This is a genomic window from Aquitalea magnusonii, from assembly GCF_002217795.2.
In the GTDB taxonomy this organism is placed as follows: Bacteria; Pseudomonadota; Gammaproteobacteria; order Burkholderiales; family Chromobacteriaceae; genus Aquitalea; species Aquitalea magnusonii_B.
In genome coordinates this window covers 3,323,174-3,437,926 of record NZ_AP018823.1, presented here as the reverse complement: position 1 = coordinate 3,437,926, position 114,753 = coordinate 3,323,174, and the positions used below count along the sequence as shown (strand labels likewise).

Sequence of the window (114,753 nt, the reverse complement as noted above, 5' to 3'; positions counted from 1 at the left end):
GGCGCGCCGTCTGGGCGATGAAGCCGGTTTCCAGCGGCTGGCCAAGGCCAATATCGCCACGCTGGCGCAATACCGCTTTGCCCACATCGTCACGCCGGACCCGCACGTATTCCATTGCCTGGCCAATGAATACCCGGCACTGGGCGGCCAGTTTGACGTATGGCACCACAGCAAGCTGCTGGAACACCTGCTGGCGCGCCGTGCCATTCCGCTGAAGGCCGATGCCACGCCGCTGCCGCCGCTCACCTTCCACGACCCCTGCTATCTGGGCCGTTACAACGATGGCTTCAATGCGCCGCGCAATGTGCTCAAGGGCATTGGTATCAAAGTTGTCGATATGCAGCGCTCCGGGCGCGACGCCCGCTGCTGCGGCTGGGGTGGTGGCGCGGCCTTTACCGATATTCCCGGTCAGCGTCGCATTCCCGACATGCGCATGGATGACATCCGCGAAACCGGCACCGGCCGGGTAGCGGTGGCCTGCCCCAATTGCACGGCCATGCTGGAAGGCGTGGTGGGTGAGCGGGCAGACGTGATCGAACTGGCCGAACTGGTGGCCGAACGCCTGGCCTGAGGCGAGCCGGGGCAGAAGCACAGACTTCGCCCCGTCCGCTGCTGCTTACAAGGAGAAAGTGATGGATTTTTCTACCCAGGCCATTCCGCGCATCGACCCGCGTCGCCCGTGGGTGCTGGGGCCCAGCGGCCTCAAGCGCATTGTGCTGGGCGATGACAGCGGCAGCCGCGATGCCGCCATGCTGGCCCACGGCCCGGCCCACAAGCCGCTGCGCAGCAACGGGCCGTTCAGCCAGCGCCTGCTGGTGGTGGCCCATGCCGAACGCGGCCAACTGGATGATGCCGCGCGCGAAGCCATTGCCGCCGCCGCCATTCTGGCGGGCAAGGACGGCGAAGTACTGGCCTTGCTGTACGGCATGGAAGACGCCGCGCCGGAAGCGCTGGCCGAACTGGCCGTGGACCGCGCCCTGACCGTGGCCGACCCCGGCTACGCACCGGAACAGAAACTGGCCTTGCTGCAACAACTGTTGCAGCAGGAAAGCCCGCATACCGTGCTGTTTGCCGACCGTGGCGAGGATGCCGACCTGGGCCGCCGTCTGGCCTGTCGCGCGCGGCTGTCGGTGGTGACCGATGTGGTGGAAATCGCCGCTGATGGCGTGCGCCGCCGCCAGCCCGGTGCCGGTTTCAGCCTGCGTGAACGCGCACAGCTACTGTTGCTGGCGCGTGGCGTGGCCGAAGCCAAACTGCCCTTTGTCGGCAAGGGCGAGCGGCTGGAAACCGCTGCCCTGCCAGCCGTCAGCGAGCAAGTGCAGGACCTGGGCAGTGCCGCCAGTCCGGCTTCCGAGCTGGCGCTGGAAGAGGCCGACCTGATCGTGTCCGCCGGCAATGGCGTCAGCAATGTGCCGGGCTTTCTGGCGCTGGCCGAAGCACTGGGTGCCGCCGTGGGTGCGTCCCGCGTGGCGGTGGACGATGGCCGCTTCACCCGCGACAAGCAGGTGGGTGCCACCGGCAAGACGGTGCAGGCCAGCGCCTATATCGCGCTGGGCATATCCGGTGCGGTACAGCATCTGCAAGGCATCAAGTCCTGCCGCCATGTGATTGCGGTGAACCTGGATGCCGCCGCCCCCATGATCAAGCGTGCCGACCTCAGCATCATCGACGACTGCCAGTCCTTCATCAGTGCGTTTGAACAACTGGTGCGACGTGAGCGCAAGGAGAAGCAAGTATGAAAATAGCCGTCCTGGTTTCCCCGGCCGTGCATCCGGTCAGCGGCCGTCCCTGTGCCGGCGAGGCCGATCTGGCCGCACTGGCACTGGCGCAGCGCCTGCCCGGTGAGCTGCAAGTCTGGTATGCCGGTGCCGCCGACGATGCCGCGCTGGCCGATTATCTGGCCCGTGGTGCAGACAACATCCACAGCCTGAGCCTGAGCCCGGACAGCGATGTGCTCGCCGCGCTGGGCTCGGCCTTGCAGGGTGTCGACATGGTGCTGTGTGGTGCCCGTTCCGGTGGCGGTGACGGTTCCGGCCTGCTGCCTTATCAGCTGGCCGAGCAACTGGGCGCGGCCTTGCTGCCGGATGTGCTGGACTTGTCCAAATCCGACCGGCAGTGGCAGGCGGTGCAGGCGCTGCCCAAGGGCGTGCGGCGCACGCTCAAGGCCGGCCTGCCGCTGGTGGCCAGCGTCAACCCGCGTGCGGCCACCGCGCCTGGCTGGAGCTATGCCCGTCTGCAGCAGGGCAAGATCAAGCGCAAAGCCGCCACTGGCGCGGCTTTGGCCCCGGTGGTGCTGGAGCCTGCCCGCCGCGCGCGGGCGTTGGTGGCGGCCAGCAAGGTCAGTGGTCATGCCCGCATGCAGGGGGCCATTGCCGGGGGTGATGCCAAGCAGGCCGGGGTGGTCGTAAAACAGGGCGATTCTGTCGAAAAAGCGCAAGTTGTGCTGGATTACCTCAGGCAACATCAGCTCGTCGATTTCTGACAACAACCCCGCAGCATCCGACCAGCACCCCACCCACCGGCTAGCAGGATGCCTGAGCAAAAACTTGTTTTGGAGATGCGTGAAATGCAAGAAAGCGCCATTCGCTTCCAGCCGGTACAAAAACTGCGTGAGCTGGTTGCCCGCCGTCAGCCGGGGTATAGCCTGGAGGCCCCGTTCTACAATTCGCAGGAAGTGTTTGATGCCGACATCAAGTACATCTTCCAGCGTCACTGGATTTACGTGGCCGTGTCGTCGGAAATTCCGGAGCCGGGCGACTATGTCACCGTGGAAATCGGCAAGGAACCCATCCTGATCCTGCGTGACGACGACATGCAGATCAAGGCTTTCCACAATGTCTGCCGCCACCGTGGCTCGCGCCTGTGCGCCGATGAAAAAGGTTCGGTGGGCAATCTGGTCTGTCCTTATCACCAATGGACCTACAACCTGGCCGGCAAGCTGATTTTTGCCGACCACATGCCCGAAGGCTTCGACCTGTCGCATCACAGCCTGAAGCCGGTGCATCTGAAGAATCTGCAAGGCCTGCTGTTTGTTTGTCTGGCCGACGAGCCGCCGGCCGACATCGACGTGATGCTGGAGCAGATGGGCCCTTATATCGCCCCGCACCAGATTGAAAACACCAAGGTGGCCGCCCAGATCGACATCATCGAGGCGGGCAACTGGAAGCTGACGATGGAAAACAACCGCGAGTGCTACCACTGCACCGGCAACCATCCCGAGCTCACCATCTCGCTGTATGCCTACAGCTACGGCTTTGCCCCCAAGGCCGAGCTGGCGGCGGGCCTTGCCAATTACGAAAACATCGTCAAGGACAGCCATGCGCGCTGGGAGGCCTGTGGCCTGCCGTCGGCCGAAATCGAAAAGCTGTCCGACGTGTCCGGCTTCCGCACCATGCGCATGCCGCTGGACCGCAAGGGCCAGTCGCAAACCATGGACACCGGCTCGGCCTGTAAAAAGCTGCTGGGCGACATCAAGGACGCCGATTCGGGTGGCCTGTCGTTCTGGACACAGCCCAACTCCTGGCACCATTTCATGGCCGACCACATCGTCACCTTCACTGTACTACCGCTGACCCCGGACACCACCCTGGTGCGCACCAAGTGGCTGGTACACAAGGACGCGGTGGAAGGCGTGGATTACGACGTGGCCAACCTCACCCGCGTGTGGAATGCCACCAACGGCCAGGACCGCCATCTGGTGGAAGAGTCGCAAGTGGGCGTCAACAGCACCGCCTACCGTCCCGGCCCGTATTCGCCCTATACCGAAGAGCTGGTGGAGAAATTCACCAACTGGTATATCGGCCGCCTGGGGGCAGGGCTGGAACAGGGTTGATCCGGTTTTTCGCGCCGTAAAACGTCGTAAACGGCAGGCTGCCTGGCGCGGCCTGCCACTCTTGGAAGCGCTAACAAAACCGCGTAGAGAACCCGGCGCGCGGGGGTTTTGTTATCGGGAATTACAGCAACAGCCCGCCAACGGGCGATCAGCCAGTCAGCAAAGGAATCGCCATGAGCAGCGTCAACACCCATCCGGATACCCACCCGCAAGCCGCCGACCTGCCCTGGTGGCAGCCGGGCGAAGACAGCACGCTGCAATGCGTGCAGGTGCGTGAGGAAACCCACGACGTCAAAACCTTTGTGTTCCGTGCCGAACCGCCGCGCCGCTTTCATTACCAGCCCGGCCAGTTCATCACGCTGGAGCTGGACATCAACGGTGAAAGCGTCAACCGCTGCTACACCCTGTCCTCCAGCCCCACCCGGCCAGACCGCGTCAGCATCACCGTCAAGCGCATTCCTGGTGGCGTGGTGTCCGGCTGGTTGCATGACACCCTGCGTCCCGGCATGCAGCTGAATGTGCTGGGGCCGTCCGGCGAATTCACCTATGTGCGCCATGCCAGCACGCCGTACCTGTTCTTGTCCGCCGGTAGCGGCATCACGCCGCTGATGTCGATGAGCCGGGCATTGACCGACCTGGCCAGTGGCGCGGACATCGTGTTTGTCCACAGCGCGCGCTCGCCGCGCGACATCATTTTCCGCAAGGAACTGGCCCAGCTTGCCAGCAGCCATGCCACTTTCAGCCAGGCGATTGTCTGTGAAAACCGGCAGGGCGAACCGGAATGGCCGGGCTTTACCGGCCGGCTGGACGCGGCGCGCCTGCTGCACATGGTGCCCGACCTGATGGCGCGTCAGGTGTTCTGCTGCGGCCCGGCACCCTATATGGCCTCGGTGCGGCAGATGCTGCAGGACTGCGGCTTTGACATGCAGCACTACCACGAAGAGAGCTTCAATTTTGCCGAGCTGGCGACTGCAGCGCCGGACGCCGCAGTGGACGAAATATCCGCCAGCAGTGAAGGCGGCGGCTTCAATGTGCATTTTGCCAAGATGGGGGATGACCTGTCGGTGGCACCGGGCCAGACCGTGCTGGCCGCTGCGCTGGCCAAGGGCATGCGCCTGCCAGCGTCCTGCACCCGTGGTGTGTGTGGCACCTGCAAGACCAAATTGCTGGAAGGCAAGGTGGACATGCAGCACGAAGGCGGCATCCGCCAGCGCGAGGTGGACCAGGGTTTCTTCCTGCCTTGCTGCAGCAAGCCGCTGAGCGATCTGGTGGTGGACCGCTGATTGTAATCGCTGATTTCCCCTGGGCCTGCCTCTCCCGGCAGGCTTCTTTTGTGGCTCCCTTGATGCCTGCTTGTCCGTTTGGGCACAGGCATTTTTCTTGCTTTATACCTTTTAGCTAGTGAATACGCCTGTTGATATGCCATTGGTGCGCTGCATCAGGAAAATCCACTATGTGTGGTGATTTTTCCGGACCAACTATTGCGGTTTTTTTACGACAGCGGCAGAAGGGCAGCTTGTAGCGGCCGGATGGCGCTAAGCAGCTGATTTTGCTGTCTAGGGGTGAAGAATTGTCATTTCTCGACCTGATGTCGTTTGCGGACAGATCGGCGTCGGAATGCGGTTATTTTTAATACCACTAACTCCCTATCGTAATCCTTGATTTACATTAAACATTCTTCGAAATCGTTGGCGGTGGAAGAGGTGGCGGTGCTTGCCGGATCAGTCAGCAGATCCGGCGATATGCCGGCACCGCAGGCGGGCAACGGCCATGGGGAATACCACACTGCGGTGGCCCGACGGGCAAAGGGTTTTGGTCACCGGTACACGCCAGCCAGCAATGGCAGGCAGCAATGTTAAAAGGCCCGGAACAGGCACGAAGTATCCGGGTAGACCATATCCCGGCCGGCAGCAGGACTGCCGTGCCGGACACGATGGCAAACCGACTGGCGTACAAGATTTCAGCACTGCCGGACAGCGGTGAATGAAGCAGGCGCAAGTCAGGCCCAGCGTGTGATCGCTACGAAGGAGAAGAGACAATGCAGTCGGCCAAGATAGTGGTGAAGAACCTCTACAAGGTGTTTGGGGGTAAGTCCTCAGACGTCATGCGCATGCTGAAATCCGGCGCGCACAAGGATGAAATCTTCAAGCAGACCGGCAGTGTGGTCGGCGTGAACGATGTGTCGTTTTCGGTGCAGGAAGGGGAAATCTTCGTGCTGATGGGCCTGTCCGGTTCCGGCAAGTCCACCCTTATCCGCCTGATCAACCGCCTGATGGACCCCACCGACGGCCAGATCATCCTGGATGGCCAGGACATCACCAAGTTCAATTACAAGCAGTTGGTGGAATTGCGCCGCCGCGACATGAGCATGGTGTTCCAGAGCTTTGCCCTGATGCCGCACCGCTCGGTGCTGGACAATGCGGCATTCGGCCTGGAAATTGCCGGGGTGGATCGTAAATCCCGCGAAGCCCGTGGCATGGAAGTGCTGGAGCAAGTCGGCTTGGCACCGTTTGCCCACAAATACCCGCACGAATTGTCCGGCGGCATGCAGCAGCGTGTCGGCCTGGTGCGTGCGCTGGCGGTCAACCCTTCGCTGATGCTGATGGACGAAGCCTTCTCGGCACTGGACCCGCTCAAGCGTTCCGAAATGCAGGACATCCTGCTCAAACTGCAGCGCGAACAGCGCCGCACCATCTTCTTCGTGTCGCACGATCTGGAAGAGGCCCTGCGCATCGGCACCCGCATCGCCATCATGGAAGGCGGCCGCCTGGTACAGGTGGGCACGCCGCAGGAAATCATCGAAAACCCGGCCGACGACTACGTGCGCAACTTCTTCAAGAGCGTGGACACCTCGCGCTACCTGCAAGCCAAGGACCTGATCGAGGTGAACCATGCCCCGCATGCCGGCCGCCCCGGCCTGCATGTGCCGCCGTCCTGCAGCCTGCCTGATGTATTGCAGCAGCTCCTGGGCCAGACCGAACCCCTGCAGGTACGTGACGATCAGGGCCAGTGCCTGGGCCTGATCACGCCCAGCAGCGTGCTGAGCAAGATTTCCCAGCACCGCCTGCAAAGCACCGCCACCCACTGAACCGGACAAAGGCGCACCGTTCCATCCACTGGCCACTGCGCCGGGATGGTGCGTGAGCCGCAGCGAAGGAGTACGCCGTCATGGCTGATATCAGCACGCAAGACATGTTGCCGATTGGCGACTGGGTCAACAAGGTCATTCATTTCATGCTGGACCACAATGCCGGGGCGTTTGACGCCATCGGCAACACCATCGACTGGTTTGCCACCATGGTGGAATTCCTGTTGCTGGGCATTCCGCCGCTGGTGATGGGCGCGATCTTTGCTTGTGTAGGTTTCTGGCGGCTGGGCTGGAAATTTGCCCTGTTCGTCTGTGCCGCACTGGGTTTGATCTGGGCGACCGGCTTCTGGGGACAAACCATCGCCACGCTGGCACTTACCCTGTCCGCCACCTGTGTCAGCCTGCTGCTGGGGGTGCCGGTGGGTATCTGGTGTGCCCGCAACAAGCTGGTGGGCATGCTGGTGCGCCCGGTGCTGGACTTCATGCAAACCATGCCGGCCTTTGTTTACCTGATTCCGGCTGCCATGTTCTTCGGCCTGGGCCGGGTGCCGGGGATTCTGGCCACCGTGGTGTTTGCCGTGCCGCCCGCAGTGCGCCTTACCAGCCTGGGCATCCGCATGGTGAACAAGGAGCAAGTGGAAGCCGGCCATGCGTTTGGCTGTACTTCCTGGCAGCTGTTGTTCAAGGTGCAGTTGCCCATCGCGCTGCCTTCCATCATGGCCGGGGTCAACCAGACCATCATGATGGCGCTGTCCATGGTGATCATTGCTTCCATGGTGGGGGCGGGTGGTCTGGGTAACGATGTACTGGCCAGTATCCAGCGGCTGGATGTGGGCCTGGGCTTTGAAAGCGGCCTGGCGGTGGTGTTGCTCGCCATCATTCTGGACCGCATTACCGAGAGTTTTGGCCACACGCCCACCACGCGTGCGGCAGAGCAGGGCAGCTAGACCCTGCCGGTATCAGCAGGCCGGATGACAACCATCATCCGGCCGATGCAAGACAACACAAAAACCATCCATCACACATCACCTACCGAGGTCACCATGGGTCCGCAACAAATCGCTTCGTTGTCGCATATTGGTTTCCTGCTGCTGGACAAGTTTTCCATGATCGCGTTTTCCAACGCCGTGGAACCGCTGCGCATGGCCAATTACCTGTCGCGCAAAAAACTCTACCGCTGGAGCCTGCTGTCGGCTGATGGCCAGCCGGTGGCCGCCAGTAACGGGCTGGAACTCTCTCCCATCACCTCCCCCGAAGCCCCGCAGCAATACGACATGCTGATTGTCTGTGGCGGCTGGCAGGTGCGTGATGCGGTGGACGACAAGGTGTTGTCCGTCATCCGCCGCTTTGCTGCCCAGGGCGTGCCGCTGGGTGCCATCTGTACCGGCACTTTCGCGCTGGCCAAGGCCGGGGTACTCAATGGCTACCGCTGTGCCATCCACTGGGAAAACCTGCTGTCCATCAGCGAGGAATTCCCCAAGACCAAGTTCACCTCCGACCTGTTCGTGCTGGACCGCGACCGCTTCACCTGTAGTGGCGGCACGGCGCCGCTGGACTTCATGTGCCACCTGATCCGCCACAAGGGCGGCAAGAGCCTGGCGGCGGATGTATCCGAGCAGTTCATCGTCGACCGCCTGCGCGACAATGGCGACCGGCAGCACATCCCGCTGCTGGCCCGTATCGGCACCGGCCACGAAACGCTGGTGGACGCCGCGCTGTCGATGGAAAGCAATATCGAAAACCCGCGCTCGCTGGAAAACCTGGCGGACGAACTGGGCGTGTCGCTGCGCCATCTGGAACGCCTGTTCAAGCGTTATCTCAACACCACCCCGGCCCAGTACTACCTGGACCTGCGCCTGCGCCGCGCGCGCGAATTGCTGCTGCAAACCAATATGAGCGTGATGGAAGTCACCGTGGCCTGTGGTTTCCTGTCCTCATCGCATTTTTCCAAGTCCTACCGCGGCCTGTTTGGCTATCCGCCCAGCCGCGAGCGGCAGCAGTATCTGGTTGATTCTGCAGTCATTGCCTGAGCTGCCGGGCGGCAAAACCGGCAGCCGGCCAGTGCTGTTACTCCTTGCAGCACTGGCCTTTTTTCTACGGCGCATTCGCGCAAGTCAGGGTCGTGCTGGCGCAAGTAGCCCTTGCCCGCCATGGCAATCTTGACCCTGTGCAAGACCTTGGTTTTCCACCTGTTCTCCGCAGCCAGCCCATCGTGCTGGCACGGCAATCCTGTCACCGGGTTGATCAAAACATTTATACGGGAGTGGTGTAATGAAAATTCGCAAGCTGATGCTGGGTTCGGTATTGCTGGCTGCCTGTGGCAGCGCGCTGGCCAATGACCCGGCGCAATGCCGCAATGTCCGTTTCGCCGATGTAGGCTGGACCGATATCGCCGCCACCACCGGCATGGCCAGCGTGGTACTGGAAGGCCTGGGCTACAAGCCGACCACCACCATCGCCTCGGTGCCCATCACCTTTTCCGGCATCAAGAGCAAGCAGATCGACGTGTTCCTGGGTTACTGGAACCCGTCCATGACCCCGGTGATCGAGCCCTTCGTCAAGGCTGGCCAGATCAAGGTACTGGACACCCCCAACCTGGTGGGCGCCAAGTACACGCTGGCAGTGCCGGACTACGTGGCTGCCGGTGGCCTGAAGGATTTCAAGGACATTGCCAAGTTCAAGGACAAGCTGGACGGCAAGATCTACGGTATCGAGCCGGGTAATGACGGCAATCTGCTGATTGACGGCATGATCAAGAAAAACCAGTTCAACCTGGCCGGTTTCAAGATGGTGGAATCCAGTGAGGCCGGCATGCTGGCCGAAGTGGAACGCTCCATCCGCCAGAAAAAGTGGATCGTGTTCCTGGGCTGGGAACCGCACCCGATGAACGTGAAATACAAGATGGCCTACCTGACCGGCGGCGACGATGTATTCGGCCCCAACCTGGGTGAAGCCAAGGTATTCACCGCCATCAGCCCGGATTACGAAACCCGCTGTCCGAATGTGGGCAAGCTGCTGCATAACCTGCGCTTCACCACCACCATCGAAAACCGCGTGATGGGCCCGATCATGGACAAGGTGAAGCCGGAAACCGCCGCGCGTGATTACCTGAAGAAGAACCCGGACATCCTGAAAACCTGGCTGGCCGGTGTCACCACGCTGGATGGCAAGCCGGGCCTGGCTGCAGTGAACAAGGCACTGGGCCACTGATTTAATCGGTAGCGCACCTTTGAAAGCCCCGGCTCTGGTCGGGGCTTTCGCTTGGGGGGCTGGTGTGCAGCCTATGGCGGTTCCGACCTGTGTTCTTATCATCCGCGTCAGCGGATGTTTGTTCTTTGTGCATCAAGAAAACCATCGAAAAGCAAAGGCAAAAACAAATCGCGGGTCTCGCCCCGCTGTCGAGGTACTTTCTTTTGCTTCGCCAAAAAGAAAGTACCCAAAGAAAAGGCGACCCGCAGCGCGTCGAATTCCCGCCCCAGCCATGCCACTCAGGGCGCGGCCGGAACTTGCGGCGCGCTAGCGTCGCGCCGCTGCGGACAGCCGACCGCTTAAGACCCTGAGCGGCACGTCTGCGTCGGCTCGCGCTGACGGGAGCAGGTTTCGTTGGTACGGTCTTGCGATAACGGATTACTGTCTGGACCGTCACCAATACCGGTCAAGATTTTCTCCATGCCAATGTGCTAGCATGACTGGTATCGGCTAGGAGCTGACCTTCGCTGTCTTGTGATTACAATGGGTCCACCGCAGAATGTGGCGACGAATCCACAAGGTCGTTAGGAGGTGCAATGCAAGTGTCGACACAGCGAGAAATAGACGCTCACGTTCTATCCGCGGTTAGCGAGTTCGTCGCCTCACTCAACTCGGGTAGTAGTATCGTCGCTGATATGTCTGGATTGGTCGAAGTAACGTCACGTATCCCCTTATCCAATCTGGATTATTGGGAACGCCTTATTCGTTCCGGTCTTTATCAAGCCGCCGCACAGTCCAAGCCTGCCAAGTGGAGGTTCTGGCGCAAGCCATCCCCGTTTCTTACCTGGATTGACCTATGTAGTGGCGACGGCTTCAAACGTGAGCACGCTCTTCGAGTCCTTTCAGGGCGCGCCCCAAATCGGTTCTTCTTTGCGATGGCTGTCCGTCGACTCAACGATTGGGTTCCTCAAGTTCGTTCGGCTGCCCGTGAGCAGCTAACGTCGATTGCGGTTGCATCGAATCCAGAAGATGTTGTCGACGTTCTATGTGCTGTCCTTCCACATTGGAATTCATGGGGTCGCTCCGAAGACGAAGAAAGGCAAACGCTGCTGACGATTGCTTCAATTGAAGCAGTAGCCTGCGTTCTCAAATCGCGTCTGATATCCGAGGCAGTAGGGCCATTAGCTTCTGTTCTAACTCAGCTAGGACAATCTTCCGTGCTTGACGCACATCTGTCCCAAATAGCAAGCAGCGCCATTCAACCATCCGTAAGGGCAAAGGCTTATAAGTCACTACTTGAGGGGAAGGCAACGTGGGTGGCAGGCCGAAAATGGGAGTGGACCGACATACGGTATTGCAAAGGTCACTTTATGCCAATATTTGGCGAACGCCTTCTGACTAAGAATGACCTGCTCGAAGAGACCTTGAGAGCTGCATCTTCAGACCGCTCAGCATTTGTTCGACGTATTGCAGGTGACGTACTAATTCGAGAGTTGGGAGCACTCGGGGCTGTTGGGTCCGAACTGGCGACTATTCTTGAGTCAGATGGCAACCCGTCAGTGGCCGAGAAAGGGAGGTTCGCTCTAAAGGAGCTTTCGCAGAAGTATTCCGCTGCATGAGCAATGCATTTCCGCTAAGCGAGCGGGAAGATAAGCAATAGATTAGTCTGGGCATGTGGCCAAACAGGGTGGAAGGACCAAGTGTTGTCAGCGTCCGGTTTCGAGCGCCGGCACCGGCCGGTTTGGGTCGTAAGCAGAAATCTATTTGGTGGCATCCGGAATCGTCTTATCTGCTGGATTCCCACCGCACCGACGCCACCCTTGGCCCCGTCAAGCATGCCGACGGGTGGCGCTGCTGCGGTTTTAAGCGGCTGGCTGTCTGAGCGATTGGACGTAAGCCAATCGCGAGTTCCAGCCGTGCCGCAGCAGTGTCAGGCCCCGGAGGGCAGCCGCAGGCCATGCTTGTGGGGTGGCCTTGGAGGTGAAGGAGGGCTTGGCCAGGCAAGCCCTCTTTCCCGTCCGCCGCGCGGAAGCGGCATGTAAATCATCATCCGCGTGAGCGGATACTTGGCTTGGTGCTCACCACCTTAAAACCAACAAAACCAACAGCAAAATCAACTTCGCGGGTCTCGCCCCGCCGTCGAGGTACTTTACTTTTGCTTCGCCAAAAGAAAGTACCCAAAGAAAAGGCGACCCGCAGCGCGTCGGATTCCCGCTGCTGCCATCCTGCCCAAGGCGCGGCTGAACTCGCACCGTGCTACCGTCACGGTGCTCAAACATGCAGCCGCTTAAAACCTTGGGCAGCACGCCTGTGTCGGCTCGCGCTGACGGGAGCAGGTTTCGCTGGTACGGTCTTGCGATAACGGATCACTGTCTGGACCGTCACCAATACAGGTCAAGATTTTCTCCATGCCAACGTGCTAGCATGACTGGTATCGGCCAGGAGCGGTCGTCGATGAAGGATGGTCTTAAACTGGACAGGAAAATATGCGGGTCATCGTTATTGATTGTCTCTCTATTGAGTCCGAATCAGACTTCTGGGAGATGTACGTGGCATCTATCGAACCTGACGGTGCGGACTACTTTGGACGTAACCTCCATGCATTCCGGGATGGACTGAATGGTGGTCCCGGATGGCCTGGTAATTGTGAACTTCAATTTATCAACACAAAGCACATGCAGGCGTTTCGCAATGGCTGTTTTCTCAAAGCGCTTCATGACATTGCAAGCCAGTCAACATATGTAAAGGTCTCGTTTGATTAATCACCTCGACCGCATGCTGCAATTGAGCGAGCTCCAAAGCGCTATCGTAGCGTTCATCCCTGAGGTCTCTGATGTGGCAATGTTTCAAGAGGCTGTCGTCGGATATCATAGGTGCCTTGTAGAGATAGACCGTCTTCTCTCTGAGGGATTCTGCCAAGATGACCTAAGCGTTTTGTCGAGAGCCATTCCGCGGGTATTTTGGCTTCACAAAGAGTGGACGCCAGATCTTGAGCGGATGGCGGATGGTAGCTATCGAGAGCCTTCGTGGTTCGCTGCTGCGGACAAGCTGCATCAACGCGTGCAGGATGCGGCGGAAGAGCTCAAAATTGTCGGCCGATACTGAGCACCGACTGGAGTCGGCCAGAGCCGGACCTCAGCGTGGGCATGGTTATTTCAGCAAGATAACCTGTAATGACTAAGTAGCTTCGAATTCGATGACCGACATACTCGCCAAGATTTCCGAACATATCGCTAAGCGTTTTCATGTTTCTCAACATCGCGCAGACCAACTTGCGCAGAATGCCGCAACAGCAATGGAGGCACATGGAGTAAGCCTCGATGACTGGGTTACGGTTACGAAGGTGATAGAGGTTGTAGTAAAAAATTGGATAAGGAATGGAATTTAACCATCTTGGCGCAATCTTCACTTCGTGACAGCAACGTCCGCTTTGGGTCGTAAGCAGAAATCTATTTGGTGGCATCCGGAATCATCTTATCTGCTGAATTCCCCACCGCACCAACGCGCCCATGGGCCCCGTCAAGCATGCCGACGGGTGGCCGGGGCGAGGTGTTAAGCGCCTGCCCTGTTTGAGCGATTTGACGTTAGCAAATCGCGAGTTCAGGCGCGCCTCGCTCCGGACGGGGCCTGTCGGGCAGCCGCAGGCCATGCTTGTGGGGTGGCCTTGGAGGTGAAGGAGGGCTTGGCCAGGCAAGCCCTCTTTCCCGTCCGCCGCGCGGAAGCGGCATGTAAACCATCATCCGCGTGAGCGGATACAAAGCCTGTTTTGACTTGGTAATGGCAACCCGATTTTCATCCTGAGCCACTGCGTTTAACTTCGCGGGTCTCGCCCCGCCGTCGAGGTACTTTCTTTTGCTTCGCCAAAAAGAAAGTACCCAAAGAAAAGGCGACCCGCAGCGCGTCGAATTCCCGCCCCAGCCGCACCGCTCAGGGCGCGGCCGGAACTTGCGGCGCGCTAGCGTCGCGCCGCTTCGGACCGCCGACCGCTTAAAACCCTGAGCGGCACGCCTGTGTCGGCTCGCGCTGACGGGAGCAGGTTTCGTTGGTACGGTCTTGCGATAACGGATCACTGTCTGGACCGTCACCAATACAGGTCAAGATTTTCTCCATGCCAACGTGCTAGCATGACTGGTGTCGGCCAGGAGCGGACTCCCAAGAATGAATCGCTGAGCAGACACTGGCCCTGTCAGTATGATTGACGATTGATAAGGAGACTTGCGAGGGATAATCTCTATGTCGTTAAAAATGTTATAGGGGTCTCAAGCGCGTCCATATTTTTGGCAATAACCCGGACGTTTCTGCTCGTGAATAACCGTTAGGCAGCCTGAAATGAGCTTTGACATCATCGTTCTTAAACCGTCGAGGCTGGCGGTAGAAAACCTCGCTGAGGTCGAAACGGTATCCCCACTTGGTAGCTTCGAGGTAGTGTCGCAACTCTTCAATTCCACATTTCCTGGCTGCTTGGAAGGAGCGTTTCTTCAAGGGGGGGACTATTCGGTTGAGCTTTCGCTAAGTGGCCAGCCTGTTGAATCAGCACATCTATCACTTCGTTTTGGGCCGTCATGGGATCCGCAGGGCGAGGCCCATTTTCAAAAGCAACTCACAAGCGTTTGCTGTCCATCCGGATGGGTTGCCTTCGCGGTTTCAGACAATTCGCGCATTACCCCATAACCATACCTAACGATAACACTCACCCCCGCGCCCTTGGACGCAGGACGCTGCGCAATAAAGCCGCGCAGTACCGGTTAGCACTACGTTAGCCGTTTACGGAGTATTTATGACCGTTGCAATTGCTTCGCTGTTATCAATTCTTGGTGTCGTAGTCGGTGCGTTCTTGCAGAACTACCTTGCACGGCAGAACAACGAGGCGAAACAACTTCTCGAATCTCGTAACCAAGCCTATATCGATTTCTTTGAGGCCGTTTCTCTTGTGGTTTCGGCTCAACGCCTTGGAAAAAAAGAACAGGAATTGGAACAGCTTGCTAAGCTCACTCACGCAAAAACGCGCATCTGCATGTTCGGTGAAGAGCAAGTTGTCAAACGACTCGCTACTTTCTGGGCCGCCGGCGCAACACTTGAAACCGAATCGGAGATTCTTGCATTCACGCGCTTCGTTATCGATATACGCAAGTCTCTCGGACTACAGGACAAGGGGTTTCTTAATGCAGAGGTTTCTCAACTTTTATTCGCCATTAAACCACTACGCGACTAAACACTGTTAGCAGGTACAAATGAGCACTGTTTCTTTCTGCAAGGGGTGGTTCCGGGCCAAGAAGCTATCCTTGGAGGCTTATACCTATGAACAGGCCCAAGCCCTTCATCTAAAAGGCGAGCTGTATTGCGCTCTCATCGGGCCAGTCGCTAGCCCCACATGTTTCCTCGAAATAAAACACGGCTTTGTCGGAGTAGGCTTCCTAGATGAAGCACTTAGAGAGTATCTGACTTACGCTTTTCAAGAAAAACAGCCTGGCAAGCTGTTCCTCTCAATGGCAACGTGGAGAGAATTTGAAGGCAACAGCGACAAGGTCAGTAAAGGAACAGCGTATTTGTTCCAGCCGGACGGAACGCTCACGATTAGTAGAGAAGGCTTCGTTCCTGTGCATAGCCTCGAAACCTCAAGCAGTTCCGCTGACGTGAGTGGCAATTGGGAACATTTCCCCGATTTTGGCCGCTATGAACACTTTACGAGAGCGGAGCGATAATACCTGCCCCCGGACCATCGACACCGGCTTGGCTCGCCTCGACCGGGTTCCGACGGATAATGGTTTCGGTTTGATAATGACTCCACAACACTCAAGGTCGCCGAGTCCCTGCGTACGTATCTCGATGAAGCTGAACTTTGGTTGTCCGCTGGCTAACAAACAGTTGAAGCTGACGGTGCCGTCGCTTCAAGTCAAATCGTTAAACGTCCGCTTTCCCCGAAACCTACCTTCTGGTTTGGGTCGTAAGCAGAAATCTATTCGGTAGCATCCGAAATCTTCTTATCTACTTATCTACTTATCTACTTATCTACTTATCTACTGAATTCCCCACCGCACCAACGCGCCCACCAGCCCCGTCAAGCATGCCGACGGGTGGCGCTGCTGCGGTTTTAAGCGGCTGGCTGTTTGAGCGATTGGACGTTAGCCAATCGCGAGTTCCAGCCGTGCCGCAGCAGTGTCAGGCCCCGGAGGGCAGCCGCAGGCCATGCTTGTGGGGTGGCCTTGGAGGTGAAGGAGGGCTTGGCCAGGCAAGCCCTCTTTCCCGTTCGCCGCGCGGAAGCGGCATGCAAATCATTATCCGCGCAGCGGATTCAAACCCCTTACCTGCACCACATGCCAGTGTTTCCGTGTCCCTCCACCCTTGCTGCTGCCAACAACGCTGATTAGCCTTACCCAGTTGCGCCACCAGGCGCAATCAGGTTTGGCGACCTGTATATCTAGTTGGTGAAATTGGAGATCAGCCCCATGACACAAAACTCACCATCAGCCATTCCCCCACCCCTTACCCTGTTCTACCTCGGCAAACCCATCCGCCTGCACCTCCACCCCCACACCTGCTGCCTGCACGGCGACGATATCCTGCAACTATTCGGCCCACGCCTGCGCCATCGGCTGCAACACATCCTGCAACAACACCCCTGCTGTAAACACCCACCACACGACAACCCGCCACAATACTTGCCGGAAAACACCCTGCAACAGGCACTGCGCCAATGCAGACGCCCAGCCGCACAACGGCTGCGCCACTGGCTGAACCGCCAAGTCCTCCCCGCCCTGCATCAGCGCCCAAGCGACGCACCACGCCACGACCAGGCACTGGCCATGGCCGCCGAGGCCGGGCAGCAGATCAGCCATGCGGTATTACGTGCGGTACTGGAACAGGGACAAGGCTGGCAGCACGGCCATTGGCTGCTGACGCTGCATTACACCCCCAACCACGCCAGCCGCCATGCACATGGCCGACTGGTGGCGCTCAACAGTCAGGCCACGCCTTTGCAGGCTTTGGCCCAGCACATTGCCGCGCCGGATGGTTTGCCCAGCAGCAATGCCGAGCTGCTGCGGCTGGCGGAGGCTTGCCATCAGCTATTGGCCAGACGGATGAACAAACAGGCGTGGCGGGTGGAGGCGGCGGAAGGCTGCGCACCAACGCCAAGGTGTTCTTGATCAGATAAGCACCGTACCGACGTGCCCAAGGGCCCCGTCAAGCATGCCGACGGGTGGCGCTGCTGCGGTTTTAAGCGGCTGGCTGTTTGAGCGATTGGACGTTAGCCAATCGCGAGTTCCAGCCGTGCCGCAGCAGTGTCAGGTCCCGGAGGGTAGCCGCAGGCCATGCTTGCTGGGTGGCCTTTAGGGATGAAAGGGATCTTTGGCCAAGCAAAGATCCCTTTCCCGTCCGCCGCGCGGAAGCGGCATGTAAATCATCATCCGCGTAGCGGATGCTTGCCCTTTGTGCATCAAGAAAACCATCGAAAAGCAAAGACAAAAACAACTTCGCGGGTCTCGCCCCGCCGTCGAGGTACTTTACTTTTGCTTCGCCAAAAGAAAGTACCCAAAGAAAAGGCGACCCGCAGCGCGTCGAATTCCCGCCCCAGCCATGCCACTCAGGGCGCGGCCGGAACTTGCGGCGCGCTAACGTCGCGCCGCTGCGGACAGCCGACCGCTTAAGACCCTGTGTGGCACGTCTGCGTCGGCTCGCGCTGACGGGACTGGGGCGGCTCCGACAGGTGTTTCTGAGAAGAAAATGATCGTACTGCTTTCGGGGGATTTCTCTGGCGATGGATGCACCGTGGCGGAACGCCCCGCTAAGGCAGGGGCTTCCGCCCTACGTACCTACCCCGTAGGGTGGATGCCCCGCAGGGGCGATCCACCGCGAAACGCTCCCGAATAAATCCATCTTCTCAGCAGGAAAACCACCGTACCGATGCCACCCCCGGCCCCCGTCAAGCATGCCGACGGGTGACGCTGCTGCGGTTTTAAGCGGCTGGCTGTCTGAGCGATTGGACGTTAGCCAATCGCGAGTTTCAGCCGTGCCGCAGCAGTGTCAGGTGCTGTCGGGCAGCCGCAGGCCATGCTTGCTGGGGTGGCCTTGGAGGTGAAGGAGGGCTTGGCCAGGCAAGCCCTCTTTCCCGTCCGCCGCGCGGAAGCGGCATGTAAACCATCATCCGTGTGAGCGGATTCCCACACTGGGTTATCGCCGCCAAGATCAAACCGCTTAAAACCCTGAGCGGCACGTCTGCGTCGGCTCGCGCTGACGGGACTGGGCCAGCTCCGACAGGTGTTACTGATCAGATAAGCACCGCACCAACGCGCCCCTTGGGCCCCGTCAAGCATGCCGACGGGTGGCCGGGGCGAGGTCTTAAGCGCCTGCAATGTTTGAGCGATTTGACGTTAGCAAATCGCGAGTTCAGGCGCGCCTCGCCTCGGTCGGGACCTGTCGGGCAGCCGCAGGCCATGCTTGTGGGGTGGCCTTGGAGGTGAAGGAGGGATTGGCCAGGCAAGCCCTCTTTCCCGTCCGCCGCGCGGAAGCGGCATGCAAATCATTATCCGCGCAGCGGATTTCTACAGTCCGAACAATTGATTTTGTGTTGTGTGCAGGGATGGTCCGCATGACGGCGGAACGCCCCGGTAAGGCTGGGGCTTCCGCCCTACGTGCTGGCGCCAATAACGTCGCCAAGCAAACACGCATCCCGTCCCCCGCGTGGAAGCGGCATGTAAACCACCATCCGCGTGAGCGGATGTCAGTGCTGCCGGTTCTATACATAAAACCCCATGATTACACAGGTTTTTTTATCCACCGGACGAACAGCCCACAGACGTTATCCACCGCAAAGCTGTCGCATTTGTTCAAGTTGCCCACCCGCCACTCCCTTATCTTGAGGTGGGCCGCCAGTCATGGCTGGCGCAGGCTCCCCCCGGAGCGGGGCGCGCTCCGATGCAGTTGCAGTGAGGAGACAACAATGACGGGTAACCGCGGAGTAGTTTATGTAGGGCCAGGCAAGGTAGAAGTACAGTCCATTCCCTTTCCCGAACTGGTATCCCCCCAGGGCCGCAAGCTGGGCCATGGGGTCATCCTGAAAGTACTCAGCACCAATATCTGTGGCTCGGACCAGCACATGGTGCGAGGCCGCACCACCGCGCCTTCCGGCCTGGTGCTGGGGCATGAAATCACCGGCGAGGTGATCGAGCTGGGCAGCGATGTGGAAACCCTGCAAAAGGGCGACATCGTGTCGGTGCCGTTCAATGTGGCGTGCGGCCGTTGCCGCTGTTGCAAGGAACAGCACACCGGCGTGTGCCTGTCGGTGAACCCGGCCCGCGCCGGTGGCGCTTATGGCTATGTCGACATGGGCGGCTGGGTGGGCGGGCAGGCGGAATACGTGATGGTGCCTTATGCCGACTTCAACCTGCTGAAATTCCCCGACCGCGGTCAGGCCATGGCCAAGATCCGCGATCTCACCTGCCTGTCCGACATCCTGCCCACCGGTTATCACGGTGCCGTTTCCGCCGGGGTTGGCCCCGGCAGTACGGTGTATGTGGCCGGTGCCGGGCCGGTGGGTCTGGCGGCAGCGGCGTCCGCCCGCTTGTTGGGCGCGGCGGTGGTGATTGTGGGGGATGTGAACCCGGCGCGGCTGGTGCATGCGCGGGCGGTGGGCTTTGAAACTGCCGACCTGTCGCAGGATGCCACGCTGGCCGAGCAGATTGCCGCCATTCTGGGCGTGCCGGAAGTGGATTGCGCCATTGACGCTGTCGGCTTCGAGGCGCGTGGCCACGGCCATGCCGGTTCGCAGCAGGAAGCCCCGGCCACGGTGCTCAATTCCTTGATGGAAGTCACCCGCGAAGCAGGGCGCATCGGCATTCCCGGCCTGTATGTGACCGACGATCCGGGTGCCAAGGACGAAGCGGCGCGCAAGGGCAGCCTGTCGGTACGGCTGGGGCTGGGCTGGGCCAAGTCCCACGCCTTCTTTACCGGCCAGACCCCGGTGATGAAGTACAACCGTGCGCTGATGCAGGCCATTTTGTGGGACCGCATCAATATTGCCGAAGTGGTGGGCGTGGAGCTGATCACGCTGGATCAGGCCCCGCAGGGCTATGCGGCCTTCGATGGCGGAGCACCGAAGAAATTCGTTATCGACCCGCATCTGCAACTGCTGCGCGCCGCCTGATACTGAGCTCACCATCAAGTAGTACATGCCCGACTGGCAGCTAACGCCAATTGGGCATTGCAGTGCGCTGCCAGACGGCGCAATCTTGCCGTCTGGCAGTCAAACAGCATGTTTTCAAGCAGGGCTCACGCGCAGGACCGCAAGCATGAACACACAACAACAAGAGACACTCCAGCAACTGCTGCAGCAATACCGGGACCTGCCCGGCGGCCTGCTGCCGCTGCTGCATGCCGTACAGGATGCACTGGGCCATATTCCGGCCGATGCCATCCCGGCCATTGCCCGTGCCATGAACCAGAGCCAGGCCGAGGTGCATGGCGTCATCGGCTTCTATCACGATTTCCGTACCTCCCCGCCTGCCGCGCACAGCCTGCGCCTGTGCCGCGCCGAAGCCTGCCAGAGCATGGGCTCCGAGGCGCTGGCCGCCCAGTTGCGCGCACAACTGGGGGTGGACGACCACGGCCACACGGCGGACGGCCAGCTGGAATTGCGCCCGGTGTACTGCCTGGGGGCCTGTGCCTGTGCCCCGGCCTTGCAGCTGGATGGCCAGTTGCATGCGCGTGTCACGCCGGAAAAACTCAGCGCCCTGCTGGCATCCTGTAGCAAGGAGGCAAAATGCTGACCCTGTATATCCCGATGGATTCGGTAGCCTGCGCCGTGGGTGCGGATGCCGTGGCGGCAGCCTTCGCCGCCGAAGCAGCGCGCCGCAATCTGGACATCGATATCGTGCGCACCAGTTCGCGCGGCCTGTTCTGGCTGGAGCCGCTGGTGGAGGTGGACACCCCGCAAGGCCGCGCCGGTTACCGTGAAGTCAGCCCGGATGACGTGGCCAGCCTGCTGGATGTGGACCTGGCTGCCAATGGCGATCATTTGTTGTCGGTGGGGCTGGTGGAACAGCTGCCCTATCTGAAAACCCAGCAGCGCCTGCTGTTTGCCCGCGCTGGCATTACCAGCCCGCTGTCGCTGGAACATTATCTGGCTCACGGCGGTTATCAGGGGCTAGAACACGCGGCGCGGCTGAGCCACGACGAAATCGTGGCCGAGGTGCTGGAATCCGGCCTGCGTGGCCGTGGTGGTGCAGCCTTTCCGGCCGGTATCAAATGGCGCACCGTGCGTCAGGCGCAGGCCGAACAGAAATACGTGGTATGCAATGCCGACGAGGGCGATTCCGGCAGCTTTGCCGACCGCATGCTGATGGAGGGCGACCCCTTCCTGCTGATTGAAGGCATGACCATTGCCGGGCTGGCGGTAGGTGCCAGCCGTGGCTATATCTATGTGCGCTCCGAATACGCCCCGGCCATTGCCGTGCTGCGTCAGGCGATAGACATTGCCCGCGCCCATGGCTATCTGGGTGAGGATGTGGCCCACGGCGGCCATGAATTTGATATCGAAGTGCGCGAAGGGGCCGGGGCTTATATCTGCGGCGAGGAAACCTCGCTGCTGGAGTCTGTCGAAGGCCGCCGTGGCACGGTGCGCGCCAAGCCGCCACTGCCCGCCTTGCACGGCCTGTTCGGCCAGCCCACCCTGGTACATAACGTGCTGTCGCTGGCCTCGGTGCCGCTGATTCTGTCACGCGGGGCCAACTGGTATCGCAATTTCGGCATGGGCCGTTCACTGGGCACCATGGCTTTCCAGCTGGCGGGCAATGTACGGCGTGGCGGGCTGGTGGAGCGCGCATTTGGCCTGACCTTGCGCGAACTGGTGTTCGATTACGGCGGTGGCACTGCCAGCGGCAAACCGGTAAAAGCGGTGCAACTGGGCGGCCCGCTGGGCGCGTGGATTCCACCGTCGCAGTTTGATACCCCGCTGGATTATGAAGCACTGGCCGCCATTGGCGCCATGCTGGGCCACGGTGGCGCAGTGCTGTGCGATGACAGCCTGAACCTGGGGCGGATGGCGCGCTTTGCCATGCAGTTCTGCGCCGAGGAGTCCTGTGGCAAGTGCACGCCCTGTCGTATCGGCTCCACCCGCGGGGTGGAAGTCATTGAGCGGCTGCTGGCTGCACCGGATAGCGCCGAGCGGCAACGCCAGCGCGCGCTGCTGGATGATCTGTGCGACACCATGCAATACGGTTCCTTGTGCGCGCTGGGCGGCATGACCCCCTTCCCGGTACAAAGCGCCATGCGTCATTTCCCGGCCGATTTCGGGCTGGACACTCAGGAGCAAGCACGATGAGCTGCCAATGCGGAGCAGGTGCATCCTGCAACAAGGACATGGGCACGCCGGCCCGCCCCGGCGAGGCCAGCATCACCCTTACCATCGACGGCCAGAACATCAGCGTGCCGCCGGGTACTTCTGTCATGCACGCGGCGGCGCTGCTGGACACCGCCATTCCCAAACTGTGCGCCACCGACAGCCTGGAGCCGTTTGGCTCCTGCCGCATGTGCATGGTGGAAATCGATGGTCATCGGGGCTATCCGGCTTCCTGTACCACCCCGGTATCGCCCGGCATGGTGGTGCGCACCCAGAGCGACAAGCTGGCGAGGCTGCGCCGTGGCGTGATGGAGCTGTATATCTCCGACCATCCGCTCGATTGCCTTACCTGCAGTGCCAATGGCAATTGCGAGCTGCAAACCGTGGCCGGGCAGGTGGGCCTGCGCGAAGTGCGCTACGGCATGGACGGGGCCAACCATCTGCAGGACAAGAAAGACGTTTCCAATCCTTATTTTGATTACGACCCGTCCAAGTGCATCGTGTGCAACCGTTGCGTGCGCGCCTGTGAAGAAACCCAGGGCACCTTTGCGCTGACCATTGCCGGACGCGGGTTCGATTCCCGCGTCAGCCCGGCGGGCGGGGCGGATTTTCTCGGTTCGGAATGTGTGTCCTGCGGGGCCTGCGTGCAGGCCTGCCCCACTGCCACGCTGATGGAAAAGAGCGTCATCCAGTGGGGCCAGCCGGAGCGCAGCGTCATCACCACCTGCGCCTATTGCGGCGTGGGCTGCTCCTTCCGTGCCGAACTCAAGGGTAACCAGCTGGTACGCATGGTGCCGGACAAGAACGGCCAGGCCAATCATGGCCACTCCTGCGTCAAGGGCCGTTTTGCCTGGGGCTATGCCACCCACCCGGACCGCATCACCAAGCCGATGATACGCAGCAGCATCGACGAGCCGTGGCAGGAAGTCAGCTGGGAAGTGGCGCTCAATCACGCTGCCAGCGAATTCCGCCGTATCCAGCAAAAATATGGCCGCGACGCGGTGGGCGGCATCACCTCCAGCCGCTGCACCAATGAAGAAACCTATCTGGTGCAAAAGCTGGTGCGTGCCGCCTTTGGCAACAACAATGTCGATACCTGCGCCCGCGTCTGCCATTCGCCCACCGGCTATGGCCTGAAACAGACGCTGGGCGAATCTGCCGGTACCCAGAGCTTCGACTCGGTGATGCAGGCCGATGTGGTGCTGGTGATCGGCGCCAACCCCAGCGATGCCCACCCGGTATTTGCCTCCCAGCTCAAGCGCCGCCTGCGCCAGGGCGCGCAGCTGATTGTCATCGACCCGCGCCGCATCGACCTGGTGGACGCCATCCACGCCCGCGCCGCCCATCATCTGGCACTGCGCCCCGGCACCAATGTGGCCATGCTCAATGCCTTGGCCCATGTCATCGTCACCGAAGGGCTGCTGGACGAGGACTTTGTCGCCGCCCGCTGCGATAGCGCAGCCTTTGGCCACTGGCGGCACTTTGTCGCCCAGCCGGAACACGCGCCGGAGGCGATGGCCGAAGTATGCGGCGTGGCGGCGGACGACATCCGCGCCGCCGCCCGCCTGTATGCCAGCGCTGGCAATGCCGCCATCTATTACGGCCTGGGGGTGACCGAACACAGCCAGGGCAGCACCTCGGTGATGGCGATTGCCAACCTGGCCATGGCCACCGGCAATATTGGCCGGGAAGGCGTGGGGGTGAACCCGCTGCGCGGCCAGAACAATGTGCAAGGCTCCTGCGACATGGGCAGCTTCCCGCACGAATTCCCCGGCTACCGCCATGTGTCGGACGACGTGGTGCGTGCAGAGTTTGAACAGGCCTGGGGCGTGTCGCTGCATAACGAACCCGGCCTGCGCATTCCCAATATGTTCGAAGCTGCGCTGGATGGCAGCTTCAAGGCGCTGTACTGCCAGGGCGAGGACATCGCGCAGAGCGACCCCAACACCCAGCATGTCACCGCCGCGCTGTCGGCCATGGAGTGCGTGGTGGTGCAGGATATTTTCCTCAACGAAACCGCCAAGTTTGCCCATGTGTTCTTGCCGGGCAGTTCCTTCCTGGAAAAGGACGGCACCTTTACCAATGCCGAACGCCGCATCTCGCGCGTGCGCAAGGTGATGGACCCGCTGGGCGGCAAGGCCGACTGGGAAGTCACCGTGGCCCTGGCCCAGGCCTTGGGTTATGCGATGGACTACCGCCATCCGTCGGAAATCATGGATGAAATCGCCCGCCTGACGCCCACTTTCAACGGCGTAAGCTATGCCGCGCTGGAGCGCCACGGCAGCCTGCAATGGCCATGCAATGCGGCGGCACCGGATGGCACGGTCACCATGCATATCGGCGAATTCGTGCGCGGCAAGGGCCGCTTCATGATCACCCGCTATGTGCCGACCGAAGAGCGCGTCAACGGCCGCTTCCCGCTGTTGCTCACCACTGGGCGCATCCTTAGCCAGTACAATGTCGGCGCGCAAACCCGCCGCACCGACAACGTGGCCTGGCACGAGGAAGACCGGCTGGAAATCCACCCGGCCGATGCTGAAAACCGTGGCATTGTCGATGGCGACTGGGTGGGCGTGGCCAGCCGTGCCGGTGAAACTGTGCTGCGCGCCAGGGTAAGCGAACGGGTGGCCGCCGGGGTGGTGTACACCACCTTCCACTTCCCGGAATCCGGGGCCAATGTCATCACCACGGATAATTCCGACTGGGCCACCAACTGTCCGGAATACAAGGTGACTGCGGTGGAAATCATCAAGGTCAACCAGCCGTCGGAATGGCAGCAACGCTACCGCCATTTCAGCCGTCAGCAACAGGAACTGCTGCGGCAAGGCCGTGGGGAGGAGGTGCAATGAACCCGTCACAGCTGGTGAAGATGGCCAATCAGATCAGCGACTTTTTCAGCGCTGATTGCAGCGAGGAAGACGCCGCGACAGAAATCGCCAGCCATCTGCAACGCTTCTGGGCCCCGGCCATGCGCCAGCGGCTGGCCCAGGCGGTGGAGCAGGGCGAAGCGCAAGACTTGCGCCCGGCGGCCTGCCTGGCCGTGCGCAAGTTGTCATTGCCGGCAGCACAACACTGATGGCAAGGGATGCGTGGCAGCAGGCTGCGCATCCCGTTCCGGCCGCTGCTTAGCCTTCTCCCGCTTCCCCGCATTGACCCGCTGCTTTAGCAAACTTGTGCTTCCCGCGTGCTGCAGTATGCTGGGGGACAGACTGCTCCTCATGCAGACAGCGATGAACTTTCATATTGTCTGCGTAAGCTAAGGCAGCACAGGACGGGACACAATGCCATCATCGCGTATTTTCAAGCTGCTCTTTGCCCAACACCCATGCTTTGCACTGCTGGCACTAATCTGCCTGTTGGGCAGCCTAGCCGCCCAGGCAGCGGATAATGTGATCCGCTACTATCCCAGCGGCAGCATTTACACCTATCGCTGGGCCTTGCTCAAGCTGGCGCTGGATCATATGGAAAAGCTGGACCACCGCCACTATGATCTGGTGCCGCTCAATGACAAGGTTACGCAGTGGCGTGCGGAGCAACTGCTGAGCACGGAAAAGGTGGACATCCTTGCCTTTGCGCCAAATGCTCAGCGGGAAAAACTGCTGCAGCCGGTGCGCATGGACATCCTCAAGGGCATCATCGGTTATCGGGTGTTTTTTGTGCGCAAGGAAGATAGCGCACGCTTTGCCCGCATGAACGCACAGCAGTTCCGTGCCGATGTCCGGCTGGGCCTTAACAGCCAGTGGGCCGACTATCCCATCATGAAGAACAACGGATACGACGTAATGGCGGCCATTGGCTATGAAAGCCTGTTTGAGATGCTGGCGGCCGGGCGCTTTGATGCCTTCCCGCGCGGCTTGAACGAGGTGGGCAGTGAAATGCAGGAACAACTGCCGCGCTATCCCGGACTGACGCTGGAGAAAACCAAGGCCATCTATTACCCCTTTCCCGTCTATTTCTGGGTCAACAAGCAAAACACGCCATTGGCCAGGCGCGTGCTGCAGGGCCTTAAACTGGCGGAGCGCGATGGCAGCTTCAAGGCCTTATTCCTGCGTCACCATGCCGCAGCCATTCAGTTGCTGGCTGCCAATGGCTGGCAAACCACGCAGATCGCCAATACCGAATTGCCGCCCGGCAATGTGAAGCCGGATACCAGTTGGTGGTGGAAGCGGCGCTGAGCCAGTTTCCAGCACCTTCGCTCGCAATCCTCCAAAAGAGGCCCGTAAGGGCCTCTTTGACATTGGGTACGGCATTGCCGGGTATGGCAAGGGCAGCAAACCACACCGCTTATTGATAACTCATGGTAAAGGTGGCACGCCCTGTCACCCTGCCGGGCGTAACCGCGCTATCGGTCTGGATATAACGCACGCCCAGCGGATGATAGGAATTGTTTTCTTGGTGGCTTCTATAAAATGTTAGGTGTCGTCCGGTAAGTTAATCTGTTGCCACTACAGCACGCCATACATGATCAGGCAAAAGTAAAAAAATATTGATGTATTGGCAATGAATGGCAACCATAATAGCCACTTGTTCTTGATTTGAACTGGTTTCCATAGCATTAATAGGGCTAGTCCTGCTGCGATGATATCAAATACTGCCCAGCTATAATAAATAACTATCTCCGGATATTTGTTTGAAATATAATAGCGAATCGGATAAGAAAATTGTTCGATGAGTAGAAAGACTCTGTGGTATTTTGGTGCTTGATCGAATGATTTTAATATATTGTTTAACCCGCCCACCATTATAATGAAAAGTAGATAAAGGCTGAACAGCAGTTTTAACCCATGCAGCAGGCTGGCTTTGATGTCATATCCATTTTTTAGCATGGTCTAATCCCGTTTTAACCGGCTGCGGTGGTAGCCTTGTCCATCGGGTAGGTGCTTGTAACGCACCTCCAGCAGCATATCCTTCCCATAGTGCTGGAAAGACTCTGCAAAACTGCCCATGTTATTGGTCAAATCAACACACCCGGCTGATCCCGGAGATTTACCCCCATGAATGGTAAAGCCATGACGGCCATGGACATTGGTATGTTTTTGAGGAATCAATGCTATTCGTTGCGTACCCCATGCTGTTCTACAGCTAGGCCATTTCCCCAGTTTCCAGTCGAGCCATCCAGTAAAACAGATCAGGAGACTAAATGAGTCTGTTCCTTCCCAGGTATAAAACTCACTCTGTTTAAGCAGATAGCTGCCTTCAGGAATCGGTCCTTTATCCCTTAGGTTTTGAAACTTCGGCGACCAATAGCCTTCACGACCAGAATAAGCGGTCCATTTTCTTTCCTAGCCGGCTTCTTGCCAAAACAGGGTTTCACCATCGAACAACAAGCTGGCTTGCCTGCGCTGCCATTCCCTGAAATGTTCTTCCACCTTCATCAGGTCAAACAGTTCCTGATCGGTGAAACGGTAAGTATCACCATGCAGAGCATGCCGGGCCTGCTCGCGCAGTGTTCTCATAAAGTAATGATCATTACGCAAGCGATACACGTCCATCGACAGCCTCCTGATGCATGCCATGCGTGATCTATCAAAAGCAAAACACCGGCAAGTGGCCGGTGTTGGATGTGATTCAATCAGCGCTGCGGCATGGCGTCGCGTGGGATGATGGCTCCGCTGTGGGCAATCACCGCGGCTGACAGGCGATGGGCGAAGGCTGCGGCCTGGGCGGGCGGATAGCCCAATACCCGGCTGGCCAGATAGCCTGCGGCAAAGGAATCACCAGCGGCGGTGGTGTCCACCACTTGTGGCACGGCCGTGGCCAGTACCTCGGCCCGCAGTTCGGCGCTGGCCAGCAGGCAGGGTTCGCCGCCGCGCTTGATCACCACTTCCTTGCAACCCAGTGCCAGCGTGCGTTCGGCGACAGCCTCGGCGGTTTCTGCTCCGTATAGCGCTTGTTCATCGTCCAGTGTCAGCAGGGCGATATCGGCCAGCGCCAATATGGCTTCGTGACCGGCCCGCGCCTGTGCCGCGCTCCACAGCGAGGGGCGGAAGTTGTTGTCGAACCAGATTTTGCCGCCATCACGGGCAAAGTCGCGCAGGGCAGCCAGCAGGCGTTGGCGTTCCTGCTCGTTGAACAGGGCCAGTGAAATGCCGGACAGGTAAATCGCCTGTAACTGCGCGGTGTGCAGCAGGCTGGCAAAGTCGATGCCGGAGGCAAAGTAATGGCGCGCGGCACTGTCATTGCGCCAGTACAGGAAGCTGCGCTCACCGCGGGCATCGGTTTCCACCATATACAGGCCGGGCAGCTTGCCCGGCTGGATGACGATATGGCTGACATCCACGCCTTCGGCTTGCCAGTCGGACAATAGCTGGCGGCTGAGGCTGTCCTGCCCCATGCCGGTCAGATAGCGTACCTGATGCGGGCTGCCGGCCAGAACGCGGGCCAGATAGATGGCGGTGTTCAGGGTGTCGCCGCCAAAACGGCGCTGTAGCGGCTGACCGCTCAGTTCGATCATGCCTTCACCAAGGCAGGCAATATGCATGTTGCTGTCTTTCCTGTGACGGGATGCGTGGCCGTTGTCCGAGGACAGCGGCCGGATGGGTCAAGGCTTTTTGTAGGCGATACAGTCTACTTCCACCTTGCAGTCGATCACCATGCTGGACTGCACGCAGGCGCGGGCGGGCGGATGTTCGCCAAAATACTGCAGGAATACCCGGTTGAACGAGGCAAAGTCGCGGGTATCATCCAGCCACACGCCACAGCGCACCACATGTTCCGGGCCGTAACCGGCTTCCCGGAGTATGGCCAAGACGTTCTGGATACATTGGTGCGATTGGGTGACGATGCCACCTTCAATTACTTCGCCGTTGACCATTGGGGTCTGACCGGAGACATACAGCCAGCCGTCGGCGGCTTGTACCGCGCGGGCAAAGGGCATGGTCTGGCCACCGGTGCCACCGGCAATGCCATAACGTTTCAGATCGCTCATGATGGGTTTCCTTGCATTTTTACTGTGAGGGGGTACTAGGGAAGGTGGTGCGGATATCGCGGGTGCGCGGCAAGAAACGTCCGGCGCGGGCTCCGGTGGCGGCCGCGTGTTGCCAACTGAGCGTGCCATTCACCCAGACGGCGACAATGCCTGCCGCCTGTTGCACCGGCGCTTCGAAGCTGGCGGTATCGTGAATGGTGGCGGCATCAAACAACACCAGATCGGCCCAGTAGCCAAGGCGGACCAGGCCGCGCTCGTCCAGCGCAAAGCGGCTGGCCGACAGGCCGGTCATCTTGTGAATGGCGGTTTCCAGGCTGAACAGCTTGCGCTCGCGGCAGTAGTGGCCCAGCACACGCGGAAACGCGCCCCATAGCCTGGGGTGGGGCAGCGGGTCTTCCGGCAGACCGTCCGAGCCCACCATGGTGAGCGGGTGGCTGAGAATGCGCTCGACGTCTGCCGGGTCCATGCCGTGATACACCGCGCCTGCCGGTTGCAGCTTGCGGGCGGCATCCAGCAAGGGGAGCTGCCATTGTTCGGCAATCGCCTGCAGGGTTTGGCCGGCCATGTCCGGGTGCGGGGTGGACCAGGTGATGAAAATCTCGAAATCGCTGGTGACCTGTTTCAGGTCCAGCGTGGAGGAGCTGGCCGAGTAAGGGTAGCAGTCGCAGCCTACCATCTGCTGGCGGGCGGCTTGTTCCAGCGAGGCCAGCAGTTGCGGGCTGCGTCCCCAGTTGCCTTTGCCGGCGCATTTCAGGTGCGACACGATGACCGGGCTGTTGGCGTGACGGCCCACGCGCCATGCTTCGTCCATGGCTTCGAGCACCGGCTCGAATTCGCTGCGCAAATGCGTGGTGTAGATGCCGCCATATTGGTTCAGTTCGGCGGCCAGTTGTTCTACCTCATTGCTGTCGGCACTGAAGGCCGATGCATAGGCAAGGCCGGTACTCAGCCCCAGTGCCCCGTGTTGCAGGCTGTCGGCCAGTTGTGCCCGCATGGCGTTGATTTCTGCTGTGCTGGCCGTGCGGTCCAGCCTATCCAGATGATTGCTGCGCAAGGCGGTGTGGCCCACCAGTGCCGCTACATTGACAGCGGGTTCGGCCCGCTCCACGGCGGCTCGGTAGTCGGCAAAGCGCGGGTAGCAAAAAGCGTCGCGCGGGCCCAGCAGGTTCATCGGGTCTGGCGGTTCGCCTTGCAGGCTGACAGGCGAGGCACTGATGCCACAGTTGCCGACAATCACGGTGGTCACGCCCTGGCTGAGTTTGGGCAGCATCTGCGGCTGGCGGATCACCATGGTGTCATCATGGGTGTGGACGTCGATGAAACCGGGCGCCAGGGTCAACCCCTGGCCATCGATCACATGATCGGCCTTGGCCTGGCCGGCGTCTCCGATAAAGGCAATGCGTTGCTGGCGGATGCCGACATCAGCCACGGTGGCAGCAGCGCCGCTGCCATCGACCAGTTTGACCTGGCGAATCAGGGTATCCAGATGTTGCATGCGGATTCTCCGGAAGGCTCCCGGCAGCTAAGCCGGGAGCGCCGAGTGGTTTGGGTCAAAGAAGCTGTGCCAGCCCCAGGGTCAGGACAAAGGCGACGACGGAAATCAGGGTTTCCAGCACGGTCCAGGTTTTCAGGGTTTGCACCACGGTCATGTTGAAATACTCCTTCACCAGCCAGAAACCACCGTCATTGACGTGGGACAGGATCAGCGAGCCGGCACCGGTGGCCAGTACCAGCAGTTCCGGGTGCGGATAGCCGCTGGCCAAGGCAATGGGCGCGACAATCCCGGCGGCGGTGGTCATGGCCACGGTGGCCGAGCCGGTGGCCACCCGCATCAGTACCGCCAGCAACCAGCCCAGCAGCAAGGGGGAGAGCTGGAATTCCGCCGACAGGGCGATGATTTCCTTGGTGACACCGGTTTCAATCAGGATGCGGTTAAGGCCGCCGCCAGCGCCTACCAGCAGGGTGATGGCCGCGGTCGGGGCCAGGCATTCATTGGTGAATTTCAGAATGTCATCGCGGGTGAAACCGCGCGCCAGACCCAGCGTCCAGAAGCTCACCAGCGTGGCAATCAGGAGGGCAATCACCGAGTTGCCGATGAACAGCAATAGGTTGTTCATGATGCTGCCCTTGTCCGTCAGGGCGTTGGCCCAGCCGCCCAGCAGCATCAGGAACACCGGCAGCAAAATGGTGAGGATGGTGGTGCCAAAACCCGGCAATTCACGCGGGCTGGCCTTGCGTTCGGTAAACTGCAGCGCAATGGGGTTTTCTGCCGGCAGATGGATGCGTGGTGCAATGAATTTGGCAAACAAAGGGCCGGCAATGATGGCGGTCGGTACGCCGACAAGAATGGCGTAGAACACGGTCTTGCCCACCTGTGCGCCATACTCGCCCACCGCCAGCATGGCAGCGGGGTGCGGCGGTACCAGGCCATGCACCACCGACAGGCCGGCCACCATGGGCAGGCCCACCAGCAGCATGGATACCCCGGCGCGCTTGGCCACGGTAAAGGCAATCGGAATCAGCAGCACGAAGCCCACTTCGAAGAACAGTGGCAGGCCGCAGACAAAGGCGATGCATACCATGGCCCAGTGGGCGTTCTTTTCGCCGAATTTATCGATCAGCGTCAGGGCAATGCGTTCGGCACCGCCGGATTCAGCCATCATCTTGCCCAGCATGGTGCCCAGTGCCACCACCAGCGCGATATGGCCCAGTGTTTTGCCCACCCCGGTTTCATAGGCGGCCATGATGTCCTTGGCCGGCATCTGCGCGGCCAGGGCCAGGCCGATGGAGACCACCGTCAGCACGATGAAGGGGTTAATACGGTAACGGGCGATCAGTACCACCAGCGCGATGATGGCGATGGCGGCATACAGCAGCAACTGGCTGCCCAGAACTGGGGTCATGTGGATTCTCCTGATAATCGGGGGGGAGGTGCCGCCCCCGTACGTTGCGAGGGCGGTCTTGGTGGTGCTTCTGGTCTAAAACAGGGTTTCCACCGCACCGGTGACATTGAGGGCATCGTCCACCAGCAGCAGCTGACGCCATTTGTCAAAGGTGAGGCAGGGGTGTGAAATCTCAAAAGCCAGCATGTCGCCCACTTGCAGGTCGGCATCGGCCGGAATGCGCATGAAGGCGTGCTGGTCCATCATGCTGCTGACGATCCAGTCAGCCGGAGCAGGCTGCGGTGTGCCGCCGCTGTCAGGGCGGAAATGCAGCGACACCTGTGGCAGCCCGGCGTCAAAAGCGGCATCGCGCTTACCCAGCGCGATGATGGCGCGGCCACTTTCCGGGATGGATTGCACATAAGCCCACAACTGCAGCGCCGGCTGCAGGCTGCGGCCCATGTCGCGTGCCACCGGGTTATTGCTTTGAATGCGCTGTTCGGCATGCAGATAAATGCCGACATCGTGGGTGAGATAGCAGCCGGGGCGCAGCAGCACTTCAAGCGGCTGTGCCAGTTCCAGGCCGGAGAATTCGTCCGCTACCACGTCATACCAGGCAGAGCCGGCACCGCTGAGCAGGATTTTTTCTTCGCGGAACAGTCCCCGCGCGGCGTGTTCGCGCGTGCGGGCCACCACGCTGCGCAGGAAGGCACGGATATCTTCTTCCTGTTGCAGTACGCCTTCATACACTTCCACCCCGATCAGGCTGAGCGATTGCGGCCAGCGGGCAATGGCGGCCAGTACTTCCTGTTCCTGCTGGGGGGAGCGCAAGCCGGTACGACCGCCTTCCACCCCGTACTCCAGCAGAACACGCACGCTTTGCCCGTGCTGGGCAAAGAACTGGCCCAGTGCCTCAACATTGGCGACAGAGTCGACAATGCAGCAGAAGCTGAAGTCGGGGTCGGCCTGTTGCAGGCGGGCGATGATGGCCATATTGGCCTTGCCCACCAGTTGATTGGCCAGCAGGAAGCGGCGGATACCGTGCAGAAAGGCCGCATGCACTTGCGGGACAGTCGCCAGCGTGATGCCCCAGGCACCATGTTGCAGTTGCAGGTGAAACAGCGCCGGACTCATGGTGGTTTTGCCATGCGGTGCCAGTTGCACCCCGTAGCGCTGCATGAAGTCTTGCATCCATTGCAGATTGTGCTGGATGCGGCTTTGGCGCAGCACGGCGACGGGCAGGCTGACTTCTTCGCGCAGGATGTTCCAGTCCAGGCTGGCAACGTCCTGCAGGGTGCAGCCGGCAGGACTGCTGCCCAGGCCCTTGGTAGCTGTGTTGAGCGGTTTTTCCAGCAGTGGATGCGCTGCCATGGGGTTCTCCTCGCCATTGCTTTGAAAAAACACAGCGAGTGAGGCTTTGCTCAGGGTGGTACTGGCGAACTGGCCAGCGTACGGCTCGCTGTGGGTTGGTACCGGGTGCTGCATGATTGCGCACGGCAGGAGGAGAGACTTTCCAGTAAGCGGGCGGGACTGGCATCTGGCCAAAAGGATGTACCTTCTAGCCCTTCCCGACAGGTGAAACTACTGCTTATCCATGCAGTGGCTATGCCATGGCGTGCTGAGTCCTTGAAAAAACGGGTCTTTTTTCAGGATGGAATGGTGGCGTGGCGCAGCGAGATGCAAGGTGTGGGCAGCAGCAGGGCGGGGCGGTGACGGCTGGACGGGAGGGGGTGTTGCATTGCCGCATGCCGTGGGCGGTGGCTGTCACCATTGGCGATGACAGCCCTGCTGGCGTTGCCGCTCAGCCATGGCGGCTTAGCACTTAAGAGTGGGGCAGGTGGCGCAACGCAGCAGCAGGATTTTCGCCAGCGGCTGTTAACTGTTGATCAGGCTGGCCACCTTGGTGGTGATGATGTCCACCGCCGGATCATTGGCACCGTGCGGCAGAATCACGTCGGCAAAACGCTTGGTGGGTTCGATGAACTGGTTGTGCATGGGGCGCACGGTGGCCAGATAGTGTTCGATCACATGGTCCACAGTGCGGCCGCGCTCGCGGATATCGCGTTGCAGGCGACGGATGAAACGCACGTCGGGGTCGGTGTCCACAAAGATCTTCAGCGACATCATGTCGCGCAGTGCGGCATCGTACAGCGGAAACAGGCCTTCGATGACGATGACCGGTGCCGGTTTCACCGTGATGGTTTCAGCGGCGCGGGTGTGATGGGTGAAGTCATATACCGGCATGTCGATGGCGCGTCCGGCCAGCAGCTCTTCAATGTGTTCGATCAGCAATGGCCAGTCGAAGGCATGCGGGTGATCGTAATTGGTGGTGAGGCGCTGTTCGAAGGTCAGGTGGGCCTGATCGCGATAGTAGTAGTCCTGCACGATGACGGCCGCCATGCCGTTGCCAACGGTTTCCAGTACTTTGGCAGTGACCGTGGTCTTGCCGCTACCGCTGCCGCCGGCAACACCAATGATGAACGGGGTAGTCATGCTGTGAACCTCTTGCTGCGCGATGGCATGAAAAAACGCGCCATTCTAATGAGTTATGGCGCGTTGTTCCATCAAAAATGCGGCATTTGCGGCCTATTGTGCTTCCGCCCTGGCTGCAGCATGCCATTCCTGCATGGCTGGCAGTTGCTGCATGTGTCTGACATAGTCGGCGGTATGGCCGTCCAGTGCTACGTGGTAGCTGACAAAGCGCCACACTACCGGTGCAAAGAAGGCATCGGCAATGGTGAAGTGGCCAAACAGGAAGGGGCCGTTATGCTGGTTTTGCTGACGCAGGCTATCCCACAGGCTGGTGATGCGGTCGATGTCCGCTTGCGCGGCAGCGCTGGGGACAAAGCCGGCATGGTCGGCACGGATATTCATCGGCAATTCACTACGCAGCGCCTGAAAGCCACTGTGCATTTCGGCCACGGCAGAGCGGGCCATGGCGCGGCTGGCGATGTCGTCCGGCCACAGCCCGGCGGCTGGGAAACAGTCGGCCAGGTATTCGCAGATGGCCAGGCTGTCGCTGATGCGCAGTTGCTGGTCGAGCAGCAGCGGAACCTTGCCGGCCGGGTTACAGGCCAGGATGCGGGCCTTGCTGTCGCTGGCGGTGAGGTCGATGTGTTTTTCTTCGAAAGGTTCGCCCAGCATTTTCAGTACCAGCCAGGGACGCAGCGACCAGGATGACAGATTCTTGTTGCCGATGATCAGGGTAAACATGGTTCAGACTCCATGACGGCACCACCAGGACATGGCGGCAGGGTAGGGGGATGAACCATCTTATAGCAGGCTGTCATAGGCAGCCAGCGTGGTGGGGAGTGGGGAGTCGCGTGGGGCAATGAAGAAGCCCGGCATGGCCGGGCTTTGCGCTATCGGCGCTGCTTGGCGCGGCTCACAAAATAGCGTAGTGCCGCTAGTGCAAGGCGCTACGCCGCAGGGTTGCTGAGCAGCGCTTATTCTGCTTCGTCGATCCAGGCTTGCTGGATGGCTTCCAGCACACGCTCGCCGCCACGGCTGTGGTCGTCGTCGAAGTCGGGCAAGGCGACCACCCAGTTGTGCAGGTCGACAAAGCGCACGGTCTTGGGGTCGACATCGGGGTGGGCTTCCACCAGTTCGATGGCGATGTCGTTAACGTCGGTCCATTTCATCCTGTTCTCCTGCGTGCTGGGCTACTGCATCCGGCCCGGTAAACGGGCGGATGATGAAGTCTTAATGGTGTTCGCGGGCGTGGTTGATGGTGTAGCGTGGAATCTCCACCACCAGGTCTTCCTCGCCAATCACGGCCTGGCAGGACAAGCGGGACTGGGCTTCCAGGCCCCAGGCCTTGTCCAGCATGTCTTCTTCCAGTTCGTCCGCTTCGTTCAGCGAATCGAAACCTTCACGCACGATGCAGTGGCAGGTGGTGCAGGCACAGGACAGCTCGCAGGCGTGTTCGATTTCGATGTCGTGTTCCAGCAGTACTTCACAGATGTTCTTGCCGGTTTCGGCGTCGTCGATCACCGCACCCTCGGGGCAGAGGTCGGCGTGGGGCAGCACAATCAGGCGTGGCATGGGTTGTCCTTATAGCTCGGCAATGTTCTGGCCCTTGAGTGCGCGCTGGATGTTGCGGTCCATGCGGCGGGCGGCAAAGTCTTCGGTGGCCTTGTTCAGGCGGTGGGTGGCCTGGTTGACCGCCAGCGTGGTCTGGCTGGCAACGGCGGTTTGCAGTTCTTCCAGCACCAGGCGGATGGCGGCGGTTTCGTCGGCGGACAGCAGGTCGCCGTCAATCTGCAAGGCGGTGAGGGTGGCATCGCGCAGGCTGTCGGCATCGACAATGGCCTCGCGCAGCTTGCGGGCCTCGATATCGTCCTGCACATGGGCCAGCGAGTCGCTCAGCATCTGGCTGATGGCGTCGTCGGACAGGCCGTAGGACGGTTTGACTTCGATGCTGGCTTCCACGCCGCTGGTCATTTCGCGGGCAGATACCGCCAGCAGGCCGTCGGCATCCACCTGGAAGGTGATGCGGATGCGGGCGGCACCGGCCACCATGGGTGGAATGCCGCGCAGCACGAATTGCGCCAGGCTGCGACAGTCGGCCACCAGTTCGCGCTCACCTTGCAGCACGTGGATGGACATGGCGGTCTGGCCATCCTTGAAAGTGGTGAATTCCTGCGCCCGCGCCACCGGGATGGTGCTGTTGCGCGGGATGATCTTTTCGGTCAGGCCGCCCATGGTTTCAATGCCCAGCGACAGCGGAATCACATCCAGCAGCAGCCATTCGTCCTCGCCCTTGTTACCGGCCAGCACATTGGCCTGGATGGCTGCACCCAGTGCCACCACCTTGTCCGGGTCCAGATTGGTCAGCGGCGGCTGACCAAAGAAATCAGCCACGGCTTTCTGGATATGCGGCATGCGGGTGGCTCCGCCCACCATCACCACGCCCTTGACGTCCTCGGCGCTGATGTCGGCATCGCGCAGGGCCTTGCGTACCGGCAGCAGGGTTTTGTCCACCAGCGTTTTGGTGATGCGGCGGAAGGTGTCCTGATCCAGCGTCAGGTCGATGGCATGACCATCGGACAGCAGTGCGGTGATGCGGGTGTCGCTGTGCTCGGTCAGTGCTTCCTTGGCTTCGCGGGCGCGGGTCAGCAGCAGACGGGTGTCCTGGGCCGACAGGCCGTGCAGGTCGGCCTGTTCCAGAATCCAGCAGTACACGCGGTGGTCGAAGTCGTCGCCGCCCAGCGCGGAATCGCCGCTGGTGGCCAGCACTTCAAACACGCCACGGGTGAGCTTGAGGATGGAAATGTCGAACGTACCACCGCCCAGGTCGTACACCACATATGTGCCTTCGGCACCGTTATCCAGGCCGTAGGCAATGGCGGCGGCCGTGGGTTCGTTCAACAGGCGCAGTACGGTCAGGCCGGCCAGACGAGCGGCGTCCTTGGTGGCCTGGCGCTGGGCGTCGTCAAAATAGGCCGGAACGGTAATCACCGCGCCGGTCAACTCGCCACCCAGGCTGGCTTCGGCACGCTGGGCGAGGGCGCGCAGGATGTCGGCCGACACTTCAACCGGGCTTTTCACCCCGGCAGCGGTATGCAGTTGCACCATGCCGGGGGCGTCGACAAAACGGTAGGGCAGGCTGCCGGCGTCCTTGATGTCGGACAGGCCGCGGCCCATGAAGCGTTTTACCGAGGTGATGGTATTGTGCGGGTCATGGTTCTGCTGGCGCTGGGCATCGTGGCCCACCGTGGTGCTGCCATCTTCCTGGTAGCGCACCACGGAAGGCAGCAGGCTGCGGCCGAATTCATCGGCCAGCACGATGGCAGAACCACTCCTTACCGTGGCCACCAGCGAGTTGGTGGTGCCAAGGTCTATCCCGACAGCCAGACGGTGCTGGTGTGGGGCGGCGGACAGGCCGGGTTCGGCGATTTGTAGTAGAGCCATGACGGAATCTTTATTGTTGTCGCGTGAGCGGTAACATCAGCTACACAGGGATGGCGGTTTAGCCCAGCAGGGTTTCAATGGCGTCGCCGATTTCCTGGTCTAGTTTTTCCAAAAAGCGCAATTTTCGCACCATCAGTGCAGCGGCGTCCAAATCTGCCGCCTCATCCAGTGCGCTGGCCAGATCCGCCACCAGAGCGCGGTTTTCCTGGCGCAGCTTGGCTGACAGCGCTTCCAGTGCTTCGACATTGCCGGCATCGCGGGCTTCCTCGATGCTTTCGCGCCATTCCATCTGCGCCATCAGGAAATCCACCGGCATGCTGGTATTGGTTTCTTCCTGGGTGTCGCGGCCTTGCAGTGACAGCAGGTAGCGGGCGCGGCGCAGGGGTGACTTCAGGGTCTGATAGGCTTCGTTGACCCGGGTGGCCTGCATCAGCGCCATGCGCTTTTCAGCATCCGGGCTGCTGGCATAGCGGTCTGGATGCACGGTGGCGGCGGCGGCGCGCCAGGACTGTTCAAGTTGCTGGCTATCCAGCACAAAGCGGCGCGGCAGGCTGAACAGCTGGAAGAAATCCTGGGAGAATTCGGTAGTCATGGCCTTGGGCTACTGGACTGCTGGGTGACAACCGGACCACCGCTGACGGCAGCCCGGCTGATGGAAGGACAGAGGACAATCAGACGTTGAAGCTCTCGCCACAACCGCATTCGTTCTTCACGTTGGGGTTGTTGAACTTGAAGCCTTCGTTCAGCCCTTCCTTGGTGTAGTCCAGTTCGGTGCCATCCAGGTAGGCCAGGCTCTTGGCGTCGGTAAATACCGTCACGCCATGGCTTTGGAAGGTGATGTCGTCATCGGTGGCGGCATCGACAAACTCCAGCTTGTAGGCCATGCCAGAGCAGCCGGAGGTTTTCACCCCCAGGCGGATGCCCAGGCCCTTGCCACGTTTGGCAATGAACTGGCTGACGTGATTGGCTGCACTAGCAGAAAGGGTGATGGCCATATCTGCGCTCCTTACTTGCCGTGTTTTTGCTTGTAATCGCTCACTGCGGCCTTGATGGCGTCTTCCGCCAGGATGGAGCAGTGAATCTTTACCGGCGGCAGCGCCAGTTCTTCGGCAATGGCGGTGTTCTTGATGGCCATGGCTTCATCCAGCGACTTGCCCTTCACCCATTCGGTCACCAGGGAGGACGAGGCAATGGCCGAGCCGCAGCCATAGGTTTTGAACTTGGCGTCTTCGATCACGCCATCGGCGTTTACCTTGATCTGCAGCTTCATCACGTCGCCACAGGCCGGCGCACCAACCATGCCGGTGCCTACGGTGTCATCACCCTTTTCGAACGAGCCCACATTACGCGGGTTTTCGTAGTGATCCATCAGTTTGTCGCTGTATGCCATGGTTCTCTCTCCTGCTGGCGGGGGGCGTGGCTATCCTCAGCCGGCCGCTCCCGCAAAATCATTGATAGTTCAGTGGGCGGCCCACTGTACCGAATTCAGGTCTACGCCTTCCTTGAACATTTCCCACAGCGGGGACAGTTCGCGCAATTTGCCGATTTTATCTTTCAACAGCGCAATGGCGAAGTCGATTTCTTCTTCGGTGGTGAAGCGGCCCAGGGTAAAGCGGATGGAGCTGTGTGCCATTTCGTCGTTGCGGCCCAGGGCACGCAGCACGTAGGACGGCTCCAGCGAAGCCGAGGTACAGGCCGAACCGCTGGACACAGCCAGGTCCTTGATCGCCATGATCAGGCTTTCACCTTCAACAAAGTTGAAGCTGACATTGAGGTTGTGCGGTACACGCTGGTCGATGTCGCCGTTGATGTACACCTCTTCCATGTCCTTGATGCCATTCCACAGACGGTCGCGCAGCATGCGGATGCGTTCGCTCTCGCTGTCCATCTCTTCACGGGCCAGGCGGAAGGCTTCGCCCATGCCGACAATCTGGTGCGTCGGCAGGGTGCCGGAGCGGAAACCGCGCTCGTGGCCACCGCCGTGCATCTGGGCTTCCAGACGGACGCGCGGCTTGCGACGCACATACAGCGCACCGATGCCCTTGGGGCCGTAGGCCTTGTGAGCCGACAGGCTCATCAGGTCCACCTTCAGCACATTCATGTCCATCTTCACCTTGCCGGGTGCCTGGGTGGCGTCGACATGGAAGATGATGCCTTTTTCACGGCAGATTTCGCCGATTTGCGGAATGTCCTGGATCACGCCGATTTCATTGTTGACGTACATCACCGACACCAGAATGGTGTCCGGGCGGATGGCTGCCTTGAATTCTTCAATGTCGATCAGGCCGTTTTCCTGCACCCCCAGATAAGTCACCTCGAAGCCCTGGCGTTCCAGTTCGCGACAGGTGTCCAGCACCGCCTTGTGCTCGGTCTTGACGGTGATGATGTGCTTGCCCTTGCTCTTGTAGAACTGGGCGGCACCCTTGATGGCCAGGTTGTCGGACTCGGTGGCACCGGAGGTCCAGACAATTTCCTTGGGGTCGGCATTCAGGAGCTTGGCCACTTCTGCCCGCGCATTCTCTACCGCTTCTTCCGCTGTCCAGCCAAAGCTGTGGCTACGCGAAGCCGGGTTGCCGAACTGCTCGGTCAGATAGGGAATCATCTTCGCGGCAACGCGGGGATCAACCGGGGTGGTAGCGGAATAGTCGAGGTAGATGGGAAGCTTGAGCTGACTCATTATCAATTCTCCGGGGATGCGGTGCGCTTACAGTGCGCTGGAGGCGGAGGCAGTCACACGGGGGCTGCTTTCGCGCTTGTCCTGCATTACATTGTTTTCTTTGGCCGCTGCTTCCTTGGCGCGCTGCTTTTCAACCAGGCTGCCCAGGGTAACCTTGGCCAGGTAGTCGAAAATGGTGGCGTTCAGGTTGGTCCACAAGTCGTGGGTCATGCAGCGGTGGTTGTCATGACAGTTTTCACGGCCGCCGCACTGGGTGGCATCCACTGGCTCGTCCACGGCGGCAATGATGTCGGCCACGGAAATATCAGCAGGGATGCGAGCCAGGGTGTAGCCGCCGCCTGGGCCGCGTACGCTGTCTACCAGTTCGGAACGGCGCAGTTTGCCAAACAACTGTTCCAGATAGGAAAGGGAAATGCTTTGGCGCTCGCTGATGCCGGCCAGGGTCACCGGGCCATTGGCTTCGCGCATGGCAAGGTCCAGCATGGCGGTGACCGCAAAGCGGCCTTTGGTGGTGAGACGCATAATCTTGAACTCCGATGGGTGGTTGAGTTGATTATACCCAATTCCCGACTAAATTTGTCAACTATTAACGACGCATGTTGACAAGCTTGCTGCTTGCCCTGGTTTGACCTGCAAAAGCAAAGGGCTGGCAAAGGCAGCAAAGTTGAGCATTTTACTAGGTTTATCAGTGCTCGGGGGGCTTAATTGCAGGATAAATCCGGGCTTGGTGTATGATTCGAGCAAACGCCTGTTTACATGAGTGCCATCACGGGTGCCGCTTGCTGTTGCATGCCGTGTTTTCTCTGGCTGTTGCCGGAGCGGACAGCCTGCCGGTAGCGGCATCTTTGTCAGAAAGAGACAGAAAATATGAAGAAAGTCGTCATCAGCGGGTCTGGGCTGTTCACGCCGCCGCATGCAGTCAGCAATGAAGAACTGGTCATTGCCTTCAATCAGTATGTTGCCAACTGGAATGCACAACATGCCGAGGAAATTGCTGCGGGCAGCGTAGTGGCACTGGCCCAATCCAGTGCCGAGTTCATTGAGAAGGCCTCCGGCATCAAGCAGCGCTTTCTGATGGATAAGGATGGGGTGCTGGACCCGGCGCGGATGACGCCTTATCTGCCCGAGCGCAGTAATGATGTGCTGTCCATCCAGGCGGAAATGGGCGTGGCCGCGGCCACGGCGGCGCTGGCGCAGGCGGGCAGGACGGCGGCCGACATCGACATGGTGCTGGTGGCTTGCTCCAATATGCAGCGCCCTTATCCGGCGGTGTCCATTGAAATCCAGCAGGCGCTGGGTGTGCAGGGCTATGCCTTCGATATGAATGTGGCCTGCTCGTCCGCCACCTTCGGTATCCAGACCGCGGTCAATGCCATTCAGAGCGGTCAGGCGCGCGCCGTGCTGGTGATCAGCCCGGAAATCTGTTCGGCCCACCTTAACTTCCGTGATCGCGACAGTCATTTCATTTTTGGTGATGCCTGCACCGCGCTGGTGCTGGAAGCTGCCGGGTCGGCCACTGCGGCCGAGCAGTTCGAGATTCTGGGTACCCGGCTGGCTACGGTGTTTTCCAACAACATCCGCAATAACTTTGGCTTCCTGAATCGCTGTGATGAGCAGGGGATTGGTCAGGTCGACAAACTGTTTGTGCAGCAGGGCCGCAAGGTGTTTAAGGAGGTGTGTCCGATGGTGGGCGAGCACATCGTGCAACATCTTGAGCAACTGGATATCGCTGCGCAGCAAGTCAGTCGTTTCTGGCTGCATCAGGCCAATCTGGCGATGAATCAGCTGATTGCCCGCCGTGTGCTGGGACGGGATGCCAGCGAGCAGGAAGCACCAGTCATTCTGGATCGCTACGCCAATACCAGCTCGGCTGGCTCGATCATTGCTTTCCACCTGTGCCGCGATGGCCTGCAGGCCGGCGATGTCGGGGTCATTTCTTCGTTTGGCGCTGGTTACTCGGTAGGGTGTGTTGTGGTGAAAAAGTGCTAGTTTTCTGCTGACAACTACCGTACTTGCGCAATAAATGATCAGAAATGCGAGAGGGGTGCTTGTCAAACTGCCCCTCTCTGCATAATGTATCCGACCAAAGCGGCCCACAAGGCGCTTCATCGAGATCGGACAATCGACATAACAATCACGAAGTCTGTACAAAGGAAAAGGAAAGAACCCATGCAAGCTGCAAAGAAAATGCTGCTGGCCGCAGGCCTGATCGCCTCGGCTTCGATGGCTGCACAAGCTGCAGGAACGCTCGTATATTGCTCTGAAGGCAGCCCGGCCGGTTTTGATCCGGGTCAGTACACCACGGGTACCGACTTTGATGCCTCTGCCGAAACCGTATTCAACCGCCTGGTGCAATTCCAGCGTGGCGGTACCAAGGTGGTACCGGGCCTGGCCGAAAAATGGGACGTCGCTGCCGACGGCCTGTCCTACACCTTCCATCTGCGCAAGGGCGTGAAGATTCAGACCACTGACTACTTCAAGCCCACCCGTGACTTCAATGCGGACGACGTGGTATTCACCTTCGACCGCATGCTCAATAAGAACAACCCCTTCCGCAAAGCCTATCCGACCGAATTCCCGTATTTCACCGATATGGGCATGGATGAAAACATCACCAAGGTAGAAAAGCTGGATGCCAATACCGTCAAGTTCACGCTAAAGAGCATTGACGCGGCCTTCTTGCAGAACCTGGCGATGAGCTTTGCCTCCATCCAGTCGGCCGAATATGCCGACAAGCTGTTGAAGGCCGGCACCCCGCAGTTGATCAACCAGCAGCCGGTAGGCACGGGTCCCTTCATCTTCAAGCGCTACCAGAAAGATGCGCAGATTCGCTTTGCTGCCAACAAGCAGTACTGGGACAAGGCGGATGGCCCGAAAGTGGATAACCTGGTGTTTGCCATCACTACCGACCCGTCCGTACGTTTCCAGAAGCTGAAGGCTGGCGAATGCCAGATTACCGCTTTCCCGCGTCCGACCGACATCGCCGCCATGAAGGCCGACAGCAAGCTGAACGTGATTTCGCAAGCCGGCTTCAACCTGGGCTACCTGGCCTACAACGTGAAGCACAAGCCGCTGGATAAGCTGGAAGTGCGTCAGGCGCTGGATATGGCTGTCAACAAGAAAGCCATCATCGACGCCGTGTATCAGGGTGCAGGCCAGGCTGCCACCAACCCGATGCCGCCGACCCAGTGGTCCTACAACAAGAGCCTGAAGGATGCACCGTACAGTGTGGAAAAAGCCAAGGCACTGTTGGCCAAGGCCGGCTACCCGAACGGCTTTGACATCACCCTGTGGGCAATGCCGGTACAGCGTCCGTACAACCCCAATGCCAAGCTGATGGCCGAAATGGTACAGGCTGACTGGGCCAAGATCGGCGTCAAGGCCAAGATCACCACCTACGAATGGGGTGAGTACATCAAGCGCGCCAAGGCTGGTGAACACGATGCCATGCTGATTGGCTGGACCGGTGACAATGGCGATCCGGACAACTGGCTGGGCACCCAACTGGGTTGCGAAGCCCTGAACGGCAACAACTTTGCCAAGTGGTGCTACAAGCCGTTTGAAGACCTGCTGCAAAAAGCCAAGCGCACCACCAATGTGGCCGAGCGCACCAAGCTGTACATGAAGGCACAGGAAATCTACAAACAGCAACTGCCTTACACCACGGTGGCCCACTCCACCGTGGTACAGCCGATGTCCAAGTCGGTGGTTGGCTTCAAGGTAAGCCCCTTCGGTCTGAACTCCTTCTATGGCGTCAGCCTGAAGTAATGCTGTGTGCTTCCCATCAGGGAAGTGGCTGATATCGGGGGCGCAAGCCCCCGATGTTTTGCATGGAGCACGGCTATATCTTTACGTCAGATAAAGAAATGCCGTTACCGGTGAAACCGGTCGGGAGTGTCTGTCAGCAGAACTGCAGTAAAACGAAAACAGGGTGGCGTGCAAACGCGCGCTGGCAGGCTTGACCTGTATCAAAGGCGTGGCCACTGACGGGTGTTATTGTTCATCCCGTCGTGGCGAAGGCGTAGCTGATGTAGGTGGGTGGTTCAGCCTGCGTCTTCTGCCCGACACCTCCTTACGTTTTTCTGTCGTACTCCCCCGCTGGTTTCCCCTTACCGTTTCCATGACATTCCCATCCAGGATCTGGGTCTGAAATAACGGCGTCCGTCTGCCATGCTGTAAAGCAGGCCGGATGCACGGGAGAAGTACGTATGTTGTCTTTCATTTTCCGCAGACTGGGTTTGCTGATTCCCACGTTCTTCGGCATTACCTTGCTCACCTTCGGCCTTATCCGCATGATCCCCGGCGACCCGGTGGAAGTGATGGTGGGTGAGCGCACGCTCGACCCGCAAATGCATGCGGATGCCATGCACCGTCTGGGGCTGGACAAGCCGCTGTACGCGCAATACGTCGACTACATCAGCAATTTGCTGCATGGCAATCTGGGTGAGTCGCTGGTGACCAAAACCAGCGTGTGGACCGAGTTTAAGACCCTGTTCCCCGCCACGCTGGAACTGGCACTGGCCGCCATGGCCTTTGCCGTGGTGTTCGGCCTGCTGGCCGGGGTGATTGCCGCCATCAAGCGCGGCTCCATCTTCGACCATGGCGTGATGGGCATTTCGCTCACCGGTTTTTCCATGCCGATTTTCTGGTGGGGCCTGATCCTCATCATGTTCTTCTCGGTCAAGCTGGGCTGGACCCCGGTTTCCGGCCGGCTGGATCTGGCCTTCGACATCACGCCGCGCACCGGTTTCATGCTGATCGACACCTGGCTGGCCGAAGCGGCCGATCCGTCCGCCAATGCCGGTGCCTTCAAGGATGCGCTGATGCATCTGATCCTGCCTGCCATCGTGCTGGGTACCATTCCGCTGGCGGTGATTGCGCGGATGACCCGCTCCTCCATGCTGGAAGTGCTGCGTGAAGACTATGTGCGTACCGCACGGGCCAAGGGCCTGTCGCCGGCGCGGGTGATCTTTGTGCATACCCTGCGCAATGCGCTGATTCCGGTACTGACGGTGATCGGCCTGCAAGTGGGTACGCTGATGGGTGGCGCGGTGCTGACCGAAACCATCTTCTCCTGGCCCGGCATCGGCAAGTGGCTGATCGATGCCATCAGCCGCCGCGACTACCCGGTGGTGCAAAACGGCATCCTGATCGTGGCCACGCTGGTGATCATCACCAACTTCATCGTGGACGTTTTGTACGGTGTTGCCAATCCGCGCATCCGTCACGCCAAATAACGCTTGCAGGTATCGTCATGACTAATGCAAACATGCAGAACGCTGCCGTGCCCGCTGAAGATGCGGCACTGAGCTATCCTTCGCCGCTCAAGGAATTCTGGCAGGGCTTTTCCTATAACAAGGGCGCGGTTGCCGGCCTGATCTTCATGAGCATCGTGGTGCTGTGCGCCGTGCTGGCCCCGCTGGTGGCACCGTACAGCCCCATCGAGCAATACCGCGACCACCTGCTGACGCCGCCGGCCTGGCTGGATGGCGGCTCCAGCGCCTTCCTGCTGGGTACCGATGAACTGGGCCGTGACATCCTGTCGCGCCTGATCTACGGTGCCCGCCTGTCGCTGTTCATCGGCCTGTGCTCGGTGCTGCTGGCCATGGTGCCCGGTGTGGTGCTGGGCTTGCTGGCGGCCTTCTTTCCCAAGGTGCTGGGCGGCGTGATCATGCGGGTGATGGACATCATGATGGCCTTGCCGTCCTTGCTGCTGGCGGTGGCCATCATGGCCATCCTGGGGCCGGGCCTGCTCAATGCCATGATTGCCATTGCCACGGTGTCCCTGCCTGCCTATGTGCGCCTCACCCGTGCTTCGGCCATGACCGAACTGAACCGCGACTACGTCACCGCTTCGCGCGTGTCCGGTGCCGGTCTGTTCCGTCTGATGTTCAACACCGTGCTGCCCAACTGCATGGCACCGCTGATCGTGCATGCCACCATGAGCTTCTCCTCGGCCATTCTGGAAATTGCCGCACTGGGTTTCCTGGGGCTGGGCGTGCAACCGCCCACACCGGAGTGGGGCACCATGCTGGCCTCTGCCCGTGATTACATCGAACGTGCCTGGTGGGTGGTGTCGCTGCCTGGTCTCACCATTTTGCTGTCGGTACTGGCCATCAACCTGATGGGTGACGGCCTGCGCGATGCGCTGGACCCGAAACTGAAGCGCGCCGCCTGAGGAGGGAAGTATGAGTCTGCTGGAAATCAAGAACCTCTCGGTGGAGTTCGGTTCGGAAAAAAATCCCTTCCGCGCAGTGGAAGGACTGGACCTGAGCGTCAATCAGGGCGAAATCGTCGGCATCGTCGGCGAATCCGGTTCGGGCAAGTCCGTCACCATGATGGCCATGATGGGCCTGCTGGAAGGACAGGGCCGCATTGTGGCGGACACCCTGCAATTTGATGGCAAGAACCTGCTCACCATCTCGGCGCGCGAGCGTCGCAAGATTGTCGGCAAGGATATCGCCATGATCTTCCAGGACCCGATGACCTCGCTCAACCCCAGCTACACCGTGGGTTACCAGATCATGGAAGTGCTGAAAATCCACCAGGGCCTGCGTGGTGCCGCACTGAAACAGCGCGCGCTGGAACTGATGGAGATGGTGGAAATCCCGGCGGCGGCCAGCCGGCTGAATGCCTACCCGCACCAGTTGTCCGGTGGCATGAGCCAGCGCGTGGTGATTGCCATGGCCATTGCCTGTAATCCCAAGCTGCTGATTGCCGACGAGCCCACCACCGCGCTGGACGTGACCATCCAGGCGCAAATCATGGACTTGCTGGTCAATCTGCAGAAAAGCCAGAACATGGCCCTGATCATGATTACCCATGACCTGGCCGTGGTGGCCGAAGTGGCGCACAAGGTGGCGGTGATGTATGCCGGGCAAGTGGCGGAAATGGCCAAGGTGCCGGGCATCTTCCGCACTCCCACCCATCCGTATACCGAGGCGTTGCTCAAGTCCATTCCGGAACACAGCAAGGGCGCGCACCGCCTGTCCACCCTGCCTGGCATCGTGCCGGGGCAGTACGACCGGCCAAGCGGCTGCCTGTTGTCTCCGCGCTGTCCCTATGTCCAGGACAAGTGCAAGGCCCAGCGACCGGGCCTGACCGCCATTGACGGTGGCGTCGTACGCTGCCACTACCCGATTACGGCCAAGGAGGCATGATGAGTACCGTATTGCAGGCACGGGACCTCACCCGTTATTACGATGTGGCCCAGGGTTTTCTCAAGCCGTCGGCACAGGTCAAGGCGCTGAACGGCGTATCGTTTGAATTGCAGGCTGGCAAGACGCTGGCAGTGGTGGGTGAATCCGGCTGTGGCAAGTCCACGCTGGCACGCCAGCTGACGCTGATCGAGCCGCCGACTTCCGGTTCGCTGCTGCTGGACGGGCAGGATGCCGCCACGGCCGGCAAGGCCGAACTGAAAGCCATGCGCACCAAGGTGCAGATGGTGTTTCAGAACCCTTACGCCTCGCTCAACCCGCGCCAGAAGATTGGCACCCAGTTGGGCGAGCCGCTGGACATCAATACCAGCCTGTCCGCCAGCGAGCGTGAAGAGCGCGTGCGCGCCATGATGACGCGGGTTGGTCTGCGTCCGGAACATTACTACCGCTACCCGCACATGTTCTCCGGTGGCCAGCGCCAGCGTATCGCCATTGCCCGCGCCATGATGCTCAACCCCAAGATTGTGGTGGCAGACGAGCCGACTTCGGCACTGGACGTTTCCATCCAGGCCCAGGTGCTCAACCTGTTCATGGATCTGCAGGAAGAATTCAACACCGCCTATGTGTTCATCTCGCACAATCTGGCGGTGGTGGAACATGTGGCGGACGATCTGATGGTGATGTATCTGGGTCGCGCGGTGGAAGTGGGCGCCAAGGGCAAGATTTACGGCCGGCCGCTGCATCCTTATACCCAGGCCTTGCTGTCCGCTACACCTTCCATTCATCCGGAAGACCGGCGCATCAAGATCAAGATCCACGGCGAGTTGCCCAGCCCGCTCAATCCGCCGTCCGGCTGCACCTTCCACAAACGCTGCCCGTTTGCCAACGAGCGTTGCCAGCAGGAAGTGCCGGAATTGCGTGCGCTGGATGCGCGCATGGTGGCCTGCCATCACGCGGAAAACATCAATAGCTGACCCATTCCGGTGCGGTTTTACTGCTGAAGGCCGGCTTTGTGTCGGCCTTTCTTGCTTCTTGCACCAGAATGATCTGCAATCATGATGTAAATGACGCAAAACCCTGCTGTTATGCCGCATTTTTGGCGCAGCGCAACAAAAATGCCTTTACCCTCCCACTACTGCACGATACAGTCGCCATGGCACACACATCCAAAGGAAAACGAGAAGTGAAAAGAGCCGTGTATGCCGGAAGTTTCGACCCGGTCACCAACGGTCACTTGTGGATGATTCGCGAAGCCGTAGAGCTGTTCGACGAACTCATCGTGGCAGTCGGCGTGAACCCGGAGAAGCACTGTACCTTCAGTGTGGACGAGCGCGTCGAGATGCTGCGTGCCGTCACACGTGGCTTCAGCAAGCTGCGGGTTGATGTATTCGAAAACCAGTTTCTGGTGAACTACGCCCAGAGCATTGGTGCCAACTACATCATTCGCGGTATTCGCACCGCCAGCGACTACGAATACGAACGCACCATGCGTTATATCAATTCCGACCTGCACCCGGACATCACCACCATCTTCCTGCTGCCGCCGCGGGAATATGCCGAAGTGTCCTCCACCATGGTCAAGGGCCTGGTCGGTCCGCGTGGCTGGCAGAACATGATCCGCCAGTATCTGCCCGAGCCGGTCTATCGCAAGCTGATTGCCATGTACCAGCCGGAATAGGCGGTAAGGCGGGACTTGCTGATGCGCGCGCCGGTCGCTTATGCTGGCGCGCGTTTTGTTTTTGTCCGAATGAATTACCCGGCAGTGCCACCCCGGCTGCTGTCGCCAAGGAATGTTATGGTCGATGTCTCCGCCTTTGCCAACCGGCTGCAGAAAAATTACAAGCACTACGCCAAGTGGGCCTCCCGTCAGGGGCTGGATGCCTGGCGTGTCTACGACAAGGACGTACCGCAGTTTCCGCTGGCGGTAGACCTGTACGGCGACCGGGTGCATCTGCAGGAGTACGACACCGGCTGGGAAATGGATGACGAGGTCTATCAGCAATGGATTGCCGCCATCATGGCTGCCATTGCCGAAGTCACCGGACGGGATGAATCCGCCATCACCCTGAAAAGCCGTCGTCGCCAGAAGGGTGCCAGCCAGTACGAAAAAGTGGGCAAGCTGGGGGATGACTTCATCGTGCAGGAGTTCGGCCAGCGCTTCATCGTCAATCTGGATGCCTATCTGGACACCGGCTTGTTTCTGGATCACCGCAACACCCGCAAACGCGTGCGTGAAGAAGCCGCTGGCAAGCGCTTTCTCAATCTGTTTGCCTATACCGGCAGCTTCACCGTCTACGCCGGTGCCGGTGGTGCCGTCAGTTCCGAAACGGTGGACATGTCCAATACCTATCAGGACTGGTCGCGCCGCAACTTCGAGTTGAACGGACTGGATCTCGCCCGCCATCAACTGGTGCGTGCCGATGTCTTTCAGTATCTGGAACAAGCAGTGGACGAGGGCAAGCAGTTCGACCTCATCGTGATGGACCCGCCCACCTTCTCCAATTCCAAGAAAATGCTGGATATCCTGGACGTCCAGCGCGACCACGTCTGGCTTATCGACTACGCCATGGCGTTGCTGGCACCGGGCGGTACCTTGTACTTCTCCAATAATCTGCGCAGCTTCGTGCTGGATGAACGTCTGGCCGAGGACTATCACATCCGCGATATCAGCGGGCAGTCCGTACCGGAAGACTTCCGCAACCGCAAGATTCACCAGTGTTACCAACTGAAAAAGAAAGCCAGCTGACATGCCGCAAGTCATCATGCAATACAGCAGCGGGCTTAAGCTGGATGTCCCCGCCACCTTGCTGGCCATCAACCAGACGCTATTGGCCAGCGGCCAGTTTCAGGCAGAAGACATCAAGAGCCGCGCCATTCTGTTGCAAGACTGGCTGACCGGCACCACACCGGGTAGCGCCCCGTTTGTACACCTGCAACTCCATATCCTGAGCGGTCGCGACTTGCCTGCCCGCCAGCAACTCTCCGACAGCCTGCTACCCGTCTTGCAACAACAGATTCAAGGCCCCACCGGCACCCAGCTTTGCGTGGAAGTCTGTCAGATGGAACGTGACAGCTACCGCAAATGCTGGCTGTAATACCGTTGGCAGAACATGAAGGCTCACAACAGTGAGCCTTTTTTCTGCCTGAAGCCGCGGCAAACCGGCGCACTGCTCTTGTAAAAGCCAGCACGCATCCCATCTTGCTGCTACTACCTATATATATGCCGGTTACCGGCAAGGAGCGCAGCATGGCCACGATCAATATCACCGGCAGCAGTTTCAATGAAACCGTCGACAAGGGCGGCATCGTCATTCTGGACTTCTGGGCCGAATGGTGTGGTCCGTGCAAGATGTTTGGCCCCACCTTTGACGCCGCTGCGCTCAAGCATCCCGACATCGTGTTTGGCAAAATCAATACCGAAGAAGAGCAAGAACTGGCCGGCCATTTCCAGATCCGCTCCATCCCCACACTGATGGCACTCAAGGACGGCATCATCGTCTTCAACCAGGCTGGCGCGATGATGCCAGCGCAACTGGAAGAGTTGATCAAGGCACTGCGTGATCTCGACATGGAAAAGGTCAAGGCGGATATCGCCGCACAAGAAGAATGATGGCCGTGCTTGAACGCACGCCATGCAAAAAGCCCGGCCCAGCCGGGCTTTTTGCTGCCTGTGTCGTTAGCGAAGCCGGCTTTTTGCGCCAGTTTCCCCCGTGGGTCAGCATCAGGATGGAGGCCAGTGCATCGCTGACTGTGCGCCCGCAGCAAAACAGTCATGAAACCCGCATTTCATAAAGCATTACCGTTCAGTGACTTAGCGGTCTGTGTGACGGAATTTTGGCAAATCCTGCAGATTTCTTTGCACAAAGTGTTGACGAGGGTGGGGCAGGGCGGTATAGTTCGCCTCCTCAGCAGACAACGCAGCGACGGAAACGAAACGCAGCGACCTGCACCGCTCTTTAAAAAACAGAATAACCGATAGGTGTGAGTGCTTGGCGAAAGCCAAATACTTGCACTGCAAGACAAGAAATACTTGTTATTTTCTTTGATCTTGCGTGCCAGAAAATTTGCTATGAGATTGAACTGAAGAGTTTGATCCTGGCTCAGATTGAACGCTGGCGGCATGCTTTACACATGCAAGTCGAACGGTAACAGGGAGCTTGCTCCGCTGACGAGTGGCGAACGGGTGAGTAATGCGTCGGAACGTGCCGAGTAGTGGGGGATAACTATCCGAAAGGATAGCTAATACCGCATACGCTTTGAGAAGGAAAGCAGGGGATCGCAAGACCTTGCGCTATTTGAGCGGCCGACGTCTGATTAGCTAGTTGGTGAGGTAAAGGCTCACCAAGGCATCGATCAGTAGCGGGTCTGAGAGGATGATCCGCCACACTGGGACTGAGACACGGCCCAGACTCCTACGGGAGGCAGCAGTGGGGAATTTTGGACAATGGGCGCAAGCCTGATCCAGCCATGCCGCGTGTCTGAAGAAGGCCTTCGGGTTGTAAAGGACTTTTGTCAGGGAGGAAATTCCTAGCGCTAATATCGCTGGGGGATGACAGTACCTGAAGAATAAGCACCGGCTAACTACGTGCCAGCAGCCGCGGTAATACGTAGGGTGCAAGCGTTAATCGGAATTACTGGGCGTAAAGCGTGCGCAGGCGGTTGTGTAAGTCTGATGTGAAAGCCCCGGGCTTAACCTGGGAACTGCATTGGAGACTGCACAGCTAGAGTGCGTCAGAGGGGGGTAGAATTCCGCGTGTAGCAGTGAAATGCGTAGAGATGCGGAGGAATACCGATGGCGAAGGCAGCCCCCTGGGATGACACTGACGCTCATGCACGAAAGCGTGGGGAGCAAACAGGATTAGATACCCTGGTAGTCCACGCCCTAAACGATGTCAACTAGCTGTTGGGGGTTTGAATCCTTGGTAGCGTAGCTAACGCGAGAAGTTGACCGCCTGGGGAGTACGGCCGCAAGGTTAAAACTCAAAGGAATTGACGGGGACCCGCACAAGCGGTGGATGATGTGGATTAATTCGATGCAACGCGAAAAACCTTACCTGGTCTTGACATGTACAGAACTTTCCAGAGATGGATTGGTGCCCGAAAGGGAGCTGTAACACAGGTGCTGCATGGCTGTCGTCAGCTCGTGTCGTGAGATGTTGGGTTAAGTCCCGCAACGAGCGCAACCCTTGCCATTAGTTGCTACCATTTAGTTGAGCACTCTAATGGGACTGCCGGTGACAAACCGGAGGAAGGTGGGGATGACGTCAAGTCCTCATGGCCCTTATGACCAGGGCTTCACACGTCATACAATGGTCGGTACAGAGGGTAGCCAAGCCGCGAGGTGGAGCCAATCTCATAAAACCGATCGTAGTCCGGATCGCACTCTGCAACTCGAGTGCGTGAAGTCGGAATCGCTAGTAATCGCAGATCAGCATGCTGCGGTGAATACGTTCCCGGGTCTTGTACACACCGCCCGTCACACCATGGGAGTGAGTTTCACCAGAAGTGGGTAGGCTAACCGTAAGGAGGCCGCTTACCACGGTGGGATTCATGACTGGGGTGAAGTCGTAACAAGGTAGCCGTAGGGGAACCTGCGGCTGGATCACCTCCTTTCTAGAGAAGGCGATCGTCAAGTATTCACAGCCTATCGGTTATTCGAGATTTTAAGGGTTTGACTGGGTTTGTAGCTCAGCTGGTTAGAGCACTGTGTTGATAACGCAGGGGTCGAAGGTTCGAGTCCTTCCAGACCCACCAGTTTGGGGGATTAGCTCAGTTGGGAGAGCACCTGCTTTGCAAGCAGGGGGTCGTCGGTTCGATCCCGTCATCCTCCACCACCTCAACTCAAACAAAAACGCATCTGGAAACGTTGTTTCCGGGTATCTTTTTGTTTGCGTTGAATTGACCGCAAGGTCGAACGCCCGATCTTTAACAAACTGAAGAAGCCGAATTAATTAGACGGCGAAATGAAATGCATGAAGTTAACTCTGCATGCAGGACAAATCGTCATCTTGGGAATTTGATTGTATCTAATGTCATGTCGCCATCACAAAAGGGGCGGTGTGACATGTCGCACAAACACAATCCTGTCGGATTGGTAACTCAGGTTACTGAAATGATAGGGTCAAGCGACTAAGTGCATCTGGTGGATGCCTTGGCGATCACAGGCGATGAAGGACGTGTAAGCCTGCGAAAAGCGCGGGGGAGCTGGCAATAGAGCTTTGATCCCGCGATATCCGAATGGGGAAACCCACCCGCAAGGGTATCCCAGACTGAATACATAGGTCTGTGGAAGCGAACCGAGTGAACTGAAACATCTAAGTAACTCGAGGAAAAGAAATCAACCGAGATTCCGTCAGTAGTGGCGAGCGAACGCGGAATAGCCTGTATGTGATAGAGATTGAGATAGTGGAAGGACCTGGAAATGTCCGCCATAGTGGGTGATAGCCCCGTACACGAAATTTCATTCTTGGTACTGAGCATACGAAAAGTAGGGCGGGACACGCGAAATCCTGTCTGAAGATGGGGGGACCATCCTCCAAGGCTAAATACTCGTGATCGACCGATAGTGAACCAGTACCGTGAGGGAAAGGCGAAAAGAACCCCGGGAGGGGAGTGAAATAGAACCTGAAACCGGATGCATACAAACAGTGGGAGCCTCGCAAGGGGTGACTGCGTACCTTTTGTATAATGGGTCAGCGACTTACGTTCAGTAGCAAGCTTAACCGCATAGGGGAGGCGTAGGGAAACCGAGTCCGAATAGGGCGCTTTAGTTGCTGGGCGTAGACCCGAAACCGAGTGATCTATCCATGGCCAGGATGAAGGTGCGGTAACACGCACTGGAGGTCCGAACCCACTAGTGTTGCAAAACTAGGGGATGAGCTGTGGATAGGGGTGAAAGGCTAAACAAACTCGGAGATAGCTGGTTCTCCCCGAAAACTATTTAGGTAGTGCCTCATGTATCACTTCCGGGGGTAAAGCACTGTTATGGCTAGGGGGTCATTGCGATTTACCAAACCATGGCAAACTCTGAATACCGGAAAGTGCGAGCATGGGAGACAGACGGTGGGTGCTAACGTCCATCGTCAAGAGGGAAACAACCCAGACCGCCAGCTAAGGTCCCAAATGATCAGTTAAGTGGTAAACGAAGTGGGAAGGCCCAGACAGCCAGGATGTTGGCTTAGAAGCAGCCATCATTTAAAGAAAGCGTAATAGCTCACTGGTCGAGTCGTCCTGCGCGGAAGATGTAACGGGGCTCAAACTGATAACCGAAGCTGCGGATTTGCACGTAAGTGCAGATGGTAGGGGAGCGTTCTGTAGGTCTGTGAAGGTGTCTCGTAAGGGATGCTGGAGATATCAGAAGTGCGAATGCTGACATGAGTAGCGATAAAGCGGGTGAAAAGCCCGCTCGCCGAAAGCCCAAGGTTTCCTACGCAACGTTCATCGGCGTAGGGTGAGTCGGCCCCTAAGGCGAGGCTGAAAAGCGTAGTCGATGGGAAACGGGTTAAAATTCCCGTACTTTTGTGTAGTGCGATGTGGGGACGGAGAAGGTTAGGTCAGCGGCCTGTTGGAATAGGTCGTTCAAGCCGGTAGGCGTGAAGGGTAGGCAAATCCGCCCTTCTTTAACGCCGAGAAGTGATAACGAGGGTCTACGGACCTGAAGTGACTGATACCACGCTTCCAGGAAAAGCCACTAAGCTTCAGCTACACAAGAACCGTACCGCAAACCGACACAGGTGGGCAGGATGAGAATTCTAAGGCGCTTGAGAGAACTCAGGAGAAGGAACTCGGCAAATTGATACCGTAACTTCGGGAGAAGGTATGCCTGTTGTGGTGAACACCCTGCGGTGGGAGCTACGACAGGTCGCAGAGAATCGGTGGCTGCGACTGTTTATCAAAAACACAGCACTGTGCCAACACGAAAGTGGACGTATACGGTGTGACGCCTGCCCGGTGCTGGAAGGTTAAGTGATGGGGTGCAAGCTCTTGATCGAAGCCCCAGTAAACGGCGGCCGTAACTATAACGGTCCTAAGGTAGCGAAATTCCTTGTCGGGTAAGTTCCGACCCGCACGAATGGCGTAACGATGGCCACACTGTCTCCTCCTGAGACTCAGCGAAGTTGAAGTGTTTGTGAAGATGCAATCTCCCCGCTGCTAGACGGAAAGACCCCGTGAACCTTTACTGTAGCTTTGCATTGGACTTTGAAGTGGTTTGTGTAGGATAGGTGGGAGGCTTTGAAGCAGGGACGCTAGTTCCTGTGGAGCCGACCTTGAAATACCACCCTGACCCCTTTGAGGTTCTAACCTTGGTCCGTTATCCGGATCGGGGACAGTGCATGGTAGGCAGTTTGACTGGGGCGGTCTCCTCCCAAAGTGTAACGGAGGAGTTCGAAGGTTACCTAGGTACGGTCGGAAATCGTGCTGATAGTGCAATGGCAAAAGGTAGCTTAACTGCGAGACCGACAAGTCGAGCAGGTGCGAAAGCAGGACATAGTGATCCGGTGGTTCTGAATGGAAGGGCCATCGCTCAACGGATAAAAGGTACTCCGGGGATAACAGGCTGATACCGCCCAAGAGTTCACATCGACGGCGGTGTTTGGCACCTCGATGTCGGCTCATCACATCCTGGGGCTGTAGCCGGTCCCAAGGGTATGGCTGTTCGCCATTTAAAGTGGTACGTGAGCTGGGTTCAAAACGTCGTGAGACAGTTTGGTCCCTATCTGCAGTGGGCGTTGGAAGTTTGACGGGGGCTGCTCCTAGTACGAGAGGACCGGAGTGGACGAACCTCTGGTGTACCGGTTGTCACGCCAGTGGCATTGCCGGGTAGCTAAGTTCGGAAGAGATAAGCGCTGAAAGCATCTAAGCGCGAAACTCGCCTGAAGATGAGACTTCCCTGAGGGCTAGACCCTCCTGAAGAGTCGTTCGAGACCAGGACGTTGATAGGTCGGGTGTGGAAGCGCTGTGAGGCGTTAAGCTAACCGATACTAATTGCTCGTGAGGCTTGATCCTATCATTTGAGTGGCTTGGGAAACCGAGACCGGATGGATAGTGAATGTGCGACGCGATCAAAGATCCAAGATAAGATACCTAATTAATTCAGTGATTCAGACGAAGTCTGGATGACAAAGCTTCTTCAAGTTTGTTGACAGTTTATGTCTGGTGGCCATAGCGAGGTGGTCCCACGCCTTCCCATCCCGAACAGGACCGTGAAACGCCTTAGCGCCGATGATAGTGTGGCATTCGCCATGTGAAAGTAGGACACTGCCAGACTCCCCTTACAGAAGCCCAGCTCAACCGAGCTGGGCTTTTTCGTTTGGATCTTCGCTTCTTTCTTCTTGACCCGCCTTCTTAATTTATCCGCGCTTTGCTTTGATGTGCTTCCCACTCCAATCCTGTTGCTCTGTGTGCTGGCAGAGTTTGCAAAATGGCGCTGCATATGTGATCGAAAGGCTGGTTGCCAAGTATTCCAATAGCATTATTAATCGCGTATCGTGACTGCTTCACCATATTTTTCGATGAAATGGGGGGTGTTGCATGCATGGTGTAGGCTGCGTGGGTTTGGTATTGATGTTGACACTACTAAGTGGGCTGGCAGGAGCAACACCATTGCCGAATGCGGTGACCGGGGCTGGCAAATTGCTTATCGATGCAAACAGTAGCGGGCGTGAGGTATTGCGCAACATTCCCGCGGAAGCTGCGATGGAGCGGTTTGTCCTGAAAGATGATAGCGGGCGGCAAGTGGCTTACGTGGGGCTGACGGAGGGGGATGTCGGTGGAGTGGTGTTTATTGATGGCCATATGGCTGGCACCCTGACGCGGAAGCAAGCGGAAGCATTTTATTCTTGTCGAGGCTTTGTGACTTCCAACCGGCATTACTGGGGTAAGGATGCGGTGCTGTGGGCTGACAGCTTGTTGCAGCAGATGAGTCCAGGTAGCACCGTGGAGCTGGTATTTAGCGGTAAGTCCACCATGCAGAGCATTAAATCCATTGTGGATAATCCTGTGCTGGGGCAGATCAAGTCCTTATTGGATATCGGTACCAACCCATTGAATGTGGTGAAAACACTCAACCGTACACGTGAAGACTTTAAGGACAAGCAACGCGAGGATGCCTTGATTGCCGCCTTGGGAGCGGTAGAGCCGGGCGATGAAGAAAGTAAGCTGGCGGGCATTTTGCAGCCACAGGATATCAACTTCATTGGCGATGATCTGGTAATGGCTTATCCCAAGTATTCCGTCGACTTTTTGGTACAACAGGGGCGCGTTAGCCTGCTGCAGCAGCCATCTTTCCTGCAATTGGCACGCGGTCAAGCTGCCTTGTTCTATCGACCGCGCGTCCAATGGACGCGTTGTACTCCGGAGGCTTGGTTTAGCGCAATGCGTTGATGCAGCATGGGTAAGATGATGGAAAAGCCGCGACAATAAAGCGGCTTTTTCTGTGCTTGGGGTGTGCTTTACAGCATCAGGTTCAGCATGCGGTCTATGCGTACCCGGCTCAGGCGGGTGAGGATGGTGCGCACTTTGAGCGGATAGCTGCGCACGCTTTCCAATTGGCGGTAGTGACTGATGCGTGTGGTGTGGCGCAGGATATTCTGCTGTTCCGCGTGGCTGTGCGATTGCAGCCCTTGCTCCGGGTCGTGAATCAGCAGGGCGTTTTCCAGATCCAGGCGGAAGGCTCTGGGATTCATGTTGTTGCCGGTGAGCAGAATGTGCTGCGCATCGCACCACATGCCTTTGAGGTGGTAGCTGTTGTCACCATCTTTCCACAGGCACAGATTGAGTTTGCCGTTTTCTATCTGTGCCTGACGGCGCTTGGCAAAGCGGCGCAGGTTCATTTCGTACAGGTAGGGCAGGGCTGCAATCAGTTTGAATGGCTCTGTTTCGGGGATGAAAAAGTCATTGGCAGTCTTGTCCCCGACGATGATGGTAACTTCCACGCCACGGCGTAGTGCGCGGTTAATGGCGCGCAGCACGGCCATGGGGAAGTTGAAGTAAGGCGTACAAATCACCAGGCGGTGCTGGGCGTGGCCAAGGAGCTGCAAGATGAGGCGATTGAGCGGGTTGCCCTTGCCCAAGCCGACAATGGGCGTGATGCCCATGCCTTGCTGGACTGTCTGTTGCCGTGGCAGGTGGTAATGCGTGCTTTCCAGCCGGCTGCGAAAGGCGCGGATTTCCTTGCGAATGCTACGGGTGCTGGGGACTGGTTTGTCGAGCCGGAATACCGCCTCGTCATTACAGATGTTTTGCAGCATGAAGCTGGCCATGCAGTCTGCCAGTGCCGGGTTGCGAATCAGGTGATAGCGATCGAAACGATATTTGTCCTGTTTGTGCAGGTAGACGTTGTTGAGGCTGGCACCGCTGTAAATCACCAGCTCATCAATGATGAAGCCTTTCAGATGCAGTACGCCGAACAGCTCCCGGGTTTGGGTCGGGACGCCGTAGATGGGGACCTCTACCGCATGTTGACTGGCCTGCTCCCGATACCATGCCGCGTTGCAAGCGACGCTGTGCTCGCCGATGCGGCCACGCTGTGCTCGGTGCCAGTCCACCAGAATGCGGACATCCAGTGCTGGATTGCGTTGTTTGGCGGCATAGATGGCAGCCAGTACTTCCTGACCCGCTTCATCTTGCTCCAGATACAGTGCCGCAATGTAAATGCGCTGCTGTGCCGCATTCAGTGCCTTGAGCAGGGTGTGACGAAAATCGGCGGCGGATGGCAGGCAGTCAAATTCGCCGGTTGTCAGCGCAAAGCGTGGCAGATGTTCCAGAGCGGTATGGGGAAGTAGAAATGCCATATGCATAATGTGTGAAGCAGTTGATCGGGGCATCCTAGCATCGTTTGCCGCTTTTGGGTGATGCGACTGCCTGACGGCTGTTGTAGCTCAAGTTCTGTGCATGCTGACTAGAAGCCCAGTGCATCCCGCAAGCGGTAATACATGCTGCCCAGGCGGATCAGGCTTTCTTCCATGGAGGCGGGGAGTGGGAGAGGATGGGCATACAGTTTGTTGAAGATGTCAAAGCGGCCCAGATCGCCGGCAATGGCTTCGGCAATCATCTGCCCGGCGATGCCAGTGAATGCCAGTCCATGCCCGGCGAAGCCTTGTGCGTGATAAATGCGCTGGCTCTGGCGGCCAATCTGGGGCAAACGGGCCGGGCCGATATCCACATGTCCGCTCCAGGCATAGTCAATCTGGCTGTGGCGCAGCATGGGGAAAATGCTGGCCATGCGGGCATGTCGCTCCGCCACTACCGACTGCCGTTGTGCATACGGACGGCTTGACCTGCCTCCAAACAGCAGGCGGTAGTCTGGTGTCAGGCGGAAGTAGTCCGGCAGCTTGTCGCTGCTGCAAACCGCAGCGCCTTGCGGCAGCAGGCTGGCCGCCTGCTGGGCAGTGAGCGGGGCGGTGGCAATGATATGTGATTCCACCGGCAGGATGCTGCGACGCAACTGCGGTTGCAGCGCACCGATATCGACATTGCAGGCCAGTACCATCTTGTCTGCCCGTACCCAGCCATTGGGCGTGCCGATTTGCAGACCCAGCCTGTCCTCGTCGATGGAGGTGATCGGGCTGTGTTCGAACAGCCTGACGCCGGCGCGAAATGCAGCGCGTGCCAGCCCTTGGGCGTACTTGAGCGGATGCAGGTGGCCGCAGCCGCTATCATGCAGGGCGGCGCTGTAGTGCGGTGAGTTGATGTGCTCGGCCAGCGTGCTGCCCTCCAGCCACTGTGCATCATGGTAAGCACAGCTCTCCAGCATGGCTTGCTGCTTGCGTAGCTGTTGCTGCTGGTGGCGATTGCTGGCGGTCGTCAGAAAGCCCCAGCGCAGTTCGCAGTCGATCTGGTGCTGGTGAATGCGATTGGCAATCAGTGACACGCCATCCAGTGATGCCTCCCAGCACTGCTGTGCCGCACGGTGGCCAAGTTGCTGCGCGAAGCGGGTCAGCGGCGCTGCAAAGCCGTGCAGGATTTGCCCGCCATTACGACCAGTGGCACCAAAACCGACCAATGCGCCTTCCAGCAGCGCAACAGACAGGCCTTTCTCCGCGAGTACCAGCGCACAGGACAGGCCGGTGAGGCCGGCACCCACTACGCAGACATCGCAACGCACCACCTCGCCCAGCACCGGATAACGCTCGCGCAAGGGGGCGGTCGCGGCATACCAGGAATGGACATGGTGGCCATCAAACTGGGACAGGTGTGGTGCGTGTTCGCGCTTCATGACGTCTCTTTCATGCCTGGCCTAGCAAGTGGCGGTACTCCCAGGAGGTAACCTGGCGGTTGAATTCCTGCCACTCGTTCAGCTTGAGCTGACAATAGGTAGAGACAAACTGTGGTCCCAGCAGCTCGGCAAGCGCCTGATTGCCAGCCAGTCTTTCAATCGCTTCCAACTGGGTACGGGCAAAGGCGTAGGGCCGGCCATAGGCGCTGCTCTGCAGCGGTGCCGTGGGTTGCAGTTCCTGTGTGATACCAAGCAAACCGCAGGCCAGGGTGGTGGCCAGGGCCAGGTAGGGGTTGGCATCCACCCCCGGCAAGCGATTTTCTACCCGACGTGCTTGTGGGCCTGCTTGCGGAATGCGCAGGCCGCAGGTGCGGTTGTCAAAGCCCCATTCCACATTGATGGGGGCCGCGGTGAACGGTGCCAGGCGGCGATAGGAGTTGACGTAGGGTGCCAGCAGCAGCAAGGCATCCGGCAAATAGCGTTGCAGGCCGGCGATATAGTGGGCAAAGCGCGCTGCGGCTTGGCCGTTATCCAGCGAGAAAGCATTGCGGCCGCTGTCAGCGTACACCAGGCTCTGGTGGATGTGCATGGCGCTGCCGGCATCATTGGCCAGCGGCTTGGCCATGAAGCAGGCTTCCAGCGCATGACGGGTGGCGGCCTCGCGTACCATGCGTTTGAACAGGAAGGCCTGGTCGGCCAGCGCAATGGCGTCGCCATGCTGCAGATTGATTTCCAGTTGTCCACAGCCCACCTCTTGCAGCAGGGTGTCGGCACCGATGCCCAGCAACTGGCAGCCATGGCGGATGTCGTCCAGCACTGCGGCCAGATCATGCAGCCTATCCAGCGCATAGGGCTGGCGTAGGCTGTCACCACTTTTGCCATAGCTGGCGGGGGGCTGTGGTGCTTCGTCCAGCCCTTGGCGCCGGGCAAACAGATAAAACTCCATCTCAGGTGCAACAACAGGTTTCAGGCCCAGCTCGGCATAGCGTGCCAGTACCCGGTGCAGCACATTGCGTGGCGAGAATTCGATCAGGCTGCCATCTTCGTGCAGGCAGTCGTGAATCAGCATGGCGGCCGGCTCATGGCTGAATGGCAGGCGGCGCAGGGTGCTGAGGTCAGCTTGCAGCAGCATGTCCGGGTCCAGCTCGGGGACCAGTTGTTGCAGGCAGTCGCCGGTGACGCTCTGTACCAGCCCCACTTGCGAAAAGCGCAATTCGCTGCCGTTCAATACGCTTGTGGCCGGCAAGATCTTGCCGCGCGCGGTACCGGTAATATCGGAAAACAGGCATTCGACAGTGCGAATGCCATGGTGTTGCAGCCAGTCTGCAGGATTCAGCATGGAGGGTCCTTGGGCGTTGAATTGTCGATAGCCGCCACATGGGCGGGTAATACGGCAAAACGCTAGCGGTGACCGACTGCGGTAAACGGCTGGACGAAGAAGCCAAGCGACAAGGCTGTCGGGTCTGCCCAGGCGCACGGCACCACCGCTGCCGCAGGCAGGGGTGGGAATGTGGCTGGACTGCGACGTGCTTGCATGAAAGCGAGGCCTTCCGGGGTGTGGGCAGCAAGGTGCTGTGCCGGATTTTTAAACGCCTTTGGCATGGGGCGTCAATTCTTTTCACGGTGTGCCAGGCAGTGTGTGGTGGAATTGCTGGCAAGCCGCCACGTCAGGCGCATGGCAAGAGCTGTCGAAATGTGCAAAAATTCGGTCAACTAGACGATTTGCAGGTTTTTTTCATGCTGGACCGGGACGGATATCGCCCCAATGTCGGAATCATCCTCATCAATGGCAAAAATGAGGTGTTCTGGGGCAAGCGGGTACGCGAACATTCCTGGCAATTTCCGCAAGGGGGCATCAAGCCGGGTGAAAGCCCGGAGGCTGCGATGTACCGCGAGCTGCTGGAGGAAGTCGGGCTGTTGCCGCAACATGTCAAGATCGTGGGGCGCACCCGCGACTGGCTGCGTTACGAAGTGCCCAGCAACTGGGTGCGCCGCGAATGGCGTGGCAGTTACAAGGGACAGAAGCAGATCTGGTTCCTGCTGCGGCTGACCGGGCGCGACTGCGATGTCTGCCTGCGTGCCAGCAGTCATCCGGAGTTCGATGGCTGGCGCTGGAACGACTACTGGGCACCGGTGGATGCCGTCATCGAATTCAAGCGTGATGTGTATATCCGCGCGCTGACCGAGTTGTCGCGCTTCCTCAAGGGCTTGGAAAACTACGACAGCTTTTTGCAGCGCATGCGGCAGTCTGCCCGGCCGGCTCCGGTGGCCGAAGGTTTGCCGGACAAGCAGCAGGACCACTGAGCGCACGGTCAGTCTGTCTCACCCATCAAGCAAGCGGCGGCCCTGGGCTGCCGTTTGAGCATCATGACCACCCTGCCTGTCGGCACGGTGGCAACATCATCATCAGGCTTGGCCCTGGCTGCAGGGCCGTTACAGGCGACGATAAAAGCTATGACGCAACAGTACGACGAATCCTCGGTACGGGTACTCAAGGGGCTGGAGCCGGTCAAAGAGCGACCGGGCATGTATACCCGCACCACCGACCCCACCCATATCTGCCAGGAAGTCATCGATAACGCCGCCGACGAGGCGCTGGGTGGCTATGCCCGCAAGATTGCCGTTACCGTGCATCAGGATGGTTCCTTGTCGGTGGAAGATGATGGCCGCGGCATTCCGGTTGGCCTGCATCCGCAAGAAGGCGTGCCGGTGGTGGAGCTGGTATTCACCCGCCTGCATGCCGGTGGCAAGTTCAACAAGAAAGACGGTGGTGCCTATGCCTTCTCCGGTGGTTTGCATGGCGTAGGTGTGTCGGTGACCAATGCCTTGTCCACCCGGCTGGAAGTCGAGGTCAAGCGCGAAGGCGGTGTACACCGCCTGGTGTTTTCCGGCGGCGACGTGATCGAACCCCTGGCCCGCATTGGCGACTGCGGCCCGCGCACCAGCGGCACCCGGGTGCGGGTATGGCCGGATGGCAAGTATTTTGAAAGCCCGCGTTACTCCTTGCCTGAGCTGGAACGCCTGCTGCGCGCCAAGGCGGTGCTGCTGCCCGGCGTGGCGGTGTCGCTGACGGTAGAGAAGCCCAGTGGTGCCGAGGTCAAGGTGTGGCAGTACCCGCAGGGCCTGAAGAGCTATCTGGCCGAGCTGTGCAACGGTGACGAGCCGATTGCGCCGCTGTTCGCCGCCGAAGCCTATATCGGTGACGACCACGAACAATTTGCCAAGGGCGAAGGCGTGCAGTGGGCGATGGCCTGGTTTGAAGATGGGGCCAGCGGCGAGAGCTATGTCAACCTGATTCCCACCCCGTCTGGCGGCACCCATGAAGCTGGCCTGCGTGCCGGGGTGTTCGATGCGGTGAAGAGCTTCATCGACCACCACAACCTGCTGCCGCGCGGTGTCAAGCTGATGGCAGAGGACGTGTGGAGCCGGGTGCGCTTTGTGCTGTCGGCCCGCGTGCTGGACCCGCAATTCCAAGGCCAGACCAAGGACAAGCTCACCAGCCGCGATGCGCTGAAGCTGATTTCCAGCCTGTCGCGCGACCCGGTGGAGCTATGGCTGAACCAGAATGTGGAAGCGGGCAAGAAGATTGCCGAGCTGGCCATTCGCCAGGCGCAGTCGCGCCTGAAGTCAGTCAAAAAGGTGGAAAAGAAAAAGGGCTCCGGCGTGGCCGTGCTGCCGGGCAAACTGACCGATTGCGAAAGCGAAGACATCGAACGCAACGAGCTGTTCCTGGTGGAAGGTGACTCTGCCGGTGGCTCGGCCAAGCTGGCGCGTGACAAGGAATACCAGGCCATCCTGCCTTTGCGCGGCAAGGTGCTTAATAGCTGGGAAACCGACAAGGACCAGTTGTTTTCCAATGCCGAAATCCACGATATTTCCGTCGCCATCGGCGTGGACCCGCACGGGCCGGATGATCACCCGGATTTGTCCGGCCAGCGTTATGGCAAGATCGCCATCCTGTCCGATGCCGACGTGGATGGCTCGCACATCCAGGTGCTGTTGCTCACCTTGTTCTTCCGCCATTTCCCGCGGCTGATCGAAAACGGCAATATCTACATCGCGCAGCCGCCGCTGTTCCGCGTGGATGTGCCGGGTTCGGGCAAGAACCGTCCGCCACGCAAGATTTACGCGCTGGACGAGGGCGAGCTCAATGCCATTCTGGACCGTCTGCGCAGCGAGAATGTGCGCGAAGGCAGTTGGGGCATCTCGCGCTTCAAAGGTCTGGGCGAGATGAACCCGGAACAGCTGAAGGACACCACCATGAATCCGGATACCCGCCGCCTGTCGCGGGTGCAGGTGCGTCCGGGTGAAATGGCGCAAACCCTGTCCACCTTTGTCATGCTGATGGGCAAGGGCGAGGCTTCCAGCCGCCGTAGCTGGATGGAAGCCAAGGGTAACGAGGTGGAAGCCGATATCTGAGCCAGCTGCTGTGTGGCGTTGATGGGCAATGCAAAAGGGGACCTGCGGGTCCCCTTTGTGCTGGATGGCAAACAGGCCTCAGTCGGCCAGCGTCACCACCACCCGCTTGTTGCGCGCGCCCTTGCTTTCAATCTTTTTCACCAGCAGGCGGCCGATTTCTCCGGTGCGGCGCACATGGGTGCCGCCACAGGGTTGCAGGTCGACGCCGTCGATTTCGATCAGGCGGATTTCCGGCAGCTCCAGCGGCGGGGTGACCGACATGGTCTTGATCAGCTCCGGACGGGCTTTCAGCGCTTCGCCGCTGGTCATCTGGATGCTCACCGCCAGGTCCTGTGCCACCAGCGCATTCAGGCCGGCCTCGATCTCGTCCTTGTCCAGCTCCATGCCTTCCGGCAAATCAAAATCCAGTCGACCGCCTTCTGCGGTCAGATTGCCGCCGGTCACCCCGGCCTTGATCACCACCGACAGCAGATGCAGGCCGGTATGCACCCGCATGTGACGATGACGGCGCACCCAGTCGAGCGTCAGGGTGACGGCGCTGCCTGCGGTCAGTCGCGGGGCATCGGCAGCGGTGATGTGCAGGATCTCGCGGGTTTCGCGGTTGCGGCGGGTGTCGCTGATGGCCAGCGTGCTGCCGTCGGCCAGGGTCAGCGTGGCGGTGTCACCGGGCTGGCCGCCGCCCAGCGGGTAACACAGGGTGTCTGCCAGTACCAGGCCGGCATCGTCATGACGGATGACCGTGGTTTGCAGGGTGGTTTGGTAAGGGTCGAGGTAAAAACGCTCCGGCATGACAGCTCCTTGCATGGGGAATGATCTGATCATGACAGGGTGATGGCGTTGCACTGCCATTTCAAGTGGCAATTCCCCGGCAAATGCAGGGTGACAGCTTGTGAAGCCGCGCCGGGGGTAAGATAATCGCCGCTCTTTATTTATTCTGTTCCCCTGTTGCCGCCATGAGCCAAGCCCATAATCTGGAAAACTACACCCCGCCGCCGGATACCGGTCTTGCGGTCATTTACGTGGATGACTGCCTGCTGGTGGTGGACAAGCCCTCCGGCCTGCTGTCGGTGCCGGGCCGTGGCGAGGGCAAGGACGACTGCCTGATCAGCCGGGTGCAAAAAGTGTATCCGGATGCGCTGACCGTACACCGGCTGGACATGGCCACCTCGGGCCTGGTGATCTTTGGCCGTGGCGCGGCCATGCAGCGCGCGCTGTCCATTGCCTTCATGGAGCGCAAGGTCAAGAAGCGCTATATCGCGGTGGTGGATGGCATCGTCCAAAGCAATAGCGGCACCATCGATCTGCCGCTGATCATCGACTGGCCCAATCGCCCGCGCCAGAAAATAGACCATGTGGAAGGCAAACAGGCCATCACCCATTACCGCGTGGTGTCGCGTGATACCACGCGTCAGACCTCGCGCATGGAGCTGGATCCGCAAACCGGGCGTGCCCACCAGTTGCGCATGCACATGCTGCATCTGGAAAGCGGCCACCCGATTCTGGGCGATGACATCTACGCGCCGCCGGAGGTGCTGGCCAAGGCCGACCGTCTGCTGCTGCATGCGTCGCGGCTGGTGTTGCGTCACCCGGTGACGCAGGAAGAAATGGAATTCGACGCGCCGACACCGTTTTGAGTGTGGTGCGGTATGAAAAAGCCTGACGGTAGTCAGGCTTTTTTTACGTTCAGTGTCCGCATAGTTGTTGCTCGCAAGGAATCCCATCGTGATCACCATCAATTTCTACCCCAGGGCAGTGCTTGAGATAGAACATGGCTTCTTCACAGGAGGTCATTTGCGAGCACGAGCGCTTGCCACTGCACTGGAAGCCTTGGGTTGTCGAAGTCGGGATGGCTATTTGCGGGCTGTCGCCTGCTGTTGGATGGGGTGTCGTGCGCCATGACAAGGCAGAAAATACCAATAATCCGATCAATAGTATTCCCTGCATGATGCCGCGTAGCCGACGGGGCGGCCTGTTGGGTCGGAAGGAATGGCTGCGTGAGCTGGTTGGCGAAACAAAGCGTACTTTGTCAGCTCGCTGCCTGTGCTGTTGATCTGCACTGAGCTCATAACTGACGATATCGCCTTGCAGTGGACGGCGCTGATTGTCCTCAAATGCGCTGATGTGAACAAACACGGCCTTGTCATCACCATTTTGCGTGACGAAGCCAAAGCCGCGTTGATCATCCCATCGCGTGATTTTTCCTTGCAAGCGCATCGGAGACTGTTTTCGTTCTAAACGATCACTTTATGCCAATGTCAATGCGTGATGCAAGGTGCTACGGTTCACTGCCGTGCCGTGCGGGTGTTATCCAGCGGTGCCTGTTCGGCATTGCTGCGCCAGGGGTTGATGTCCAGACCACCGCGGCGGGTGTAGCGGGCGTACACCGTCAGTTGCTGCGGTGCGCAGGCGCGCAGGATGTCGGTGAAGATGCGCTCCACGCATTGCTCGTGGAATTCATTGTGCTGACGGAAGCCGATCAGGTAGCGCAGCAGCGCTTCGCGGTCCAGTTGCGGGCCGGTGTAGCGGATTTGCACGCTGCCCCAGTCCGGCTGGCCGGTCACCAGGCAGTTGGACTTCAGCAGATTGCTGCACAGGGTTTCGCTGACGATATTGCCGGTATCGGCACGCAGGATGTCCGGGCAGGGCGCGTAGTTGTCCACGGCGATGTCCTGCTCGTCGATGTAGTCGCCGTCCAGCTCGGCAATACGCTCTGCGGCAAAGTCCTGTGGCAGCAGTACGCTGACTGTGACTGCAGCACCAGCAGCATTGGACAGGTCCAGCGCCAACTGGGCCTGCAATTCCTCCAGGCTGGCGATGCGGGTCTGGTTATAGCTGTTCAGGTAGAGCTTGAACGACTTGGATTCGATCAGGTTGGGGCTGTCAGCCGGAATGCGGAAGGTGGCAATGCCCACTTGGGGTTTGCCGCGCGCATTCAGCCAGGACAGCTCGAAACCGGTCCAGATATCCACGCCGGCAAAGGGCAGGGCCTGTTGGTCCACGCCAATTTCATCGCGCTTCATCTTGCGCGCAATGGGAAACAGCAGGCTGGCGTCGTACTGGTCCTGGTAGCTGACGGTTTTGCCCAGCGGGGAGAGATCGGGAGTCAGGTGCGGAGTGGTCATGAGAGGGATTCCGTGAAAAAAGCGAGCCAGCCGCGGCGTTTGCCGCTCAGAGCAACAGGCCTTTGCGCCACAGCGCCATCAGGTCCATGGTGAGGGCCACGCTGCAATGCAGGGCGATGCCCAGCCAGATCGAGCGATAACGATAACTCAGCGCACCCAGTGCGATGCCGGCGATGATGGCGGCCAGGCTTTCCAGCACTGGTTTTTCAAAATGGATCATGCAGTACGGCAGCAGCATCACGAAGATGGCGGATACACCAAAGCGTGCTTTGAGGCCGTGCAGCATGTAACCGCGAAAGAAGAACTCCAGCGCGGCAAATTGGGCGAAGTATAACAGCTCCCACCAGGCCCAGTGCGGCCACAGGCTTTCTTGTGGGCCAAGGCGGAAGAAGGGGTAGATCTGCAAGAAACCGGGCTGTGCCGACGCCCACCACAGCAGTGGCAGCATGATGGCGTAAAATAGCAGAAACAGCTTGCCATCCGTGCGCAGCAAACGCCAACTGGGCAGGGCCAGGCCAAAATCGCGCAGCGGGCGGCGCAGCACCAGCTTGATGTGCAGCAGCGGCAGCAAGCAGTAGCTGGTTACGCTGGCCAGCGACCAAAACACCGCGCGGTAGAGCTGGGTGTCCGGGTTGTGTACGACCAGGCGCTGGAAGACCGTGGCCCAGGCGGGCTGCGTGTTGCGCAGCCAGTCCAGCAGCCAGTGGCTGCTGGCCGGGTAGTACAGCAAGGTCAGGCTCAGGCAGCACACCAACAGCACGGTGGCAGCTTGCCGGTCGCCCGGTGGCAGCGCTGATGACGCGAACACGTCTTAGTGCTCCTTGCGCATGAATTGACGCGGCCGGAAGCCCAGCGCAAACAGCATGGCGAAATAAGTGATGGCCCCGGCCGCCACCAGCAGCGTCAGCCAGAGCACCCGTTGCCAGGCGTGGCCGTCCCAGTGGATGGGCAGTACAGCTTGCAGCAGCAGCAATACCGCAGCCATGGCCAGGATGGCCAGTACCATCTTGCCAAGGAAGCTGCTCCAACCCGCTTGCGGCTGGTAAATCTTGCGTTTGAGCAGGGTGGATAGCAGCAGACCGGCATTCAGGCAGGAAGCCAGGCCGATCGACAGCGCCAGCCCGGCATGCTTGAGCGGGAAGACAAAGGCCAGGTTCATCAACTGGGTGCAGCACAGGGTGATCAGCGCAATGCGCACCGGCGTCTTGATGTCTTGCCGCGCATAAAAGCCCGGCGCCAGCACCTTGACCAGAATCAGCCCCAAGAGGCCGAAGGAGTAGGCAATCACCGCCTGCTGCGACATCAGCGCATCGTGGGCGGTAAAGCGGCCATACATGAACAGGGTGGACAGCAAGGGGCCGGACAACAGGCCCAGCCCCACGGTGGCCGGTACCGCCAGCAGCAAGGACAGACGGATGCCCCAGTCCAGCAATACACTGAATTCGCTATCGGACTTGCTGGCTGCGTGCTTGGACAGCGAAGGCAGCAGGATGGTCCCCAGCGCCACACCCAGCACGCCGGAGGGGAATTCCATCAGTCGGTCGGCGTAATACATCCACGACACGCTGCCGGTGGGCAGGAAAGACGCAAAGGTGGAGTTGATCAGCAAGGAAATCTGCGCCACCGACACACCGAAAATGGCCGGGCCCATCTGGCGGATCACCCGCCATACCGCGGCATCCTTGAAGTCGAAGATGGGCATGGTGAGCATGCCGATCTGCTTGAGGAAGGGCAGTTGCCAAACCAGCTGGATCAGCCCGCCAACAAACACCGCCCAGGCCATGGCCATGATGGGCGGGTGAAAGCTGTGGGTGAAGCACAGCGCAAATACGATAAAGCTGAGGTTGAGAAAGGTGGGGGTGAAGGCCGGAATCGAGAACTTGCCCCAGCTATTGAGAATGCTGCCGGTCATCGAGGACAGCGAAATGAAAAAGATATAAGGAAAGGATACGCGCAGGATGTCGGCAAACAGCGCGGCCTTGGCCGGTTCGCGATAAAAGCCGGGCGCGGAAATCCACATGATGGCCGGGGCGGCCAGCATGCCGATGGCCGTGACCAGCAACAGCACCGAACCTAGCACGCCGGTTACCTTGGCCACGAATTCGCGGGTTTCCTCTTCGGTTTTCTGGTTCTTGTATTCGCCCAGGATGGGAACGAAGGCTTGCGAGAACGCGCCCTCGGCAAACAGGCGGCGCAACATATTGGGAATCTTGAAGGCAGCATTGAAGGCATCTGCCGACATGCCGGCACCAAATACGCGGGCGATAAGCGTGTCGCGCACCAGACCGAGAATGCGCGATACCATGGTCATGCTGCTGACTGCAGCCAGCGCCTTGAGCAGGTTCATTGATGATGGGTGGGAGGGTTGAGCAAGCCGGCTAGTTTACGCTGGCGGGTTTATTGTTGCAAAACCTGCTGTTAAGGCTTAGAATCGCGGGTTTCAGATTCCGCTCATCAGGAGAAAGATTCATGGCTAACAGCGCACAAGCTCGCAAGCGTGCACGCACAGCCCTTAAGCAGCGCGCGCACAACGCCAGCCTGCGTACTGCGTTCCGTACTGCAGTAAAGAAAGTGCTTAAGGCAATTGAAGGTGGTGACAAGGCTGCGGCCAAGGTTGTGTTCCACGCTTCGACCAAGGTTATCGATCGTATCGCTGACAAGGGCGTGTTCCACAAGAACAAGGCTGCTCGTCATAAGAGCCGTCTGTCTGCTCAGATCAAGGCCATGGCCTGATTTCAGCTCAGTGCTGACAGATACGCAGAAAAGCCCCGCCGTTGCGGGGCTTTTTGTTTGTCTGCAGCCTGACGTGGCAAGGGGCGATGTGGTGAATTTGCCACGCCGCCGCGTGGCCTTCTAGCCTAGCAGCGTGAACGCCTGCCTGGCCATTTCGCCTTCTTCGTCGGTGTCCAGCACATAAGCGTGGCGCTGGCTGTCTGCCGTGGTCAGTTGCCGGGCATGCGCCAGGTTGGCCGCATGGTCGACAGCAAAGCCCAGCCAGCCCAGTTGGCTCAGTACCCGGCCACGCACTTCGGCCGAATGTTCGCCAATGCCGGCGGTAAAGATGATGGCGTCCACGCCCTTCATGGCACCGGCCAGCGAGGCAATCTCGCGCACGATGCGGTAGCAGAACAGCTCCACCGCCTCGCGCGCGGCGGGCAGGGGGCTTGCCAGCAGCTCGCGCATATCGGCGGACACCCCGCCTGACACACCCAGCAGGCCCGAGTTCTTGTACAGCTCACGCCGCACCTCGCCTACGCCCATGCCTTCATGTTCCATCCAGTACAGCACCACTTCCGGGTCCAGATAGCCGGGGCGGGTGCCCATCATCAGCCCGTCCACCGCAGAAAAGCCCATGCTGGAGGCCACGCTTTGTCCTTGCTGGATGGCGCAGGCGCTGCTGCCACTGCCCAGATGGCACACCACCACCTTGGCTTGTGCCAGCTCCAGCCCGGCCAGCCGGCGGCTGATGGAGGCATAGGATAGGCCGTGAAAGCCGTAACGGCGCACACCTTCCTCATGCCAGTGGCGGGCAATGCCAAAGCGGGTGGCCACTTCCGGCTGGCTGGCATGGAAGGCGGTGTCAAAGCAGGCGAGCTGCGGCAGGCTGGCATCCACCGTCTGGAAGGCTTGGATCACCTGCAGGCTGACCGGCTGGTGCAGCGGCGCCAGTGGAATGTATGCCTCCAGGGCCTGGCAGATGCTGTCATCCAGTCGGGTAACGGCATGAAAGCGGCTACCGCCATGCACCACGCGGTGTACTACGGCGGTGACGGCAATGCCGTGATCGGCCAGGGTGTTGATCATGGCCGCCACGGCAGCTTCACGGCTGTCATCGCCCAGTTCGCGCTCTTCCAGTTGCTGATGCAGGGTATCGTGCAGGCTGAGGCTGGTGTGCTTCTGGCCGAAATGGTCGATCAGGCCGCGCATCAGCAGCGCATCGCCCGCCATGGCATAGGCGCGGAACTTCAGGGTGGAGGAGCCGGCATTGACGGCAATCAGGGCCTTGATCACTGGCTGGCTCCACGACGGCGGTGGGCCAGGACATTGGCGACGGCAGCGGAGGCCAGGCGGCCGGTGGCGTCCTCGGCGCGGCTGGTCAGCACAATGGGCACGCGGGCGCCCATCACGATGCCGGCAGAGGCGGCCGCGGCCAGATAGGTCAGTTGCTTGGCCAGCATATTGCCGGACTCCAGGTCCGGCACCAGCAGGATGTCCGGGTCGCCCGCCACCGCGGACACAATGCCCTTGGTATCGGCAGCTTCGTGCGAGATGGCATTGTCAAAGGCCAGTGGGCCATCCAGCAGTGCGCCCTTGATCTGACCGCGATCAGCCATCTTGCACAGCGCGGCGGCATCCAGCGTGGCGCGCATGGCCGGATTGATGGTTTCCACTGCCGCCAGAATGGCCACCTTGGGGCAGGCAATGCCCAGCGCGTGGGTGAGGTCGATGGCGTTCTGGCAGATATCGCGCTTGGTCATCAGGTCGGGCTCGATGCTGATGGCGGCATCGGTGATGAACAGATAACGCGGATAGCTTTCCACCTTCATGATGAATACATGACTGATGCGGCGGTCGGTGCGGATGCCGGTATTGCGCGCCAACACCTCACTCATGAATTCGTCGGTATGCAGGCTGCCCTTCATCAGGATGTCGGCGTAGCCGTCGCGCACCAGCTTGACCGCCTGTTCTGCCGAGGCGTGACTGTGCGGGGTGTCGATCAGCTCGAAGCGGCTGATGTCCACGTCCAGTTCTTCGGCCAGCTTGCCCAGCTTGCTGCGCGGCCCGATCAGGATAGGGGTGGCAATGCCGTGCTCGGCAGCCTCCACCGCGCCCAGCAGTGCTTCGCGGCTGCAGGGATGGGCAACGGCCATGGGAAGCGGCCCCTGGGCAGTGGCTTGTTGCAGGATGTCGTCAAATGCTTTGTCGTCGCGGGTCATGGATGGTCTCCGGTCGCGTGCTGGATGGGGGAGGGCAGGCCAGCGCTGGCGCTGGCCGCCGTGCTATCAGGCCATGATGTGATGGCCACCATCCACATAGATGGTCTGGCCGGTGAGGCTGCGGGCGGCATTGGAAATCAGGAAGGCGCAGGTCATGCCCACATCTTCGATATCCACCAGCTTGTTTTGCGGCGCACGGGCGATGGCGTCGTCGATCAACTGGTCGAAATGGGCGATGCCGGAGGCAGCGCGGGTCTTGAGCGGACCGGGCGACACGGCATGCACGCGGATGCCCTTGGGACCGAGTTCGCTGGCCATATAGCGCGACACGCTTTCCAGCGCCGCCTTTACTGGACCCATCATGTTGTAGTTTTCCACTACCTTGTCGGCACCATAGTAGCTCATGGTGATCAGCGAACCGCCATCCTTCATCAGCGGCTCGGCGTGGCGGGCCATTTCCACAAAGGAGTAGCACGATACATGCATGGCTTGCTGGAAGCCGTCACGCGAGCAATCGACGACGCGGCCATGCAGGTCTTCCATCGGGCAGAAAGCGATGGAGTGGATGACAAAGTCCAGTTTGCCCCAGTGTTGTTCGATATCGGAGAACACCTGCTGCATCTGGCCCGGTTGCTCCACGTCCAGCGGCATCACCAGTGGTGCTTCCAGTTTTTCGGCCAGCGGGCGGACATATTTCTCTGCCTTGTTGTTCAGGTAGGTGACGGCCACTTCGGCCCCCAGTTCACGCAGCACGCTGGCGCAGCCGTAGGCGATGCTGTTTTCATTGGCGATGCCGACGATCAGGCCTTTTTTTCCGTTGATGATGTTACGAATGCTGTCCATGGAATCCTCTTGGGTCTACCCGGTAGAAAGTGGTTTGATGCATCGTGACAGCGCGATATTGCCAGTGCGTGAAAAACAGCATTTTTGTATTGCGGCGTCAGTCGGATATAATGATAAGTTTGCGGGCGGGCTACTTGCATTTGGCCTGTCCCGACCGCATTTTGCATCATAGGTCAGCGTGACACATTTATTGTGCACTGCAGTAAAAGCGTATTGTGCACTGTAGCAAAAATACGCCATTTATGCCATTTACATAGTGGTTGGAGCAAGGAATATGCCGATCTACGAATACCGCTGCACCGCCTGTGGCGCAGCCAAGGAACATTTGCAGAAAATGAGCGATGACCCGATCGCCCAATGTCCGGCTTGTGGCAGCCATGACTACCACAAGCAGCTGTCTGCTGCCGGTTTCCAGCTGAAGGGTTCTGGCTGGTACGAAACCGACTTCAAGAACGGCAGTTCCGGCGGCGGCCACAGCTGCGGTAACGGCTCTTGCGGCGGCGGGTGCGCTTAAACCCCCATGACACAAATCAAGATGACCGTACGGGGCTATCTGGTGGCCGGCCTGCTGATCTGGCTGCCGCTGGGTATCACCCTGTGGGTGTTGAGCCTCATCATCGGCTCACTGGATCAGACGCTCAGGCTGCTGCCGCACGAGTGGCAGCCTGAGCAACTGTTCGGTTTCAGCATCCCGGGCCTGGGCGTGGTGTTTGCCTTCCTGATGCTGCTGGGTACCGGCATGCTGGCGGCCAATGTGCTGGGGCAAAGACTGGTGGATTTCTGGCATGGCCTGATGTCGCGCACACCCTTTGTCAAATCCATCTACAGCAGCGTCAAGCAGGTGAGCGATACGCTGTTGTCGGATTCCGGCCAGGCTTTCAAAAAAGCCCTGCTGGTGCGCTGGCCGCATCAGGATAGTTGGACTGTGGCCTTCCAGACCGGTTCGCCGGCACCGCAGGTGGTGGCGCAAATGGGTGATGAAGAGCATGTCAGCGTGTATGTGCCCACCACACCAAACCCGACCTCCGGCTACTTCATCATGGTGCCCAAGCGCGACACGCGCGAATTGGCCATGAGCGTGGACGATGCCCTCAAATACGTGATTTCCATGGGCGTGGTTGTTCCCGCACCGGCAGCAGATACCCTGTGCGGCGACAAGAATCAACAGGCTTAGGCCGTCTGCCGGCCCCGCCTGGCAGACGCCCGTTTATTCAGATTTAAAGATACAGAATCCAATACAAGGGTTATCCGATGCGTACCGATTACTGCGGACTTATTGACAAGAAATACCTCGGCCAGACCGTCACCGTGAAAGGCTGGGCGCACCGTCGCCGCGACCACGGTGGCGTGATCTTCATCGACCTGCGCGACCGTGAAGGTCTGGTGCAGGTGGTGATTGACCCGGACACCCCGGAAGCCTTCCGTCTTGCGGACTCCTCTCGCAACGAGTACGTGCTGGCCATCACCGGCATCGTGCGCGAGCGTCCGGCCGGCACTGCCAACAGCAAGATGATTTCCGGCGAAATCGAAATCCTGGCCAAGGAAATCGAAATCCTCAACAGCGCCGCCACCCCGCCCTTCCAGATCGACGACGAGAACATCTCGGAAAACGTGCGCCTGCTCAACCGCGTGATCGACCTGCGTCGCGCCCCGATGCAAAAAAACCTGCGCCTGCGCTATCGCGTGGCCATGGGCGTGCGTAACCATCTGGACAAGCAGGGCTTCATCGACATCGAAACCCCGATGCTGACCCGCTCCACGCCGGAAGGTGCGCGTGACTACCTGGTGCCGTCCCGCGTGCATCCGGGCGAATTCTTTGCCCTGCCGCAATCGCCGCAGTTGTTCAAGCAACTGTTGATGGTGGCCGGCTTTGACCGCTACTACCAGATCACCAAGTGCTTCCGTGACGAAGACCTGCGTGCCGACCGTCAGCCCGAATTTACCCAGATCGATATCGAAACCTCGTTCCTGAACGAGGACGAGATCATGGACATTACCGAAAACATGGCGCAGGAAATCTTCCGCGACGTGATGAATGTCGAGCTGGGCAAGTTCCCGCGCATGACTTACAACGACGCCATGTTCTACTACGGCTCGGACAAGCCGGACCTGCGCGTGTCGCTCAAGTTCACCGAGCTGACCGACCTGATGAAGACCGAGGAATTCAAGGTATTCCGTGGCGCGGCTGATCTGCCGAACGGCCGTGTGGTGGCCCTGCGTGTACCGGGCGGTGCCGCCATTTCCCGCAAGGAAATCGACGAATACACCCAGTTTGTCGGCATCTATGGTGCCAAGGGTCTGGCCTACATCAAGGTCAACGACAAGAGCAAGATCACCAACGACGAAACCAGCGGCCTGCAGTCGCCCATCGTCAAGTTCCTGTCCGTGGCCGCGCTGGAAGAAATCATGGCGCGCACCGGTGCTGACAACGGCGACATCATCTTCTTTGGTGCCGACAAGGCCAAGATAGTGAACGAAGCCATTGGCGCGCTGCGTATCAAGATTGGTCACGAGCGTGGCGAGAAGGACGGTTACTTCGTGCGCGAATGGCGTCCGCTGTGGGTGGTGGACTTCCCGATGTTCGAACACGACGAAGAAGCCGACCGCTGGACTGCCTGCCACCATCCGTTCACCAGCCCGAAACCGGGCCACGAAGACCTGATGGACACCGATCCGGGTGCTTGCCTGGCACGTGCCTACGATATGGTGCTGAACGGCTGGGAAATCGGTGGCGGTTCGGTGCGTATCCACCGTGCCGACGTACAGGAAAAGGTATTCGCTGCGCTGAAGATCACTCCGGAAGAGCAGCAGAACAAGTTTGGCTTCCTGCTGGACAACCTGAAGTTTGGCGCGCCGCCGCATGGTGGCCTGGCCTTTGGTCTGGACCGTCTGGTTACGCTGATGGCTGGTGCCGAGTCCATCCGCGACGTGATTGCCTTCCCCAAGACCCAGCGCGCCCAGTGTCTGCTGACCAATGCGCCGAACGCGGTGGACGACAAGCAGTTGCGCGAACTCAACCTGCGTCTGCGTCAGAAGGCCGAACCGGCTGCCTGAGCCTGATGCTTGTTGTCGGCAAAAAACGGACACTGCGGTGTCCGTTTTTTTATGGTGCATCGCTGCCGATCGGGCCCTGCTTGCAAAGCGAGGCTTGAAACCATTGGCTGCCGCCCGCATCTACCATAGGTGGCAGATTCAAGTCTGGCTCATTGTGAAACTTTATCGACATGATATGGATTTACAATTTGCAGCCGTTCCCGCGGCTGTTTTATAAAGCCCCCGCATTCCGCAGCGTTTTCGTATTGCCCGATATCGCAAACGCTGTTACATCAAAAACGCAAGGAGATCCGCATGGCCGTACTCGTTGGTAAGCAAGCACCGTTCTTCGCTGGTGAAAAAACCTTCTCCGCCGTTCTGGGCGATGGTCAGATTGTTGACAACTACTCCTTCCAGGAAGCTACCGCCGGCAAATACGCCGTGGTGTTTTTCTACCCGCTGGACTTCACCTTTGTCTGCCCGTCCGAGCTGATTGCTTTCGATCACCGCCTGGCTGAATTCAAGGCCCGCAATGTGGAAGTGATCGGCGTGTCCATCGACAGCCAGTTCACCCACGCCGCATGGCGCAACACCCCGGTGGAAAAGGGTGGCATCGGCGAAGTTGGCTACACCCTGGTGGCCGACATCCAGCACGATCTGTGCAAGGCCTTTGATGTGGAAGCCGACGGTGGCGTGGCCTTCCGTGGTTCCTTCCTGATCGACAAGGCCGGTGTGGTACAGCATCAGGTGGTGAACAACCTGCCGCTGGGCCGCAATGTGGACGAAATGATCCGCATGGTTGATGCGCTGCAATTCACCGAAGAACACGGTGAAGTGTGCCCGGCTGGCTGGAACAAGGGCAAGAAGGGCATGAAGCCCAGCGCCGAAGGCGTGGCTTCCTACCTGGCTGAAAACGCCGCCCAGCTGTAAGCTGCCTCGCAGATCAGCATGGCCGATCCGCTCTGTTGTCTGAACCCCGCCATTGAGCGGGGTTTTTCATGTGATCTGCTATATCTTATTAACAGATCGCACAGACAGCGGAGGCCAATTTGAGCACGTCTCCATCCGGAGAGGATGCTGCAGTCCAGTTGCACATCATCAAGCGCTTTCGCGCTGCACTGCCTTATTCCATGGTGGGCGGGGCTTTGCTGGCACTCGCCATGTCCTGGCATGCGCCCCTGCGTAATATCTTGCTCTGGTGGGGTGTGCTGATCTGCTGGCAGTGTCTCTATCTCCAATGCATCAGGCATTGCTTGAACGCTGCCACTGGCGCTGGGCTGGCACCTCGTCAGTTTCACGGTTTTGTCCTGATGACCACCCTGGCTGGCATCTGGTGGGGCAGTACCGTCTGGTGGCTGGTGCCGGATGGAGATCCGCTCTACCTGATCGTGGTCATGCTGTGGCTGGCAGCAGTGGCTGCGTCTTATGCTGCTTATCTGACAGGTATCCGTTCCTTGCCCTTGCTGGTGCTCGGCCTGATGTTGCTGACCGTGCTACCGCGCTTGTGGATAGCTGATTCCCCGGTGCTGCACCTGGCTGGTTTGTCCGTGCTGTTGTTTACCGTCGTACTGATCTCCATGACCTGGCCCTTGCATCGTTATTTGCGTGAGAACTACGCGGCGCGCGAAGAGAATAACCGTTTGTTGCAAGACATGACGGCCCAGCAGGAAACGCTGGACCAGTACAACCAGCAGCTGGAACAGCGTGGTCGTGAACTGGATATCGCGCTGGCACGCGTGGAAACCCTGGTGGCGCATGACCCGCTGACCGGTGTGTTGAGCCGGCGCGCCATCATGATTCAGGCGGAGCACCGCTTGGTGGAGGCGGCAGCGGGCAAAGCCTTCTGTTTGGCCATGCTGGACCTGGATCATTTCAAATCCATCAATGACGGTTACGGGCATCTGGTGGGGGATGAAGTCTTGCGCCAGGTTTGTCGCCTGGTTGGCGCGCAAATGCGCTGTAACGACAGCCTGGGCCGCTATGGCGGTGAGGAATTCATGCTGCTGCTGGAGGGGATGAACCTTGAAGCCGCCATGTTGCGGCTGGAAAATATCCGGGAGGACATCGCCCGGCATGATTGGTCCGGCTTGTTGGGTGCGCGCGGGGTAACGGTGTCGATGGGGCTGATGCTCTGGCAGCCTGGGATGGATTTGCCGCAACTGATCAAGCGGGCAGATGATTTGTTGTATGCCGCCAAGCGGGCCGGGCGCAACCAGGTGCTGACCGAAGCACTGGCCCGGCAACTGGTCAGGGGGCTCGTATGAAGCGGCTGGCGTATCTGCAGCAGGAAAGCCCGCACTGGCGTGAAGAGACCGACCTCACCCGATATTTTGTCGATGCGGCCTACCAGTCCATCGGCCCCGCCATGTGCAGCACACCCGTGCTGGCCTGGATCGCCTACGAACACGCCTCGCTATGGCGCATGCTGTGCTGGATGGCGCTGTTCTGGCTGGTGGAATGGCGGCTGATGCTGGTAATACGCAAGTTTCGCCGTCACGATACCCATCCGCTGGCGGTGTACCAGTACTACCCGGCCATCCGGGATTGCCTGCTGGCCAGCAGCCTGTTGTGGGGCAGTTGCATTTGGTTCATGGCGCCAACCCAGCCGGACCGGCCTTACGAAATGCTGCTACTGCTGTGGGTATCCGGCATTTTTGCCTTGCTGTGCATCATGATGGCCGCCTGCCGGGATATTCATGTGCTGTTTTTTGCCGCGTTCTGGGCCTTCCCGGTGTTTTCCTTGCTCAATGACGGGCAGCGCCTGGAGCTGGTGGCCTTGCTGGGAGTGCTGTTGTACCTGCTGTCGCAATGGCGTTTTGTGCGTGGTTTCCGCCAGACCCTGTTCGAGACGGTGCAGCTCAAACATGCCAATCAAAGCATGATGGAAAAGCTGGTTGAGATGCATGTGCAGGCCAGCATGAAGCGCGAAAGCCTGGAGCAGAATCGTCTGGCACTGCAAAACGCACTGGCCGAGGGCGAGCGCTTGCTGGAGTGCGATGCACTGACCGGCTGTTTCAATCAGCGGGCATTGCGTCGCCAACTGGACCTGTATGCGGCCGCGAGTCAGGAAAACGGCCAGGGCTGGTCATTGTCCATTCTGGATCTGGACCACTTCAAGCAGGTCAATGACACCTTTGGTCATCAGGCGGGCGATGCCGTGCTGGAGCAGTTGGTCCACAAAGTGTGCGAATTATTGCCGGGCGAGATGCAACTGTACCGTTACGGGGGAGAGGAGTTTGTCGTGCTGGCACCGCAGCAGCCGGCGGCAGCACTGGCCGCGGTGCTGGATGCCATTCGTCAGCAATTGGCCAGTTCACGCTGGGAAGCGTTGCCGGCCTCCTGGCAGCAAACCATTTCTGCCGGTGTCGTGGCCTGTCAGCCGGGCGATCCGGTCAACCACAGCCTGCAGCAGGCTGACATGGCGCTGTATGCTGCCAAGCATCGCGGCCGCAATCGCATCTGCATGGCCAGCGAGCTGGCCACCCCTGTGCTGCAGGGTTTCTCCCACTCTTCCTGACGCTTTATTTCAAAGGCAGCTTGGCCTTCACCGTGCGCATCATGGTAGCTTGTACGCTGGCCACCGGGTGCAGCCCGTCCGGCTGGAACTTGCTGATGTCGGTGGCAAAGCCCACCAGCAGCAGCGGCACGTAGGATAGCTGGTTGCGTTTGGCGAGGCGGTCATACACGGCGCGGAACTCGGCGGTGTATTGCGGGCCATAGTTGCTGGGCAAGGCCATGCCCACCAGCACCACCCGCGCCGAGGCCTGGCGTGACAGCGTGATCATCTGCTGCAGATTGCGCTCCATGCCTGCCAGCGGCAGGCCGCGCAGGCCGTCATTGGCACCCAGTTCCAATACCACGATGTCGGGCTTGTGTCGGCGCAGCGCATCCGGCAGCCGTGCCAGACCGCCATCGCTGGTTTCGCCGGAGATGCTGGCATTGATAATCCGGTGCTTTGGCTCCAGATCCTGTTGTAGCAGGCTGACCCAGCCCTGACCGGGTGCCAGGCCGTAGCCGGCAGACAGGCTGTCGCCCATCACCAGAATGGTGGCGGCGCTGGCCGGCAAGGCCAGCCAGCCGGCAAACAGGATGCAAACCAGCTTTACCATTGCAGAAGACATATGACTCCAATCGATAACAAGGCAGTGCTGTCGGCGCGGGATTTGGCCAAACAGGTGGTTTTTAACGGGGCGCCGCTGGACATCCTGCATACGGCCAGCCTGAACGTGCAGCCGGGCGAGAGCGTGGCCATTGTCGGTGCTTCCGGTTCTGGCAAGTCGACGCTGCTGTCCTTGCTGGCCGGCCTGGACCAGCCCACCCGCGGCGAGGTGGCGCTGTTCGGCCAGTCGCTGGCCGGCCTGAATGAAGATGGCCGCGCCTTGCTGCGCAGGGACAAGGTGGGGTTCGTGTTCCAGAATTTCCAGTTGATGCCGCAATTGACGGCACTGGAAAACGTCATGCTGCCGCTGGAACTGGCGGGACGCAAGGATGCCCGCGATACCGCCAGCCAGATGCTGGGCCATGTGGGGCTGGCTCACCGGCTGCGCCACTACCCCAGGCATCTGTCCGGTGGCGAGCAGCAAAGGGTAGCGCTGGCGCGCGCTTTTGCCATTCATCCGGGCATCCTGTTTGCCGACGAGCCCACCGGCAATCTGGATGCCGCAACAGGTCGCCAGATCATCGACCTGCTGTTCCAGCTTAATAGTGAACAACATACTTCGCTGGTGCTGGTGACTCACGACAATGAATTGGCCAGTCGCTGCGATGCCATTTACCGGCTGGTGGATGGCCGTCTGAACGGGGCGCGCGCATGAGCTGGTGGAGCCGACTGTTGCTTGCTGCCCGCTTTGTCTGGCGCGAGATCGTATCCGGTGAGCTGAGCATCCTGGCACTGGCACTGCTGGTGGCGGTAACGGCGCTGACCAGCGTCAGCTTCTTCTCAGACCGGGTGGCGCGGGCTCTCACCACCCAGGCCACCCAGTTGCTGGCAGCCGACCTGGTCCTTAACGCCAACCAGCCGGCACCGGCCCTCATCCGCCAGGAGGCGCAGCGGCGCGGCCTGCGGCTGGCTGACAACATCAGCTTTCCCTCCATGGTGTTTGCCCAGGGGCAAGCCACTCTGGCCACTTACAAGGCCGTCAGCAACAACTATCCGCTACGGGGTGAAATAACGGTGCGTGATGCCGGCGGGCAGGTGCAGACCGGTAGTCTGCATCCCTCCGCTGGCACGGTCTGGGCTGATTCTAGGCTGCTGCGCAAGCTGGGATTGAAACTGGGTGACAGCATCAATGTCGGCAGTGCGGCATTGCGCCTGAGTGGTGAAATCCTGCGCGAGCCGGACGGTGCGATGGATTTGTACAATTTTGTGCCGCGCTTGATGTTCAACAGCGCCGACTTGCCGGCCACCGGGCTGATCCAGGAAGGCAGCCGCGCCCGCTGGCGTCTGATGCTGGCCGGGGATGACCGTCAGATCAGCGATTTTCGCCAATGGCTGGCTCAGCGCCTGCCGCCAGGCAGCCGACTGGAAAACGTGGAGGAGGCCCGCCCGGAAATCCGCACGGCACTGGAGCGTGCCCGCCGCTTTCTCGGTCTGACTGCCATGCTGACCGTGGCACTGTCTGCAGCCGCGGTGACGCTGGCGGTGCGGCGCTACCTGGCACGTCACTGGCAGCCGGTGGCGGTTCTGCGCTGCATGGGATTGACCTCATCCGAAGTGCTTGGCCTGTTTGTCAGCCTGTTTTTGCTGCTGGGCCTGCTCACCGGCGTGCTGGGCGCGGTGGCCGGGTATGCGGTGCAACTGGGGCTGATGCAGTTGAGCAGCCGTTTTGTCGGTGAGGTATTGCCCGATCCGGGCTGGCAAAGCTGGTTGCTGGGGCCGGCCGCCGCGCTGCTCTTGCTCAGCGGCCTGGCATTGCCGCCGTTGCTGGCGGTACGCAATGTGTCGCCGCTGGCGGTGTTGCGTAATGATGTGCCGCTGCTGCGCAGCAATCTGGCCGCCCCCGCGCTGGCCGTGCTGGTGTTGCTGCTGCTGGCGGCGTGGCAGATGGATGATCTGGTGCTGGCCGCCTGGTTGCTGGGTGGCATGGCCGCCTTCTTTGCCAGTGTGGCGCTGCTGGCCTGGGGCATGTTGTGGCTGTTGCGGCGCTTGCCGGCTGGCCGGCAGATTGGCTGGCGTTATGGCGTGGCCAATCTGGCGCGCCGGCCATGGCTGGCCATTGTGCAGATTGTGGCGCTGGCGGTGGGCATCATGGCGCTGCTCACCCTGACCGTGGTGCGCGATGACCTGATCTCGGCCTGGCAGCAGAGCATTCCTGCCGATGCGCCCAACAAGTTTGTCATCAACATCCAGCAAAACCAGCGCCAAGCCTTGCAGCAACGCTTTGCCGATGCCGGTTTGCCGGTACCGCAATTGGCACCGATGATCCGTGGCCGGCTGGTGGCCATCAACGAGCGGCCGGTGCGACCTTCCGCGCTGCAGGACGAACAGGCCCGGCGATTGGCCGAGCGCGAATTCAATCTGTCCTGGCGCGACAGCCTGCCCGAGGGAAATCGCCTGGTGGCGGGGCAGTGGTGGCAGGCCAAGGCAAGGCCGCAGTTTTCCGTCGAGCAGGGACTGGCCAAAACCCTGGGTATCAGCCTGGGCGATACGCTGGCGTTTGATATCGGCGGCACTACATACCGCGCCAAGGTAAGCAGCCTGCGTGCGGTGGCCTGGGATAGCTTCCGGGTGAACTTCTTCGTACTGGCACCGCCGTCGCTGTTGCAGCAACAGCCAGCCAGCTGGATCAGCAGTTTCCGGCTGGAACCGGCGCAGGAGGCGTTTGCCAACCAACTGGTTGCGGCCTTCCCCAATATCACCATCATCGACGTCAGCGCTATTCTGGACGAGGTGCATGCCATGGTGGACAAGCTCACCCGTGGCATAGAAGCCATGTTCGTGCTGGCGCTGGTGGCCGGAGTGCTGGTGTTGTGGGCGGCCTTGGCTGCCACGCGCGACGAGCGCCTGTTCGATATCGCCCTGATGCGTGCGCTGGGTGCCTCGGATGCGCAGGTAAGGGCGGTGGTGCTGGCCGAACTGGCCTGGCTGGGGGCCTTTACCGGTCTGCTGGCAGCGCTGGGTGCCATGGGCGTGGGCGGTATTGCCGCCAGCAAGCTGTTCAATCTGCCGTGGCTGATGAATGGCTGGCTGCTGCCACTGGGCATGGGCTGCGGCATGCTGGTGGTGACGCTGGCGGGCTGGCCGCTGGTGGGGCGGGTGACGCGCACATCGCCGTTGACGGTGCTGCGGGCGGCCTGACGCCCGGCAGGACAAAACAGTAATGGATAAGGAGGCGGGGAGACCCGTCGGCAAGGAGTGCAGGAAATGGATTCCCAGGTGTTGGCGGCAATGGCCAGATGGCCCAATGTACCGGCGGTATTCGGCTGGCTGCGGCTGGATGCCCGCGGCCAGTGGTGGATACGCGAAGAACGCCTGAGTCATGAAGGCATGGTGGCCTTCTTCAACCGCAATTACAGTCGCGATGCCCAGGGCCGTTATTATGTGCAGAACGGCCCACAGAAGGTGTTTGTCAGCCTGGACGCCGCACCGTTGGTGGCGCGTTTTGCCGAGGGGCGCTGGCAAACCCTGCCCTGCGACGACGATGTGCAGGCGCGGGCAGCCTTCATGACGGAGCAGGGGCAGTTGTTCATCGAGATTGCCGGTGAGCTGGCGGTGGTGGACGACCGTGATCTGGCCGATATTGCCGCGGCAGGGCTGCCCGGCTGGGATGGCGACCTGGCCCGGCTGCCGGATACGCTGCAACTGCCAGGTCACCCCCTGCCACTTGGCCGACACACGCTGGCCGAACTGTGGCAACGCTATGGCGTGGTGGCACACCCGCACGCCTGACTTACCAGCCGGACCGCCATCAGTCCAGCCGTTCGGCCCTGGCACGCACCAGCAGTTTGCGACCTGCCAGCCATCCCGCGCACAAGGCGATGGCGACAATGGCACCAAACAGCCAGCCCACTGGTGCCCAGCGCCCGGCAATATCATGAATGATGCCGGCGGCCAGCGGGCCGCATGCCGCCACGGTATAGCCCACGCCTTGCGCCATGCCGGACAGATGGGCGGCGACATGGGCATCCGGTGCGCGCAGCACCAGCAGGCCCAGCGCCATGCTGAATGCACCGCCCTGACCGATGCCTAGCAGCACCGCCCACAGCCACAACTGCGTGGTGGGCGCGTACAGCATTCCCAGCAGGCCGCCCAGGGTCATGCCCATCACGCAGGCAATCGGCAAGCGCTGATCAGTACAGCGTTGCGCCAGCAGCGGTACGCCCAGTGAAGCAATCACCTGCGTCATGATGGACAGCGACATCATCAGCCCGGCCTGCAAGGGTGTCAGTCCCCGCTCGATCAGGATGGACGGCATCCAGCCGAACACGATGTAGGACAGCGAGGATTGCAAGCCCATATAGATGGTTACCTGCCATGCCAGTGGATCACGCCACAAGCCACGTACCCGCCAATGTCCCGCGTGTTGTTGCTGGTGTGTATGTAGCTGCGGCCACCACACGGCCAGTGCCAGCAGCGCCGGAATGGCCCAGAACGCCAGCGCCGGCTGCCAGCGCTGACCGAATAGCTGATCCAGCGGCACGGTGGCACCGGCAGCCAGCGCCGCTCCCAAGCACAAGGCCATGGTATACACCCCGGTCATCAGGCCGGCCTGGGTGGGGAAATCACGCTTGACGATGCCCGGCAGCAGCACGCCAATGATGCCGATGGCCGCGCCGGACAGCAGTGAGCCGATCACCAGGCCGTGCAGGCCCAACTGGCTGCGCAAGGCAATGCCGCAGGCCAGCAGCAATAACACGCCGGCGATGCTGCGCTCACTGCCATAGCGCCGCGCCAACTGTGGTGCCAGCGCACCGAACAGGCCCAGGCCCAGTACCGGCAAGGTGGTAAGCAGGCCCGCCGTGGTGGCGGAGATACCGAGTTCGGTTTTTACCTGGCCCAGTACCGGAGCCAGGCTGGACAGGGCGGGGCGCAGATTGATGCCGATCAGCACCATGCCCAGCGCCAGCAGCCAGCGCGGTCCTGTCGGGGGAGGAAGCTGTTGCACGCCTTCATCATCGATTTCGGCATCAATCAGCAATTCTGCCGCCAGTTGCTCGGCCAACTGTTGTGGGTTCTGGGGCGTGTTCATGCGGTGTTCCTGCCTGGCGGCTGCGGGTGCGATGTGAGAGGGGATGCGGGCAGCAGACTGTCCAGTGTTTGCATCAGCGGGCGGGTCACTGCGGCTGCGGCAGTACCGGCTGCATCGGCATCTCCATTGCGGATGGCCATCACGATGGCCTGGTGTGAGGCCAGGTCGGGATCGGGCAGCGCTTCATCGTTTATGGAGCGCTGGATGCTGTCCTGCACGATGCGGGAAAAATAGCGGTACAGCTCCGCCAGGGCCGCATTACCGCAGGCATCGGCAATGGCCAGATGGAAATCCAGGTCGCGGGCAATGAAGTCTTCTGCCTGTGCATACTGGCTTTGTTCGCCACGCAAGGTCAGTGCGTCTTCTATGCGTGCCAGTCCCTGCGGATCGGCCCGCAAGGCGGCCAGCCGGGCGGTACTTTCTTCCAGTACGGCACGCACCTCCAGTTGCTCACGTAGGCTGGCCCGGCTGATGGCGCGCAGGGCATCGGCTGGGCTGGTCATGGTTTTTACATAGGTGCCATCCCCCTGGCGTACTTCCAGCAGGCCGGCATACAGCAGTACCCGGATAGCCTCGCGCACGGTGTTGCGGCTGATGCCCAGCAGGGTGGCAAGCTCCGGTTCGGTGGGGATGCGGCTGCCTACCGGCCATGTGCCGGCGGCCAGCCGCTGGCCGATGTCTTCCAGCGCAAGGTCAACCAGCGAGCGCCTTTCCTGATGCAAAGCAGTCATATTTCATCCGATTCATCCAATCATCCGATGAATTTTGCCGGATGGCAGCTATGGTGGCAAGCTGGGGGAGTCATGAGTGGGGAGTGGGGAGTGGGGAGTGGGGAGTGGGGCGGGCCGTGACGGCCCGCCGGCATGCTTACTTGGCTGCGGAAGCGGCGTCTTTCACGCACTTCTTCACAAAGCTGTTCTTGGCGGCACCGGCCAGTTTCTTGTCGGCCGCCTTGCCTTCGCACATGGCTTGCGGTGCGGCAGCCTTGCTGTCCTTTTCACATTTCTTCAGGAAGCTGGCCTTGGCGGCGCCAGCCAGTTTCTTTTCGGCGGCCTTGGCATCACAGCTGGCGTCTGCAGCCAGAGCGACATTGGCAGTGGCCAGGGTCAACAGTGCCATCATCACGAATTTGCGCATTGCAGGTTCCTTTTACGTTGGGCGGGAGACATTCCCGGCGGTCCGGCCGGTCTTAAGCTAACCGCCGGCCACAAGCAAACTACCATAAAACACATGACAAAAATTATCCATTACGGATTGTTACAGCGCTTGTCAGTATCTGTTCTTGATTCGCTCAATCGGCGGGAGACAGCGCACGCGCCAACTGGTGCGCGTTCTTGGCCGTCCAGTCGTTGATCATCTTCTTGAGCAGTGCGGCGGTGATGGCTTGGTCCTTGCTCTTGCTATCGGGGTTTTCAATCAGGTTGACGCCGCCAGCCAGCAAGGTGTGATCCTGTGCGTCTTCCAGTTGGCCCATGGTAGACACTTTCAGCAGATAGGGATCGGTGCCGGTGGCAAACCGCGCCAGATTGAAGGCCGCCTTGATCGGCAGGATGTCGCTGACAGACAGGCCGGGCTTGTCCTGCTGGAAGCCGGTTATCGCCAGGCGCAGGCGGGCCACACCCGGCCCCGGCTCGGTGACAACCTTGATTCTCTCCTGGCGCAGCGCGGTTTCCATGCGCATGCGGTAGTAGCTGTCGATCTTGTTTTTCTCGGCGGCGACCAAGAGTTGCCAGTTGCCGTCGCTTTGGCGTTCCAGAAAGGAAAGCGGCTCCAGCATGACCGCGTGGTACTGCTTGAGGTCCAGCCCGGGTTTGAGGTAGATCATCTGGCCGGGTAGCTGGGGATTGGGCTGAAAGGCTTCCGGCGGCAGATTGAACAAGTGTGGCTGCTTGTCCTCGGCCATGGCGACATGGTTGAGCACGCCCATGGCGATCATGGCGCAGGCAAGGCGGAAAAAACGGTTTCATCGCGGGGCTCCGGTATGGATGTGCAATATGGGAGAAGGCCGGTTGCCTGAGGTTCCCGGCGTCGGCCACCAGGCACAATGCGCACTATAGCCTTCATGACGAAGTAATGCCTAGCCGGCTTGCGCTTGGCGGACGGCAGCACTGCGCACCGCGACCCGTCCCATGTGGCATGCCAGCGACGGCCCTTGCTGGTATCATCAGTCCCTTGCCCAATCACCCTGTCGTCGATATCTGCCGTGCCTGCCAAACCCAGACGAAAATCCCCTGCCTTGTGGCCACGCATCCTGTTGCTGGCCGTGCTCACCGCTGTCGCCTGGCTGAGCTGGGTGGTGGTCATTCCGGTCGACCTGCCGCAATCCCCTTACAAACTGACCATCGGCCCCAATCGCACGCTGGGCCAGGTGGCGCGCAGCCTGGCGGAAGAAGGGGTGATTCGTAACCGCAACATCATGATGCTGCTGGGGCGGGCACAGGGCATGGATCGCAAGATCAAGCCCGGTCTGTACCAGTTCAGTGAGTCGGTATCGATGTGGGACATCCTGCAGCGCCTGGCTGATGGCCATCCCGACGAGGCCAGTCTGACCTTGATTGAAGGCTGGAATTTCCGCCAGTTCCGCCAGGCCATCGACCGCAACCCCGATATCAAGCACGAAGCGCGCGATTTGAGCGATGCCCAGCTATTGCAGCAACTGGGGCTGGACGGCGTGCAGGCCGAGGGCCTGTTTTTCCCCAGCACCTATCTGTTTACCCCCGGCAGCAGTGATCTGGAACTGTATCGCCGCGCCTACAACACCATGCAGCAAAAGCTCGATGCCGCCTGGTCGGCACGCAAGGCTGATCTGCCCTATCACACGCCCTACGAATTGCTGATCATGGCCAGCCTGGTGGAAAAGGAAACCTCGCTGGATGCCGATCGCCCGCTGGTGGCTGCCGTCTTCGTCAACCGGTTGCGCAAGGGCATGCGCCTGCAAACCGACCCTTCGGTCATCTACGGCATGGGCAGCGCCTATCATGGCAATATCAGCAAGGCCGACTTGCGCCGCGACACGCCCTACAATACCTATACCCGCAACGGCCTGACGCCCACGCCCATTGCCATGCCCGGCAAGGCCGCGCTGGAAGCCGCGGCCAATCCGGCCAACTCCTCGGCCTTGTATTTTGTGGCCAAGGGCGATGGCAGTTCCTATTTCTCGGCCACGCTGGACGAGCATAATCAGGCGGTACGCAAATACATTCTGAAGAAAGGCACCAATGACTAGGCAGACTGGCTGCTTCATCACGCTGGAAGGCATAGACGGTGCCGGCAAAAGCACCCATCTGGGCTTTATCCGCGACTGGCTGAGTACACATGGCATTGCGGCCGAATTTACCCGCGAGCCCGGTGGAACCCCGCTGGGCGAGCAAATCCGCGCCTTGCTGCTGGCGGTGGATACCGAGGTATCGCTGGATGCCGAAACCCTGCTGATGTTCGCCTCGCGCCAGCAACTGGTGTCCAGTGTGATCCGCCCCGCACTGCAAGCCGGACGCTGGGTGGTGTCAGACCGCTTTAGCGATTCCACCTTTGCCTTTCAGGGCGGTGGCCGTGGCGTGCCGACCGAGCGCATTGCCGTGCTGGAAGACTGGGTGCAGCAAGGCCTGCAACCTGACCTCACCCTGCTGTTCGATGTGCCGCTGGATGTGGCCAGCCAGCGCATGGCCGGCAGCCGCCAGTTGGACCGCTTCGAGCAGGAAAAAGCCGATTTCCACCAGCGCGTGCGTAGCGCCTATTTGCAGCGCGCGGCACAAGATGCCCGCTTCCGGGTGCTTGATGCCACGCGCAGCATCGCGCAGCTGCAACAGGACATTGCCGGCCATCTGGCCGCCTTGCTGGAGCAACGCTGATGCTGTTTCCCTGGCAAGAGCATGACTGGCAGCGCCTGAACGCAGAACGGGCCCGCCTGCCCAATGCCTGGCTGTTCATCGGCCCGGCGGGTACCGGCAAGCTGGAGTTTGCCCTGCACCTGGCCCAGTCGCTGCTGTGCGAACAACTGCAAGCCGACCATCAGCCCTGCGGCCACTGCGAAGCCTGCCGCTGGTTCGAGCATGGCACCCATCCGGACTTCCGCCGCCTGTCACCGCAAACCGATGACGAAGAAGAAGGCAAGGAAGCCAAGCCTGGCCGCAAGCTGCCCCTGATCAAGATTGAAGCCGTGCGCGAGGTGATCGAATTTGCCCACCTCACCGCCCACCGCGCCGGACGGCGCATCATCGTGGTGGAACCGGCGGAAAACCTGAACCCGGCGGCAGCCAATGCCTTGCTGAAGATTCTGGAGGAGCCGCCGCAGGATGTGCTGTTCCTGCTGGTGGCGCAGGCTGCCCAGCGCCTGCTGCCCACCATTCGCAGCCGCTGCCGCCAGTTTCCCTTGTCCGCACCCAGCCAGGCGCAGGCGCTGGACTGGTTGCACCAGCAGGGTGTGGCCGATGCGGAAGCAGAGCTGGCCCACAATGGTGGCGCGCCGCTGTTTGACCACGACCCGGCGCTGGCCAAGCTGCGCAGCCAGTTTATTGACGGGCTGGGGCAACCCACCTTTGCCAGCATCCTCAGCCTGGCCGAGCTGGTGGACAAGCAAAAACTGCCCCTGGCCATCCCGCTGGGCTGGCTGATGAAATGGCTGCATGATCTGGCTGGTTTGAGTCTGGCGGGGATTGTCCGCTATCATCCAGACAAGCAGCAGGTGTTGCAGGCGCTGGTGCAGCGTTGCGATACCGTGGCCCTGATGCGCTGTCAGGATGCCTTGCAGCAGCTTGCTCCCTTCGGACAGCACACGCTCAATACGCGTTTGCAACTGGAAGCCCTGCTGATGGATTATCTGAAAATATTTGCCGGTGCTCGCCAGGGCTGACGCCTGATGCCGCCCCAGGCTGTGGCAGTGGCCGGCAAAATAACCAATCACAGCGGAATACGCGCAAATGGAAAATAATTCCCGCCCCGACCTGACGCGCCCCGGCGTACTGTCGCTGCACATCAAGGAACGCAGTGCGCTGTTTGCCGCCTACATGCCCTTCCTGAAAAATGGTGGCATCTTCATTCCCACCAACAAGGACATGAAGCTGGGCGAAGAGGTTTTCCTGCTGCTGACGCTGATGGATGAACCGCAGAAAATCGCGGTGCAGGCCAAGGTGGTGTGGATTACGCCGGCCGGAGCCAACAATAGCCGCGTGCAGGGTATTGGGGTGGAATTTGCCCACGGCGATGCCGGCAACCAGGCCAAGGCCAAAATCGAAACCCTGCTGGGCGGTGTGCTCAACTCCAGCCGTCCCACCCATACCATGTAAACCCTGTCCTCCGGCCGTTGTCGGAGGCACTGCCAGCCAGAACACACACCATGCTTGTCGATTCGCACTGCCATATCAATTTTCCCGATCTCTCCAGCCGTCTGCCCGAGGTGCTGGGCAATATGCAGCACAACGGTGTCGAGCTGGCGCTGGTGATCGGTGTGTCGCGGCCCAAATATCCCGAAGTGCTGGCGCTGGCGGAAAACCACGCCAATCTGTATGCCACCGTGGGGATTCATCCGGACGACCCCGAGGCCGAGGAATTCAGCGAGGAAGAACTGCTGGCCCATGCAGCACACCCGCGCGTGGTGGGCATTGGCGAAACCGGCCTGGACTACCACTGGTGCAAGGGCGATCTGGAATGGCAGCACCAGCGTTTCCGCACCCATATCCGCGCCGCCAAACGCGCCGGCCTGCCGCTGATCATCCATACCCGCGAATCCGCCGCCGACACCATCCGCATCCTGCGTGAAGAAGGGGCCGAGCAATGTGGCGGGGTGATGCACTGCTTCACCGAAAACTGGGAAGTGGCACAGGCCGCGCTGGAAATCGGCTTTTATATCTCCTTCTCCGGCATTGTGACCTTCAAGAACGCCGCGCAGATCAAGGAAGTGGCACAGAAAATGCCGCTGGAGCGCATGCTGGTGGAAACCGACTCGCCCTATCTGGCCCCGGTGCCTTACCGTGGCAAGCTGAACGAACCGGCTTATGTGCGGCATGTGGCCGAGCATATCGCCGAACTGCGTGGCATCCGTTTCGAAGAAGTTGCCGCCGCCACCAGCGACAACTTCTATCGCCTGTTCAGCAAGATCCAGCGCCCGCAAGCCGGGCAGGCGGCCTGATCCGATGACGGCCCCGCGTGTTGGCGAGATGGAAATCACCATCCTGGGTTGCGGTTCCAGCTCCGGCACGCCGGCCATTGGCTGCCAGTGTGCCACCTGCAGCTCCACCGACCCGCGCAATCACCGCACGCGCTGCTCGGGCTATATCCGCTGCGGCGAACGCGGCCTGCTGATCGACACCGGGCCGGACTTGCGCCAGCAGGCGCTGCGCGAGGGCATCCGTCAGGTGGATGCCGTGCTGTATACCCATCCGCATGCCGACCATCTGAACGGTATCGATGATTTGCGCGCCTTCTGCTACGTCAAGCAAGGCGCGGTGGTGCTGTACGGCAATGCCTTTACCATGGACAACATCACCAGCCGCTTTGGCTATGCACTGCAAGCCCCGTCAAAAGTGTGGGACAAGCCGGTGCTGCTGCCGGAAGTGGTGGATGGTCCATTCGAGCATGATGGCCTGACCATCACGCCCATTCCCTTGCAACACGGTAGCTGGCCCTGCCTGGGCTGGCGCATTGGCAATGCCGCCTGGCTGACCGACCTGTCCCATATCCCGGATGAGAGCCTGGCGCTGCTGCAAGGGCTGGATGTCTTGTTTCTGGATTGCCTGAACATGGACGGCTACCCCTCGCACCTGGGTTTCCATCAGTCGCTGGAGTGGGCAGCGCGTATCGGCGCCCGCCGCACGGTGTTGATCCACATGATTCACCGGCTGGAATACCATGCCTTGTCGGCACTGTGTCCACCGGGGGTGGAAGTCGGCTACGACGGGCTGAAGGTGGTGCTGCCGGCACCAACAGCCTAGCCGGCCCGAGAGCGGTTTGCCGTGCTGGCTCCGCTTGCTGTCGGCAGGTCATCCAGTGCGCTGCCACGTAACAGGTGGCGGTTGTAACCCAGCGCTATCAGTTGCTGCCAGGCATCCAGCACCTCGTCCGGAATGGGCAGCGCCTGCTGAAAACCCAGCCGCGGATAGCGCAGCAGGCGGTGTACATCGCCTACCATTTCCTCGATCAGGCCGAACACCCCCACCATATTGGACACGCCCCAGGGGAAGGCGAAGTCCGGCGCATCGACCGCGCAGTCGATATCCGGCCAGTGTATCGGCTGGGTCTGGGTGACGCGGCGGACGGAGTTGGGCTTGGTGACAAAGGTGACGCGCCGCGCATCCGGGCACATGGCGCGTGCCAAGGCCAGATTCTCGGCAAAGCTGCGTGCCTGTGGCTCCAGCAGTATTTGCTGTCGCTTGACGCCCAGCGCCTGCGCTCGCTCGGCAAACACCTCGGCCTCCGGCCTGTTCCACAAGTCGCGTGTCCAGTTGCCGGTATTGCCGCTGATCAGCATGTGCGGGGCAATGCCCTGCTGTAGCAAGGCGGCAGCATGATCCATCACCCGCAGGTCATAAGAACCGCACACCACCAGCACGTCGCAGGCTTGATGCCCGCGCCCGGCCGACAGAAAGTCCCACAGCCGGCCGGCCAATTGCAAGGTGAGGGTGGGGCGGTCCTGTGCGTGGTTCATCGGCACCGCCGCTTACTTCTGCGGAATGTTCTGGCCGCTCACCGGTACGGCGGTGACGGCATTGTCCGGGCTGCCGTCCACCAGCTTGTCGGAGTAGGTCAGATACACCAGAGTATTGCGTTTGGCATCGACCATGCGCACCACCCGCACATGCTTGAAGATGAAGGACGCACTCTCCTTGAACACTTCTTCCTGTTTTGGCAGCGCTTTGGCAAAGCTGATGGTGCCGATCTGGCGGCAGGCCACGGAAAAGCGCGACGGGTCCTTGGCCAGGCCCACTGCACCGCTGTAGCCGCCGGTCTGGGCACGCGATACATAACAGGCCACGCCGGCCACCGAGGGGTCGTCGAAGGCCTCCACCACCACCTTGTCGTTGGGGCTGAGCAGGCGGAAGGTGGTGGATATCTTGCCGATTTCTTCGGCATGGGCCAGGGGAAGCAGGCTGGACAGGCTGGCAGCCAGCAGCAGGGGGCGCAGCAGCGTCATGGTCGTTTCCTGAAGGATAAGTACAGGCTGACAGTCTAAGCCGTGGGCAGTGGTTTGCCCATGCTGGCGAATTCCTGCAGTTCACTGGCAATGAAATGACTGATCATGGTGCGGTACACCTCGGCAGTCAGCCTGGGGTCTGCTCCCAGTTCGCCCGCCAGCTTTTCCACCCGGCGCATCACCTGATCCACCCGTTTGCCACCTTCCACTTCCTCGCTGCTGTGCTTGAAGCGGGCTGCCTGTTTCACATACAGGCCGCGTTCGGCCAGCAGCGATACCAGCGCGCGGTCGATGCGGTCGATTTGCGTGCGCACTTCATCCAGATTCTGACATTGATAGACGAATTCCACGGGTGTTGCTCCTGTTGGCGGCCACCCGCAGCGGGGTGGCCGTGTTGCCATGGTGGATGGCGGCGGATCAGTAGTAATTCAGCCCCATGGCTGCCTTTACTTCACTGAGGGTGACAGCCGCCACCTGACGGGCGCGCGCCGTGCCTTCCTTCAGCATGGCCAGCACGGCAGCCGGGTCGCGGGCGTATTCCTCGCGGCGCTGGCGGATGGGGGCCAGCAGCTCCTGCAGGCATTCTTCCAGGTGCTGCTTGATCACGCTGTCGCCCAGCCCGCCCAGGCGGTAGTGGTCCTTCAGGCGTTTTACCAGTTCGATATTGGGATGGAAGGCATCCAGATAGCTGAACACCACATTGCCTTCCACCTGGCCCGGGTCGGACACGCGCAGATGGTTGGGGTCGGTGTACATCATCTTCACTGCCTGGCGGATTTCATCGGCGCTGGCGGACAGGGTGAGGGTGTTGCCCAGCGATTTGGACATCTTGGCCTTGCCGTCGATGCCGGGCAGGCGGGCGCCTACTTCCGGCACCATCGCCTTGGCTTCCACCAGTACCGGGTTTTCCACACTGGCATTGAAGCGACGCACGATTTCATTGGTCTGCTCAATCATCGGAATCTGGTCTTCACCCACCGGCACGCTGGTGGCCTTGAAGGCGGTGATGTCGGCGGCCTGGGCGGCAGGGTAGGTGAGGAAGCCGGCGGGGATGTCGCGCTCGTAGCCGCGTTGTTTTATTTCATCCTTGATGGTGGGGTTGCGTTCCAGCCGCGATACCGTCACCAGGTTGAGATAGTAAGACGCCAGCTCGGTCAGCTCCGGCACCAGGCTCTGGATGAAGATAGTGCTCTTGGCCGGGTCGATGCCGACAGCCAGATAATCCAGCGCCACTTGCAGTACGTTGTCACGCACTTTCAGGTAATTGCCCATATTGTCGGTCAGCGCCTGGGCGTCGGCCAGCAGCAGGAATTGCTGGCAGCGGTCCTGCAGCAGCACGCGGTTGCGCAAGGAACCAACGTAATGGCCAAGGTGCAGCGAGCCGGTGGTGCGGTCGCCGGTGAGAATGATGTCCTGGGAAGTGATGTCGCTCGGTTTCATGTCGTGTTCCTGTTGCTGATCAAGTAACGGAAACCATCGACAAGGCGGAACGTAGACAAAACAAAACCCGGATCCGCCTGGTCGGCAGCCTCCGGGTTGTATGCGTGCGCAGTCGCCGGTGCTACCTCAGAAGAGGCGCCACCACCAGTTGAAGGATGCGAATGCGATGCGGGAGTTCATGTTTTCTATCACACCACGGCGCAGCGGCAGGCGTCAAGCATCAAGCGCAATACGTGGTGTGTGGCCACAAGGCCGCTGCCGGTTTTTGATCTGCGGCTTGCAGGGCTGCTCACAAAACGGCGTAGTGTCTCTGGGGCCGAAGCAGCAGGGGTTTGGTGCAAATGACTGGAGCGGCTCACAACACAGCGTAGCGTCCCTGGGGCAAGGCGTGTTGACGCAGACAGTACACCGGGTACGGCAAGCAGGCGCAACGCAGCACCAGGGGTTTTGTGAGCCGCTCTTGTCTTGGAGCCGCTCACAAAACCTCGTAGAGCACCCGAGTCAAGGCGCGCCGACGCAGACAGTAAAGTGAGTACGGCAAGTCGGCGCAACGCAGAATCGGGGGTTTTGTTAGCGGGTCTTAGAAGCGACGGGTCAGCGTGGCCTTGTGCATGATGGTGGTGGCGATCTCCTCGATCGACTTGTGGGTGGTGCTGATGAAGGGCACACCGTGGAAGCGGAACATCGATTCCGCCTCGTTCACCTCGAAGTGGCAGTTGTCCAGGCTGGCGTATTTGGAGTCCGGCCGGCGCTCCTGACGGATGTGGTGCAGGCGGGCCGGGTCGATGGTGAGGCCGAACATCTTGTTGCGATAGGGCAGCAGCATCTTGGGCAGGGTGGGGCTGTCCAGGTCTTCCGGGGTGAGCGGATAGTTGGCGGCCTTGATGCCGTATTGCAGCGCCAGGTACAGGCAGGTCGGGGTTTTGCCGGAGCGCGATACCCCCACCAGAATCACATCGGCCTCGGCCAGGTCTTTCAGCTTCACACCGTCATCGTGATTGAGAGAAAAGTTTACCGCCTCGATACGATGGTCGTATTTTTCCTCGCTGCCCACACCATGCGCCTTGCCCAGCGTCAGCGAAGCCTTCTGGCCCAGTTCTGCCTCCAGTTCGCCAATGAAGGTGTCAAAGAAATCCATCACCAGCGCATTGTCGATGTGCAGCACTTCGCGCACTTCCGGGTTGACGATGCTGGTGAACACCAAGGGTTTGAGATCGTCCGCCTCGGCCACGGCACGGATGTGGTGGGCCACCACCTGGGCTTTTTCCACCGTATCGATGAAGGGGATGGCTTCGCGCTTGAAATCCAGGGTGTCAAACTGGGTCAGCAGGGTATTGCCCAGCGATTCGGCGGTGATGCCGGTGCGGTCGGAAATGAAAAAGGCGGAGCGGCGGTGTGGCATGGATGCACCTGTTTCGAAAACGGTAAGAAAAATGTTGGGACAGATTATACCCCCGGCGGCCCGTGCAACGGCAGCAGGCTGCGGTAGGCGGGGGATTTGCCACGAATTGGCCATGATCCGCCCCTGTTATGGCTTTTGTTGTAGTTGCCACACTACATCGGCGTCATAAATCTGCAAAGAAACGCCCCTGTATCGACCATTCCTGACCGCAGTTTGCATTGATATGGGGCAAACCCTTGTGTTGTGCGCCGCAAAATGGGCTACGCAAATGCCGTGGTATTCGGCTAGAATGCGGGTTTTCTATCCGTCCAATCCAATACAGGAAGTGAAGTGATGGCAGAGAACTACGTCATCTGGTTCGAGAAACTGCGCATGACTGACGTTGAACAGGTAGGCGGCAAGAATGCCTCCCTGGGCGAAATGATCAGTCAATTGGCAGGCTCGGGCGTCCGAGTCCCCGGTGGTTTTGCGACTACCGCGGATGCCTACCGTGATTTCCTCCAGCACAATGGCCTGGCTGACAAGATCAGCGCCGCGCTGTCCAAACTGGACATCGACGACGTGACCGAGCTTGCTCGTGTCGGCAAGGAAATCCGCCAGTGGATCATCGACACCCCTTTCCCCGCCAAGCTTGATGAAGATATCAAGACTGCCTGGGACAAGATGGTGGCCGATTCCGGTGGTGCAGATATTTCCGTAGCAGTCCGTTCTTCCGCTACCGCAGAAGACCTTCCCGATGCCTCGTTCGCAGGCCAGCAAGAAACCTTCCTGAACATTCGTGGCCTTGAAAACGTCAAGGATGCGATGAAGCATGTTTTTGCTTCCCTGTACAACGACCGCGCCATTTCCTACCGCGTACACAAAGGCTTTGCCCACGATGTTGTGGCCCTGTCCGCCGGTGTACAGCGCATGGTGCGTTCCGACACGGGCGCTGCCGGTGTGATGTTCACCATCGACACCGAATCCGGCTTTGAAGACGTGGTGTTCATCACCGCTTCCTATGGTCTGGGCGAAACCGTGGTGCAAGGTGCCGTCAACCCTGACGAATTCTACGTTCACAAGCCGACCCTGAAGGCAGGTCGTCCGGCTGTGCTGCGTAAGAACATGGGTTCCAAGCTGATCAAGATGGAATTCACCGATGCTTCCCAGGCTGGCCGCTCGGTCAAGACCGTGGATGTGCCGGCAGAACTGCGCAAGCAATTCTCCATCACCGACGCCGAAGTGACCGAACTGGCCCAGTACGCGCTGATCATCGAAAAACACTACGGCCGCCCGATGGACATCGAGTGGGGCCGTGACGGTGTGGATGGCAAGCTGTACATCCTGCAAGCCCGTCCGGAAACCGTGAAATCGCAGGAAGACCGTAAGGACACCCTGCGCCGCTACCGTCTGAACAGTAAGTCCGCCGTGCTGTGCGAAGGCCGCGCCATTGGTCAGAAGATTGGCCAGGGCACCGTACGCACCATCAAGGATGCGTCCGAAATGGACCGCGTGAAGCCGGGCGACGTGCTGGTAACCGACATGACCGACCCGGACTGGGAACCGGTGATGAAGCGTGCCGCTGCCATTGTCACCAACCGCGGTGGCCGTACCTGTCACGCTGCCATTATCGCGCGTGAACTGGGTATTCCGGCTGTTGTCGGCTGTGGCGATGCCACCGACGTACTGTCCGAAGGCATGCAGGTGACTGTTTCCTGCGCCGAAGGCGATACCGGCAACATCTACGATGGCCTGCTGGACGTGGAAATCATCGACCTTGAGCTGGACAAGATGCCGGCCGCTCCGGTCAAGATCATGATGAACGTGGGTAATCCGGAACTGGCCTTCGACTTCGCGCAACTGCCGAACGAAGGTGTGGGTCTGGCCCGCATGGAATTCGTGATCAACCGTCAGATCGGTATTCACCCCAAAGCCCTGCTGGAATTCGACACCCTGCCGGCCGACCTGAAGGCGACCATCAGCGATCGCATCTCCGGTTACGCCAGCCCGGTTGACTTCTACGTGGACAAGATTGCCGAGGGTGTTGCCACCCTGGCCGCAGCCTTCACCCCGAAAAAGGTCATCGTGCGCATGTCCGACTTCAAGTCGAACGAGTACGCCAACCTGATCGGCGGTCCGCTGTACGAACCGCACGAAGAAAACCCGATGATCGGTTTCCGTGGTGCAGCGCGCTACGTGGCTGAATCCTTCCGTGACTGTTTTGACCTGGAATGCCGCGCCATCAAGAAAGTGCGCGACGAGATGGGTCTGGTCAACGTGGAAGTGATGATCCCGTTTGTCCGTACCCTGGCTGAAGCCGAGAAGGTTGTGGAAATCCTGGCTGCCAATGGTCTGAAGCGTGGCGAAAACGGCCTGCGTCTGATCATGATGTGCGAACTGCCGACCAACGCTGTGCTGGCCGACAAGTTCCTGCAGTTCTTCGATGGCTTCTCCATCGGCTCCAACGACATGACCCAGCTTACCCTGGGCGTGGACCGCGACTCCGGTGGCCCGATTGCCGCTACCTTCGACGAGCGTAACGAAGCCGTGAAAGCCATGCTGCACATGTCCATCCAGGCTTGCCGCAAGGCGGGCAAGTATGTCGGCATCTGCGGTCAGGGCCCGTCGGATCATCCGGACTTTGCCAAGTGGCTGGTGGAAGAGGGGATCGAAACCGTCTCCCTCAACCCGGACACCGTGGTGGAAACCTGGCTGTACCTGGCTCGCGAACTGAACGCCTAAGCCTGCAACTGCCGGCTAGACAGAAACCGCCCTTTCGAGGGCGGTTTTTTTTGGGGTGCTCCGCTTGGGTATGGCTGATCTAAAGGATGGGAAGAGTGATAACTGCTTTAAGCATGGCTTAAGCTTGCCAGACTTAAATGGTGAGGCACTTTCCATCCAGACAAGGACATACCATGAAAAAGATCATCACCCTGCTGGGTATTGCTACTCTTCTGCCGCTGAGCGCCCATGCCGAATTTGTTGGCGAGGGCAGCACCCCGGCGCTCACCACCGTTGCCAAGGCCCTGCAGGCGGCTGACGACAGCCGGGTCATGCTGGAGGGCAATATCATCCGCCAGATCGATCACAAGCATTATGAGTTCAAAGATGCCAGTGGTACGGCAAAAGTGGAAATTGACAGCAAGTATCTGCCGGCTGAAACATTTACCGCGCAAAGCAAAATCCGTTTGCAAGGCAAGGTAGATAAGGAATTTTCTGGCAGCAAGATTGAAGTCAAAAAAGTAGAAATTCTCAAATAGCCCGCTTCAGGTTGTGTGGGCATGAAAAAACCGGACAAACGTCCGGTTTTTGTTTTGCTGGTAGCCAGATGTCTGCCTGGTGAGGATTAGCGCGGCAAGCCCAGCGCGTAGCGGATGACTTCGCGCTTGAGCGGGCCGGCCTTGTCAGCCAGTTTCAGCCCCAGCTTGCGGGCAGCCTTGAGCGGCGGGATGTTGTTGCTAAAGCCGAAGCAGAAGGCGTCCATGCCGGTCTGCATGGCCAGATTGGCCGGTTTGCGGCGGCGTTCGTAGCTCTTGAGCACACTGATATCGGCAAAGTCGCGCCCTTCGCTGACGGCGCGGCTGATGATGTCGGCCAGCTCGGCCACATCCTGAAAGCCGAGGTTGACCCCTTGTCCGGCCAGCGGGTGGATGGTGTGGGCGGCGTCACCGGCCAGCACCACGCCATCTTTTGCGTAGCAGGCAGCATGGCGGCGGGTGAGGGCAAAGGAGCCACGCGCCAGCAGTTGGCGGATGCCGCCCAGTTTTTGCGGGAAGGTGGCGCTAAAGGCGGAAACCAGTTCTTCGTCGCTCAGTGCCAGCAGGCGCTTTACCTCGGTGGGCGTGTTGTACCACACCAGTGAGGCATGCGGTCCGGTGAGCGGCAGGAAGGCTTGCGGGCCGGTGGCGGTAAAGCGTTGCCAGGTGATGTCTTGCTGGCCGTATTCCATTTCGCAGCTGGCCACCAGCGCATGCATGGGGTAATCCCAACTGGTAATGCCGATGCCGGCGGCGTCGCGCACCTGGGAGCGCGCACCGTCGGCAGCCACCAGCAGGCGGGCTACCAGCACGGTGCCGTCTTCCAGCGTGACGCGCGATGCCTTGGGCGAGTAGACAATGCTGGCAATGCGTGCCGGGCAGAGGTAGCGGATGTCGTCTTTCTCTTGCAGGCAGGCGGTGGCCGCCAGTTGCACGATGCGGTTTTCCACAATGTGGCCCAATGCGTCCACACCGGCTTCGGCGGCATCAAACAGGGTGCCATTGCGCTCTTCGTCTTCCCATACCTGCATGCGGCGGTAAGGTGCGGCGCGCATGGCCAGGATGCGCTGCCAGGCACCAATGCCGTCCAGCAGGCTGGCGGAGGCCGGGCTGATGGCGGAGACGCGCAGATCGGGTGCTTGTGACGGGTCAAACGCGGGGGGCGCGGTCTGCTCCAGTACCGCAATTTTCAGACCCTTGCCACTGAGGGTGCAGGCCAGGGCACTGCCCACCATGCCACCACCCACGATCAAAATATCCAGATATTCCATTGCTGCCCTCATGCGGCGCACTGCGCCTGATTCTCGATTACTTCCTGACGCGCGATTGTGGCAAAAGCCGGTCGCGGTTGCTTTGGTCTGGATCAAGGGTCGGCCCTGCGCCTGGCCTTGCCGTGTCAGTCTTTGCCGCCGGAATACAGCGGGCGTTCTTCCAGCACGGCGCGCAGCCGTGGCGTCACATGCTGGATGAAGGCTTCGTATTTGCCGGGCAGGGGCTGGCGGTAAGGGAATACCAGATACACCGGCCAACTGCCGCCTTGCCAGCCTGGCAGTACCCGTACCAGATGCCCGCTTTGCAGATAATGGCTGGCCACATAGTGCGGCAGCAGTGCCACGCCGTGGCCGGCAATCAGGCCGGAGATCAGCGAGGCGTACTGGTCGCATACCAGCATGGGGCGGGTGGTGATGGATTTGAGCTCCCCGTCTTTTTCCAGTCGCCATTCCCGGCCATAGACATGGTGGCTGTTGAGCAGGATGCGGTGGCGACACAGGTCATCCGGTGTTTCCAGCGGCGGCGCCTTGGCCAGATAGTCGGGCGAGGCGTAGGGCGCTTCCCAGACAAAGCCCAGCGGTTTGGCCACCAGGCGGTCGTCATGCACATTGCGCGAGCGGATGCAGAAGTCCACGCCGTCGTTGATCGGGTCTTGCAGGCGGTTTTCCGCGCGTAGCTCCAGTTCCAGTCCGGGATGGCAGGCGGCCAGCTCGGACAGCATGGGGGCTAGCAGGTATTGGGCAAACGAGGCGGTGGCGCTGATGCGCAGCGGGCCTTCGATCAGGCCCTGCGCTTCTTCGATATCCGGCCCCACTTTTTCCAGCATCTCGCGCAACTGGCGGGCGTGCGCGGCCAGGCGGCGACCGGTTTCGGTCAGCGCCACGCGGCGGGTGTTGCGCAGTACCAGCACGGTGCCAAGCTGTTGTTCCAGCTCTTTCACCAACTGGCTGATCCGGCTTTTGGCACAGCCGATGTCATCGGCGGCGGCGGTGAAACTGCCTTTGCGCGCCAGTGCATCAAAAGCCAGCAGGGCATCGGGCGATGGAGTGGGATTTGTTTTCATGGCAGAACAGTGCGTGGTAAGGGCGATGTATTTGACGGCGTTTTTCACGATATTAGCATAGGGCTGCCCAGTTTCCTGAACAGTGCCAGGAATTTTCTTAGCAAACCGTCGGTCAGGCAGGTTTGTGCTGTATTGTTTTTAATTTTGAACATTGAAGTCTATTTGCTGGGGTTAATCGGCGAAATTGTCCTGTGTATGATTGATTGGCATGTTTTTTAGAACGATTTCACTCAGGAAAGGCAAGACAATGAAAGTACTGGTTATTGGTGGACGTGGTGTTATCGGTAGTGCGGTGGTGCAGCTGCTGTCAGCACAACATCAGGTGCTGGTGGGGGGGCGCCATGGCGGGGAGGTGATCGTGGACATGACAGATCCGGCCAGCATCGAGGCCATGTACCAGGCACATCCAGACCTGGACGCGGTGGTGGTGGCCGCCGGTCATGTGCCGTTCAAGCCGCTGTCGCAATTGAGCGAGTCTGACTGGCTGGGCGGGCTGAATCACAAGCTGATGGGGCAGGTGCGGCTGGTGCAGATCGGCGCGCGCTATCTGAAACCCGGTGCCGTGTTTGTACTGACCTCCGGCCTGCTGGAGCGCGAACATATCAATGGCGGCAGTTGCGCCAGCGTGGTCAATGCCGGTTTGGCGGCTTTTGTGCGTTCGGCGGCACAGGAGTTGTGGGGGCAGGCGCGGGTGAATCTGGTCAGCCCCGGTGTCGTGGCGGAGGATGAACGCGGTTCCGCGGCTTTTGCCGGTTTCACCTCAATAAGCCGCGAGCAGCTTGCGCAGCGTTATCTGCGCGCCATCAGCCAGCCTTTGACTGGCAAAGTGCTGGAAGCTTTTGCCGAAGTAACGCGCTAGGGCGGGATATGGGAAAATGAGCGCTGCCGGTGATGACCGCCGGCGGTTTTCCTTTTGCAATGGATTGCTCATGTTGCCCACTTTTGCGCTCAGCGCTGCCATGTTGCTCTGGGCCAGTGCCTTTATCGCCCTCAAGATTGTCTTTGCCGTGTTCGACCCGCTGGCGGTGCTGTTTGCCCGCATGGTGCTGGCCAGTTGCTGCATTCTGCCGTTGCTGTGGCAGCGGGCAGAACGCTGGCGCTATCAGCGTGGTGATTGGCGCTGGATGCTGGCCATGGGCCTGGCCGAACCTTGCTTGTATTTTCTGTTCGAGGCCCAGGCGCTGGTGAATACCAGTGCCGCACAGGCATCGGTGATTACCGCCACGCTTCCGCTGCTGACCGGTGTGGGGGCCATGCTGTTCCTGCATGAGAGGATGAGCCGGCGTAGCTGGCTGGGGCTGGCCATTTCTTTTGCTGGTGTGCTGTGGCTTACCCTGGACAATCAGGTGTCCGCTCAGGCACCCAACCCGGTATTGGGTAATGCGCTGGAGTTTTGTGCCATGTTGTGCGCCACCGGCTATGTGCTGATTGCCAAGCGCTTGTCCCGGCGTTATTCGGCACTGGCCATTACCGGCATGCAGACGGTGCTGGGCAGCGTCTGGTTTGGTGCCGCCTTGCTCACCCCGTGGGGCCATTGGCCCACGCAATTTCCGCTATTGCCCAGCCTGCTGGTGGTGTATCTGGGCGTGTTCGTCACCCTGGGGGCCTATGGTTTGTACACCTGGGCGGTCAGCAAGATGCCGGTGTCGCGGGCATCGCCCTTCATTAATCTGATTCCGCTGTTTACCGTGCTGCTGGCCTGGCTGTTGCTGGGGGAAACCCTGACTGCGGCGCAGTGGCTGGCCTGCCTGCTGGTGTTGGGCGGCGTGTTATGCGGGCAGGACAGCCCGCGCCGTGCGCAGTCAACAGCTTAAGTTTGGTAAAAACTGGCCGATATGACGAGTAGGAGTCATTGGCTGCCGCTGCCGTAAGCCAGAAAAACCGGTGCGGCCAGCCAGGACAGCATAAAAAGAGTAAAGCGGTGATCTGTCGCAATAACAGCGCTGCGTGCCACCCACACGACCGGGCAGGGCGGTGTGGGGGCTATCTCTTACCAACAACAGGATGCAAGGCGTGATGAACAAGACATGGCAGATCCGTTCGCTGCAGGCGGCGATAATGGTACTGGTGGGCGCTAGTCTGGCCGGCATGGCGCAGGCCGAAGAAAAGGCCGCGGCAGCCGCCGAACACAGCAAGCCGATTGTGCTGCCGGGCAAGCAGGCGGCATCGGCTGCGGCCGAAAGTTCAAGTAAAACCATTGTGTTGCCGGGCAAGCTGGCCGCGTCGATGGCGGCGGCACGGGCCAAGCCCAAGGAGCCGGAAACCCTGCAGCCGGAGGTGAAGCAGTCCGCCGCACCGCAGATCAAGACCCCGCTAGGCCCTAGTCCGGAAGTGCATGCCCCAGGCATGGCGGCGCATGAGGCAAAGCGCAGGGCCAAACCACATCGTGCCAAAGCCAAGGCGCTGCCTCACAAGCCGGAGGAAAGCAGCCATGACGAGCACGGCCATGGTTCGGAAGTGCAGCAGGTACGGGCGGCCGTGACGACCATCCTGCACGACAATACCGACTATATGGCGCACCACAATGCCGCCTACTTCAAGACCTTTGCCGACAAGCAGACGCCGCGTGCCACGGTAGTCACCTGCTCCGATTCGCGCGTGCAAAGCGAAGTGATGGACAAGAGTGCGGTCAACGATTTGTTCATGGTGCGCGATATCGGCAATCAACTGGCCACGGCAGAGGGCTCGGTGGAGTATGGCGTGCGTCATCTGCATACCCCGCTGCTGATTTTTGTTGGCCATGCCGCCTGCGGTGCCATCAAGGCTGCTTCATCCGATTACAGCAAGCTGGAGCCGGCCATTCGCAAGGAATTGGCCACCATCAATATTCCGCAGGGGATAGACCCCACTGACGGCGCGCTGCTCAACATCAACAACCAGGTGGAAAGTGCCATCCTGAAGTTTTCCGGCGAGGTGGAGGCCGGGCATCTGGCCATCCTGGGGGCGTTCTACGATTTCCGTAATGATCTGCGCCAGGGCGCGGGCAAGCTGGTCATCACCAATCTGAACGGCGAAACCGACCCGGCTGCAATCCGCGCACTGATGAAGCAGGGCCAGTTTTTCAAATACAGCTTCATGCGCTGATTCCGCGCCACATTGTTGCCGACAGACCGCCACCGCCTGCTCAGGCGCTGGCGGTTTTTTCATGCCCGGCAAGGAGGGAGTGTAAGTGAAGCACTACAATGTTTGCGGCGGTTTATTTGCCGCTTATTGAATCTGCCGTATTTGGCGGTGGTATTTGCATCTTTTGTTTGGTCTGGCGCAAAACGACCTGAAGATAAAAAGAGTAATCTGGCCGTAATTAATAATTTTCACCGTAAACAAAGGCTGTTTTCTTGTTTGTCGGACAATCTTATTTGCTTTTCTGTAGTGAGTTTATTACAGCAGGCAGGGCCGGATATTCAGTTGCCGTGATTATTATTCATGTGCGCGATATGGCGTAAAAATAAACTGAATGTCATGGTGCCCGGGACGGATTTCTTTCTTTGTTATTGGAGTCGTGTCATGTCGGTATCTTCATTGGAACAACTGGATGCGCTGGTCGCGCGTGTCAAACAGGCCCAGGCGGTGTTTGCCGAATTTTCCCAACAGCAGGTGGATGTGATTTTCCGCAGCGCGGCGCTGGCCGCGGCCGATGCGCGCATTCCGCTGGCGCGCATGGCGGTGGAAGAAACCGGCATGGGGGTGATGGAAGACAAGGTGATCAAGAATCACTTTGCCTCCGAGTACATCTACAACAAGTACAAGGATGAAAAGACCTGCGGCGTGCTGTCGGAAGACGACAGCTTCGGCACCATCACCATTGCCGAGCCCATTGGCATCCTGTGCGGCATCGTGCCCACCACCAATCCCACCTCCACCGCCATTTTCAAGGCGCTGATCGCGCTGAAAACCCGCAATGCCATCATTTTCTCGCCGCATCCGCGGGCGCGCCGTTCCACTTGCGAAGCCGCGCGGCTGGTGCTGGAAGCGGCGGTGGCCGCCGGTGCGCCCAGGGACATCATCGGCTGGATAGATGAGCCTAGCGTGGAGCTGTCCAATGCACTGATGCAGCATCCGGATATCAATCTGATCCTGGCCACCGGTGGCCCCGGCATGGTGCGGGCAGCGTATTCCTCCGGCAAACCGGCCATTGGCGTGGGCGCGGGCAATACCCCGGCGGTGATCGATGAAACCGCCGACATCAAGCGCGCCGTGGCCTCCATCCTGATGTCCAAGACCTTCGACAACGGCGTGGTGTGTGCGTCCGAGCAATCCGTCATCGTGGTGGACAGCATTTACGAGGCCGTGCGCGAACGCTTTTCCCGGCATGGCGGTTACATCCTCAGTGCAGAGCAAACCGCCGCCGTGGCGGGTGTCATCCTCAACCGCGGCAATCTGAATGCCTCCATCGTCGGCCAGAGCGCGGTGAAAATTGCCGCCATGGCCGGCATTACCGTACCGGCCGACACCAAGGTGCTGATTGGCGAAGTGAGCGATCTGAGCAATGACGAAGCCTTCGCCCACGAAAAACTGTCGCCCACGCTGGCCATGTACCGCGCCCGCGATTTTGCCGATGCCTGCGACCAGGCCGCCGCGCTGGTGGCACTGGGTGGCATCGGCCACACCTCGGCGCTGTATACCGATCAGGACTTGCAAGGCGAGCGCATCCGCTATTTTGGCGACAAGATGAAAACCGCCCGCATCCTGATCAACACCCCGTCCTCGCATGGTGGCATCGGTGATTTGTACAACTTCAGCCTGGCCCCGTCGCTGACGCTGGGCTGCGGTTCCTGGGGTGGCAACTCCATCTCGGAAAACGTCGGCCCCAAACACCTGATCAACAAGAAAACCGTGGCCAAGAGGGCGGAAAACATGCTGTGGCACAAACTGCCCAAGTCCATTTACTTCCGCCGCGGCTGCCTGCCGGTGGCGCTGGAAGACCTGGCTGGCAAAAAGCGTTGCCTGATTGTCACCGGGCAATACCTGTTCGAACACGGCTTTGTCGACGAGCCCATCCGCCTGTTGAAAAAGATGGGGCTGGAAGTGGAAGTGTTCTTCGAGGTGCCGGCCGACCCCACATTGGCCATCGTGCGCAAAGGGGTTGATCTGGCCCATGCCTTCCAGCCGGACGTCATCATGGCGCTGGGTGGTGGTTCGCCGATGGATGCGGCCAAGATCATCTGGGTGATGTACGAACACCCGGAAGTGCATTTTGCCGATCTGGCGCTGCGCTTCATGGACATCCGCAAACGCATTTACCAGTTCCCCAAGCTGGGTGGCAAAGCCATGCTGGTGGCGGTGCCCACCACATCCGGCACCGGCTCGGAAGTCACACCGTTTGCCGTGGTGACCGATGAAGTGACCGGGGTGAAATACCCGATTGCCGACTACGAACTCACCCCGCACATGGCCATTGTGGATGCCAATCTGGTGATGGACATGCCCAAGTCGCTCACCGCCTTTGGCGGCATCGACGCGGTGACGCATGCGCTGGAGGCCTATGTGTCGGTGATGGCCAACGAATATTCCGACCCGCAAGCCCTGCAGGCGCTGAAGCTGCTGAAGGACTACCTGCCATCGGCCTATGCCAACGGCGCGCGCGATCCGAAAGCGCGCGAGCAAGTGCATAACGCCGCCACCATTGCCGGCATCGCCTTTGCCAACGCCTTCCTGGGTGTGTGCCACTCCATGGCGCACAAGCTGGGCGCGGAATTCGGCCTGGCCCACGGTCTGGCCAATGCCTTGCTGATCAGCAATGTCATCCGCTACAACGCGGCCGACATTCCCACCAAGCAAACCGCCTTCAGCCAGTACGACCGCCCCAAGAGCGTAGAGCGCTATGCCGAAATTGCCCGCCATCTGGGGCTGGAAGCCAGCCGCGATCACGAACGGGTGGAAAAACTGGTGCAGTGGGTGGACGAGCTCAAGCAGATGCTCAACATCCCCATGTCGATTCAGGCTGCCGGGGTGGGCGAGGCGGACTTCCTCGCCAAGGTGGACCAACTGGCCGAGGATGCATTTGACGACCAATGCACCGGGGCCAATCCGCGCTATCCACTGATCAGCGAACTGAAGCAGCTATTGCTGGACAGCTACTACGGCCACGCCTGGCGCGAAGCTCATCTGCGGGAGGAGACTACCGCGCCCGCTGTGACTGCCAAGCCCAAGGGCAAGCTCAAGGCGGTATAAATCTCTAGCACATCACCGCACCGGCCCGGAGCACACTCCGGGCTTTTTCTTGTCCGCTGCATTCCACACTGGACGTGCTGGGGTAAGCTGTCTGCTTGTTCAGCCCGTGATGGAGCGCAGCATGCAAATCGACACTATCCCCTTTGGCGTGACCGACTGGTCGGCCATTGTCCCCACCGAGCATCCCGGCGCAAGCGGCATGGCGCTGTGGCGTAGCTGCCAGTTTGGCAATATCCGCGTGCGCATGGTGGAGTACAGCCCCGGCTATGTGGCTGACCACTGGTGCCGCAAGGGCCATATCCTGCTGTGTCTGGAGGGGGAGTTGCTGACCGAACTGGCCGATGGCCGCCGCTTCATGTTGACACCGGGACTGAGCTATCAGGTGGCCGATGAAGGCGAGCCGCACCGCTCCTCCACCCGGACCGGGGCGCGGCTGTTCATCGTGGATTGACAGCGGCTCACAAGAACGCTGCTGCGGCCTTGCGCCTTGCCGTATGCCGACTGTCTGCGTTGGCGCGGCTTGTTTCCGCGCTGCTACGCTATGTGGTGCGCCACGCTAAGCACGGCCTCAGGCCAGCTTGGTTTTGCGGGGTTTGCTGGCTGGTTTGGCCACGCTGTCGGCTTCGGTTGCGCTCAGCGCCACCGGTTTGACCTTGGCGCTATTGGTTTTGGGTTTGACCGCCGGTTCGCCTTTCTGGATATGCAGCAGGCGGCGACGGATGTCGTCGGTGTCCAGCCAGATATCCTCGCCCTTGCTGATGCGCTCCAGTTCCTGATCGCTCAGGAAGGGGCGGCAGACATTGCGCATCACCTTGTCGAACCACTTGCGGCTGGCCATTACCTGCGCTGCCTGCTCATTGCCCTTGCCGATGGAAGCGGATGAATAGTTGTGGAACATCAGCTGGCAGGTGTCATGCACGACCAGCTCGTCGCCGGCCAGGAAGATCAGTGCGCCCATCGAGTAGGCGCGGGCTTCCAGAATGGTGATGACGTGCGCCTCGCTGGCGGCGATATTGTTGATGATTTGCAGGCCGGTATCGAAATTGCCACCGGGGGTGTTCAGGTGCAGGAAGATCAGGTCGGTGGCGCTGGCGGTGCGTAGGGTGTACAGCAAGTCGGTGTATTGAATCGGATCGACGATTTCACCGGACAGGTAGTAGGAAATCTGCCGGATCACGCCTTGAGATTCGTAGCGGCGAAAGGCGGGCAGTTTGACTGCCTCATCATCGTCATCGTCGCTGTGGCTGTGCAGCGGCGTAGGGTAGAGGGGCCGGGACATCGCGTTTCCTTTTGCTTTCGGGAGGGAATTATGCGGTCTTACCCTTGCAGTGTAGCGCCACAACAGGGCCGCCTGCCAGTTGCATTCCGCTGCATTTGTCTGGTGCGCGGCCACGTGCAGAGGCGGTCTGCTCGTGGCCGCTGCTTAGTAAATGATTCAATGCTTCTGGCTGGCTTTTGCGGCAGCAATGCCGGTCATCGATCGGATGTACTGCGCAAGATAACGCTGGCGTTCGGCATTTGCGCGCGGTGAGTGGTCCAGCACGGATAGTAGCCAGGCACTGCCAAAGGCAATGCTCATGGAAAACAACGCAGGGTTGGCATAGGGAAATAGCGGGGTCTGGTGCTGCAGGATTTCCACCCACACGGTTGGGCCGAGTATCAACAGGCCGACCGCGGATAGCAAGCCGGCAAGGCTGCCCACCACGGCTCCACGGGTAGTCAGGCCTTTCCAGAACATGGACAGGAACAAAACCGGGAAATTGACCGAGGCGGCAATTGCCAGCACCAAGCCAGAAAGAAAAGCGATGTTCTGCTTTTCAAATAGCAGGCCCAGTACGATGGCGAGGATGCCAATGGCTAATGTGGCTATTTTGGACACCCTGATTTCACGCTGTTCGCTGGCACTCCCCTGGCAAAGCACCGTGGCATACAGGTCGTGCGAAATGGCAGAGGCACCTGATAGGGCCAGTCCGGCGACCACGGCCAGAATGGTGGCGAAAGCGACGGCCGAGATGAAACCAAGAAACAGGTTGCCGCCGACAGCTTGTGCCAGGTGGACCGCAATCATGTTATTACCGCCGATGATTTTGCCGGCCGCATCGCGGAAGCTGGGGTCGGCACCAACCATCACGATGGCACCGAAGCCCACCACCAGGATTAACAGATAGAAATAAGCGATAAAGCCGGTGGCGTAAAACACGGATTTACGTGCTTGCCTGGCATCGGCAACGGTAAAGAAGCGCATCAGGATATGCGGCAGGCCGGCGGTGCCGAACATCATGCCCAGCCCGAGCGAGATGGCATCCACAGGGTCGGAAACCAGGCCGCCCGGTGCCAGGATGGCTTTACCTTTGGCATGTGTGTGGGCCGCACCGGCAAACAGCGCTTCCGGACTGAAACCGAAGTGCGACAGCACCATGAAGGCCATGAAGGTGGTGCCGGCCAGCAGCAGTACGGCCTTGATGATTTGTACCCAGGTGGTGGCAAGCATGCCGCCAAAGGTGACGTACAGCACCATCAGCACCCCAACCAGCATGACGGCGGACAGGTAACTGGTGCCGAACAGCAGTTGGATCAACTTGCCGGCACCAACCATCTGCGCCACCAGGTACATGATGGCCACCGTCAGCGTGCCTAGCGCGGCGGTGATCCGCACCGGCGTTTGCGCCAGCCGGTAGGACACCACGTCGGCAAAGGTGAACTTGCCCAGGTTGCGCAGCCGCTCGGCAATCAGAAACAGGATGATGGGCCAGCCCGCCAGTACACCCAGCGCATAGATGAGGCCATCGTAGCCCTTGTCGAACATCATGGCTGAAATGCCCAGAAATGACGCAGCCGAGACCATGTCACCGGCAATCGCCAGGCCGTTTTGCAAGGGGCTCAGGCCGCCACCTGCAGTATAAAAGTCGGCAGCGGAGCGGGTGCGTTTGGCCGCCCACCTGGTAATTGCCAGTGTAAAGAGGACAAAAACCAAGAACATTGCAATGGCGTTCCAGTTCAGCGGCCTGGAACTGGCGGATAGCGGATTGCTTGCCGCGGCGAGGAGGGGCTGGCAGCTCAGGCCACAGGCCAAGAGCGCAAGCAGATGATAACGGCGCTTCATGGGAGGAACTCCCGGAGCACTTTTTCGTTGAGAGGATCAAGATAGCGATTGGCTATCCATACATAGATACCCGTCAGCACGAAAGTGAGCAGGATGATGGCCACTCCGACCGGAATGCCGATGGTGATTGCGCCATCGCTGAGGGGGCTGCCTAGTGTGCCTGGTGAAAATGCCAGCAGCATAATGAAACCGTAGTAGATCACCAGCATCACCGCGCTAAGCGACCAGCTAAGGCGGGTCTTCTGCGCGATCAATTGCTGGAAATCAGGATGCTGCAGGATTAATTCCAATTTAGCGTCGTTCATCACACATTCTCCTGGGTGGCCGGGCCTGGCCTGCTGCATGGGCTGGTGTAGCGATGCTTGTTATTCAGTCAGTGCCGGAGGTTTCGGCTGCGCTTGCCGTGAATACGGATAGATCAAGCTTGGGGCGCTTGGCGTCGAGGGTGGATAAGGGCTGCACCGGAACCAGGCTGCGACGGCAGCGTATGGCCAGATGGTGATAAGCGCGTGTGGCGCGCTGCTTGGCAATGATTTCCTCAGCGCTGAGCGTGCGCACGGCTTTGGCCGGCAGGCCCAGCAGCAACTGGCGTGGTGCGCAAACCCGGCCTGCCGGGATGAAGGCCATCGCGCCGACAATGCATTGCCGGCCTAGCCGTGCGCCATCCATCACGACGGCATTCATGCCGACCAGCACCCCGCGTTCCAGGTGGCAGGCGTGCAAGACGGCACCGTGGCCGACGTGACCGTTTTCTTCAACGATCAAGGGCGTATCCACTCCGCTATGCAGCACGCAGTTGTCCTGGATATTGCTGCCTGCCGCAATGCGGATCGGGCCAAAGTCCCCGCGCAGTACCGCACCCGGGCCGATATAGCAGCCCGCGCCCACCACAACGTCCCCGATCAATGTGGCTGAGGGGTGGATGAAGGCATCCGGGCTGACAACAGGAATCACTCCGTCAATTGCAAAGCACTGCATCGCGCGATCTTTCTGCAAACAAGATGTAAAACGCCCGGCAGATACCGGGCGGCAAGTGGCTTAGGCGAAGCGGCGGGTTTGTACCACACGGAAGCGGTTGGCTACGAAGGCGCTGTCCGACAGCGCGGCATTGGCCGCCGGGTTGCCTCCGGTGCCGTGGAAGTCGCTGAAGGCAGCCGACTGGTTGACCAGTACGCTGCCGGTGAGGTTGAGGGACAGCGAGACACAGGCATGTTCGGCAACCGCCTGTGCCTGCTGCTGTACGGTGGCGTCGGTGCTGTACACCGAGAACGACAGCGCACCGTGTTTGCGTACCGTATCTTCAATAATGGCAAGGCTTTCGGCACTGCTGCTGGTTTTGATCACAAAGGCAATCGGGCCGAAATGCTCTTCCTGGTAGATGGCCTGGTCTTGTACCGACAGGGCGCGCAGCAGCGGTGTGCGCACAACGGCTTCGGGATAGAGCGGGTGTGCGATGGCATGGCTGTCGAGCAAGGGTTGACCCAGCTTCTGCGCCGCCTCCAGCCGGGCCAGTACCCCCGGGTTCTGAATGGCTCCGAGGAATTCCACCGCCTTGGCCGGGTCGGCGGTCAGGCCATTGATGGCTGAGACGATACCAGCCACCACTTCTTCGTAGGACAGATGTCCTTCCGCGCTTGTAATGCCGCCGGCCGGAATGAAAATATTCTGCGGCGCAGTACACATTTGCCCGCCGTACAAAGCCAGCGACAGGGCGATATTGCGGCTGAGTCCTTTGAAGTCGTGGGTTGAGTCGATCACGATGGTGTTAACACCGGCTTTCTCGGTGTAAACCTGTGCATGCCGGCAGTTGGCCTCCAGCCATTCTCCGTTTTTACGGCTGCCGGTGAAGTCGATCAGTTTGATCGCGGCGTTTTCCGCCAGCTTGCTGGCCAGCGGTTCACCGCTCTGGTTGGCGGCCAGCAACACCACATTCGGGTCGAAGCCTGCTTCCTGCAGCACCTCGCGGGCAATCTTCACCGTGATGGCCATCGGTAGTACCGCACCCGCATGTGGCTTGACGATGACGGTGTTGCCGGTGGCCAGGCTGGCGAACAAGCCCGGATAGCCATTCCAGGTGGGGAAGGTGCAGCAGCCAATGACCAGACCAATGCCGCGCGGCACGATTTTCCAGTTCTTTTGCAGCACGACCGGCTCATGCTTGCCCTGCGGCTTGCTCCAGCTAC

At 59.8% G+C, this 114,753-nt stretch carries 102 protein-coding genes, 2 tRNA genes, 3 rRNA genes and 1 pseudogene (2 of these 108 only partly in view); 62 read left to right on the top strand and 46 right to left on the bottom strand.

Annotated features, from left to right (window positions below; translation table 11 throughout):
* From DLM_RS16365 to DLM_RS16260, 20 genes are all read left to right on the top strand, one after another.
* On the top strand, positions 1–571 hold the 3' portion of the coding sequence (locus DLM_RS16365) for a DUF3483 domain-containing protein (RefSeq protein WP_089085804.1). The gene continues 1,319 nt to the left of window position 1, outside the view; only the last 571 of its 1,890 coding nucleotides appear in the window; its start codon lies beyond the left edge, outside the window; the stop codon is at positions 569–571.
* Between the two features lie 61 nt (positions 572–632).
* Positions 633–1,739, top strand: a complete 1,107-nt coding sequence (locus tag DLM_RS16360) for an electron transfer flavoprotein subunit alpha/FixB family protein (RefSeq protein WP_089085803.1) — start codon at positions 633–635, stop codon at positions 1,737–1,739.
* Positions 1,736–2,482 carry an electron transfer flavoprotein subunit beta gene (locus tag DLM_RS16355; RefSeq protein WP_089085802.1) on the top strand — a complete coding sequence of 249 codons (747 nt, stop codon included), beginning with the start codon at positions 1,736–1,738 and terminating at the stop codon, positions 2,480–2,482. Before DLM_RS16360 ends, DLM_RS16355 begins: the two co-directional genes overlap by 4 nt.
* 84 nt (positions 2,483–2,566) lie before the next feature.
* Positions 2,567–3,832, top strand: coding sequence for an aromatic ring-hydroxylating oxygenase subunit alpha (locus tag DLM_RS16350; protein WP_089085924.1), 1,266 nt, complete (start codon positions 2,567–2,569; stop codon positions 3,830–3,832).
* A gap of 173 nt (positions 3,833–4,005) precedes the next feature.
* On the top strand, positions 4,006–5,115 hold the full coding sequence (locus DLM_RS16345) for a hybrid-cluster NAD(P)-dependent oxidoreductase (RefSeq protein WP_089085801.1): 1,110 nt from the start codon (positions 4,006–4,008) through the stop codon (positions 5,113–5,115).
* Between the two features lie 755 nt (positions 5,116–5,870).
* Positions 5,871–6,920, top strand: coding sequence for a quaternary amine ABC transporter ATP-binding protein (locus DLM_RS16340; RefSeq protein ID WP_089085800.1), 1,050 nt, complete (start codon positions 5,871–5,873; stop codon positions 6,918–6,920).
* A gap of 80 nt (positions 6,921–7,000) precedes the next feature.
* Entirely contained in the window at positions 7,001–7,867 is an 867-nt protein-coding gene (locus DLM_RS16335; RefSeq protein WP_231959876.1) for an ABC transporter permease, read from the top strand.
* Between the two features lie 96 nt (positions 7,868–7,963).
* The gene (locus tag DLM_RS16330) at positions 7,964–8,950 is read left to right on the top strand and encodes a GlxA family transcriptional regulator (RefSeq protein ID WP_045847928.1); all 987 of its coding nucleotides are present in this window, start codon (positions 7,964–7,966) and stop codon (positions 8,948–8,950) included.
* A gap of 241 nt (positions 8,951–9,191) precedes the next feature.
* A complete protein-coding gene (locus DLM_RS16325) occupies positions 9,192–10,130 on the top strand; it encodes a choline ABC transporter substrate-binding protein (protein WP_197715435.1) in 939 nt (312 codons plus the stop codon).
* A 575-nt stretch (positions 10,131–10,705) separates the two neighbouring features.
* Positions 10,706–11,728: a hypothetical protein gene (locus DLM_RS16320; protein WP_197715434.1), complete on the top strand. Its 1,023-nt coding sequence runs from the start codon at positions 10,706–10,708 to the stop codon at positions 11,726–11,728.
* 867 nt (positions 11,729–12,595) lie between these two features.
* On the top strand, positions 12,596–12,871 hold the full coding sequence (locus DLM_RS24080; RefSeq protein WP_089085799.1) for a barstar family protein: 276 nt from the start codon (positions 12,596–12,598) through the stop codon (positions 12,869–12,871).
* Positions 12,872–14,886: 2,015 nt separating this feature from the next.
* Positions 14,887–15,321, top strand: a complete 435-nt coding sequence (locus tag DLM_RS16300; protein ID WP_197715433.1) for a hypothetical protein — start codon at positions 14,887–14,889, stop codon at positions 15,319–15,321.
* A gap of 19 nt (positions 15,322–15,340) precedes the next feature.
* Complete coding sequence (locus DLM_RS16295) at positions 15,341–15,811, top strand: hypothetical protein (RefSeq protein ID WP_089503687.1); 471 nt, start codon at positions 15,341–15,343, stop codon at positions 15,809–15,811.
* Positions 15,812–16,555: 744 nt separating this feature from the next.
* Positions 16,556–17,254: a hypothetical protein gene (locus tag DLM_RS16290; RefSeq protein ID WP_089085796.1), complete on the top strand. Its 699-nt coding sequence runs from the start codon at positions 16,556–16,558 to the stop codon at positions 17,252–17,254.
* A 1,793-nt stretch (positions 17,255–19,047) separates the two neighbouring features.
* Positions 19,048–20,250 (top strand): formaldehyde dehydrogenase, glutathione-independent, encoded by a 1,203-nt coding sequence (gene fdhA / locus DLM_RS16285; protein WP_089085795.1) that lies wholly within the window; start codon positions 19,048–19,050, stop codon positions 20,248–20,250.
* Positions 20,251–20,395: 145 nt separating this feature from the next.
* Entirely contained in the window at positions 20,396–20,872 is a 477-nt protein-coding gene (locus DLM_RS16280) for a formate dehydrogenase subunit gamma (protein ID WP_089085794.1), read from the top strand.
* The gene (locus DLM_RS16275; RefSeq protein WP_089085793.1) at positions 20,866–22,425 is read left to right on the top strand and encodes an NADH-ubiquinone oxidoreductase-F iron-sulfur binding region domain-containing protein; all 1,560 of its coding nucleotides are present in this window, start codon (positions 20,866–20,868) and stop codon (positions 22,423–22,425) included. Before DLM_RS16280 ends, DLM_RS16275 begins: the two co-directional genes overlap by 7 nt.
* Positions 22,422–25,292, top strand: a complete 2,871-nt coding sequence (gene fdhF, locus DLM_RS16270) for a formate dehydrogenase subunit alpha (protein ID WP_089085792.1) — start codon at positions 22,422–22,424, stop codon at positions 25,290–25,292. The genes DLM_RS16275 and fdhF overlap by 4 nt, the downstream gene beginning before the upstream one ends.
* Positions 25,289–25,519 carry a formate dehydrogenase subunit delta gene (locus DLM_RS16265; protein WP_089085791.1) on the top strand — a complete coding sequence of 77 codons (231 nt, stop codon included), beginning with the start codon at positions 25,289–25,291 and terminating at the stop codon, positions 25,517–25,519. Before fdhF ends, DLM_RS16265 begins: the two co-directional genes overlap by 4 nt.
* Before the next feature lie 205 nt (positions 25,520–25,724).
* Complete coding sequence (locus DLM_RS16260) at positions 25,725–26,618, top strand: ABC transporter substrate-binding protein (protein WP_089085790.1); 894 nt, start codon at positions 25,725–25,727, stop codon at positions 26,616–26,618.
* Between the two features lie 270 nt (positions 26,619–26,888).
* Here the strand turns inward: DLM_RS16260 and DLM_RS16255 are convergent, their stop codons facing one another.
* From DLM_RS16255 to iscR, 18 genes and pseudogenes are all read right to left on the bottom strand, one after another.
* On the bottom strand, positions 26,889–27,269 hold the full coding sequence (locus DLM_RS16255; RefSeq protein WP_089085789.1) for a hypothetical protein: 381 nt from the start codon (positions 27,267–27,269) through the stop codon (positions 26,889–26,891).
* Positions 27,270–27,272: 3 nt separating this feature from the next.
* Positions 27,273–27,659, bottom strand: a pseudogene (locus tag DLM_RS24075) (tlde1 domain-containing protein); the annotation flags it as partial.
* 66 nt (positions 27,660–27,725) lie between these two features.
* The gene (locus DLM_RS16245) at positions 27,726–27,935 is read right to left on the bottom strand and encodes a hypothetical protein (RefSeq protein ID WP_089085787.1); all 210 of its coding nucleotides are present in this window, start codon (positions 27,933–27,935) and stop codon (positions 27,726–27,728) included.
* A gap of 80 nt (positions 27,936–28,015) precedes the next feature.
* Entirely contained in the window at positions 28,016–28,924 is a 909-nt protein-coding gene (locus DLM_RS16240; protein ID WP_197715432.1) for a sugar kinase, read from the bottom strand.
* Positions 28,925–28,984: 60 nt separating this feature from the next.
* Complete coding sequence (locus tag DLM_RS16235) at positions 28,985–29,371, bottom strand: RidA family protein (protein ID WP_197715431.1); 387 nt, start codon at positions 29,369–29,371, stop codon at positions 28,985–28,987.
* A 19-nt stretch (positions 29,372–29,390) separates the two neighbouring features.
* On the bottom strand, positions 29,391–30,866 hold the full coding sequence (locus tag DLM_RS16230; RefSeq protein ID WP_089085786.1) for an N-acyl-D-amino-acid deacylase family protein: 1,476 nt from the start codon (positions 30,864–30,866) through the stop codon (positions 29,391–29,393).
* Positions 30,867–30,921: 55 nt separating this feature from the next.
* Positions 30,922–32,274 (bottom strand): gluconate:H+ symporter, encoded by a 1,353-nt coding sequence (locus DLM_RS16225; RefSeq protein ID WP_089085785.1) that lies wholly within the window; start codon positions 32,272–32,274, stop codon positions 30,922–30,924.
* Between the two features lie 75 nt (positions 32,275–32,349).
* Positions 32,350–33,624 (bottom strand): amino acid deaminase, encoded by a 1,275-nt coding sequence (locus DLM_RS16220; protein ID WP_089085917.1) that lies wholly within the window; start codon positions 33,622–33,624, stop codon positions 32,350–32,352.
* Positions 33,625–34,128: 504 nt separating this feature from the next.
* A complete protein-coding gene (udk, locus tag DLM_RS16215) occupies positions 34,129–34,746 on the bottom strand; it encodes a uridine kinase (RefSeq protein ID WP_089085784.1) in 618 nt (205 codons plus the stop codon).
* A 93-nt stretch (positions 34,747–34,839) separates the two neighbouring features.
* On the bottom strand, positions 34,840–35,466 hold the full coding sequence (locus tag DLM_RS16210) for a glutathione S-transferase family protein (protein WP_089085783.1): 627 nt from the start codon (positions 35,464–35,466) through the stop codon (positions 34,840–34,842).
* 233 nt (positions 35,467–35,699) lie between these two features.
* On the bottom strand, positions 35,700–35,894 hold the full coding sequence (gene iscX / locus DLM_RS16205; protein ID WP_089085782.1) for a Fe-S cluster assembly protein IscX: 195 nt from the start codon (positions 35,892–35,894) through the stop codon (positions 35,700–35,702).
* A 61-nt stretch (positions 35,895–35,955) separates the two neighbouring features.
* Entirely contained in the window at positions 35,956–36,297 is a 342-nt protein-coding gene (gene fdx / locus DLM_RS16200) for an ISC system 2Fe-2S type ferredoxin (RefSeq protein WP_045848186.1), read from the bottom strand.
* A gap of 9 nt (positions 36,298–36,306) precedes the next feature.
* Positions 36,307–38,166 (bottom strand): Fe-S protein assembly chaperone HscA, encoded by a 1,860-nt coding sequence (gene hscA, locus DLM_RS16195; protein WP_089085781.1) that lies wholly within the window; start codon positions 38,164–38,166, stop codon positions 36,307–36,309.
* Positions 38,167–38,224: 58 nt separating this feature from the next.
* Positions 38,225–38,758 carry a Fe-S protein assembly co-chaperone HscB gene (hscB, locus tag DLM_RS16190; RefSeq protein WP_089085780.1) on the bottom strand — a complete coding sequence of 178 codons (534 nt, stop codon included), beginning with the start codon at positions 38,756–38,758 and terminating at the stop codon, positions 38,225–38,227.
* 79 nt (positions 38,759–38,837) lie between these two features.
* A complete protein-coding gene (iscA, locus tag DLM_RS16185; RefSeq protein WP_089085779.1) occupies positions 38,838–39,161 on the bottom strand; it encodes an iron-sulfur cluster assembly protein IscA in 324 nt (107 codons plus the stop codon).
* A gap of 11 nt (positions 39,162–39,172) precedes the next feature.
* Entirely contained in the window at positions 39,173–39,556 is a 384-nt protein-coding gene (gene iscU / locus DLM_RS16180) for a Fe-S cluster assembly scaffold IscU (protein WP_045848182.1), read from the bottom strand.
* Positions 39,557–39,625: 69 nt separating this feature from the next.
* On the bottom strand, positions 39,626–40,843 hold the full coding sequence (locus tag DLM_RS16175) for an IscS subfamily cysteine desulfurase (protein WP_045848181.1): 1,218 nt from the start codon (positions 40,841–40,843) through the stop codon (positions 39,626–39,628).
* Between the two features lie 27 nt (positions 40,844–40,870).
* Positions 40,871–41,365: a Fe-S cluster assembly transcriptional regulator IscR gene (gene iscR / locus DLM_RS16170; protein ID WP_089085778.1), complete on the bottom strand. Its 495-nt coding sequence runs from the start codon at positions 41,363–41,365 to the stop codon at positions 40,871–40,873.
* Positions 41,366–41,710: 345 nt separating this feature from the next.
* On the opposite strand from iscR, the gene DLM_RS16165 reads away from it, so the two are divergent.
* From DLM_RS16165 to DLM_RS16085, 16 genes are all read left to right on the top strand, one after another.
* Positions 41,711–42,832, top strand: coding sequence for a beta-ketoacyl-ACP synthase III (locus tag DLM_RS16165; protein ID WP_089085777.1), 1,122 nt, complete (start codon positions 41,711–41,713; stop codon positions 42,830–42,832).
* Between the two features lie 180 nt (positions 42,833–43,012).
* Positions 43,013–44,611 (top strand): ABC transporter substrate-binding protein, encoded by a 1,599-nt coding sequence (locus DLM_RS16160; RefSeq protein ID WP_089085776.1) that lies wholly within the window; start codon positions 43,013–43,015, stop codon positions 44,609–44,611.
* 440 nt (positions 44,612–45,051) lie between these two features.
* On the top strand, positions 45,052–46,080 hold the full coding sequence (locus DLM_RS16155) for an ABC transporter permease subunit (protein ID WP_089085775.1): 1,029 nt from the start codon (positions 45,052–45,054) through the stop codon (positions 46,078–46,080).
* A gap of 17 nt (positions 46,081–46,097) precedes the next feature.
* Positions 46,098–47,021, top strand: coding sequence for an ABC transporter permease subunit (locus tag DLM_RS16150; RefSeq protein WP_231959875.1), 924 nt, complete (start codon positions 46,098–46,100; stop codon positions 47,019–47,021).
* A gap of 10 nt (positions 47,022–47,031) precedes the next feature.
* A complete protein-coding gene (locus DLM_RS16145) occupies positions 47,032–48,003 on the top strand; it encodes an ABC transporter ATP-binding protein (RefSeq protein ID WP_062790234.1) in 972 nt (323 codons plus the stop codon).
* Positions 48,003–48,974: a peptide ABC transporter ATP-binding protein gene (locus tag DLM_RS16140; protein ID WP_089085773.1), complete on the top strand. Its 972-nt coding sequence runs from the start codon at positions 48,003–48,005 to the stop codon at positions 48,972–48,974. The genes DLM_RS16145 and DLM_RS16140 overlap by 1 nt, the downstream gene beginning before the upstream one ends.
* A gap of 179 nt (positions 48,975–49,153) precedes the next feature.
* On the top strand, positions 49,154–49,678 hold the full coding sequence (coaD, locus tag DLM_RS16135; RefSeq protein WP_089085916.1) for a pantetheine-phosphate adenylyltransferase: 525 nt from the start codon (positions 49,154–49,156) through the stop codon (positions 49,676–49,678).
* 117 nt (positions 49,679–49,795) lie between these two features.
* The gene (locus DLM_RS16130) at positions 49,796–50,746 is read left to right on the top strand and encodes a class I SAM-dependent methyltransferase (protein WP_089085772.1); all 951 of its coding nucleotides are present in this window, start codon (positions 49,796–49,798) and stop codon (positions 50,744–50,746) included.
* Between the two features lies 1 nt (position 50,747).
* On the top strand, positions 50,748–51,095 hold the full coding sequence (locus DLM_RS16125) for a 5-carboxymethyl-2-hydroxymuconate Delta-isomerase (RefSeq protein WP_089085771.1): 348 nt from the start codon (positions 50,748–50,750) through the stop codon (positions 51,093–51,095).
* Positions 51,096–51,247: 152 nt separating this feature from the next.
* A complete protein-coding gene (trxA, locus tag DLM_RS16120) occupies positions 51,248–51,610 on the top strand; it encodes a thioredoxin (RefSeq protein WP_089085915.1) in 363 nt (120 codons plus the stop codon).
* 467 nt (positions 51,611–52,077) lie between these two features.
* Positions 52,078–53,613: ribosomal RNA gene (locus DLM_RS16110) — 16S ribosomal RNA — on the top strand.
* A 64-nt stretch (positions 53,614–53,677) separates the two neighbouring features.
* Positions 53,678–53,754, top strand: a tRNA-Ile gene (locus tag DLM_RS16105).
* Between the two features lie 4 nt (positions 53,755–53,758).
* Positions 53,759–53,834, top strand: a tRNA-Ala gene (locus DLM_RS16100).
* A gap of 285 nt (positions 53,835–54,119) precedes the next feature.
* A 23S ribosomal RNA gene (locus tag DLM_RS16095) occupies positions 54,120–57,006 on the top strand.
* Between the two features lie 146 nt (positions 57,007–57,152).
* Positions 57,153–57,267 (top strand): 5S ribosomal RNA (rrf, locus tag DLM_RS16090).
* The 16S, 23S and 5S rRNA genes sit together here with 2 tRNA genes alongside, the layout of an rRNA operon.
* Positions 57,268–57,564: 297 nt before the next feature.
* The gene (locus DLM_RS16085) at positions 57,565–58,383 is read left to right on the top strand and encodes a hypothetical protein (protein ID WP_145985872.1); all 819 of its coding nucleotides are present in this window, start codon (positions 57,565–57,567) and stop codon (positions 58,381–58,383) included.
* 68 nt (positions 58,384–58,451) lie between these two features.
* On the opposite strand, the gene pssA is transcribed toward DLM_RS16085, so the two are convergent.
* From pssA to DLM_RS16070, 3 genes are all read right to left on the bottom strand, one after another.
* Positions 58,452–59,792 carry a CDP-diacylglycerol--serine O-phosphatidyltransferase gene (gene pssA, locus DLM_RS16080; protein ID WP_089085747.1) on the bottom strand — a complete coding sequence of 447 codons (1,341 nt, stop codon included), beginning with the start codon at positions 59,790–59,792 and terminating at the stop codon, positions 58,452–58,454.
* Positions 59,793–59,899: 107 nt separating this feature from the next.
* Entirely contained in the window at positions 59,900–61,216 is a 1,317-nt protein-coding gene (locus DLM_RS16075) for an NAD(P)/FAD-dependent oxidoreductase (protein ID WP_089085499.1), read from the bottom strand.
* A gap of 10 nt (positions 61,217–61,226) precedes the next feature.
* On the bottom strand, positions 61,227–62,555 hold the full coding sequence (locus tag DLM_RS16070) for a glutamine synthetase family protein (RefSeq protein WP_197715430.1): 1,329 nt from the start codon (positions 62,553–62,555) through the stop codon (positions 61,227–61,229).
* A 398-nt stretch (positions 62,556–62,953) separates the two neighbouring features.
* Here DLM_RS16070 and DLM_RS16065 point away from each other — a divergent pair, with 398 nt between their 5' ends.
* Positions 62,954–63,520 (top strand): RNA pyrophosphohydrolase, encoded by a 567-nt coding sequence (locus tag DLM_RS16065; RefSeq protein WP_089085749.1) that lies wholly within the window; start codon positions 62,954–62,956, stop codon positions 63,518–63,520.
* A gap of 150 nt (positions 63,521–63,670) precedes the next feature.
* The gene (gene parE / locus DLM_RS16060; protein WP_089085500.1) at positions 63,671–65,635 is read left to right on the top strand and encodes a DNA topoisomerase IV subunit B; all 1,965 of its coding nucleotides are present in this window, start codon (positions 63,671–63,673) and stop codon (positions 65,633–65,635) included.
* A gap of 78 nt (positions 65,636–65,713) precedes the next feature.
* On the opposite strand, the gene DLM_RS16055 is transcribed toward parE, so the two are convergent.
* Positions 65,714–66,424 carry an alanyl-tRNA editing protein gene (locus DLM_RS16055; RefSeq protein WP_089085501.1) on the bottom strand — a complete coding sequence of 237 codons (711 nt, stop codon included), beginning with the start codon at positions 66,422–66,424 and terminating at the stop codon, positions 65,714–65,716.
* 164 nt (positions 66,425–66,588) lie between these two features.
* On the opposite strand from DLM_RS16055, the gene DLM_RS16050 reads away from it, so the two are divergent.
* Positions 66,589–67,269 (top strand): pseudouridine synthase, encoded by a 681-nt coding sequence (locus DLM_RS16050; protein ID WP_089085502.1) that lies wholly within the window; start codon positions 66,589–66,591, stop codon positions 67,267–67,269.
* A gap of 49 nt (positions 67,270–67,318) precedes the next feature.
* Here the strand turns inward: DLM_RS16050 and DLM_RS16045 are convergent, their stop codons facing one another.
* From DLM_RS16045 to murJ, 4 genes are all read right to left on the bottom strand, one after another.
* Positions 67,319–67,849 (bottom strand): cold shock domain-containing protein, encoded by a 531-nt coding sequence (locus tag DLM_RS16045; RefSeq protein ID WP_089085503.1) that lies wholly within the window; start codon positions 67,847–67,849, stop codon positions 67,319–67,321.
* Between the two features lie 68 nt (positions 67,850–67,917).
* Complete coding sequence (gene queF / locus DLM_RS16040; protein WP_089085504.1) at positions 67,918–68,757, bottom strand: NADPH-dependent 7-cyano-7-deazaguanine reductase QueF; 840 nt, start codon at positions 68,755–68,757, stop codon at positions 67,918–67,920.
* 46 nt (positions 68,758–68,803) lie between these two features.
* Positions 68,804–69,565, bottom strand: coding sequence for a CPBP family intramembrane glutamic endopeptidase (locus DLM_RS16035; protein ID WP_089085505.1), 762 nt, complete (start codon positions 69,563–69,565; stop codon positions 68,804–68,806).
* A gap of 3 nt (positions 69,566–69,568) precedes the next feature.
* Complete coding sequence (gene murJ / locus DLM_RS16030) at positions 69,569–71,104, bottom strand: murein biosynthesis integral membrane protein MurJ (protein ID WP_089085506.1); 1,536 nt, start codon at positions 71,102–71,104, stop codon at positions 69,569–69,571.
* A 122-nt stretch (positions 71,105–71,226) separates the two neighbouring features.
* Here murJ and rpsT point away from each other — a divergent pair, with 122 nt between their 5' ends.
* Complete coding sequence (gene rpsT, locus DLM_RS16025) at positions 71,227–71,490, top strand: 30S ribosomal protein S20 (protein WP_045847229.1); 264 nt, start codon at positions 71,227–71,229, stop codon at positions 71,488–71,490.
* A 120-nt stretch (positions 71,491–71,610) separates the two neighbouring features.
* Here the strand turns inward: rpsT and DLM_RS16020 are convergent, their stop codons facing one another.
* From DLM_RS16020 to fabI, 3 genes are all read right to left on the bottom strand, one after another.
* Positions 71,611–72,768, bottom strand: coding sequence for an acetate/propionate family kinase (locus DLM_RS16020; protein WP_089085507.1), 1,158 nt, complete (start codon positions 72,766–72,768; stop codon positions 71,611–71,613).
* Complete coding sequence (locus DLM_RS16015; protein WP_089085508.1) at positions 72,765–73,694, bottom strand: phosphate acetyltransferase; 930 nt, start codon at positions 73,692–73,694, stop codon at positions 72,765–72,767. The genes DLM_RS16020 and DLM_RS16015 overlap by 4 nt, the downstream gene beginning before the upstream one ends.
* A 66-nt stretch (positions 73,695–73,760) precedes the next feature.
* Positions 73,761–74,537, bottom strand: a complete 777-nt coding sequence (gene fabI, locus DLM_RS16010; RefSeq protein ID WP_089085509.1) for an enoyl-ACP reductase FabI — start codon at positions 74,535–74,537, stop codon at positions 73,761–73,763.
* A 274-nt stretch (positions 74,538–74,811) separates the two neighbouring features.
* Here fabI and DLM_RS16005 point away from each other — a divergent pair, with 274 nt between their 5' ends.
* From DLM_RS16005 to DLM_RS15980, 6 genes are all read left to right on the top strand, one after another.
* A complete protein-coding gene (locus tag DLM_RS16005) occupies positions 74,812–75,051 on the top strand; it encodes an FmdB family zinc ribbon protein (protein ID WP_089085510.1) in 240 nt (79 codons plus the stop codon).
* Between the two features lie 6 nt (positions 75,052–75,057).
* The gene (locus DLM_RS16000; protein ID WP_089085511.1) at positions 75,058–75,711 is read left to right on the top strand and encodes a DUF502 domain-containing protein; all 654 of its coding nucleotides are present in this window, start codon (positions 75,058–75,060) and stop codon (positions 75,709–75,711) included.
* Positions 75,712–75,788: 77 nt separating this feature from the next.
* Positions 75,789–77,591: an aspartate--tRNA ligase gene (gene aspS, locus DLM_RS15995; RefSeq protein ID WP_089085512.1), complete on the top strand. Its 1,803-nt coding sequence runs from the start codon at positions 75,789–75,791 to the stop codon at positions 77,589–77,591.
* Between the two features lie 294 nt (positions 77,592–77,885).
* A complete protein-coding gene (locus tag DLM_RS15990) occupies positions 77,886–78,500 on the top strand; it encodes a peroxiredoxin (RefSeq protein ID WP_045847234.1) in 615 nt (204 codons plus the stop codon).
* Positions 78,501–78,619: 119 nt separating this feature from the next.
* Positions 78,620–79,834, top strand: coding sequence for a GGDEF domain-containing protein (locus DLM_RS15985; RefSeq protein WP_145985871.1), 1,215 nt, complete (start codon positions 78,620–78,622; stop codon positions 79,832–79,834).
* Positions 79,831–81,087 (top strand): GGDEF domain-containing protein, encoded by a 1,257-nt coding sequence (locus DLM_RS15980; RefSeq protein WP_089085514.1) that lies wholly within the window; start codon positions 79,831–79,833, stop codon positions 81,085–81,087. Before DLM_RS15985 ends, DLM_RS15980 begins: the two co-directional genes overlap by 4 nt.
* Positions 81,088–81,091: 4 nt before the next feature.
* Here the strand turns inward: DLM_RS15980 and DLM_RS15975 are convergent, their stop codons facing one another.
* On the bottom strand, positions 81,092–81,691 hold the full coding sequence (locus DLM_RS15975) for an arylesterase (protein ID WP_089085515.1): 600 nt from the start codon (positions 81,689–81,691) through the stop codon (positions 81,092–81,094).
* On the opposite strand from DLM_RS15975, the gene DLM_RS15970 reads away from it, so the two are divergent.
* The 3 genes from DLM_RS15970 (at position 81,692) to DLM_RS15960 (ending at position 85,458) form a co-directional block, all read left to right on the top strand.
* Positions 81,692–82,384 (top strand): ABC transporter ATP-binding protein, encoded by a 693-nt coding sequence (locus DLM_RS15970; protein WP_089085516.1) that lies wholly within the window; start codon positions 81,692–81,694, stop codon positions 82,382–82,384.
* Complete coding sequence (locus tag DLM_RS15965) at positions 82,381–84,867, top strand: ABC transporter permease (protein WP_089085517.1); 2,487 nt, start codon at positions 82,381–82,383, stop codon at positions 84,865–84,867. The genes DLM_RS15970 and DLM_RS15965 overlap by 4 nt, the downstream gene beginning before the upstream one ends.
* Positions 84,868–84,933: 66 nt before the next feature.
* On the top strand, positions 84,934–85,458 hold the full coding sequence (locus tag DLM_RS15960) for a DUF2946 family protein (RefSeq protein ID WP_089085518.1): 525 nt from the start codon (positions 84,934–84,936) through the stop codon (positions 85,456–85,458).
* Positions 85,459–85,477: 19 nt separating this feature from the next.
* Here the strand turns inward: DLM_RS15960 and DLM_RS15955 are convergent, their stop codons facing one another.
* The 4 genes from DLM_RS15955 to DLM_RS15940 form a co-directional block, all read right to left on the bottom strand.
* Positions 85,478–86,758, bottom strand: a complete 1,281-nt coding sequence (locus tag DLM_RS15955; protein ID WP_089085519.1) for a CynX/NimT family MFS transporter — start codon at positions 86,756–86,758, stop codon at positions 85,478–85,480.
* Positions 86,755–87,489 carry a FadR/GntR family transcriptional regulator gene (locus DLM_RS15950; protein WP_089085520.1) on the bottom strand — a complete coding sequence of 245 codons (735 nt, stop codon included), beginning with the start codon at positions 87,487–87,489 and terminating at the stop codon, positions 86,755–86,757. The genes DLM_RS15955 and DLM_RS15950 overlap by 4 nt, the downstream gene beginning before the upstream one ends.
* 136 nt (positions 87,490–87,625) lie before the next feature.
* On the bottom strand, positions 87,626–87,895 hold the full coding sequence (locus DLM_RS15945) for a hypothetical protein (protein WP_045847241.1): 270 nt from the start codon (positions 87,893–87,895) through the stop codon (positions 87,626–87,628).
* A 154-nt stretch (positions 87,896–88,049) separates the two neighbouring features.
* Positions 88,050–88,694, bottom strand: a complete 645-nt coding sequence (locus DLM_RS15940; protein WP_119313262.1) for a DUF3313 domain-containing protein — start codon at positions 88,692–88,694, stop codon at positions 88,050–88,052.
* A 300-nt stretch (positions 88,695–88,994) separates the two neighbouring features.
* Between DLM_RS15940 and mltG the strand changes: the two genes are divergently transcribed.
* The 6 genes from mltG to DLM_RS15910 all read left to right on the top strand — a co-directional run bounded on the left by mltG (position 88,995) and on the right by DLM_RS15910 (position 93,684).
* Positions 88,995–89,984: an endolytic transglycosylase MltG gene (gene mltG / locus DLM_RS15935; protein WP_197715429.1), complete on the top strand. Its 990-nt coding sequence runs from the start codon at positions 88,995–88,997 to the stop codon at positions 89,982–89,984.
* On the top strand, positions 89,977–90,606 hold the full coding sequence (gene tmk / locus DLM_RS15930) for a dTMP kinase (RefSeq protein WP_089085522.1): 630 nt from the start codon (positions 89,977–89,979) through the stop codon (positions 90,604–90,606). The genes mltG and tmk overlap by 8 nt, the downstream gene beginning before the upstream one ends.
* Positions 90,606–91,607 (top strand): DNA polymerase III subunit delta', encoded by a 1,002-nt coding sequence (locus DLM_RS15925; protein ID WP_089085523.1) that lies wholly within the window; start codon positions 90,606–90,608, stop codon positions 91,605–91,607. The genes tmk and DLM_RS15925 overlap by 1 nt, the downstream gene beginning before the upstream one ends.
* A 67-nt stretch (positions 91,608–91,674) precedes the next feature.
* Positions 91,675–92,040 (top strand): PilZ domain-containing protein, encoded by a 366-nt coding sequence (locus DLM_RS15920; protein ID WP_089085524.1) that lies wholly within the window; start codon positions 91,675–91,677, stop codon positions 92,038–92,040.
* Between the two features lie 50 nt (positions 92,041–92,090).
* Positions 92,091–92,882, top strand: coding sequence for a TatD family hydrolase (locus DLM_RS15915; protein ID WP_089085525.1), 792 nt, complete (start codon positions 92,091–92,093; stop codon positions 92,880–92,882).
* Positions 92,883–92,886: 4 nt separating this feature from the next.
* Positions 92,887–93,684: an MBL fold metallo-hydrolase gene (locus DLM_RS15910; RefSeq protein ID WP_197715428.1), complete on the top strand. Its 798-nt coding sequence runs from the start codon at positions 92,887–92,889 to the stop codon at positions 93,682–93,684.
* Here the strand turns inward: DLM_RS15910 and DLM_RS15905 are convergent.
* From DLM_RS15905 to DLM_RS15885, 5 genes are all read right to left on the bottom strand, one after another.
* Positions 93,681–94,397 (bottom strand): YdcF family protein, encoded by a 717-nt coding sequence (locus DLM_RS15905; protein ID WP_089085526.1) that lies wholly within the window; start codon positions 94,395–94,397, stop codon positions 93,681–93,683. The genes DLM_RS15910 and DLM_RS15905 overlap by 4 nt on opposite strands.
* Before the next feature lie 12 nt (positions 94,398–94,409).
* Positions 94,410–94,883 carry a CreA family protein gene (locus tag DLM_RS15900; RefSeq protein WP_089085527.1) on the bottom strand — a complete coding sequence of 158 codons (474 nt, stop codon included), beginning with the start codon at positions 94,881–94,883 and terminating at the stop codon, positions 94,410–94,412.
* Positions 94,884–94,918: 35 nt separating this feature from the next.
* The gene (locus tag DLM_RS15895) at positions 94,919–95,233 is read right to left on the bottom strand and encodes a chorismate mutase (protein ID WP_089085528.1); all 315 of its coding nucleotides are present in this window, start codon (positions 95,231–95,233) and stop codon (positions 94,919–94,921) included.
* 67 nt (positions 95,234–95,300) lie between these two features.
* Positions 95,301–96,323, bottom strand: coding sequence for a tryptophan--tRNA ligase (gene trpS / locus DLM_RS15890; protein ID WP_089085529.1), 1,023 nt, complete (start codon positions 96,321–96,323; stop codon positions 95,301–95,303).
* 580 nt (positions 96,324–96,903) lie between these two features.
* Positions 96,904–97,725 (bottom strand): pyruvate, water dikinase regulatory protein, encoded by an 822-nt coding sequence (locus DLM_RS15885; RefSeq protein WP_089085530.1) that lies wholly within the window; start codon positions 97,723–97,725, stop codon positions 96,904–96,906.
* 333 nt (positions 97,726–98,058) lie between these two features.
* On the opposite strand from DLM_RS15885, the gene ppsA reads away from it, so the two are divergent.
* Both ppsA and DLM_RS15875 read left to right on the top strand, forming a co-directional pair.
* On the top strand, positions 98,059–100,446 hold the full coding sequence (gene ppsA, locus DLM_RS15880) for a phosphoenolpyruvate synthase (protein WP_089085531.1): 2,388 nt from the start codon (positions 98,059–98,061) through the stop codon (positions 100,444–100,446).
* A gap of 173 nt (positions 100,447–100,619) precedes the next feature.
* Positions 100,620–100,964 (top strand): YgiW/YdeI family stress tolerance OB fold protein, encoded by a 345-nt coding sequence (locus DLM_RS15875; protein WP_167467141.1) that lies wholly within the window; start codon positions 100,620–100,622, stop codon positions 100,962–100,964.
* Positions 100,965–101,050: 86 nt separating this feature from the next.
* On the opposite strand, the gene DLM_RS15870 is transcribed toward DLM_RS15875, so the two are convergent.
* On the bottom strand, positions 101,051–102,232 hold the full coding sequence (locus DLM_RS15870) for an FAD-dependent monooxygenase (protein WP_089085533.1): 1,182 nt from the start codon (positions 102,230–102,232) through the stop codon (positions 101,051–101,053).
* A gap of 125 nt (positions 102,233–102,357) precedes the next feature.
* Positions 102,358–103,296 carry a LysR family transcriptional regulator gene (locus tag DLM_RS15865; protein ID WP_089085752.1) on the bottom strand — a complete coding sequence of 313 codons (939 nt, stop codon included), beginning with the start codon at positions 103,294–103,296 and terminating at the stop codon, positions 102,358–102,360.
* Positions 103,297–103,543: 247 nt separating this feature from the next.
* Between DLM_RS15865 and DLM_RS15860 the strand changes: the two genes are divergently transcribed.
* The 5 genes from DLM_RS15860 to DLM_RS15840 all read left to right on the top strand — a co-directional run bounded on the left by DLM_RS15860 (position 103,544) and on the right by DLM_RS15840 (position 109,918).
* Positions 103,544–104,155, top strand: coding sequence for a short chain dehydrogenase (locus DLM_RS15860; RefSeq protein WP_167467140.1), 612 nt, complete (start codon positions 103,544–103,546; stop codon positions 104,153–104,155).
* A 70-nt stretch (positions 104,156–104,225) separates the two neighbouring features.
* Entirely contained in the window at positions 104,226–105,110 is an 885-nt protein-coding gene (locus tag DLM_RS15855) for a DMT family transporter (protein WP_089085535.1), read from the top strand.
* A 202-nt stretch (positions 105,111–105,312) separates the two neighbouring features.
* Positions 105,313–106,380: a carbonic anhydrase gene (locus tag DLM_RS15850; RefSeq protein ID WP_231959874.1), complete on the top strand. Its 1,068-nt coding sequence runs from the start codon at positions 105,313–105,315 to the stop codon at positions 106,378–106,380.
* A 420-nt stretch (positions 106,381–106,800) separates the two neighbouring features.
* Positions 106,801–109,467: a bifunctional acetaldehyde-CoA/alcohol dehydrogenase gene (gene adhE, locus DLM_RS15845; protein WP_089085536.1), complete on the top strand. Its 2,667-nt coding sequence runs from the start codon at positions 106,801–106,803 to the stop codon at positions 109,465–109,467.
* 121 nt (positions 109,468–109,588) lie between these two features.
* Entirely contained in the window at positions 109,589–109,918 is a 330-nt protein-coding gene (locus tag DLM_RS15840) for a DHCW motif cupin fold protein (protein WP_089085754.1), read from the top strand.
* Positions 109,919–110,035: 117 nt separating this feature from the next.
* Here DLM_RS15840 and DLM_RS15835 read toward each other — a convergent pair whose 3' ends face one another.
* The 5 genes from DLM_RS15835 to paaN form a co-directional block, all read right to left on the bottom strand.
* On the bottom strand, positions 110,036–110,746 hold the full coding sequence (locus tag DLM_RS15835) for a Clp protease ClpP (RefSeq protein WP_119313261.1): 711 nt from the start codon (positions 110,744–110,746) through the stop codon (positions 110,036–110,038).
* 156 nt (positions 110,747–110,902) lie between these two features.
* Positions 110,903–112,570 (bottom strand): cation acetate symporter, encoded by a 1,668-nt coding sequence (locus tag DLM_RS15830; protein WP_089085537.1) that lies wholly within the window; start codon positions 112,568–112,570, stop codon positions 110,903–110,905.
* Positions 112,567–112,875, bottom strand: coding sequence for a DUF485 domain-containing protein (locus DLM_RS15825; RefSeq protein WP_089085538.1), 309 nt, complete (start codon positions 112,873–112,875; stop codon positions 112,567–112,569). The genes DLM_RS15830 and DLM_RS15825 overlap by 4 nt, the downstream gene beginning before the upstream one ends.
* A 64-nt stretch (positions 112,876–112,939) precedes the next feature.
* Complete coding sequence (locus DLM_RS15820; protein ID WP_089085539.1) at positions 112,940–113,548, bottom strand: gamma carbonic anhydrase family protein; 609 nt, start codon at positions 113,546–113,548, stop codon at positions 112,940–112,942.
* A gap of 60 nt (positions 113,549–113,608) precedes the next feature.
* Positions 113,609–114,753 carry the 3' portion of a phenylacetic acid degradation protein PaaN gene (gene paaN / locus DLM_RS15815; RefSeq protein ID WP_089085540.1) on the bottom strand. Its footprint extends 523 nt past the window's final position, so the window shows 1,145 of its 1,668 coding nt (coding positions 524–1,668); its start codon lies beyond the right edge, outside the window; it ends in the stop codon at positions 113,609–113,611.

Excerpts from the sequence above, each read along its gene's own strand:
- DLM_RS16240 (WP_197715432.1), bottom strand. The coding sequence starts at position 28,924 with ATGCATATTGCCTGCCTTGGTGAAGGCATGATCGAACTGAGCGGTCAG.
- DLM_RS16150 (WP_231959875.1), top strand. The coding sequence starts at position 46,098 with ATGACTAATGCAAACATGCAGAACGCTGCCGTGCCCGCTGAAGATGCG.
- iscA (WP_089085779.1), bottom strand. The coding sequence starts at position 39,161 with ATGGCCATCACCCTTTCTGCTAGTGCAGCCAATCACGTCAGCCAGTTC.
- DLM_RS16255 (WP_089085789.1), bottom strand. The coding sequence starts at position 27,269 with ATGCTAAAAAATGGATATGACATCAAAGCCAGCCTGCTGCATGGGTTA.
- DLM_RS16125 (WP_089085771.1), top strand. The coding sequence starts at position 50,748 with ATGCCGCAAGTCATCATGCAATACAGCAGCGGGCTTAAGCTGGATGTC.
- fdx (WP_045848186.1), bottom strand. The coding sequence starts at position 36,297 with ATGCCACGCCTGATTGTGCTGCCCCACGCCGACCTCTGCCCCGAGGGT.
- DLM_RS16005 (WP_089085510.1), top strand. The coding sequence starts at position 74,812 with ATGCCGATCTACGAATACCGCTGCACCGCCTGTGGCGCAGCCAAGGAA.
- DLM_RS15925 (WP_089085523.1), top strand. The coding sequence starts at position 90,606 with ATGCTGTTTCCCTGGCAAGAGCATGACTGGCAGCGCCTGAACGCAGAA.
- DLM_RS16015 (WP_089085508.1), bottom strand. The coding sequence starts at position 73,694 with ATGACCCGCGACGACAAAGCATTTGACGACATCCTGCAACAAGCCACT.
- DLM_RS15910 (WP_197715428.1), top strand. The coding sequence starts at position 92,887 with ATGACGGCCCCGCGTGTTGGCGAGATGGAAATCACCATCCTGGGTTGC.
- fabI (WP_089085509.1), bottom strand. The coding sequence starts at position 74,537 with ATGGACAGCATTCGTAACATCATCAACGGAAAAAAAGGCCTGATCGTC.
- DLM_RS15960 (WP_089085518.1), top strand. The coding sequence starts at position 84,934 with ATGGATTCCCAGGTGTTGGCGGCAATGGCCAGATGGCCCAATGTACCG.
- coaD (WP_089085916.1), top strand. The coding sequence starts at position 49,154 with ATGGCACACACATCCAAAGGAAAACGAGAAGTGAAAAGAGCCGTGTAT.
- iscU (WP_045848182.1), bottom strand. The coding sequence starts at position 39,556 with ATGGCATACAGCGACAAACTGATGGATCACTACGAAAACCCGCGTAAT.
- DLM_RS16275 (WP_089085793.1), top strand. The coding sequence starts at position 20,866 with ATGCTGACCCTGTATATCCCGATGGATTCGGTAGCCTGCGCCGTGGGT.
- parE (WP_089085500.1), top strand. The coding sequence starts at position 63,671 with ATGACGCAACAGTACGACGAATCCTCGGTACGGGTACTCAAGGGGCTG.
- DLM_RS15825 (WP_089085538.1), bottom strand. The coding sequence starts at position 112,875 with ATGAACGACGCTAAATTGGAATTAATCCTGCAGCATCCTGATTTCCAG.
- rpsT (WP_045847229.1), top strand. The coding sequence starts at position 71,227 with ATGGCTAACAGCGCACAAGCTCGCAAGCGTGCACGCACAGCCCTTAAG.
- DLM_RS16085 (WP_145985872.1), top strand. The coding sequence starts at position 57,565 with ATGTTGACACTACTAAGTGGGCTGGCAGGAGCAACACCATTGCCGAAT.
- DLM_RS15855 (WP_089085535.1), top strand. The coding sequence starts at position 104,226 with ATGTTGCCCACTTTTGCGCTCAGCGCTGCCATGTTGCTCTGGGCCAGT.
- aspS (WP_089085512.1), top strand. The coding sequence starts at position 75,789 with ATGCGTACCGATTACTGCGGACTTATTGACAAGAAATACCTCGGCCAG.
- DLM_RS15840 (WP_089085754.1), top strand. The coding sequence starts at position 109,589 with ATGCAAATCGACACTATCCCCTTTGGCGTGACCGACTGGTCGGCCATT.
- DLM_RS16345 (WP_089085801.1), top strand. The coding sequence starts at position 4,006 with ATGAGCAGCGTCAACACCCATCCGGATACCCACCCGCAAGCCGCCGAC.
- DLM_RS15945 (WP_045847241.1), bottom strand. The coding sequence starts at position 87,895 with ATGCGCAAATTCGTGATGATGGCACTGTTGACCCTGGCCACTGCCAAT.
- DLM_RS16230 (WP_089085786.1), bottom strand. The coding sequence starts at position 30,866 with ATGCAACATCTGGATACCCTGATTCGCCAGGTCAAACTGGTCGATGGC.
- DLM_RS16155 (WP_089085775.1), top strand. The coding sequence starts at position 45,052 with ATGTTGTCTTTCATTTTCCGCAGACTGGGTTTGCTGATTCCCACGTTC.
- DLM_RS15965 (WP_089085517.1), top strand. The coding sequence starts at position 82,381 with ATGAGCTGGTGGAGCCGACTGTTGCTTGCTGCCCGCTTTGTCTGGCGC.
- DLM_RS15990 (WP_045847234.1), top strand. The coding sequence starts at position 77,886 with ATGGCCGTACTCGTTGGTAAGCAAGCACCGTTCTTCGCTGGTGAAAAA.
- fdhA (WP_089085795.1), top strand. The coding sequence starts at position 19,048 with ATGACGGGTAACCGCGGAGTAGTTTATGTAGGGCCAGGCAAGGTAGAA.
- DLM_RS15860 (WP_167467140.1), top strand. The coding sequence starts at position 103,544 with ATGAAAGTACTGGTTATTGGTGGACGTGGTGTTATCGGTAGTGCGGTG.
- DLM_RS16350 (WP_089085924.1), top strand. The coding sequence starts at position 2,567 with ATGCAAGAAAGCGCCATTCGCTTCCAGCCGGTACAAAAACTGCGTGAG.
- udk (WP_089085784.1), bottom strand. The coding sequence starts at position 34,746 with ATGACTACCCCGTTCATCATTGGTGTTGCCGGCGGCAGCGGTAGCGGC.
- DLM_RS15875 (WP_167467141.1), top strand. The coding sequence starts at position 100,620 with ATGAAAAAGATCATCACCCTGCTGGGTATTGCTACTCTTCTGCCGCTG.
- DLM_RS16245 (WP_089085787.1), bottom strand. The coding sequence starts at position 27,935 with ATGGACGTGTATCGCTTGCGTAATGATCATTACTTTATGAGAACACTG.
- DLM_RS16050 (WP_089085502.1), top strand. The coding sequence starts at position 66,589 with ATGAGCCAAGCCCATAATCTGGAAAACTACACCCCGCCGCCGGATACC.
- ppsA (WP_089085531.1), top strand. The coding sequence starts at position 98,059 with ATGGCAGAGAACTACGTCATCTGGTTCGAGAAACTGCGCATGACTGAC.
- DLM_RS16210 (WP_089085783.1), bottom strand. The coding sequence starts at position 35,466 with ATGTTTACCCTGATCATCGGCAACAAGAATCTGTCATCCTGGTCGCTG.
- DLM_RS15835 (WP_119313261.1), bottom strand. The coding sequence starts at position 110,746 with ATGTCCCGGCCCCTCTACCCTACGCCGCTGCACAGCCACAGCGACGAT.
- DLM_RS16325 (WP_197715435.1), top strand. The coding sequence starts at position 9,192 with ATGAAAATTCGCAAGCTGATGCTGGGTTCGGTATTGCTGGCTGCCTGT.
- DLM_RS16160 (WP_089085776.1), top strand. The coding sequence starts at position 43,013 with ATGCAAGCTGCAAAGAAAATGCTGCTGGCCGCAGGCCTGATCGCCTCG.
- DLM_RS16280 (WP_089085794.1), top strand. The coding sequence starts at position 20,396 with ATGAACACACAACAACAAGAGACACTCCAGCAACTGCTGCAGCAATAC.
- DLM_RS16055 (WP_089085501.1), bottom strand. The coding sequence starts at position 66,424 with ATGCCGGAGCGTTTTTACCTCGACCCTTACCAAACCACCCTGCAAACC.
- DLM_RS24080 (WP_089085799.1), top strand. The coding sequence starts at position 12,596 with ATGCGGGTCATCGTTATTGATTGTCTCTCTATTGAGTCCGAATCAGAC.
- DLM_RS16130 (WP_089085772.1), top strand. The coding sequence starts at position 49,796 with ATGGTCGATGTCTCCGCCTTTGCCAACCGGCTGCAGAAAAATTACAAG.
- DLM_RS15950 (WP_089085520.1), bottom strand. The coding sequence starts at position 87,489 with ATGACTGCTTTGCATCAGGAAAGGCGCTCGCTGGTTGACCTTGCGCTG.
- DLM_RS16175 (WP_045848181.1), bottom strand. The coding sequence starts at position 40,843 with ATGAGTCAGCTCAAGCTTCCCATCTACCTCGACTATTCCGCTACCACC.
- DLM_RS15955 (WP_089085519.1), bottom strand. The coding sequence starts at position 86,758 with ATGAACACGCCCCAGAACCCACAACAGTTGGCCGAGCAACTGGCGGCA.
- DLM_RS16140 (WP_089085773.1), top strand. The coding sequence starts at position 48,003 with ATGAGTACCGTATTGCAGGCACGGGACCTCACCCGTTATTACGATGTG.
- trpS (WP_089085529.1), bottom strand. The coding sequence starts at position 96,323 with ATGAAACCGAGCGACATCACTTCCCAGGACATCATTCTCACCGGCGAC.
- adhE (WP_089085536.1), top strand. The coding sequence starts at position 106,801 with ATGTCGGTATCTTCATTGGAACAACTGGATGCGCTGGTCGCGCGTGTC.
- DLM_RS16260 (WP_089085790.1), top strand. The coding sequence starts at position 25,725 with ATGCCATCATCGCGTATTTTCAAGCTGCTCTTTGCCCAACACCCATGC.
- DLM_RS15905 (WP_089085526.1), bottom strand. The coding sequence starts at position 94,397 with ATGAACCACGCACAGGACCGCCCCACCCTCACCTTGCAATTGGCCGGC.
- iscX (WP_089085782.1), bottom strand. The coding sequence starts at position 35,894 with ATGAAATGGACCGACGTTAACGACATCGCCATCGAACTGGTGGAAGCC.
- DLM_RS15940 (WP_119313262.1), bottom strand. The coding sequence starts at position 88,694 with ATGATCGCCATGGGCGTGCTCAACCATGTCGCCATGGCCGAGGACAAG.
- DLM_RS16065 (WP_089085749.1), top strand. The coding sequence starts at position 62,954 with ATGCTGGACCGGGACGGATATCGCCCCAATGTCGGAATCATCCTCATC.
- hscA (WP_089085781.1), bottom strand. The coding sequence starts at position 38,166 with ATGGCTCTACTACAAATCGCCGAACCCGGCCTGTCCGCCGCCCCACAC.
- DLM_RS16265 (WP_089085791.1), top strand. The coding sequence starts at position 25,289 with ATGAACCCGTCACAGCTGGTGAAGATGGCCAATCAGATCAGCGACTTT.
- DLM_RS16145 (WP_062790234.1), top strand. The coding sequence starts at position 47,032 with ATGAGTCTGCTGGAAATCAAGAACCTCTCGGTGGAGTTCGGTTCGGAA.
- DLM_RS16075 (WP_089085499.1), bottom strand. The coding sequence starts at position 61,216 with ATGAAGCGCGAACACGCACCACACCTGTCCCAGTTTGATGGCCACCAT.
- murJ (WP_089085506.1), bottom strand. The coding sequence starts at position 71,104 with ATGAACCTGCTCAAGGCGCTGGCTGCAGTCAGCAGCATGACCATGGTA.
- DLM_RS16070 (WP_197715430.1), bottom strand. The coding sequence starts at position 62,555 with ATGCTGAATCCTGCAGACTGGCTGCAACACCATGGCATTCGCACTGTC.
- DLM_RS15975 (WP_089085515.1), bottom strand. The coding sequence starts at position 81,691 with ATGTCTTCTGCAATGGTAAAGCTGGTTTGCATCCTGTTTGCCGGCTGG.
- DLM_RS16000 (WP_089085511.1), top strand. The coding sequence starts at position 75,058 with ATGACACAAATCAAGATGACCGTACGGGGCTATCTGGTGGCCGGCCTG.
- DLM_RS15850 (WP_231959874.1), top strand. The coding sequence starts at position 105,313 with ATGAACAAGACATGGCAGATCCGTTCGCTGCAGGCGGCGATAATGGTA.
- DLM_RS16340 (WP_089085800.1), top strand. The coding sequence starts at position 5,871 with ATGCAGTCGGCCAAGATAGTGGTGAAGAACCTCTACAAGGTGTTTGGG.
- tmk (WP_089085522.1), top strand. The coding sequence starts at position 89,977 with ATGACTAGGCAGACTGGCTGCTTCATCACGCTGGAAGGCATAGACGGT.
- DLM_RS16360 (WP_089085803.1), top strand. The coding sequence starts at position 633 with ATGGATTTTTCTACCCAGGCCATTCCGCGCATCGACCCGCGTCGCCCG.
- DLM_RS16320 (WP_197715434.1), top strand. The coding sequence starts at position 10,706 with ATGCAAGTGTCGACACAGCGAGAAATAGACGCTCACGTTCTATCCGCG.
- DLM_RS15915 (WP_089085525.1), top strand. The coding sequence starts at position 92,091 with ATGCTTGTCGATTCGCACTGCCATATCAATTTTCCCGATCTCTCCAGC.
- DLM_RS15900 (WP_089085527.1), bottom strand. The coding sequence starts at position 94,883 with ATGACGCTGCTGCGCCCCCTGCTGCTGGCTGCCAGCCTGTCCAGCCTG.
- DLM_RS15920 (WP_089085524.1), top strand. The coding sequence starts at position 91,675 with ATGGAAAATAATTCCCGCCCCGACCTGACGCGCCCCGGCGTACTGTCG.
- DLM_RS16225 (WP_089085785.1), bottom strand. The coding sequence starts at position 32,274 with ATGACCCCAGTTCTGGGCAGCCAGTTGCTGCTGTATGCCGCCATCGCC.
- DLM_RS16235 (WP_197715431.1), bottom strand. The coding sequence starts at position 29,371 with ATGAGCGATCTGAAACGTTATGGCATTGCCGGTGGCACCGGTGGCCAG.
- DLM_RS16330 (WP_045847928.1), top strand. The coding sequence starts at position 7,964 with ATGGGTCCGCAACAAATCGCTTCGTTGTCGCATATTGGTTTCCTGCTG.
- DLM_RS16300 (WP_197715433.1), top strand. The coding sequence starts at position 14,887 with ATGACCGTTGCAATTGCTTCGCTGTTATCAATTCTTGGTGTCGTAGTC.
- fdhF (WP_089085792.1), top strand. The coding sequence starts at position 22,422 with ATGAGCTGCCAATGCGGAGCAGGTGCATCCTGCAACAAGGACATGGGC.
- DLM_RS15970 (WP_089085516.1), top strand. The coding sequence starts at position 81,692 with ATGACTCCAATCGATAACAAGGCAGTGCTGTCGGCGCGGGATTTGGCC.
- DLM_RS15885 (WP_089085530.1), bottom strand. The coding sequence starts at position 97,725 with ATGCCACACCGCCGCTCCGCCTTTTTCATTTCCGACCGCACCGGCATC.
- DLM_RS16335 (WP_231959876.1), top strand. The coding sequence starts at position 7,001 with ATGGCTGATATCAGCACGCAAGACATGTTGCCGATTGGCGACTGGGTC.
- DLM_RS15865 (WP_089085752.1), bottom strand. The coding sequence starts at position 103,296 with ATGAAAACAAATCCCACTCCATCGCCCGATGCCCTGCTGGCTTTTGAT.
- iscR (WP_089085778.1), bottom strand. The coding sequence starts at position 41,365 with ATGCGTCTCACCACCAAAGGCCGCTTTGCGGTCACCGCCATGCTGGAC.
- pssA (WP_089085747.1), bottom strand. The coding sequence starts at position 59,792 with ATGGCATTTCTACTTCCCCATACCGCTCTGGAACATCTGCCACGCTTT.
- trxA (WP_089085915.1), top strand. The coding sequence starts at position 51,248 with ATGGCCACGATCAATATCACCGGCAGCAGTTTCAATGAAACCGTCGAC.
- DLM_RS16045 (WP_089085503.1), bottom strand. The coding sequence starts at position 67,849 with ATGCGCTTGCAAGGAAAAATCACGCGATGGGATGATCAACGCGGCTTT.
- DLM_RS16220 (WP_089085917.1), bottom strand. The coding sequence starts at position 33,624 with ATGGCAGCGCATCCACTGCTGGAAAAACCGCTCAACACAGCTACCAAG.
- DLM_RS16165 (WP_089085777.1), top strand. The coding sequence starts at position 41,711 with ATGAAGAAAGTCGTCATCAGCGGGTCTGGGCTGTTCACGCCGCCGCAT.
- DLM_RS16290 (WP_089085796.1), top strand. The coding sequence starts at position 16,556 with ATGACACAAAACTCACCATCAGCCATTCCCCCACCCCTTACCCTGTTC.
- hscB (WP_089085780.1), bottom strand. The coding sequence starts at position 38,758 with ATGACTACCGAATTCTCCCAGGATTTCTTCCAGCTGTTCAGCCTGCCG.
- DLM_RS15830 (WP_089085537.1), bottom strand. The coding sequence starts at position 112,570 with ATGAAGCGCCGTTATCATCTGCTTGCGCTCTTGGCCTGTGGCCTGAGC.
- DLM_RS15820 (WP_089085539.1), bottom strand. The coding sequence starts at position 113,548 with ATGCAGTGCTTTGCAATTGACGGAGTGATTCCTGTTGTCAGCCCGGAT.
- DLM_RS16355 (WP_089085802.1), top strand. The coding sequence starts at position 1,736 with ATGAAAATAGCCGTCCTGGTTTCCCCGGCCGTGCATCCGGTCAGCGGC.
- DLM_RS15870 (WP_089085533.1), bottom strand. The coding sequence starts at position 102,232 with ATGGAATATCTGGATATTTTGATCGTGGGTGGTGGCATGGTGGGCAGT.
- DLM_RS15980 (WP_089085514.1), top strand. The coding sequence starts at position 79,831 with ATGAAGCGGCTGGCGTATCTGCAGCAGGAAAGCCCGCACTGGCGTGAA.
- DLM_RS16295 (WP_089503687.1), top strand. The coding sequence starts at position 15,341 with ATGAGCACTGTTTCTTTCTGCAAGGGGTGGTTCCGGGCCAAGAAGCTA.
- queF (WP_089085504.1), bottom strand. The coding sequence starts at position 68,757 with ATGACCACTCCGCACCTGACTCCCGATCTCTCCCCGCTGGGCAAAACC.